Annotated in this window: 114 protein-coding genes (2 of these 114 running past the window's edge); 40 read left to right on the top strand and 74 right to left on the bottom strand. The window is 36.1% G+C overall.

The genetic code is table 11. The annotated features are described in order from the left end of the window. A protein-coding gene (locus DR017_RS13645; RefSeq protein ID WP_002678798.1) for a S1C family serine protease crosses the window boundary here: on the top strand, positions 1-1086 show its 3' portion. 330 nt of this gene lie to the left of the window's left edge; the window shows 1086 of its 1416 coding nt (coding positions 331-1416); its start codon lies beyond the left edge, outside the window; its stop codon occupies positions 1084-1086. A gap of 151 nt (positions 1087-1237) precedes the next feature. Here the strand turns inward: DR017_RS13645 and DR017_RS14170 are convergent, their stop codons facing one another. Beyond that, complete coding sequence (locus tag DR017_RS14170; protein ID WP_174888852.1) at positions 1238-1498, bottom strand: hypothetical protein; 261 nt, start codon at positions 1496-1498, stop codon at positions 1238-1240. Positions 1499-1518: 20 nt separating this feature from the next. Between DR017_RS14170 and DR017_RS13635 the strand changes: the two genes are divergently transcribed. From DR017_RS13635 to lipB, 4 genes are all read left to right on the top strand, one after another. After that, positions 1519-1983, top strand: coding sequence for a macro domain-containing protein (locus tag DR017_RS13635; protein ID WP_002678880.1), 465 nt, complete (start codon positions 1519-1521; stop codon positions 1981-1983). Between the two features lie 29 nt (positions 1984-2012). Next, positions 2013-2486, top strand: coding sequence for a 23S rRNA (pseudouridine(1915)-N(3))-methyltransferase RlmH (rlmH, locus tag DR017_RS13630; protein WP_002678660.1), 474 nt, complete (start codon positions 2013-2015; stop codon positions 2484-2486). Positions 2487-3031: 545 nt separating this feature from the next. Continuing rightward, complete coding sequence (ypfJ, locus tag DR017_RS13620) at positions 3032-3907, top strand: KPN_02809 family neutral zinc metallopeptidase (RefSeq protein ID WP_002678852.1); 876 nt, start codon at positions 3032-3034, stop codon at positions 3905-3907. Then, positions 3885-4583 carry a lipoyl(octanoyl) transferase LipB gene (gene lipB / locus DR017_RS13615; protein ID WP_002678650.1) on the top strand — a complete coding sequence of 233 codons (699 nt, stop codon included), beginning with the start codon at positions 3885-3887 and terminating at the stop codon, positions 4581-4583. The genes ypfJ and lipB overlap by 23 nt, the downstream gene beginning before the upstream one ends. Positions 4584-5029: 446 nt before the next feature. Here the strand turns inward: lipB and DR017_RS13610 are convergent, their stop codons facing one another. Both DR017_RS13610 and DR017_RS13605 read right to left on the bottom strand, forming a co-directional pair. Then, the gene (locus tag DR017_RS13610; RefSeq protein WP_002678817.1) at positions 5030-5941 is read right to left on the bottom strand and encodes a phosphatase domain-containing protein; all 912 of its coding nucleotides are present in this window, start codon (positions 5939-5941) and stop codon (positions 5030-5032) included. After that, on the bottom strand, positions 5938-7122 hold the full coding sequence (locus DR017_RS13605) for a DNA ligase-like domain-containing protein (RefSeq protein ID WP_002678851.1): 1185 nt from the start codon (positions 7120-7122) through the stop codon (positions 5938-5940). Before DR017_RS13605 ends, DR017_RS13610 begins: the two co-directional genes overlap by 4 nt. A 104-nt stretch (positions 7123-7226) precedes the next feature. Here DR017_RS13605 and DR017_RS13600 point away from each other — a divergent pair, with 104 nt between their 5' ends. From DR017_RS13600 to DR017_RS13590, 3 genes are all read left to right on the top strand, one after another. Next, positions 7227-8147, top strand: a complete 921-nt coding sequence (locus tag DR017_RS13600; RefSeq protein WP_002678717.1) for a hypothetical protein — start codon at positions 7227-7229, stop codon at positions 8145-8147. An 83-nt stretch (positions 8148-8230) separates the two neighbouring features. Beyond that, the gene (locus tag DR017_RS13595; RefSeq protein WP_002678814.1) at positions 8231-8749 is read left to right on the top strand and encodes an inorganic diphosphatase; all 519 of its coding nucleotides are present in this window, start codon (positions 8231-8233) and stop codon (positions 8747-8749) included. A 68-nt stretch (positions 8750-8817) separates the two neighbouring features. Further along, positions 8818-9612 (top strand): lysophospholipid acyltransferase family protein, encoded by a 795-nt coding sequence (locus tag DR017_RS13590; RefSeq protein WP_002678684.1) that lies wholly within the window; start codon positions 8818-8820, stop codon positions 9610-9612. Here the strand turns inward: DR017_RS13590 and DR017_RS13585 are convergent. Genes DR017_RS13585 through ffh form a run of 9 tightly spaced genes read right to left on the bottom strand, consistent with a single transcriptional unit; the run spans position 9565 to position 17459 of the window. Next, positions 9565-10710 (bottom strand): MFS transporter, encoded by a 1146-nt coding sequence (locus tag DR017_RS13585; protein ID WP_002678668.1) that lies wholly within the window; start codon positions 10708-10710, stop codon positions 9565-9567. The two genes, DR017_RS13590 and DR017_RS13585, sit on opposite strands and share 48 nt — an antisense overlap. Positions 10711-10735: 25 nt before the next feature. Then, positions 10736-12469, bottom strand: a complete 1734-nt coding sequence (locus DR017_RS13580; RefSeq protein ID WP_002678859.1) for a MutS-related protein — start codon at positions 12467-12469, stop codon at positions 10736-10738. A 19-nt stretch (positions 12470-12488) separates the two neighbouring features. After that, complete coding sequence (gene rodA, locus DR017_RS13575; protein ID WP_002678692.1) at positions 12489-13778, bottom strand: rod shape-determining protein RodA; 1290 nt, start codon at positions 13776-13778, stop codon at positions 12489-12491. A gap of 14 nt (positions 13779-13792) precedes the next feature. Continuing rightward, positions 13793-14035 carry a DUF6327 family protein gene (locus tag DR017_RS13570; protein ID WP_002678785.1) on the bottom strand — a complete coding sequence of 81 codons (243 nt, stop codon included), beginning with the start codon at positions 14033-14035 and terminating at the stop codon, positions 13793-13795. After that, complete coding sequence (locus DR017_RS13565; RefSeq protein ID WP_002678651.1) at positions 14022-14390, bottom strand: phage holin family protein; 369 nt, start codon at positions 14388-14390, stop codon at positions 14022-14024. The genes DR017_RS13570 and DR017_RS13565 overlap by 14 nt, the downstream gene beginning before the upstream one ends. 6 nt (positions 14391-14396) lie before the next feature. After that, positions 14397-14723: a YtxH domain-containing protein gene (locus DR017_RS13560; RefSeq protein ID WP_002678827.1), complete on the bottom strand. Its 327-nt coding sequence runs from the start codon at positions 14721-14723 to the stop codon at positions 14397-14399. Between the two features lie 35 nt (positions 14724-14758). Further along, entirely contained in the window at positions 14759-15637 is an 879-nt protein-coding gene (gene folD, locus DR017_RS13555) for a bifunctional methylenetetrahydrofolate dehydrogenase/methenyltetrahydrofolate cyclohydrolase FolD (protein ID WP_002678646.1), read from the bottom strand. 21 nt (positions 15638-15658) lie between these two features. Then, entirely contained in the window at positions 15659-16114 is a 456-nt protein-coding gene (locus DR017_RS13550) for a DUF2750 domain-containing protein (RefSeq protein ID WP_002678876.1), read from the bottom strand. Positions 16115-16130: 16 nt separating this feature from the next. Then, positions 16131-17459 carry a signal recognition particle protein gene (gene ffh, locus DR017_RS13545; protein ID WP_002678661.1) on the bottom strand — a complete coding sequence of 443 codons (1329 nt, stop codon included), beginning with the start codon at positions 17457-17459 and terminating at the stop codon, positions 16131-16133. A gap of 136 nt (positions 17460-17595) precedes the next feature. Here ffh and DR017_RS13540 point away from each other — a divergent pair, with 136 nt between their 5' ends. Further along, complete coding sequence (locus DR017_RS13540) at positions 17596-17892, top strand: thioredoxin family protein (protein WP_002678676.1); 297 nt, start codon at positions 17596-17598, stop codon at positions 17890-17892. A gap of 90 nt (positions 17893-17982) precedes the next feature. On the opposite strand, the gene DR017_RS13535 is transcribed toward DR017_RS13540, so the two are convergent. The 8 genes from DR017_RS13535 to DR017_RS13500 form a co-directional block, all read right to left on the bottom strand. Next, positions 17983-19035 carry a DUF3810 domain-containing protein gene (locus DR017_RS13535; protein ID WP_002678821.1) on the bottom strand — a complete coding sequence of 351 codons (1053 nt, stop codon included), beginning with the start codon at positions 19033-19035 and terminating at the stop codon, positions 17983-17985. Between the two features lie 2 nt (positions 19036-19037). After that, positions 19038-19643: a DUF2911 domain-containing protein gene (locus tag DR017_RS13530; RefSeq protein ID WP_172458412.1), complete on the bottom strand. Its 606-nt coding sequence runs from the start codon at positions 19641-19643 to the stop codon at positions 19038-19040. A 1-nt stretch (position 19644) separates the two neighbouring features. Continuing rightward, entirely contained in the window at positions 19645-20367 is a 723-nt protein-coding gene (porT, locus tag DR017_RS13525; RefSeq protein ID WP_002678824.1) for a type IX secretion/gliding motility protein PorT/SprT, read from the bottom strand. 16 nt (positions 20368-20383) lie between these two features. Further along, positions 20384-21118, bottom strand: a complete 735-nt coding sequence (ubiE, locus tag DR017_RS13520; RefSeq protein WP_002678659.1) for a bifunctional demethylmenaquinone methyltransferase/2-methoxy-6-polyprenyl-1,4-benzoquinol methylase UbiE — start codon at positions 21116-21118, stop codon at positions 20384-20386. A gap of 211 nt (positions 21119-21329) precedes the next feature. Then, positions 21330-21563 carry a hypothetical protein gene (locus DR017_RS13515; RefSeq protein WP_002678832.1) on the bottom strand — a complete coding sequence of 78 codons (234 nt, stop codon included), beginning with the start codon at positions 21561-21563 and terminating at the stop codon, positions 21330-21332. 24 nt (positions 21564-21587) lie between these two features. Beyond that, a complete protein-coding gene (locus DR017_RS13510) occupies positions 21588-22403 on the bottom strand; it encodes a 5'-nucleotidase, lipoprotein e(P4) family (RefSeq protein ID WP_002678637.1) in 816 nt (271 codons plus the stop codon). A 22-nt stretch (positions 22404-22425) separates the two neighbouring features. Beyond that, positions 22426-23388 carry a 2-hydroxyacid dehydrogenase gene (locus DR017_RS13505; RefSeq protein WP_002678833.1) on the bottom strand — a complete coding sequence of 321 codons (963 nt, stop codon included), beginning with the start codon at positions 23386-23388 and terminating at the stop codon, positions 22426-22428. A 31-nt stretch (positions 23389-23419) separates the two neighbouring features. Further along, positions 23420-24145, bottom strand: coding sequence for a YqjF family protein (locus DR017_RS13500; protein ID WP_002678789.1), 726 nt, complete (start codon positions 24143-24145; stop codon positions 23420-23422). Between the two features lie 157 nt (positions 24146-24302). Between DR017_RS13500 and DR017_RS13495 the strand changes: the two genes are divergently transcribed. Continuing rightward, positions 24303-25421 (top strand): formimidoylglutamase, encoded by a 1119-nt coding sequence (locus DR017_RS13495; protein ID WP_002678679.1) that lies wholly within the window; start codon positions 24303-24305, stop codon positions 25419-25421. Here the strand turns inward: DR017_RS13495 and DR017_RS13490 are convergent, their stop codons facing one another. Further along, positions 25422-27284, bottom strand: coding sequence for an ABC-F family ATP-binding cassette domain-containing protein (locus DR017_RS13490; protein ID WP_002678711.1), 1863 nt, complete (start codon positions 27282-27284; stop codon positions 25422-25424). Between the two features lie 115 nt (positions 27285-27399). Here DR017_RS13490 and DR017_RS13485 point away from each other — a divergent pair, with 115 nt between their 5' ends. From DR017_RS13485 to DR017_RS13475, 3 genes are read left to right on the top strand one after another with little or no spacing between them, the layout of a single operon-like run. Continuing rightward, positions 27400-28065 (top strand): MarC family protein, encoded by a 666-nt coding sequence (locus tag DR017_RS13485; protein WP_002678682.1) that lies wholly within the window; start codon positions 27400-27402, stop codon positions 28063-28065. A gap of 5 nt (positions 28066-28070) precedes the next feature. After that, positions 28071-28862, top strand: a complete 792-nt coding sequence (kdsA, locus tag DR017_RS13480; protein WP_002678840.1) for a 3-deoxy-8-phosphooctulonate synthase — start codon at positions 28071-28073, stop codon at positions 28860-28862. Further along, positions 28862-30271 (top strand): CCA tRNA nucleotidyltransferase, encoded by a 1410-nt coding sequence (locus DR017_RS13475; protein ID WP_002678784.1) that lies wholly within the window; start codon positions 28862-28864, stop codon positions 30269-30271. The genes kdsA and DR017_RS13475 overlap by 1 nt, the downstream gene beginning before the upstream one ends. A 59-nt stretch (positions 30272-30330) precedes the next feature. Here the strand turns inward: DR017_RS13475 and secDF are convergent, their stop codons facing one another. After that, positions 30331-33324, bottom strand: coding sequence for a protein translocase subunit SecDF (gene secDF / locus DR017_RS13470; protein ID WP_002678640.1), 2994 nt, complete (start codon positions 33322-33324; stop codon positions 30331-30333). Positions 33325-33570: 246 nt separating this feature from the next. Between secDF and DR017_RS13465 the strand changes: the two genes are divergently transcribed. Continuing rightward, entirely contained in the window at positions 33571-34527 is a 957-nt protein-coding gene (locus DR017_RS13465; RefSeq protein WP_002678911.1) for an acyltransferase family protein, read from the top strand. Here DR017_RS13465 and DR017_RS13460 read toward each other — a convergent pair. The 13 genes from DR017_RS13460 to purE form a co-directional block, all read right to left on the bottom strand. Next, positions 34524-35255: a DUF4369 domain-containing protein gene (locus DR017_RS13460; RefSeq protein WP_002678759.1), complete on the bottom strand. Its 732-nt coding sequence runs from the start codon at positions 35253-35255 to the stop codon at positions 34524-34526. The two genes, DR017_RS13465 and DR017_RS13460, sit on opposite strands and share 4 nt — an antisense overlap. 35 nt (positions 35256-35290) lie before the next feature. Next, positions 35291-36358: a chorismate-binding protein gene (locus tag DR017_RS13455; RefSeq protein WP_002678825.1), complete on the bottom strand. Its 1068-nt coding sequence runs from the start codon at positions 36356-36358 to the stop codon at positions 35291-35293. 20 nt (positions 36359-36378) lie between these two features. Next, the gene (locus tag DR017_RS13450) at positions 36379-38124 is read right to left on the bottom strand and encodes an ABC transporter ATP-binding protein (protein ID WP_002678664.1); all 1746 of its coding nucleotides are present in this window, start codon (positions 38122-38124) and stop codon (positions 36379-36381) included. Between the two features lie 86 nt (positions 38125-38210). Next, positions 38211-40661, bottom strand: a complete 2451-nt coding sequence (gene priA, locus DR017_RS13445) for a replication restart helicase PriA (protein WP_002678873.1) — start codon at positions 40659-40661, stop codon at positions 38211-38213. Next, complete coding sequence (locus DR017_RS13440) at positions 40661-41572, bottom strand: YihY/virulence factor BrkB family protein (protein WP_002678669.1); 912 nt, start codon at positions 41570-41572, stop codon at positions 40661-40663. Before DR017_RS13440 ends, priA begins: the two co-directional genes overlap by 1 nt. Positions 41573-41579: 7 nt before the next feature. Continuing rightward, entirely contained in the window at positions 41580-41759 is a 180-nt protein-coding gene (locus tag DR017_RS13435; RefSeq protein WP_002678812.1) for a hypothetical protein, read from the bottom strand. Between the two features lie 3 nt (positions 41760-41762). Then, positions 41763-43373: a hypothetical protein gene (locus tag DR017_RS13430; protein ID WP_002678639.1), complete on the bottom strand. Its 1611-nt coding sequence runs from the start codon at positions 43371-43373 to the stop codon at positions 41763-41765. An 11-nt stretch (positions 43374-43384) separates the two neighbouring features. Further along, positions 43385-43996: a hypothetical protein gene (locus tag DR017_RS13425; RefSeq protein ID WP_002678713.1), complete on the bottom strand. Its 612-nt coding sequence runs from the start codon at positions 43994-43996 to the stop codon at positions 43385-43387. A gap of 44 nt (positions 43997-44040) precedes the next feature. Then, on the bottom strand, positions 44041-44490 hold the full coding sequence (locus tag DR017_RS13420; RefSeq protein WP_002678653.1) for an SMI1/KNR4 family protein: 450 nt from the start codon (positions 44488-44490) through the stop codon (positions 44041-44043). A gap of 50 nt (positions 44491-44540) precedes the next feature. Then, positions 44541-45206, bottom strand: coding sequence for a uracil-DNA glycosylase (gene ung, locus DR017_RS13415; RefSeq protein ID WP_002678685.1), 666 nt, complete (start codon positions 45204-45206; stop codon positions 44541-44543). Further along, entirely contained in the window at positions 45206-47134 is a 1929-nt protein-coding gene (locus tag DR017_RS13410) for a LysM peptidoglycan-binding domain-containing protein (protein WP_002678715.1), read from the bottom strand. The genes ung and DR017_RS13410 overlap by 1 nt, the downstream gene beginning before the upstream one ends. Positions 47135-47178: 44 nt before the next feature. Then, positions 47179-48726 (bottom strand): glutamine-hydrolyzing GMP synthase, encoded by a 1548-nt coding sequence (guaA, locus tag DR017_RS13405; RefSeq protein WP_002678916.1) that lies wholly within the window; start codon positions 48724-48726, stop codon positions 47179-47181. After that, positions 48719-49204, bottom strand: a complete 486-nt coding sequence (gene purE, locus DR017_RS13400) for a 5-(carboxyamino)imidazole ribonucleotide mutase (protein WP_002678800.1) — start codon at positions 49202-49204, stop codon at positions 48719-48721. Before purE ends, guaA begins: the two co-directional genes overlap by 8 nt. Before the next feature lie 198 nt (positions 49205-49402). Between purE and DR017_RS13395 the strand changes: the two genes are divergently transcribed. From DR017_RS13395 to miaA, 4 genes are read left to right on the top strand one after another with little or no spacing between them, the layout of a single operon-like run. Then, on the top strand, positions 49403-50650 hold the full coding sequence (locus DR017_RS13395; RefSeq protein WP_002678831.1) for a dihydroorotase: 1248 nt from the start codon (positions 49403-49405) through the stop codon (positions 50648-50650). Between the two features lie 29 nt (positions 50651-50679). Then, positions 50680-51336, top strand: a complete 657-nt coding sequence (locus tag DR017_RS13390; protein WP_002678804.1) for an alpha/beta hydrolase — start codon at positions 50680-50682, stop codon at positions 51334-51336. Between the two features lie 4 nt (positions 51337-51340). Further along, entirely contained in the window at positions 51341-52186 is an 846-nt protein-coding gene (locus tag DR017_RS13385) for an ion transporter (RefSeq protein WP_002678838.1), read from the top strand. Beyond that, positions 52170-53081, top strand: coding sequence for a tRNA (adenosine(37)-N6)-dimethylallyltransferase MiaA (miaA, locus tag DR017_RS13380; protein ID WP_002678746.1), 912 nt, complete (start codon positions 52170-52172; stop codon positions 53079-53081). The genes DR017_RS13385 and miaA overlap by 17 nt, the downstream gene beginning before the upstream one ends. Positions 53082-53142: 61 nt before the next feature. Here miaA and DR017_RS13375 read toward each other — a convergent pair whose 3' ends face one another. The 6 genes from DR017_RS13375 to DR017_RS13350 all read right to left on the bottom strand — a co-directional run bounded on the left by DR017_RS13375 (position 53143) and on the right by DR017_RS13350 (position 58587). Next, the gene (locus DR017_RS13375) at positions 53143-53664 is read right to left on the bottom strand and encodes a DUF7935 family protein (RefSeq protein ID WP_040361029.1); all 522 of its coding nucleotides are present in this window, start codon (positions 53662-53664) and stop codon (positions 53143-53145) included. A gap of 4 nt (positions 53665-53668) precedes the next feature. Further along, positions 53669-55075 carry a TlpA family protein disulfide reductase gene (locus DR017_RS13370; protein WP_040361026.1) on the bottom strand — a complete coding sequence of 469 codons (1407 nt, stop codon included), beginning with the start codon at positions 55073-55075 and terminating at the stop codon, positions 53669-53671. 138 nt (positions 55076-55213) lie between these two features. Next, a complete protein-coding gene (locus DR017_RS13365; RefSeq protein WP_002678702.1) occupies positions 55214-56008 on the bottom strand; it encodes a rhomboid family intramembrane serine protease in 795 nt (264 codons plus the stop codon). Continuing rightward, positions 56005-57117, bottom strand: coding sequence for a lipid-A-disaccharide synthase (gene lpxB / locus DR017_RS13360; RefSeq protein ID WP_002678820.1), 1113 nt, complete (start codon positions 57115-57117; stop codon positions 56005-56007). Before lpxB ends, DR017_RS13365 begins: the two co-directional genes overlap by 4 nt. A 4-nt stretch (positions 57118-57121) precedes the next feature. Beyond that, complete coding sequence (locus DR017_RS13355; protein WP_040361024.1) at positions 57122-57817, bottom strand: peptidylprolyl isomerase; 696 nt, start codon at positions 57815-57817, stop codon at positions 57122-57124. Beyond that, positions 57814-58587, bottom strand: coding sequence for an alpha/beta fold hydrolase (locus tag DR017_RS13350; protein ID WP_002678875.1), 774 nt, complete (start codon positions 58585-58587; stop codon positions 57814-57816). The genes DR017_RS13355 and DR017_RS13350 overlap by 4 nt, the downstream gene beginning before the upstream one ends. A gap of 95 nt (positions 58588-58682) precedes the next feature. Between DR017_RS13350 and DR017_RS13345 the strand changes: the two genes are divergently transcribed. Further along, positions 58683-59429, top strand: a complete 747-nt coding sequence (locus DR017_RS13345) for a biotin--[acetyl-CoA-carboxylase] ligase (protein WP_002678835.1) — start codon at positions 58683-58685, stop codon at positions 59427-59429. Positions 59430-59439: 10 nt separating this feature from the next. Here the strand turns inward: DR017_RS13345 and DR017_RS13340 are convergent, their stop codons facing one another. Together DR017_RS13340 and udk are read right to left on the bottom strand one after the other, a co-directional pair. Beyond that, positions 59440-59748 carry a septum formation initiator family protein gene (locus tag DR017_RS13340; RefSeq protein WP_002678902.1) on the bottom strand — a complete coding sequence of 103 codons (309 nt, stop codon included), beginning with the start codon at positions 59746-59748 and terminating at the stop codon, positions 59440-59442. Further along, positions 59748-60362: a uridine kinase gene (udk, locus tag DR017_RS13335; protein ID WP_002678742.1), complete on the bottom strand. Its 615-nt coding sequence runs from the start codon at positions 60360-60362 to the stop codon at positions 59748-59750. The genes DR017_RS13340 and udk overlap by 1 nt, the downstream gene beginning before the upstream one ends. Positions 60363-60486: 124 nt before the next feature. On the opposite strand from udk, the gene DR017_RS13330 reads away from it, so the two are divergent. The 13 genes from DR017_RS13330 (at position 60487) to DR017_RS13265 (ending at position 70163) form a co-directional block, all read left to right on the top strand. After that, a complete protein-coding gene (locus tag DR017_RS13330; protein WP_002678863.1) occupies positions 60487-61296 on the top strand; it encodes a M48 family metallopeptidase in 810 nt (269 codons plus the stop codon). Between the two features lie 19 nt (positions 61297-61315). Next, a complete protein-coding gene (locus DR017_RS13325) occupies positions 61316-62173 on the top strand; it encodes a GH25 family lysozyme (RefSeq protein WP_002678698.1) in 858 nt (285 codons plus the stop codon). Continuing rightward, on the top strand, positions 62170-62739 hold the full coding sequence (locus DR017_RS13320; RefSeq protein WP_002678722.1) for a 5-formyltetrahydrofolate cyclo-ligase: 570 nt from the start codon (positions 62170-62172) through the stop codon (positions 62737-62739). Before DR017_RS13325 ends, DR017_RS13320 begins: the two co-directional genes overlap by 4 nt. 150 nt (positions 62740-62889) lie before the next feature. Continuing rightward, positions 62890-63597, top strand: coding sequence for a UMP kinase (pyrH, locus tag DR017_RS13315; RefSeq protein WP_040361052.1), 708 nt, complete (start codon positions 62890-62892; stop codon positions 63595-63597). A gap of 202 nt (positions 63598-63799) precedes the next feature. Next, positions 63800-64033, top strand: a complete 234-nt coding sequence (locus DR017_RS14205; RefSeq protein ID WP_002678670.1) for a hypothetical protein — start codon at positions 63800-63802, stop codon at positions 64031-64033. An 11-nt stretch (positions 64034-64044) separates the two neighbouring features. Next, positions 64045-64599 carry a ribosome recycling factor gene (frr, locus tag DR017_RS13300; protein WP_002678917.1) on the top strand — a complete coding sequence of 185 codons (555 nt, stop codon included), beginning with the start codon at positions 64045-64047 and terminating at the stop codon, positions 64597-64599. Between the two features lie 62 nt (positions 64600-64661). Continuing rightward, positions 64662-65769 (top strand): peptide chain release factor 2 gene (gene prfB, locus DR017_RS13295; RefSeq protein WP_095902361.1). Its coding sequence is split into 2 segments (ribosomal slippage): positions 64662-64721 and positions 64723-65769, totalling 1107 coding nucleotides; the frame shifts between segments, so codons are not numbered across the junction. A gap of 12 nt (positions 65770-65781) precedes the next feature. Further along, complete coding sequence (locus tag DR017_RS13290) at positions 65782-66849, top strand: leucine-rich repeat domain-containing protein (RefSeq protein ID WP_146741544.1); 1068 nt, start codon at positions 65782-65784, stop codon at positions 66847-66849. 2 nt (positions 66850-66851) lie between these two features. Further along, a complete protein-coding gene (locus DR017_RS13285) occupies positions 66852-67136 on the top strand; it encodes a hypothetical protein (RefSeq protein ID WP_002678855.1) in 285 nt (94 codons plus the stop codon). A 78-nt stretch (positions 67137-67214) separates the two neighbouring features. Beyond that, entirely contained in the window at positions 67215-67835 is a 621-nt protein-coding gene (locus tag DR017_RS13280) for a leucine-rich repeat domain-containing protein (protein WP_002678677.1), read from the top strand. A 36-nt stretch (positions 67836-67871) separates the two neighbouring features. Then, complete coding sequence (locus DR017_RS13275) at positions 67872-68249, top strand: DUF6960 family protein (protein WP_002678818.1); 378 nt, start codon at positions 67872-67874, stop codon at positions 68247-68249. Further along, entirely contained in the window at positions 68224-68448 is a 225-nt protein-coding gene (locus tag DR017_RS13270) for a hypothetical protein (protein WP_002678837.1), read from the top strand. Before DR017_RS13275 ends, DR017_RS13270 begins: the two co-directional genes overlap by 26 nt. Continuing rightward, positions 68445-70163, top strand: coding sequence for an alpha-amylase family glycosyl hydrolase (locus DR017_RS13265; protein ID WP_002678755.1), 1719 nt, complete (start codon positions 68445-68447; stop codon positions 70161-70163). Before DR017_RS13270 ends, DR017_RS13265 begins: the two co-directional genes overlap by 4 nt. A gap of 106 nt (positions 70164-70269) precedes the next feature. On the opposite strand, the gene DR017_RS13260 is transcribed toward DR017_RS13265, so the two are convergent. From DR017_RS13260 to DR017_RS13250, 3 genes are all read right to left on the bottom strand, one after another. Further along, complete coding sequence (locus DR017_RS13260; protein WP_002678904.1) at positions 70270-71625, bottom strand: peptidylprolyl isomerase; 1356 nt, start codon at positions 71623-71625, stop codon at positions 70270-70272. Positions 71626-71736: 111 nt separating this feature from the next. Then, complete coding sequence (locus DR017_RS13255; protein WP_050772793.1) at positions 71737-72825, bottom strand: hypothetical protein; 1089 nt, start codon at positions 72823-72825, stop codon at positions 71737-71739. Between the two features lie 58 nt (positions 72826-72883). Further along, complete coding sequence (locus DR017_RS13250) at positions 72884-74056, bottom strand: AIR synthase related protein (protein WP_002678910.1); 1173 nt, start codon at positions 74054-74056, stop codon at positions 72884-72886. Between the two features lie 94 nt (positions 74057-74150). On the opposite strand from DR017_RS13250, the gene DR017_RS13245 reads away from it, so the two are divergent. Next, entirely contained in the window at positions 74151-74903 is a 753-nt protein-coding gene (locus DR017_RS13245; protein WP_002678671.1) for a shikimate dehydrogenase family protein, read from the top strand. On the opposite strand, the gene rsmA is transcribed toward DR017_RS13245, so the two are convergent. The 17 genes from rsmA to pyrG all read right to left on the bottom strand — a co-directional run bounded on the left by rsmA (position 74900) and on the right by pyrG (position 95981). Continuing rightward, the gene (rsmA, locus tag DR017_RS13240) at positions 74900-75673 is read right to left on the bottom strand and encodes a 16S rRNA (adenine(1518)-N(6)/adenine(1519)-N(6))-dimethyltransferase RsmA (RefSeq protein ID WP_002678752.1); all 774 of its coding nucleotides are present in this window, start codon (positions 75671-75673) and stop codon (positions 74900-74902) included. The two genes, DR017_RS13245 and rsmA, sit on opposite strands and share 4 nt — an antisense overlap. A 4-nt stretch (positions 75674-75677) precedes the next feature. Beyond that, positions 75678-76754, bottom strand: a complete 1077-nt coding sequence (locus DR017_RS13235; protein WP_002678638.1) for an LptF/LptG family permease — start codon at positions 76752-76754, stop codon at positions 75678-75680. Positions 76755-76767: 13 nt separating this feature from the next. After that, the gene (gene tgt, locus DR017_RS13230) at positions 76768-77898 is read right to left on the bottom strand and encodes a tRNA guanosine(34) transglycosylase Tgt (RefSeq protein ID WP_002678802.1); all 1131 of its coding nucleotides are present in this window, start codon (positions 77896-77898) and stop codon (positions 76768-76770) included. An 88-nt stretch (positions 77899-77986) separates the two neighbouring features. After that, positions 77987-79021 (bottom strand): DUF445 domain-containing protein, encoded by a 1035-nt coding sequence (locus DR017_RS13225; protein WP_002678915.1) that lies wholly within the window; start codon positions 79019-79021, stop codon positions 77987-77989. A gap of 59 nt (positions 79022-79080) precedes the next feature. Beyond that, positions 79081-79428, bottom strand: coding sequence for a DUF2853 family protein (locus tag DR017_RS13220; RefSeq protein ID WP_002678808.1), 348 nt, complete (start codon positions 79426-79428; stop codon positions 79081-79083). A 39-nt stretch (positions 79429-79467) separates the two neighbouring features. Then, positions 79468-81141, bottom strand: coding sequence for a 2-succinyl-5-enolpyruvyl-6-hydroxy-3-cyclohexene-1-carboxylic-acid synthase (gene menD, locus DR017_RS13215; RefSeq protein ID WP_002678689.1), 1674 nt, complete (start codon positions 81139-81141; stop codon positions 79468-79470). Beyond that, positions 81142-83247, bottom strand: a complete 2106-nt coding sequence (gene ppk1, locus DR017_RS13210; protein WP_002678913.1) for a polyphosphate kinase 1 — start codon at positions 83245-83247, stop codon at positions 81142-81144. A gap of 1 nt (position 83248) precedes the next feature. Further along, positions 83249-84523, bottom strand: a complete 1275-nt coding sequence (locus DR017_RS13205; protein WP_002678740.1) for an ABC transporter permease — start codon at positions 84521-84523, stop codon at positions 83249-83251. A gap of 23 nt (positions 84524-84546) precedes the next feature. Next, complete coding sequence (locus DR017_RS13200) at positions 84547-85476, bottom strand: ABC transporter ATP-binding protein (RefSeq protein WP_002678887.1); 930 nt, start codon at positions 85474-85476, stop codon at positions 84547-84549. 165 nt (positions 85477-85641) lie between these two features. Continuing rightward, positions 85642-87396, bottom strand: coding sequence for a 30S ribosomal protein S1 (gene rpsA, locus DR017_RS13195; protein ID WP_002678834.1), 1755 nt, complete (start codon positions 87394-87396; stop codon positions 85642-85644). 206 nt (positions 87397-87602) lie between these two features. Continuing rightward, the gene (locus DR017_RS13190) at positions 87603-88442 is read right to left on the bottom strand and encodes a leucine-rich repeat protein (RefSeq protein ID WP_002678672.1); all 840 of its coding nucleotides are present in this window, start codon (positions 88440-88442) and stop codon (positions 87603-87605) included. Positions 88443-88520: 78 nt separating this feature from the next. Next, entirely contained in the window at positions 88521-89060 is a 540-nt protein-coding gene (locus DR017_RS13185; protein ID WP_002678727.1) for a DUF4136 domain-containing protein, read from the bottom strand. A gap of 176 nt (positions 89061-89236) precedes the next feature. Further along, a complete protein-coding gene (locus DR017_RS13180) occupies positions 89237-89587 on the bottom strand; it encodes a heavy-metal-associated domain-containing protein (RefSeq protein ID WP_002678700.1) in 351 nt (116 codons plus the stop codon). Position 89588: 1 nt separating this feature from the next. Beyond that, positions 89589-91844, bottom strand: a complete 2256-nt coding sequence (locus DR017_RS13175; RefSeq protein ID WP_002678822.1) for a TonB-dependent receptor — start codon at positions 91842-91844, stop codon at positions 89589-89591. 71 nt (positions 91845-91915) lie between these two features. Then, entirely contained in the window at positions 91916-92377 is a 462-nt protein-coding gene (locus DR017_RS13170; protein WP_002678836.1) for an HYC_CC_PP family protein, read from the bottom strand. Positions 92378-92510: 133 nt separating this feature from the next. After that, complete coding sequence (gene yidC, locus DR017_RS13165) at positions 92511-94340, bottom strand: membrane protein insertase YidC (protein ID WP_002678872.1); 1830 nt, start codon at positions 94338-94340, stop codon at positions 92511-92513. Between the two features lie 21 nt (positions 94341-94361). Beyond that, complete coding sequence (pyrG, locus tag DR017_RS13160; protein ID WP_002678673.1) at positions 94362-95981, bottom strand: CTP synthase; 1620 nt, start codon at positions 95979-95981, stop codon at positions 94362-94364. 180 nt (positions 95982-96161) lie between these two features. Between pyrG and DR017_RS13155 the strand changes: the two genes are divergently transcribed. Further along, positions 96162-96977, top strand: coding sequence for a M48 family metallopeptidase (locus DR017_RS13155; protein ID WP_040361010.1), 816 nt, complete (start codon positions 96162-96164; stop codon positions 96975-96977). A gap of 73 nt (positions 96978-97050) precedes the next feature. Then, the gene (locus DR017_RS13150) at positions 97051-97878 is read left to right on the top strand and encodes a purine-nucleoside phosphorylase (RefSeq protein ID WP_002678823.1); all 828 of its coding nucleotides are present in this window, start codon (positions 97051-97053) and stop codon (positions 97876-97878) included. 67 nt (positions 97879-97945) lie between these two features. On the opposite strand, the gene DR017_RS13145 is transcribed toward DR017_RS13150, so the two are convergent. Next, positions 97946-98362, bottom strand: coding sequence for an acyl-CoA thioesterase (locus DR017_RS13145; protein ID WP_002678879.1), 417 nt, complete (start codon positions 98360-98362; stop codon positions 97946-97948). A gap of 201 nt (positions 98363-98563) precedes the next feature. Here DR017_RS13145 and dnaA point away from each other — a divergent pair, with 201 nt between their 5' ends. Together dnaA and DR017_RS13135 are read left to right on the top strand one after the other, a co-directional pair. Beyond that, entirely contained in the window at positions 98564-99985 is a 1422-nt protein-coding gene (dnaA, locus tag DR017_RS13140) for a chromosomal replication initiator protein DnaA (protein WP_002678805.1), read from the top strand. Further along, positions 99985-101157: an alanine dehydrogenase gene (locus DR017_RS13135; protein WP_002678870.1), complete on the top strand. Its 1173-nt coding sequence runs from the start codon at positions 99985-99987 to the stop codon at positions 101155-101157. The genes dnaA and DR017_RS13135 overlap by 1 nt, the downstream gene beginning before the upstream one ends. Before the next feature lie 213 nt (positions 101158-101370). Here DR017_RS13135 and recQ read toward each other — a convergent pair whose 3' ends face one another. After that, positions 101371-103560, bottom strand: coding sequence for a DNA helicase RecQ (recQ, locus tag DR017_RS13130; protein ID WP_009413644.1), 2190 nt, complete (start codon positions 103558-103560; stop codon positions 101371-101373). 202 nt (positions 103561-103762) lie between these two features. On the opposite strand from recQ, the gene DR017_RS14465 reads away from it, so the two are divergent. Beyond that, complete coding sequence (locus DR017_RS14465; protein WP_256587590.1) at positions 103763-103897, top strand: hypothetical protein; 135 nt, start codon at positions 103763-103765, stop codon at positions 103895-103897. A gap of 183 nt (positions 103898-104080) precedes the next feature. Here DR017_RS14465 and DR017_RS13120 read toward each other — a convergent pair whose 3' ends face one another. Beyond that, on the bottom strand, positions 104081-104524 hold the full coding sequence (locus DR017_RS13120; protein ID WP_002678856.1) for a GDSL-type esterase/lipase family protein: 444 nt from the start codon (positions 104522-104524) through the stop codon (positions 104081-104083). Between the two features lie 150 nt (positions 104525-104674). Continuing rightward, on the bottom strand, positions 104675-105289 hold the full coding sequence (locus tag DR017_RS13115) for a master DNA invertase Mpi family serine-type recombinase (RefSeq protein ID WP_002678641.1): 615 nt from the start codon (positions 105287-105289) through the stop codon (positions 104675-104677). Between the two features lie 89 nt (positions 105290-105378). On the opposite strand from DR017_RS13115, the gene DR017_RS14460 reads away from it, so the two are divergent. Beyond that, positions 105379-105786: a DNA modification methylase gene (locus tag DR017_RS14460; protein ID WP_174888851.1), complete on the top strand. Its 408-nt coding sequence runs from the start codon at positions 105379-105381 to the stop codon at positions 105784-105786. On the opposite strand, the gene DR017_RS13105 is transcribed toward DR017_RS14460, so the two are convergent. The 3 genes from DR017_RS13105 to DR017_RS13090 are packed head-to-tail and all read right to left on the bottom strand — an operon-like array spanning position 105772 to position 112809. Continuing rightward, positions 105772-106086, bottom strand: coding sequence for a hypothetical protein (locus DR017_RS13105; RefSeq protein ID WP_040361003.1), 315 nt, complete (start codon positions 106084-106086; stop codon positions 105772-105774). The two genes, DR017_RS14460 and DR017_RS13105, sit on opposite strands and share 15 nt — an antisense overlap. Positions 106087-106091: 5 nt before the next feature. Next, entirely contained in the window at positions 106092-109508 is a 3417-nt protein-coding gene (locus tag DR017_RS14455) for an Eco57I restriction-modification methylase domain-containing protein (RefSeq protein WP_232501549.1), read from the bottom strand. 1 nt (position 109509) lies between these two features. Continuing rightward, the gene (locus DR017_RS13090; protein WP_040360998.1) at positions 109510-112809 is read right to left on the bottom strand and encodes a helicase-related protein; all 3300 of its coding nucleotides are present in this window, start codon (positions 112807-112809) and stop codon (positions 109510-109512) included. A 125-nt stretch (positions 112810-112934) separates the two neighbouring features. On the opposite strand from DR017_RS13090, the gene DR017_RS14140 reads away from it, so the two are divergent. Next, complete coding sequence (locus tag DR017_RS14140; protein WP_111944749.1) at positions 112935-113159, top strand: hypothetical protein; 225 nt, start codon at positions 112935-112937, stop codon at positions 113157-113159. On the opposite strand, the gene recR is transcribed toward DR017_RS14140, so the two are convergent. The 4 genes from recR to gmk form a co-directional block, all read right to left on the bottom strand. After that, complete coding sequence (gene recR / locus DR017_RS13080; RefSeq protein WP_040360843.1) at positions 113103-113723, bottom strand: recombination mediator RecR; 621 nt, start codon at positions 113721-113723, stop codon at positions 113103-113105. The two genes, DR017_RS14140 and recR, sit on opposite strands and share 57 nt — an antisense overlap. Positions 113724-113738: 15 nt before the next feature. Further along, the gene (locus tag DR017_RS13075) at positions 113739-114203 is read right to left on the bottom strand and encodes a low molecular weight protein-tyrosine-phosphatase (RefSeq protein ID WP_002678113.1); all 465 of its coding nucleotides are present in this window, start codon (positions 114201-114203) and stop codon (positions 113739-113741) included. A gap of 99 nt (positions 114204-114302) precedes the next feature. After that, positions 114303-114887 (bottom strand): nicotinate (nicotinamide) nucleotide adenylyltransferase, encoded by a 585-nt coding sequence (nadD, locus tag DR017_RS13070; protein ID WP_002678285.1) that lies wholly within the window; start codon positions 114885-114887, stop codon positions 114303-114305. Further along, positions 114884-115343: the 3' portion of a guanylate kinase gene (gene gmk, locus DR017_RS13065; protein ID WP_002678115.1), read on the bottom strand. It continues 107 nt past the right edge of the window; only the last 460 of its 567 coding nucleotides appear in the window; its start codon lies off the right edge, out of view; it ends in the stop codon at positions 114884-114886. Before gmk ends, nadD begins: the two co-directional genes overlap by 4 nt.

Here is a 115343-nt window from a genome sequence, read left to right as displayed (position 1 = left end):
GTAATTATCACTCCCGATGGCTATATAGTGACTAATAATCACGTGATTGCCAATGCCACTACTTTGGAGGTTACCCTTAATAACAATAAAACCTATGCAGCTAAACTCATAGGTACAGATGCCGCTTCCGATATTGCCTTACTAAAAATAGAAGCTGATGAAAAATTGCCTTTCCTTACTTTTGCCGACTCCGATAATACACAAGTAGGCGAATGGGTACTTGCAGTAGGGAATCCTTTCAATTTAAATTCTACTGTTACTGCGGGAATTATCAGTGCAAAAGCGCGTAACATCAGCGAGCGCGGTAGTGATAAAATAGAATCGTTTATACAAACCGATGCCGTAGTGAATATGGGAAACAGTGGGGGAGCTTTGGTAAACCTCAATGGCGACCTCATTGGTATCAATACCGCAATCTCATCTACTACAGGGGTATATATGGGCTACTCATTTGCTGTGCCTAGCAATATCGCTAAAAAAGTGGTAGAAGATTTGATAGAATACGGAAATGTACAACGCGGAGTGATGGGTGTACGCGGACAAGGATTAGACTCCGAAGTAGCCAAAAAACTCAACATCAAAGAAACTGAAGGATTCTATGTGGATTCTGTAGATGATGAATCAGGAGCAGGAGCTGTCGGACTTAAAAAAGGTGACATTATCAAGCAAATCGATAATGTGAAGATACATAAATACTCTGATCTTAGTGGTCACATCGCTTCCAAACGTCCTGGCGATATGCTAAAAGTAATTTATGTACGTGAAGGTAAAGAACGCACTGCCAATATCACCCTCAAGAAAAACACTACTTATGTGATACAATCCTTAGGGTTGGAAGTGAAAAACCTCTCAGAAGCTGACCAAAAACGTTTTAAAACTAAAAACGGAGTGAAGGTTACCGCTGCAGGTCAGTTCTATGAGTACAACAATATCAATATAGTAGGAAAAGTGTTGCTTTCAGTGAATGGAAAAACCATTAAAGATGTAGATGAATTGAAAAATATAATGTCTAATCTTTCTTCACGCAATCGCAACTCGTTAGAATTCCTAAACGAAAAAGGAGAAAAAGAAAGATTCTTCTTCTAATAAATATTCAATGAAGTTGTCCGAAAAGTCTCAAAATCGTATTTGCATCCCTATCTTTGCCAAAGTTTCTTGCCCGTCAAAGTTGATTATCGTGATAATCAATCACTTTTAGAGCCTTTTGAGTAAAAGTAAGAGTGTTTTGCAAATACCCTTACAAATAGAACTTTTCGGACATCCTCATATAATTACCCTCCTCCAGCTCGTCAGCCTTGTCCAACTTATCAGCCTCGTCTGCCTTGTCAGCCTCGTCTGCCTTGTCCGCTTCGTCTGCCTTGTCCGCTTCGTCCGACTTGTCAGCCTCGTCCGAGTTCCTCCGAGTTCCTCCGAGATTTTCCAAGCCCCTCCAAGTCTCTCCGAGTCTCTCCAAGCCCTCCAAGTCCCTCCAAGATTTTCCAACTCTCTCAAATCTCATAATAATAAAAAAAATCAACAATGATACACTATTTAAAAGCCGATGCTACGGCACCACAAACCGAAGGTAACATTATCATCACCCATATTTGTAATGATATAGGTGCTTGGGGTAAAGGTTTTGTGTTAGCACTTTCCAAACGCTGGAAAACACCTGAAAAGCAATATAAACAATGGTATAAACAAGGCGAAGGTTTCGCTTTGGGTGCAGTGCAGTTTGTAAAAGTAGAAAGTGATATATGGGTTGCTAATCTCATTGGGCAACATAAAATATATAAAGATGAGAACGGCAATCCCCCCATTCGTTATGAAGCAGTGAAAAAAGCCTTACAACAAGTAGCCAATTTTGCTCTTGAAAACAATGCCAAAGTACAAATGCCCCGCATAGGTTGCGGATTAGCAGGAGGTACTTGGGATAAAATCGAAGCTATTATCAATGAAACCCTTTTAGAAAAAAATATAGAAGTATTTGTCTGCGACTTATAATTTTTCACTATTCACTTTTCACTTAACCGATGAATATCAAACTTATAGCAGTAGGAAAAACCGATAATTCAGCCTTACAAGAGCTCATCACCACCTACGAAAAGCGACTTTCGTACTACATCAATTTTGAATTGCAACTTTTGCCTGATATTAAGAATAGCAAATCACTATCAGAAGAACAACAAAAAACAAAAGAAGGCGAACTGATTCTCAGTAATATAGCCTCTTCTCATCATTTGATACTCTTAGACGAACGTGGCAAAGAGTTTACTTCAGTAGCTTTTGCCGATGAATTGCAAAAGAAAATGAATGCCGGCATCAAGCAGCTCACTTTTGTGATTGGCGGACCTTATGGTTTTTCAAAAGAAGTATACGACCGTGCTAATGGTAAGCTCTCGCTATCCAAACTCACATTTTCACACCAAATGATACGCCTATTTTTTGTAGAACAACTCTACCGTGCTTTTACAATTCTCAAAAACGAACCCTATCATCATCAGTAATCTAAATTTCTCAAAACAACACTCCTTCTTCCATCCGACTCGTCTGACCTGTCTGACTCGTCCAACTCGTCCGACTTGTCCAACTCATCCGACTTGTCTAACTCGTCTAACTTGTCTAACTCGTCTAACTTGTCTAACTTGTCCAACTCGTCTAACTTGTCCAACTCGTCTAACTTGTCCAACTCGTCTAACTTGTCCAACTCGTCTAAATCCCCAGCGATTCTCCGAGATTCTCTAAGTCTCTCCCTCCCCCCTCATCACCACACTTTACTAAAGTTTCTTGCCCGTGCGGCTCGTCCCCCTACAATTCTTCCACGACATTTGTATTTAAGATAATAGGTTTATACTTTATTATCAAACTACAAAAAATAGTAGGAAATATTAGATATTTTTTAAGTCACTTTTGCGGATTGCCCCCCTTCCTCTCGGAAGGGGAACGGGGGTAGGCTTTTAAATACAAATGCCTCACAATTCTCCCCCGCAAATTGGCAAATTCACAAATTATTACTACATTTGCCCCCGAAAACTCAAAATAAGAAAAAACTATGAAATGGGAAGGAAGACGTCAAAGTAGCAATGTTGACGATCGCCGTGGTATGCGCGGCAAAGGCGGACTTATCGCTGGCGGTGGTATTGTCGGTATCATCGTTGTATTATTGCAACTATTTGGTGGCGAAACAGGACAACAAGTAGCCTCTGTTGTAAACCAAGTAGCAGGTGGTAACCAAACACAACAAGCAGTAGAACGTGTAGAACTCACTGCCGAACAGAAAAAAATAGGCGAATTTACTGCCACAGTACTCGCTGATACCGAAGATGTTTGGGAAAAAGTATTCTCTCAAAATGGATTAGGTACCTATAAAAAACCTACCTTAGTACTCTTCACCGAAAATGTCAGCACTGGTTGCGGTAATGCTACGGCAGCTGTAGGTCCTTTTTATTGTCCTGCCGACCAAAAGCTCTATATGGATATGGACTTTTTTGAAGAACTCAAATCTCGATTCGGAGCTAAAGGCGGCGACTTTGCCATCGCTTATGTGATGGCTCACGAGGTGGGGCATCATATTCAAACGCTCTTGGGTACCTCTCAGCAAGTACGCCAAAAACAACAAGGGCTCTCCAAGGCTGCTGCCAATAAATGGTCAGTAGCTCAAGAGTTGCAAGCCGATTTCTATGCAGGGGTTTGGGCGCACCATAATCAAAAATATTTGGATACCGATGATATCGACGAAGCACTTAGTGCCGCAAATGCTGTAGGTGATGATGCTATACAAAAACGTATGCAAGGACACGTAGTCCCCGATTCCTTTACTCACGGTACTTCTGAACAACGAAAATATTGGTTTACCAAAGGCTATAACACTGGCGACATTCGTCAGGGTAATATTCAAACTATTTATGAACAAACAAGTAATCGTTAGAGATTTAGGCAATAAAGACTATAAAGAAACTTGGGACTACCAAGAAAACCTCTTTCAAAAAATTGTCGAGCAGAAAACAAATAACCGAGCTAATAACACTCTCTTACCTACCGATAATTATTTTCTCTTTGTAGAGCATCCTCACGTCTATACCTTGGGTAAAAGCGGACATATAGAGAATTTGCTCATTGATGAAGAGGGATTAAAGAAAAAAGGAGCTACTTTCTATAAAATTAATAGGGGAGGGGATATCACCTATCACGGTCCTGGTCAAATTGTAGGCTATCCTATTTTAGATTTAGATAACTTTTTTACTGACATTCACAAGTACCTCCGCTTTTTAGAAGAAGTGATCATTCGCACTCTTGCCGATTATGGTCTCAAAGCAGAGCGCAGTGAAGGTGAAACAGGCGTTTGGCTCGATGTAGGAACTCCTTTTGCTCGCAAAATTTGTGCAATGGGCGTCCGCTGTTCCCGTTGGGTAACGATGCACGGATTTGCCCTAAATGTAAATACTGATTTAGGATATTTTGATAATATTATCCCTTGTGGAATTCGCGGTAAGGCAGTAACCTCACTAAATGTAGAATTAGCCAAAGATAAAGTGGATATAGCCGAAGTAAAATCGCATATCCTAAAGCATTTCAAAGAAATGTTTGAAGCTGAATTGATATAAAAAAGATACCTTAATAACTTAAATGTAGAAGATGTTTTCTCATCAAAAAGGTAGCTTTTGCGTATTACGAGGCTGTCCAAAAAGTCTCAAAATCGCTTTTGCGGATTGCCCCCTTCCGAAGGAAGGGGGAACGGGGGTAGGCTTTAAAACGCAAAACGGTACATCAGTCCATCTCCGCCTCGTCCACCTTGTCCAAAACCCCTGCGATTCTCTGAGTTTTTTTGCAATTCTCTAAAATACTCTGATTATCAATAATTTTTTGAAGTATGTTATGTAGGGGAGTTTTGCAAACGCCCACTTAAATAAAACTTTACCTTTTTCTTCACATTAGTCCTTCTCCGCCTTGTCCGCTTTGTCTGACCTTGTCCAAAACCCCTGCGATTCTCCGAGTTTTTCTACAATTCTCTAAAATAATCCCTGCGATTCTCCCCAAAACAATAATCAACCTAAAAATCCCCGTAATTGACTTGGAAACAAGGTAAATGCAAATCCTTGCGCCACATATCTACCACTTGATTGCGGTCATCTAAAAGAAATTCTACAAAGTATTTTCCTTGTATTTCACCCTCAAAAAGTTCCCTTTTAATGATGTTATCTTTGCGGAAATCGTTAGAGGTGCGCATCAGCAGTAAGTCGTAACCTATTTGGTGTTTATCGAGAAAACGCATTGTAGGTTCGCGGAATTTATCTTCGCGTCCCGAGAGTAAAATCACTTGATAGCCCTGTTGTTTAGCCATTTTCAATGCAGCAGCTACAGGTTCGTTCAGCAAGTCGTTATCACAAGTTGCCGCGTTGTAAGGATCACGACCATTGAGCAAGGAAAGTGTACCATCTAAATCGCAAATCACAGCCTTAGGTAAGTTCTTATCTTGAGTAGCATAGCTGGTAGTAGCCACTTGTACTTTGCGAGGAATAGGAGCAAAATCAAATTTTTCGAGAGTGTGCTTTAGGTTAGCCACATTTCTCTCTACCACACTTTTAGATATGAATTTTCCCGTTTCTTCATAGCGTTTATCACAGCGTTTTACTAATTCGTCTACAGGTAAATCAAATACTTTAAAACTGATATCAGCGTATTCAGTATAAGTGTGAATCATATCCTGAATGGTGCGCAGCGATGTGTTTGTAGCATCGATAATCACATTGGTATCACTTTTTAGCAAGGTGAGCACCGAGGCTTCTACCATTTTGCTAATGCGCTCTTCATAGAACGGAATCATTAGCGAATCACCAAACTGCATCAAGCGAAAGTCATCGCGATTCACGCGTATCCAATTGTCTTCGGTACGTAAAAAATAACGTGCAAAGGTAGATTTACCCGACCCCGGGGCACCCACCAATATAAGAAGTTTACTCATAGTCTGCTGTCTAATTGATTTTCTACCTCTTCCCCTAAAATGCGGTCGAGTACTAAGTTTTTAAATTCGTAATTCTCCTCGTGAATTTCATTATAAGGCGTTTGCAAAAGTTTGGCATTAATAGCCCAATCGTTGATAGAACATTTCAGTTTACCTTTGATATTGCGTTTAGCGATTTGTTCTTCTAATCGGTCTTGAAAATCCACCCCGTAAATGAGTGTGAGGTAATCGTTGTTGCGCACCTTGAAAGCAGGCGGTATGCCCTGTATAAAAGCCTTACGAGGTTTAATAACTACCCCCTCTTCGTCATTTGCGTTCATTTGGTCTACCCAAGCGCGTATCTCGGGGTATTTGGCTTCAAAGTCAGCGGTATCCGTAAAAGTGTAGTGCAAAAATTCATCACTGTTAATACGTGCAAAACTGAGGTTGTCATTCACAAAATGTTCAGTCCCATCATCGTAGATTTCCTTTAAAATATTAAAAGGTTTGAAGTAAACAGTTGCATCTTTGCCAAAGATGTCCAATTGTCTTTTAAACAGAGCAATATTCTTCTCATAGTGAGGCAAATCGAGTAGCTTCATATCGCGTATCGATTGGTACTGACGAATGATGTGGGTAGGGTATTTATCTTTCAGTTCCTTGCCCGAAAGTACTTTGGTGTCAGCCACAAAAGCGAGGTATTCAGGTTTTTGCTTGATAGCGTTTATTTTTTCATATAAGTCGCTCTGTTGCAAGTAGTCGCAATGTATCTGATGAGAGATGTAATAAGCCGAAAACTCATTGGTAATAAGTCCTTTACCTAAAGCCGACCACGGCATCAATTCCGATTGGATAATGCGAATAGTTGTGTTCTCCCAGCTGAACTTAGCGTGTAACTGAGCGAGCGCTGACACCCATTGTGAACGATCTAAATGATTGATTTTATAACCATTTCGGCTTACTAAATAACTATCTTCTAAGTTCTTATGTAAGTAAATATCACAATAAGAACCCATATATTTCTTCTGTATTAAAATCTCTTTGATGTCTCTGTCAAAGAACCATCGCAAGCCCTCATAAAGACTTTCAATTTCATTGCGCCCTACCGATTTAGGAGCTGGTGAAATTGTAGGCGAAAAAGCATTGATTTTGTTCTTGCAAAACCAATCAATACGTTTTTTTATAAGTGTTTTATCTTCCATCGCTTAAATTTGTGGCAAAGATAACAAAACACACACAATTACACAAATAATTTGCTTAATCAAACAGAATATACTACTTTTGTAGTCACACAATAAGAAAAACGATGAAGACATATTTCAAACGATTATTCATTTTTACAGCTATCATTTTCAGTTTTCAATTCCATTGTGAAAAACAAGACGATTTTCAAACTGAAAAAAAACAAGCACTCTTGCAACACAACTATCTCATCGTGAACACTACTGATGGCACTCCTGCTGAAGTTGAGGTGAGTTATTCGGTTTATATCGCTGGGAATAAAGAAAATACTGTGATAACAGAACGCAAAACTACTCCTTTCGTGATAGGAGGAGAGAAAGTAATGGCAAAATACGACAGTATATACGAATCTAATGGTAGAGATAGGTGGCATCTCTACAATGAACCTTATTATGATTATCAGCCTAAAGGAAGTGATTATCTGGTGATAAAAAACACTTCTACTACTACCTTAGAATATGCCGTGGTAGGAGCTCAAAAAGTACGCTATTATGCTCTGCCTGAACTTAATAGAAAACCTCTCATCAGCCGTAAAGAACCTGTGAATATAAACAAAATGCTCAAAGATTACCCTTTGCCTATTTACAAGGGAACGCCTGTGCTGTATCTGTTTAAACCAGAACTCGCTCCACAAACTGATGTCTTTACTTTTTGGGAAAGCCTTTCGTCAGACGACAATACGCGAATAAACAAAATTACCCTTAAAACACCTACTTTTGGAAGTGTAACCCTCAATACACCAATGTCTATAACCGATGTCTTAGCTCTTTATAAAGAAGAATTTGAAAACGGAAACACTTTGTTTGATAGCTATTCTACTTATTACTCTCACCTCTTAGGTGAACCAAATAGAAGTTTAAAAACGCTTAATTGGTATATGTCTGATGGTCTTTGGTATGGAAAACTATCTGCAGGACAGGAGCTTATAAATGAAAAAGGCAAAATAAACTTTACAAATCTCAATAGTAAACCAAATAGACTATAAAACAAAAAAAAATAGGGTTTATAGGGTATATATCACTTTTTTTACTACTTTTGCCCCCTAAACACTAATTGAATAAAAAAGAAATGTCAGAAAACAAATCACTATCTTTTGATGTACTCATCGAAATTCCCAAAGGGAGTCGCAATAAATACGAGTATGATTTTGAGTTGCGCAAAGTGCGTTACGATCGTATGATTTTCTCATCAATGATGTATCCTGCCGATTATGGCTTTGTGCCCGAAACCTTAGCTTTAGATTCCGACCCGTTAGACGTGCTCGTATTAGTAACCGAACCTACTTTCCCTGGCTGTGTAATGGAAGTTAAACCTATAGGAGTATTCCACATGGCTGATGAAAAAGGTCCTGATGAAAAGGTGATTTGCGTACCCGTTTCCGACCCAATATGGAATAAAATGAACGACCTCAATGATTTGAACCCTCACCTTATCAAAGAAATCGAACACTTCTTTAGCGTATATAAAGATTTAGAAAAGAAGAAAGTAGCGATCAACGGTTGGGGTGATCTAAATGAAGCAGTGAAAATTTATCACGAATGTAAAGAACGCTATGTCAATAGTGGCAAAAATTTTTCAATAAACTAAACTAATGAGGCAATGAGTTGATGTACAAATCAACTCATTGCCTCATTACCTAATCAATAAATTGACCAATGCCTTTATTCAAACAAGACCCTTTCGGACATACACTTTTCGTAAAGAAATGGCTCATTCGCGTTTTTGGACTCATTACCCATAGCAGGTATGATGGTTTCAATCAACTGAAGATTGAAGGCTCGGATATCATTCGTGAATTGCCTCCACAAAATGTGATGTTCATTTCTAATCACCAAACGTATTTCGCCGATGTAACAGCTATGTATCACGTATTCAACGCCAGTTTGAAAGGACGTAAAGATACCTTAGATAATATAGGCTATTTGTGGAATCCCAAACTTAATATTTATTATGTGGCAGCCTCCGAAACGATGAAATCAGGGATATTGCCCAAAATATTAGGGTATGCGGGGGCTATTCCTGTCAATAGAACGTGGCGTGAAAAAGGGAAAGAAGTACATCGTGAAGTACGCCAAGTAGATGTAGAGAATATAGGAATTGCTCTTGCCGATGGCTGGGTGATTACCTTTCCGCAAGGTACTACATCGCCTTGGAAGCCTATCCGCAAAGGTACGGCACACCTTATCAAGCAATACAAACCCGTGGTAGTGCCCATTGTAATTGATGGTTTCCGCCGTTCGTTTGATAAAAAAGGGATCAATATCAAAAAGAAAGGGATTCAACAATCAATGATTATCAAACCCCCTTTGCAGATAGATTATGAAAATGATACGGTTGAAGAAATTGTAACCCAAATCGAAATGGCTATCGAACAACACGAATCATTCCTCAAAGTAAAAAAATTAGAATCTGAGAATACGCCAAAGGTAGAAAGTCAAGAGCAACCCTAAACTTGCCAAACCTGCCCCCATAAGCGATGGGTAATTGGTGCTGAGCCCATAGAGCAGTGGCAATCCTCCTACATAAGCTCCAATAGAGTTAGCAGTGTTGAATCCCGCTTGCATAAAAGCGGCTCCCATCATTTCGGATTGAGGTGCGCAGCGGAAAATGAGCATATTCAACGGAGAACCTAATGACATCGACATTGCACCACATACAAATGTAAGCACCCACGCTATAGGCTGAATATGTGAGAAAAAGAAGACCAATAGCAATACACTGATGAGCATCAACGAGATGTAAATAGTCGCTTTGATAGGCGATAGTCGGTCAGTAATCCAGCCTCCTAAGAGATTGCCTACTACCATTCCCACACCCGCAACTATCATCACCACCGATTTCATATCAGGGTTGATATGTGCCGTCTCTATCATCAAGGGTTGTATATAGCTGAACCACGCAAAAAGTCCGCCACAACCTAAAGCAGTAATACCTAAAACTAATAACGACCTTGGATTGAAAAATAAACGTACTTCGCGTTTGATACCAAGGTCTCTTTTGTTTTCTATATTGGGTAAGAAAAAGAATATCGATAGCATTGTAAGTAATCCTAACGACGATACACAGCCCATCGCTGTTCTCCAGCCTATCCACGCTCCTATGTAAGTAAGTAAAGGTACCATTATCAAATTGGCGACAGTAAGCCCTGCAAACATAATCGAAATGGCAAAAGCCTCTTTACCTTTAGGGGCTAACTGCTTGGCTACAATGGCACCTACCCCAAAGAATGCACCGTGGGGTAACCCCGAAAAGAAACGCGCTAAAAGCAAAGTAGTATAATTAGGTGAAAAAGCTGAAAGCCCGTTGAAGAGCGTGAAGAGAAACATAAAAAACAATAGTATCTTCTTAGGATTGTATGAGGCAGCCAAAGCGATGAGTGTTGGAGCACCTACAACTACACCTATAGCGTAAGCCGAAATAAGCCGCCCTGTGATAGCATCTTCTAAATGCATATCTTCGCCTATTACACGTAATAATCCCATTATTAGGAACTCGGTAGCTCCTAAAGCTAAACCTCCTATAGCAAGAGGCCACAGTTTTTTAATCATAAGTTTTCTTTTTTTAGTAATTTCTTTATATAATGCCTAATTTCTTCATCAAGAAGGTAGCGTTTTTGTTTTTGCACACCCCATCTCTCAGTTTGTAATCAAAAGTGAGTTCCCCATTTTCAATGATTGATTCAAAACACTTATTCTGCAATTGCTGCGGATATTGTTCGCTGAGGTTACACACTTCTATATCGTGAGTGGCAAGTACCCCTAAAGCCTGTAAAGAGAGCAAGCGTTCTACAATTTTGATAGTGCCTTGCTGTTTATCTTCAGAATTGGTGCCGCGCAATACTTCGTCTAAGAGTACAAAGCAACGTTCGCTTTCTAAAGTTTTTACAATTTGCTGTATACGGTTGATTTCGGCAAAGAAATATGATTTGCCATCGCTGAGAGAATCGGCGAGACGCATAGAAACGAGCAATCGCAAAGGGTGTACATTGGCTTTACGCGCACAAACGGGCAAACCTACCAAAGTGAGCAACATATTCACTCCCAAAGTACGCAGAAAAGTACTCTTCCCCGACATATTAGAGCCTGTGAGCAGTATAAAAGCCTGCTCATTGAGGATAATATCGTTAGTAATGCACTGTTCTGAAGGAATAAGAGGGTGTCCTATCGCCTCAAAAGCTATTTTGTACTTATTATTAAGAGTAGGATATACAAAATTAGGGTGATTATAGCTAAAATTAGCAAAACTACATAACACTTCAATCTCCCCTACCGATTGCAACCACTCTTCTATATGGGCTGCATAACGAGCTTTCCATTGCAAAAGCTGTTGGTAACGATGTATGTGATAGAAAGAAAATGCGTTGAGAGGTATAGATACTAATATATTGCCTACGCTGTCTAAATCGTCTAACAAACGTGAAAGTTGGGCTATTTTAGTGCTTGCTTGCTGGTTTCTTTCAGGAAAACGTGCTTCTACTTGGGCAATACACTCTCTAAAAGCATAAAGCATTGTATAAGTCCGCTCAAATCCTAATTTTTCCTTAGCTATTTTGCCTATAAAACTAAAGAAAGTTACTAAATTGACAGTGAGCAATAGTTTTCCTATAGTTTTTAGCAGTTCGTTATCCCAACCATAACTTATTAACAGACATACAACAAGCAGTATAGGTAAGGCTATAAGTGTATAACGCATTGTATTACTCAATAGTTTAATAGGGGCTTTTGCCCACGCACTCAGTTTGGTATAGAACTCCTCACTATCGTCTATTTGTTGGGCATAAGCAGTAAAGGTTTGTCGCCAAGTGAGGTCGGGGGTAAGGGCTTGTATTTGTTTTTGAGTATCGAGAATACGCTCTGGAGTAGGGGAGAGGAGGCGTTCAGCTAATAGTTTTCTCCCTAAAAAAGTATGTGTGCGATTGAGGTAGTGATAGAGCGAGCGTTCACCTAAAATATCTAAATCATAAGCGTAAGGGTGATTTTCTTGCTGAAAAACGCTACCATTATCAGTGAAGAAAATGTATTCTTCTAAAAAAGCAATTTCCTGTTCATTGATGCGTATTTTGGTTTTAGCAATGGTGCGACGGGCGCTTATCTTTTTATGTTTTACAATCAATAAAAAGAAAACAATAATAGCTAATGCACAAAAGAGCCCCATCAGTATAGAGGGGGCTTTGATAACTTGGTAACCCAGAGCAATAATTAGTAGCATATCAGCTAATCGTAGCAACCCCATTTGGTTGTATTGCTTGTTGAGTTTTTGGTATTGTGTTGTGGCTTCTGTAAGTTTTTCTTTATATGAGTTTGTCATTTTTTGTCATTCGTAATTATTATCGAATCCAATCATTCAAGCGATTAGCATCTAATCGTAAGAAGATAAAAAGTAGGATAGTAAATGCCCAAAGTCCAGACCCCCCATAACTAAAGAAAGGCAACGGAATACCAATGGTAGGTATCAAACTAATTACCATACCTATATTGATACAGAAGTGTACAAACAGAATTGAGATTACACAATAACCATAAACCCTATTGAATTTTGTTTTCTGTCGTTCGGCGAGTACAATGAGTCGCAAGAGTAAGAAGGTAAATAGTATTACTACAGTAGCTGTACCAACAAATCCCCATTCTTCACCTATGGTGGTGAAAATATAATCGGTGTGTTGTTCAGGGATAAAACTTCCTTTAGTACGTGTGCCTTCCAAGAATCCTTTTCCTAAGGCACCTCCAGAGGTAATCGCCGATTCCGCCATATTGGTATTATAAGCAAAATCACGCTTCATAGCTGCAATTTTTTGAGGGTCGGTTTCGAGGCGTAACCACAGGTTTAGACGATTGCGGTGGTGCTGTTTCAGTACATTATCATACACGGGGTGAGTAGCGAAGGCTGTTAGCAAGCACAATACCGAAAGTATAAAAATATTCTGAAAGGGAATTCGGTTAGTTTTCTTTTTATGCCAAAATCCATAAGCCCCAATACTGATAATAGAGGCTAAAACAGTGAAAGTAGTGCCAAATTTCAGTGAAGAGATAAACACTACCCCTGATAAAAAGAGGTAGAAAAGTAGGGCAGAAGGCATTCCTTCACGGAAGAGTGCAAATGCTAATGAGAAGAATACTAATAAACTCCCTACATCGGGTTGTAACAAGATGAGAAATGCAGGTACACAAATGATGGCAATAGCGCGTAAGAGGTCGGGAGTACGCCGAATATCAGTGTGGATATCACTTACATAGCGAGAAAAAGCAAGTGCCGTAGCTACTTTAGCAAATTCACTGGGTTGCACCGTAATAGAGCCTATAGCATACCACGCTTTGGCGCCATTGGTCTCTTTACCAAAAATAAATAACCCCGCTAATAAAACAATAGCAATGAGATAGAAGAGTACTGAAAAGTTAGAGTATATTTTGGGGTCTAAAGCCAAAATAAAAGTAATCAGTAAGAAGCTGAGCCCTATAAAAAGCATCTGTTTTCCATAAAACTGATTGATGTCGAAAATGGAAGTAACATTTAGGTCACTATAAGTAGTGGAGAAAATAGCAATCCACCCGCACATTACTAATAATAAATACAATATTACCGAAATCCAATCGAGATTCTTTATAAGGCTATGTTTCATTGATAGTTATAAGATTATTTGAGTTTTTTACGAAAAAGGAAAAACAAGGCGTATTCAATAGCTAAGTTAAGCCATCTTTTTTCGTTGGTCAAGAAAGAGAACCAAGTATTAGCAAGTAGATTTCCAAGAGTGAGGCTCTTAGTAGCTGCTGATACTTGTTGGGTGAGTGACAAACGGTCTATTTCCTTTTCTAAACGTAGTATTTTTAGGTCGTTATCGATTTCTTCAAAAGAGCGATAGATTTTATTCTTCGTCATCGGGTTCTACTTTAAAATAGATTTCGGAGAGTTTTTCTAATAGAGGTCTTTCAATAAGTTTTTTGCGGAAAGCCAATATTATTATAGCAATCAATATATAGAAAGCTCCTACAATAACAAATCCTAAAGCGTTGCTACCCAATGCTTCGCCTACTGCATAGGCTATAGCAAAGGACAAGAAAAACAATACCAACAAACTAACAAAAGCTACTATAAAAAAAGTGATGAGAGCATAGGATGATTTACCTATGAATCTGAAAATAAATAATTTATAGTAAGCGATTTGCGAATCGAGGGCGGAATTTGCTTTTGTAGGAACTTCCTCAAAAGATTCTTTGATAGAATGGATAGACATAAGTGTTTATTTCTGTAGTTTAGCGTTAGCTTCTTTTAAAGCAGCTAATTTTTTTTCTAAGAAAGTAATCACATCTTCAGCTTTGTAGCTTGATTTAGAAAGTAAAGATTCTACTTTATCTTCTAAAGAACCTTTAAACTCAGCTGATTTTTCTTTTACACTATCGGTTAAACGTTCAAGTTGTTCTTTTAGTTTATCAGCTTTATCACTCACAGAGTCTTTAATTTTTTCGCGAGTGTTTTTTCCTTTGTCGGGAGCGAAAAGAATGCCTAATCCTACTCCAATGGCAGTACCTGCTGCCAAACCTAATAATACATTTGCTGTTTTTGCCATAATATTCTAAATTTAAATGTTTATTCTTTAAAGTATCAATTTCTATACCATTTGTAAGCTAATAGTGTGTTTTTCAGTAGCATTGCTATAGTCATAGGTCCTACACCACCAGGAACAGGAGTAATGTAGCTCGCTTTTTCTTTTACTTCATTGAAAGCTACATCGCCTACTATACGGTATCCTTTAGGGATGCTATCGTCTTTTAGGCGTGTAATTCCTACATCTATTACAGTTACGCCTTCTTTTACCATATCGCCTTTTAGAAATTCTGGAATACCCAATGCCATCACCACAATATCGGCTTGACGGGTGAGGTCAGCGAGGTTAGAGGTATGACTGTGGGTGAGGGTAACTGTTGCATTGCCTTGGGCTCCTTTTTGGCTAAGTAATATACTAATAGGACGACCTACAATGTGTGAACGCCCTACTACTACTACGTGTTTGCCTTGGGTAGGCACTTTGTAGCGTTTTAGCAATTCCATAATACCAAAGGGAGTAGCAGGAATGAAAGCCTCCATATCCAATGCCATTCTGCCGAAGTTAGCAGGATGAAAACCATCTACATCTTTTGTAGGGTCGATGGCTAAAAGTATTTTCTGCTCATTGATGTGTTTAGGCAGAGGTAATTGCACAATATAACCATCGATTTCAGGATTGGCATTTAGCTTTGCAATTTCTTGTAGTAATTTTTCTTCACTAATATCAGCGGGAAGTTTTACCAAAGTAGAAGCAAAACCCACTTGCTCACAAGCCTTTACTTTACTACCTACATAAGTGAGGCTTGCACCATCGTCGCCTACTAATACAGCTGCTAAATGAGGTACTTTTTTACCTTGGTTTTTAAGTTGTTTTACCTCTTCAGCGATTTCTTGTTTAAGAGCTTCAGAAGTTTTTTTTCCATCTAAAATAGTCATTAAGAGTTCTGTTTTTATAGGTTAGAGAGCTTCTTCATCAGTGATATCGAGCTCTATTTGATTTAAGAGTTGTTTTACTTGGGCTAATGATTCGAATGAGTCGCTAAAAGTAACGGCTGTTTTGGTTCTTTCGATTTCGTATACCAATGCTTTTACTAAATCAACAGGTACAAGTTCCTCTCCTCCTGATAAATCGGCATTAAAACCAATACCAATAGCCATTGTTTCTACTTGCATTCCAAAGCAAATTTCGATAAACTCTTCTAAAGTAGCAGATTTTACGATTCCTTTAGCCCATTCGTCGGCTTTACAAGCGGCAGCTTGTTTTTCATCTTCCCAAAAGAGAGCTACAGGAATAGCCTCTTTGCTTTCTTCAATATAGAAAGCTTGTGAGCCACACATTGCAAAGGATTCGTCTACCTCTAAGTAGAACACTTTTTTATTCTTTACTACGGTTTCAATGAATTTCTTTAACATATTTGTATTAATTTATTTATCTCATACCTTGCATCATCTGCATCATTTTTCTACCGCCGCCGCCTTGCATCATTTTCATCATTTTACTCATTTGCTCAAATTGTTTCATCAGTTGGTTTACTTCTTGAATATCACGACCACTACCTTTAGCAATGCGTTTTTTGCGGCTTAAATCTATAATAGCAGGAGTACTACGCTCTTTTGGAGTCATTGAGTGTATAATAGCTTCGATGTGTTTGAAGGCATCGTCTTTGATATCGAGGTCTTTTACAGCTTTACCAACGCCAGGGAGCATACCGAGGAGGTCTTTCATACTACCCATACGTTTGATTTGTTGAATTTGTTCGAGGAAGTCGTCGAAGCCAAATTGGTTTTTAGCAATTTTCTTTTGCAATTTGCGTGCTTGTTCCTCATCAAACTGTTCTTGAGCACGTTCTACTAATGATACAACGTCCCCCATTCCGAGGATACGGTCAGCCATACGTTCAGGATAGAACACATCAATAGCGTCCATTTTTTCACCTGTACCTACAAATTTGATAGGTTTATTTACTACTGATTTGATAGTAATCGCTGCCCCACCGCGGGTGTCACCATCGAGTTTGGTGAGGATAACCCCATCGAAGTTGAGTACATCGTTGAATGCTTTGGCGGTATTCACGGCGTCTTGTCCCGTCATTGCATCAACTACAAAAAGGGTTTCTTGTGGGTTGAGAGCTTTGTGAATATTAGATATTTCGGTCATCATTTGCTCATCAACGGCTAATCGACCAGCGGTATCTACTATCACTACATTTAAGTGGTTTTCTTTAGCGTACTGCACCCCTTTTTGAGCAATATCTACGGGGTTGCTGTTGCCTTTATCGGAGAATACGGGTACCCCTACTTGTTCACCAACGATATGTAATTGGTCAATCGCAGCAGGACGATAGACATCGCAAGCAACGAGCAAAGGTTTTTTATTTTTCTTGTTTTTGAGGTAGTTAGCTAATTTTCCTGAGAAAGTAGTTTTACCAGAACCTTGTAATCCTGACATTAGGATAATAGTAGGGTTCCCTGATAGGTTTATACCTGCAGCATCGCCTCCCATTAGCTGGGTGAGTTCGTCTTTTACGATTTTCACCATTAGCTGACCAGGTTGTAAGGAGGTGAGTACCTGCTGACCTAAGGCTTTTTCTTTTACATTGTTAGTGAAATCTTTGGCTATCTTATAATTTACATCCGCATCTAATAAAGCACGACGTACTTCTTTTAGCGTTTCAGCTACATTTATTTCAGTAATTTTTCCATGTCCCTTTAGATTATGTAGGGCTTTCTCTAATTTATCACTTAAATTATCAAACATTTTTTTCTGGTTTAAAAACTTGGGCAAAGGTAGAAAAAAAAGTGGAAACTAAAAAGTATAGAGATAAAAAATAAATAAAATGTGTTTGTAATTCAAAAAAACTTTGTACTTTTGTCGCATTATTAAACACAGAATTATGAAGAAATTTGGTGATGTCATCAATGTAAATACCCCAGTACTCCTTTGTTTCTACTCAGAAGGTATAGAGGTTTCACTACATATGAACGCAGTGTTACGCGAAGTGGCTTCGGTACTTAGAGAGCGTGTAAAGGTAGTGAAAATAGATGTAAACAAGAATGCTGAATTGAGCAAGGCATTGAAGATAAGTGCTTTGCCAACAGTTATTATTTTCAATAAACTAAGCCTTATTTGGCGCGCTGAGGGCTTCCAAGATAGTGAAATATTACTAATGGAGCTCAATAAATTTCTTTAATAATATTGAATATAAAAAAACGACTTTGCTAAAGTTCTAGACTTTAGCAAAGTTTCTATTGTCTTGCTAATACCTAAACTCTAATTCTTCTTAATGGTTATAATGTGGTATTAGTAATCCTATTACTAAATCATAACTATTGATACCTTGTTTTTGTTTGTTTGCTTTTAAGAATGCATCATAGCTGGCTTTGAAAACAGGTTCAGCTTTGTTTTCATATTGTTTCCAAAACAAACGTACTTCTTTATAATTTTCAAAAATTCCTTTGTGTACTTGTGAGTGAAGAGCTTCATACTCGGCGGGGGCTACTACAGCTACTTCGTTTAGGAAATAACGGAGAGCAAATAGTTCAGCACTATAATCAAAATAAGGATTTTTTGTTTTTTTTGCAGCTAAATAACCTAAGTAATTAGCTTCTTCTTCAGCAGCATATCCCATTTGGTGAGCTATTTCGTGACAAGCAGTAATAGGAGTACTATAGCCTATCATCTTTCCATTCACTTGTGCTTCATTAGTAAATGGATTTAAATATCCACTATATCCCGTATAGGTGAGCAAAGTACTATAAATAGAAGGTTTTACACTTTTTATGGCTTTAAAATCACTAATACCTTGTATTGTTAGTGGGTAGCCTTCAGTAGCAATGCGGTATATTTCCTTTTGAGAAAGCCAAAAATCTACTTTGGTACTATCATTAGGAGCTAATCGTGAATGGAGAGCATTGGCTCTGTTTATACATATTTGGGTAGCTTTAAGTAGTTGTTCCTCGCTATATTGTTTAGAAATTTTTAATGAGTCCTCCAAAGGTATTCTAAAATAGTTGAAGCCCCATAAAAAGAAAAAAGCAAAGACTATACGCACACTTTTAGAGAATATTTTATCTAAGGTATTTAGAGGTTCTGTCCATAGTTTCTTGAAGTGTTTTACCACTGTTATAACTAAACCAATAATAACCAAAGTGTACAAAATATCACCGATAGAGAAAGGTATCCACCCCAATAGAAAGTGAAGCACTTTAGCTATATACGGGTAGATACCTTTACTGTAGATATGTTCAGTAACAGAGGGGAAGCTGCGAAAAATGAGCCAGATTGCTATGTAAATAGCTAATATACCATATTTTCGCACTTGTTTTCTTTCCATTACTAATTATCTTTACCTTCTAAATCTCTCTCAAATTGTTTTACTTCTTTGAGTTGTTCAATAATTTTATCAATAATTTCTTTCTTATCTATCTCAATAGGGATTTCTACTTTGGTGTATTCCCAACGGATGATGAGGTTCAGTTTTTCATTAGAAAGACTCTCAAAAGAAAATTCTAAGGACTCTTGTAAATCTTTAGTTTGTATTACAGGAACTGTAAACTCTATAGCGTTTTCATTAGGGTCATAACTATAAGCACCCCAAGCATCAGCATCGTAGTTCAGTACTATTTTCCATTGGTGTTGTTCGGGAGTTATGAAAATGGCATAATCTCCTTTTTTTACTGGTTTACCACCTACTTTAACAGGTTGTAAAAAGCTGATACTCGTAGCTTGATTAGCTCCTGCACGCCATACTTTTCCGTAAGGAACCAATTCACCGAAAATCTTTCTACCTCGCACACTAGGGCGACCATAGTCTACCGTTACTTGACTTACTGAAAATTGTTGAGTAATTACTTGTCGCGGACTCGCCATTGGGTAGCTAAAGTTCTGGGCATAAGAGATGCAACTTGCTAAAATACCTATAAGAAATACGATTTTTTTCATACTATTCAAAATTGAGATTTAACAAGAAACCACGTGTTTTGAGTCCGTTGATATTACCTGTCCATCTACTATTAGCGTCTTTATCGGGGATTAATTCGTTGTTTACAGAGAACAAAGCTCTGAGGGAAGGGGATACCCTAAAGTAATGAGTATAGATATCTAAACCTATCCCCATTTCATAGAAAAATACGTTTTTAGTAGCACGGAAAGTTTTTTCGGAGTTATCGATAGTAAGTTTGTCATTACTACTTAGGTTGAAAACTACAGAAGCTCCTGCTGTTACATAAGGTTTGAAGTTATACCAACGTTTTGCGCTGAATTTCAATAATAAAGGAATATAGATATAGGTAGATTGAGCATCACGTAGTGCATCTTTGCTATCAGCAAAACCAGGGAAGATAAGTACACGTTTGTTGTATACTAATCCTGGTTCTATACGCAAATCGAGGTACTTCATCAAGCGAGCAGAGCCAGTAAGCCCTACATTGAATCCCACTTTACGGTCGGTTTGGATTTCTCGCAAACTTGCATTTCTGTAGTTGAGATCTTTGTAATCGATTTTGAAATCGAAGGTATTAGCACCAAAGTAATAACCCCATTGGTAGCGTTTTTCATCAAAGTGTTCCAAGTTTACCATAGGTTCTTTGAATTGTGCATACAAATTGGCGAAACCTACACAAAGGAACAAAAATAAAAGGATTTTCTTAAAATTTATTTTACTCATTATTTATTAAAAAATTCTATTTATTAGCAATATAGATGGTGGCAACCCCTCCTAAGGTTTTAGGGTAATATTTAGTTTGTTGATAACCTACTTTATCTAATATTTGTTGGAATTTTTTTCCATAAGGGAAATGAATTGCCGAGTTAGATAGGTATCGGTAGGCTGAACGGTCTTTAGAAAAGAGTTTACCAATAAGAGGCATTATGTAATTGGTATAACAATAGTATCCTTGTTTGAAAGGGAATTTCTCGGGTATAGAAGTTTCTAAAACTACTAATCTTCCATTAGGTTTTAGCACTCTAAATATTTCAGAAAGCCCTTTTTCTAAATCCTCGAAATTGCGTACTCCAAAGCCAACAGTTACGGCATCAAAAGTTGCATCAGCAAAAGGTAATTCTTCGCTGTCACCTTGTACCAAGTTTATGCGGTTTGAAAGTTGTTTTTTAGCAATCTTTTCACGTCCTACCGCAAGCATTCCTTCAGAGATGTCTAACCCCGTAATTTTTACCTCAGGTATAGTTGTAAGCGCAATAGCTAAATCACCTGTACCTGTAGCGACATCTAATACTGTAGAAGGATTGATTTCAGCTACTTTTTGGACGACGAATTTACGCCATTTTACGTCTGACCCCCAAGAAATTACACGATTCAAACCATCATAAGTTTCCGAGATAGTATTGAACATTTGGGTTACTTGTTGTTTTTTTCCATCTGTTGATCCTTGGTAGGGCGTAACGGTATTTTCAGACATATATGCTTAATTTTTGGCAAAAATAGTAATTAATTATTAATTAGCAAGTAACAATGAGCAATTAAACTGATTTTTCTATTTTCTTCTCAGCTCCTAACTTGTAAATCTTACGTAGAAGAACAAGTATCTCGTTGGCTATTTCTTTTTCGATTGTATCTTTATTAGGCAAAAGTCCGAAAAATTTTGCCCGCCACTCATCATCTTTAGGTTGTTAACCTGCACCCAACATCTGAATACCGATATAAGAAGTAAAATCTTCTCTTAGTACTATCCTGAACATCAGTGATGTACCCATACCTTCGGAGTCAAAAAGCTGAGCTTGGTAGGTGGTCGTAGGAGCTTCTGTTAAAAGCTCAAAATACGAGTGTCCTTCCAACAATTTATTCACTTCATTTATATCAATAGAAGTTACTTCTCTTTTAGGAATGATAAACTCTTTTTCCACTATGTGTTACTTGTTAGGAGATCTTTATTTAAAAGCCTTTGTATTATTTTTGATAATTGCTTCTTTTTCAGCAGCAGGCATATTATATTTATGATTGTATGCAGCGCCTTCCCAATCGCCATAAGAGTAGTTAGGTAGTACTATGAAACGCTTTCCAAACTCTGTTTTATTGTTGTGGACTGCTTTAGAACGTTGTTGAGGAGTACCTCCATCAAAATCTTTAGAAAAATCGGAAAGGTTATCACCCATCAAGAGTACGATGTCGTAATCCTTGGCGATTTGCAATCGGCGATTTTCTTTACTTTTTTCGGCAGAACGCAAGATGAGGTGGCTATCAGAAGGTAAAGGGAAGTTGTATCTTTTTAGGTTTTTAGCAGTGCCTTCACGTTCTTTTTCAAGACGGTTAGTCACATAAAAAATAGCTACTCCTTTGCTATCAGCATATTTGAAAAATTCTAAAGCACCTGTTAGAGGTTTAGCTTCGCCCAATACAGTCCATTCTTCCCACGCTTTTTGTGAATAGCTAATCCCTTGTTTGGCACAATAGGCTTCAAAAGGAGAGTTGTCTAAAAAGGTTTCGTCTATATCGGTAACAATAGCCAAAGGTTTATCTCCTTTTTTAGCAAGAGCCTCATCTAATCGCAGTTGAGCAACATTGAAGGCTTGCAAGCATAAGGCTTCGTATTCGGCGGCATTTTGTTGGAAATAAGATGACCACAATTTGCCATTAGCAATTAGGGGACTTTCGCCAGAAGTAGTTTGTGTTGTAGTGGTGTTTTTGGTAGCGTTGCAACTAAGTAATAAAGCGGCTACCCCAATGAGTAAATAATTTTTTTTCATTTCTATTTAATTTGTCGATTTGTTAATTTTCAAATAAGCCAATTCGCCAAGCAAATTGGTCGATTATTTTGTCTACTATTATTTGTGCGAGTTTTTCTTTGCTTTCAAGTGTCCAGCCTGCGATGTGAGGGGTGAGAATCACATTATCAGCCTCTAATAGGTATTTAAAAGATTCAGGCATTTGACCATCGCTAAAGAAATCTTCAAAAGAAGCTTTTTCGTATTCTAATACATCTAAAGCAGCTCCCAACACTTTGCCATTTTGAAGAGCGTGCACCAAATCATCGGTAACAACACTCTTGCCACGAGCAGTATTTAGGAACCAGAAACTTTTGGCAAAACTATTGATAAACGCTGCATTAATCATTTTTTCAGTTTGAGGAGTTTGAGGGGTGTGCAAGCTCACTATATCGGCTTGACGGAAAAAATCTACCAAAGTTACTTGCTTAGCATTCTCATCGCCTTTATCGGGAAGAATGTCGTAACAAATTACATTGCAGTCGAAACCTCGTAATTTTTTAGCAAAACTCTTACCCATATTGCCATAGCCTATGATACCAACAGTCTTCCCATCGAGTTCCCAACCACGGTTTTCCTCACGCAACCATTTACCATTTTTAATTTCGTTGTTAGCTTTTTTAAACTTGTTCAAAAGAGCTAAAAGCATACCAAGAGCGTGTTCTCCTACAGCATTGCGGTTGCCTTCAGGAGCTGCAATGAGAGTAATTCCTTTGCTTTCAGCATAATTACAATCTATATTTTCAAGACCAGCACCTACTCTGCCTATGAATTTTAATCGAGTAGCCTTGTCTAAAAAAGTTTTATCTATAGGAAAACGACTGCGGATGATAATCCCATCGTAATCAGCGATTTTGGCTTCTATAGTTTCTTTAGAGCTGGTGTAATCTTCATAGTTTTCAAAACCTTGTGCTGAGAGTTGGGAAAGCATCAAGGGGTGATTTTTATCTATATGTAATATTTTCATTTTTTTTTATTGAATATTAGCTAATGCAATGTTATAAAATTTTTTCTCGTTTCCAAGATACAACAGGGAGTTCTCTTGAATAATGGACAGCTACTAAATCATTAGATGAAAGTTCTATAGCTCCTAACTGATAGACCATATCCACATTGTAAAGTTTTACAGAGTTCAGTTGCCATTCTCTATGATGAATTTGATAGCGGTAGAGGTTATTATTATGCTTTAAGTATAAACAATAACGCTCAGTAAGCCACAAGTCAAAAGGAGTTTTGTCTTCTATACGTGAGGAGATATTAAAACCTACATCTAAATGGAAATTCTTTTGAGAATTAGCATTTGTATAGCCTCTATTAGTGCGTTTGATTATTGATTTCTCGTAAGGAAGCCCCGATAAAGTACGTGCTACCCAAGCTGAAAAAGCTTTTTCAGCTTCTATATTCAAGAAATATACGCCTGTTTTATCTCCTTTCTTCACGTATGTACGTACATTTATCTCATAAAAATTTGAGAGAAAACCTACTGCAGGCAAATGTATAGGATGTATCTGTTCCATACGAAAACAAACTACTGATACATAGGTTTTTCCTTGAAAGGTATCAAGTTCTATCTCTGCAGGAACTAATTCTCGTAAGTTTTTTTCATCTACTCTAAAATGCAGGAATAGAGCATCATTCCACTCTTGATAATAAGCGAGGTTACCTTTAGGAATCTCCCAAGGACGGTGTGATACATCGTTGAGTATAGTTGTGATATCATTCATAACTAAATGTCTAAAACCTAATAATCGTCTTATTTGTTCGGCAAAAGTACAAAATAATTATAAACTACAAGTGAGAAAATACAAATAATTTACTAATTCACAAATTTGCTAATTTGCTAATTATCTCCTACCTTTGCCGTCTAATAATAAAAAAATTATGTCATTATCCTATTTACAACCTATAGATGAGTCTTTTACCTTAGATGACTACAAACCACAACAAGTAGGTTTTCAACTTCAAAAACACCTTCCATCTTTAGGATTGCCAGATCTTACAGATATAAAAATAGCATTCTTTTGTATAGAAACGATGGGGCAGTCGTTTTACCGTTTTCGCCAGCATTTGTATTCACTTTTTATGGGCAATTGGAATTTTGGTATTGCAGATTTAGGAAACTTGCCCTTAGGAGCTACAGAAGAAGATACACATTTTGCTATCAAAGAGATTGTAGCTGATTTGATTAAAGAAGGGGTCATTCCTATAGTGTTAGGAGGTTCACAAGATTTTACCTATTCACTCTATCGCGCTTTTGATAGCCTTGAACAAATGGTAAATCTTGTGTGTGTGGATTCTAAATTTGATTTTGGCAATACAGAAGAGTTGTTTGTAGAGAGTTCGTATATGAGTAAACTCATTTCAGAACCGCCTGTAAATCTATTAGATTTTACAAATTTAGGTTATCAATCGTATTATGTAGCCCAAGAGGAGTTAGATTTGCTTGAGAAAATGTGTTTTGAGGTACATCGTTTAGGTAATATAGTGAATGATTTGAAGATTATAGAGCCAGCTATGCGCGATGCTGATATAGTGAGTGTGGATATGACTTCAGTACAAGCAAAGGATATGATGGCTGTGGGTAATGTAAACGGATTTAATAGCAGAGAAATATGTGCTATTGCGCGTTATGCAGGTATTAGTAGTAATGTGCAAGTAGCAGGTATTTTTGATATTCCCAATACCGATTTGGCAGCCCAATTACTCGCAGAAATAGTTTGGTATTTTTATGAAGGTTTTACTTTCCGCATTAAGGAATTGCCAGTAATCAACGATGAGAATTACACTAAATATATTGTACCCATAGACGATATACAAATAGAGTTTTTCAAAAGTACCCAAACTGAACGTTGGTGGATGAAACCAGGAGGCGATAAATATTCTTCTCCTCAAAATCACGTGCCTTCAGGGCTTGTGCCTTGTTTACCACAAGATTATGAAGAAGCTATTCGCGGTATTGTTCCTGATCGTTGGTGGCGTACTTATCGCAAATCGGTTTAATTATTGTTCTAATTTTTCAGTTAATTCAAACCAACGTTCTGTTTTTTCCTCTATAGCAGTAAGCGTTTGCTGTAGGGCAATTGATTGGTTTTGTATTTCATCATTGCTAAGTGTTCCTTCACTAAAAGCTGCTTCAATACTTGCTTTTTGCTCTTCTAATTGGGCAATTTCTTTTTCTAAACGGTTGTATTCTTTCTGTTCATTAAATGATAAACCTTTCATTCCGTCCTTACGCCAAGTATTTTTAGTAGTTTCTTTTTTAGGAGATTCATCTACCGGTGGAGTACTCTCTTCATATACACGATAATCAGTGTAATTACCAGGAAAATCTTCTACTTCGCCATTGCCTCTGAAAACAAAAAGGTGATCTACAATTTTATCCATAAAATAGCGGTCGTGAGAGACTACTACCAAGCAACCAGGGTAGTCTAACAAAAAGTCTTCTAAGACATTTAGGGTAACAATGTCGAGGTCGTTTGTAGGCTCGTCGAGGATTAGAAAATTAGGATTTTGTATAAGCACAGTGCAGAGATATAAGCGTTTGAGCTCACCTCCGCTGAGTTTTTCGACATAATCATACTGTTTTTTACGGTCGAAGAGAAAGCGCTCTAAGAGTTGTCCTGCCGAGAGGGTACGCCCTTTGAGCAAAGGGATATAGTCGCCGTATTTTTGTATTACCTCTATTACTTTTTGCCCTTGTAATACCTCTATACCCTCCTGAGTATAGTAGCCAAATTTGATAGTATCACCTACTACTATTTTACCACTATCGGGGGTGATCGTTCCTGTAAGAAGGTTTAAGAATGTAGACTTTCCAGTGCCGTTTTTGCCTATAATGCCTACTCGTTCTCCTCGTAAGAAATTGTAGCTGAACTTATCAAGTATGCAAAGCTCATCGAAAGCCTTGCACACGTTATGAAATTCTACAGTCTTGCTTCCCAAGCGTTCCATATTGATTTCCAATTGCACGGAATGCTCTTTGCGTCTTTTGTGAGCAGCTTCTTTAATTTTATAGAAGTCGTCTATGCGCGATTTAGATTTGGTAGTACGCGCTTTGGGCTGACGGCGCATCCAGTCGAGTTCTTTTACATATAGGTTTTTAGCTTTCTCTACAGAGGCTTGTTCTTGTGCAAGTCGTTGTTCTTTCTTCTCTAAGAAATAGGAATAGTTTCCTTTATAACTGAAGAGTTCGCCGTTATCTAATTCTAATATTTCGTTGCAGACATGTTCTAAGAAATAACGGTCGTGAGTAACGATGAAAAGGGTAAGGTTCTCTTTAGCGAAATACTGTTCGAGCCATTCTATCATCTCTAAATCAAGATGGTTAGTAGGTTCATCTAATATCAATAAATCGGGTTTACTGATGAGTACATTGGCTAAGGCAAGGCGCTTTTTTTGTCCGCCAGAGAGGCTTTTTACTTTCAGCTGAAGATTATCTAATTTAAGACGCGAGAGGATTTGTTTGTATTGTGTTTCAAAATCCCACGCGTTATGGCGTTCCATTTGTTCAAATGCTTTTTGGTAAGCATCTTCATTTTCGGGGTACTGCAAGGCGTGTTCATATTCTTGGATAAGGCGCAAAATAGGATTATCAGTAGCAAAAATAGCTTCTTCTACTGTTAATTCTTCATCAAAATAAGGGTTTTGTGATAGAAAACCAATGTGTATCCCTTTGCGGAATACTACTTGACCACTATCGGGGAGATCTTTCCCAGCGATAATGTTGAGAAGAGTAGTTTTTCCAGTGCCATTTTTGGCTATAAAGGCTATTTTTTGGTCTTTATTGATGCCAAAAGAGATGTTTTCAAGAATTATGCGTTCGCCAAAGGCTTTAGATATGTTTTCTACAGATAGTAAGTTCATTTTAGAAATTAAGAGGTGAGAGTGGGGGCAAAAGTAACAATAATTTATTAAATAGCCAATTGTCAATTTGTTAATTTGCTAATTAATTTGTACTTTTGCGCAAATTTTTTAAGTTATGAATTTTGATATAAAGGAGATTATCTCCGCTACTATGGTACTCTTTGCGGTGGTAGATATCATTGGGAGTGTGCCAATTATTATCAATCTACGCAAAAAAGCGGGACGTATACAATCTGAGAAAACAGCTATTGTTGCGGGAGGCTTGTTGGTAGTGTTTCTATTTCTTGGTAAGCAATTACTAAACTTATTCGGAGTAACCGTTGAAGCTTTTGCTGTAGCTGGAGCGTTTATTCTTTTTTTTCTTGCCTTAGAGATGATATTAGGCATTACCCTTTACAAAGGAACAACCCCCGAAAGTGCCTCTATTGTGCCATTAGCATTTCCTATGGTAGCAGGAGCGGGTGCACTGACAACAGTGCTTTCACTCAGAGCAAAATTCTATGTAGAGAATATTATTGTAGCGATAATTATCAATATGATTATCGTTTATATAGTACTTAAATCGTCGGAACGAATAGAAAAATTCTTAGGCAAGCAAGGTATTACTGTACTTCACAACCTTTTTGGGGTTATTCTTTTAGCTATTGCTGTAAACCTCTTTACAGCTAATATCAAAGAGATGTTCTTTTCAAAACATACAGCTCCAGTTGAGGAAAAACTCAACTTGCCTAAAATTCCCACTAATGATGACAAAACATTTTTCTTAACCCCTAACACCTAAATAAAATGTTAAATAAAGCAGATAATTTTTTTCTCTTAGCAGGACCTTGTGCCATAGAAGGAGAAGATATGGCGATGAAAATCGCTGAACGTATAGTGAATATCACTCAAAAACTAAATATTCCTTATACTTTTAAGGGGAGTTTTAAGAAAGCCAATCGCAGTCGTGTAGATTCGTTCACAGGTATAGGCGATGAAAAAGCACTGAAAATACTCCAAAAAGTAGGGCAAACTTTTGGTGTGCCTACAGTTACTGATATTCATCAGGTAAGTGATGCAGTAATGGCAGCTGAGTATGTAGATGTACTGCAAATACCAGCTTTTTTGGTACGTCAAACCGATTTAGTGGTGGCAGCAGCTGAAACTGGTAAAGTAGTAAATCTAAAAAAAGGTCAGTTTATGAGCCCTGAAAGTATGCAATTTGCTGTCCAAAAGGTATTTGATAGTGGTAATAAAAAAGCTTTGATTACCGATCGTGGAACGATGTTTGGCTATCAGGATTTGATAGTAGATTTTAGAGGTATTCCTACAATGCGCCAATTTGCTCCTGTTGTGATGGATGTAACACATTCGTTACAACAACCTAACCAAACTACTGGGGTAACAGGAGGTCGCCCCGATATGATTGAAACCATTGCTCGTGCAGCCATAGTGAACAATGCTGATGGGCTATTTATTGAAACTCATTTTGACCCTGCTAATGCTAAAAGCGATGGGGCTAATATGCTACATCTTGACCTCCTTGAAGGACTTTTAACGCGTTTGGTTGCCATTCGCAAAACAATTAACGAATTTTAATGAACTATACTGAAGCACTCTCTAATCCTATATTTGAACTTATCAGTAATATTTCAGCTGAAATACCGCTTGAAAGTTACGTGATTGGAGGGTTTGTACGCGATTATTTACTAAAGAAAAAACTCCCTAAAGACATTGATATAGTGTCTATTGGTAGTGGTATTTCATTAGCTGAAAAAGTAGCTGAACAATTGCCTAATAATCCTAAGGTATCTATATTCAAAAACTTTGGTACAGCGATGATTAAAGCCGATGGATTAGATATAGAGTTTGTAGGAGCACGCCGTGAGAGTTATGAATCAAACTCTCGCAAACCTTATGTAGAGAGTGGCACACTGCAAGATGACCAAAACCGCCGTGATTTTACTATCAATGCAATGGCTTTTTCACTGAACAAAGATACTTTTGGTGACCTTATTGACCCTTTTGACGGCTTAGGAGACTTAGAACGGAAACTCATTCGTACGCCTTTAAATCCAGATATTACCTATTCAGATGATCCATTGCGTATGATGCGTGCAATAAGGTTTGCTACTCAGCTGAATTTTGAGATAGAAGAACAATCTCTAAAAGCTATTACTGATAATAAGGAACGATTGAAGATCATTTCTAATGAGCGTATTGTAGAAGAACTGAATAAAATATTAGCCTCACCTAAACCTTCTATAGGACTGAAATTGCTATATGAAACAGGTTTATTGCATTATATCCTTCCTGAACTTATTGCACTACAAGGAGTACAAGAACAAGACGGACAACGCCATAAAGATAATTTTTGGCATACTTTAGAAGTGGTAGATAATATTTCAGAACATACTGATAACTTATGGCTGCGATGGGCGGCATTATTGCACGACATAGGTAAAGCTCCTACTAAACGTTTTGACAAGAAGATTGGCTGGACATTTCACGGACACGAATTTGTGGGAAGCAAGATGGTGTATCACCTTTTTAAACGCTTGCGAATGCCACTGAATGATAAGATGAAATATGTACAAAAAATTGTGAAAATGAGTTCGCGCCCTATCATCATTGCAGAAGATATTGTAACCGATTCGGCAGTACGGCGTTTAGTGTTTGATGCTGGAGAGGAATTTGAAGATTTGATGACCCTCTGTGAAGCTGATATCACTACTAAAAATCCTAAAAAGTTTAAAAAATATCACGACAATTTTCAAATAGTACGTCAGAAAGTAGTGGAGGTAGAGGAAAAAGACCACATTAGAAATTTTCAACCACCAGTGAGTGGTGAAGAAATAATGAAAACCTTCAATTTACCTCCATCACGACCTGTAGGGGTACTAAAAGAAGCGATAAAAGAAGCGATTTTAGAAGGTAAAATCCCCAATGAGTACGAAGCTGCTAAAACTTTTATGATGGAGAAAGCAAAGAAGATGAAATTGATATAAAATTAAAAAGGCTGTCCGAAATAATTTGGACAGCCTTTTTTATATTTAGTAATTAGGTATTACTTTTTATGTTCTTCTTCTTTAGTGTGGTCAGCTTCATCTTTTACAGTATCGTAAATGAGAGGAGCTGCTACAAATATAGAAGAGTAAGTACCGATGAAAACCCCGATAATCATTGCGAACATAAAGCCACGTAAGGTTTCACCACCAAAGATGAAAATAGTAACGAGTACTGCTAAAGTAGTGAATGAGGTGTTCAAAGTACGGCTGAGGGTAGTATTGAGAGCGTGATTAATTTTTTCTCTTGACCAATGAGGCTCACGCATTACTTCCCTAATACGGTCGTAGATAATCACAGTATCGTTCAGTGAATAACCTACTACAGTAAGGATAGCTGCAATAAAGGCTTGGTCGATTTCCATATTGAATGGCATAATGCTATAAGTAAGCGAGTAGATACCGAGTACCATTAGCACGTCGTGTGCTGAAGATACAATCGCACCCATAGAGAACTGCCATTTGCGGAAACGGAATAAGATGTATAGACCAATTACGATAAGAGATCCAATAACAGACCAGAATGCACTGCTCTTGATATCTTCAGCAATAGTAGGTCCTACTTTCATAGATTGCATAATACCAATCTTATCAGTAGAGGTGGCTTTGGCAAAGCTATCAAATGATGTACCTTCAGGTAAGAATTTTTGTAATCCTTTGAACAAGAGTTGTTGTACTTCATTATCTACCTCAGTACTTTCTTCTTGTACTTTGTATTTGGTAGAGATTTTCACTTGGTTAGGAGCACCGAAAGTTTTTACTTCTACATTTCCTAAAGTAAGTTTGAGTGCATCAGCTATTTGAGTAGGGTTTACTTCGTGTTCAAAACGAATTTGGTAAGTTCTACCCCCCACAAAGTCAATGCCTTGGTCGAGACCACGAGTAAAGAGAGAGATGATACCTATTACTGATAAGATAATAGAAAAAGCATATCCTATTTTACGTTTACCAATAAAGTTAAGATTGATATTACTAAACCAATTTTTGGTAATAGGAGTGCTGAAAGTAAGGGAATGTTTTTTCTCAACGCTATAGTCGATAAACAAGCGAGTGATGAAGATAGCGGAGAACAAAGTAGTTGCAATACCAATAAGCAAAGTAGTAGCAAAACCTTGGATAGGACCACTACCAAAGAACAACAAGATAAGAGCAGTAAGTGCTGTAGTAATGTTAGAGTCTAAGATAGATGATAAGGCGTGTTTGAAACCATCGACTACTGCTTGGTTGATGTTTTTACCTTTGCGTAATTCCTCTTTAGACCGCTCGAATATCAGCACGTTCGAGTCGACTGCCATACCAATGGTAAGTACGATACCTGCAATACCAGGCAAGGTGAGTACTGCACCAATACTTGCCAATACTCCAAATATGAGGAGAATATTAAATACGAGAGCAAGATCGGCATAAACACCTGCACGACCATAATAGAATATCATCCAAGCAAAGATGAAGATAGTAGCGATAAGGAAAGAGTTCATACCACTATCAATGGCTTCTTGACCTAAAGAAGGTCCTACAATTTCAGATTGCACAATATCAGCACTTGCAGGTAATTTACCAGCACGAAGTACGTTAGCAAGGTCGACAGCTTCATTCAAAGTAAAATGTCCAGTAATTTCAGAACGACCTCCTGAAATAGCACCTGTAGTTACTCCTGGTGCTGAATAGACGATGTTATCGAGCACGATAGCGATATTGGTGTTTTGAGAGAAGGCTTTGCCTGTAAGAACTTCCCAAATACGTGCTCCTTTGCCATCCATTTGCATAGATACAGCAGGTTGGTTGCGCACGTCATAAGTTTGTTCAGCCTGAGTTACCACATTTCCTGTAAGAGGAGGAGTGTTATCGCGGTTACCTCTAAGGGCATAAAGTTCGATAAGAGAGGTTTTTTTATCAGGTTTACCCCAAGCAAAACGTACGTATTGTAATGAAGCAGGAATCAATCGTTTTGCTTCAGATGAGTTGAGATAGCTGTTTACTTGGGCAGTATCTTTCAAACTTACTGCAAAAAGAACAGGAGATTCATAGTTAGGAGCAGATTTGAACAAATCAAACAATGGATTTGCGCCATCTGTTTTTTGAGTTGGAACAGAATCCTTTTTTACATCAGTAAGTAGAGAATCGATAGCACTGCTACCAGATTGAGTAGCTGCAGCGAGAGTATCTTTTACTTTATCTGTATTTTTAGCAGTAGATTTAAGTTGCTCATTGAGGGCTTGTAAGTAAGGGAATACATCAGTGTTTTTATAAGTTTCCCAGAACTCAAGTTGAGCAGTACTTTGTAAAAGAGCTTGTACACGAGTGATATCTTTAGCACCTGGGAGTTCTACAAGGATACGACCAGAGTTTCCAAGGCGTTGGATGTTAGGTTGAGAAACGCCAAATTTATCAATACGTTTGCGCAATACTTCAAAAGCAGATACGATAGACTCATCTACACGTTTTCTGATGATAGGACGTACTTCACTATCACTCATTTGGAAGTTGATTTGGTCGCTGAGAGTTTTATTAGCGAACACATCAGGGGAGGCTAACTTACCACCATTTTTAGCGTAAGCCTCGAAGAACAAATCCAAGTAGGTTTTGTCAGTTTTACGGAGCTGTTCATCGGCTTCGGCTAATGATTTGTTGAAAATAGGGTCTTTAGAGTTGTCAGCAAGACCTTTTAAGATGTCTTTTACGGAGATTTGCAGAATTACATTGATACCGCCTTTAAGGTCGAGACCACGGTTTAATTCTTTTTCCTTCACTTCGGAGAGAGTGAATTTTGCAATTCCGAGGTTGTAGACCTCTTGTCCCATTTTATCGTCCAAATACTTAGCTTCTATAGCCTCGCGTTTAGCAATATAGTCAGCTTGAGTATTAGGCACTTTAGCCTCAGCAAAAGCTTTGGCTTCATCTTCTACTCTACCTGCCACATAGGTGAATGAAAGTTGATAAATACATATCAATCCAAACAATATGGCAAATAGTTTTACAAGTCCTTTGTTTTGCATTTTTTAATTGATAATTTACTTGTTTTACTTCTTCAAACGGCAAAAATACATATTTTGTGGGGATTACAAAAATATTCTTAAAAAAAAGATAACATTTTTTGTTTGTATAAAAAGAGGAAAAGAGTTTTAATTATTAAAAATCAATAGTTTAAAGTGTTTTTATTAAGAAAGAAGAAAGCTTTAAACAGAAAGTATTTTTGCTAATTAAAAAAAAGAAAGTATTTTTGCTCCTATAAAGAAATAGGTATGAAAGAACGCAATCCTCTTATTGATGTGCTCAAAGGTTTTACTATCATATTGGTAGTGATGGGACACGCTTCGCAATGGTTTTCAGGTGATGACCGTACAAATCCTTTTTATGTAACTATTTACGCTTTTCATATGCCTTTATTTATGTTTCTTTCAGGCTATGTGAACTTTAATGCACGAGGTGAGTTGAATCTCAGCAAACGCTTTCAAGTATTAGTGATTCCTTTTTTTGTATGGTTTTTAATTTCGGCTATCTATCACGAATATATTTTTGATGAAATAGAATTATGGAAAAATCTTTGTAGGCTTATTTATGAACCTACACGAGGAATGTGGTTCTTGTGGTTGCTTTTCTGGGAGTGCGTTCTGCTTTATCTTGCTTTGAAAATCAACAAATACCGCGAAATATGGGTAATGATAGGTTTATGGAGTATTCTTGTATTTTTGCATCGTGCCACAGGGGCACAACCTATCTTCTATGGTTTACCTCAATTGTGCTGGTATTTTATCTATTTTTCATTAGGTTATGCTACCCATAAATATAAATCTCAAGCCTTAAAAATTTTGCGCCCTATAGGCTGGGCAGGATTTGTGATCTTTCCACTTTTATTGTTTTTTTCAGTTGATAAATCTCATTATATACTCGATTCTCTTCGTTTGTATGCTCTGGCACTTACGGGCATTGCAGCTTCTTATGTTCTATGGGAAGGGATCTGTCGTTCAGAAAATAAAGTGACACAATGTTTGAAGTATTTAGGAAGTATTTCATTAGAAATATATGTCACTCATTACTATATGCGTTTTTTGGTAGCCTATATCAAAGAATATATAGGCGATAACTTCTATTTGAACGTAGTGATTTTTACGGTTTTAGCTGTTATCGCCTGTGATATTATACAACGTCTCATACAGCGAGTGAAATGGTTGAGGAGAATACTTTATGGTAGATTTTAATTTTTAATACTCTCATTTTCAGCTTTTCGAGCTATTTCTATATAAGTTTTGAACTCTTTACCGTATTTAGAATTAGCGACATCTTTGTTCAGTTTCCCGTAGATAGAATCTAAATATTTTACACGGGTATTAGGAGCATCGGCTAATACTACATAAGGAGTTACATAAGAATTGGGGTGAGAGAGGGCGTAATTTAACACAAAAAGGTGGCGACGGAAGTTATTCTTCTCGGAAGCAGCGTTTAGTGAATCGACTAAGGAAGTTTTGCCAGCTTTGAAAGCATTTACTTGTTGTTCAAGTAGTTGAGCATTACGCATCCCAAATTGTCGCATAGTGTGTAGGTATTCATTGTATTCCTTTTGTGATTGAGAGCCACTGATATTGGCTCTTACCTCAAACATATCATAAGCGCTATTGATGTTGATAGTGGTAGGTTCACCAAAAAACATCAAGCGGTCACCGAGGTCAGTGCCAGCTTGTTTCTTCAAATCGAGGTAGATGTAAAAAATTTCAGGACTTTCTAAATGTCGTTTGAAAGTAAATTTACCATCACCATTGGCTACTACTGAGTCGATATTGGTAAGTTTATCATTTACATATTGTTGTAAATAGATAGTTCCCATTTTTAACCCTTCGATATTGCCTTCTACAATCATCGTGTTTTTGTCGTCCTTCTCACAAGCTACTATCATCAATAGTGCCGACATTGCCATTACTAATCTCTTCATTATAATTTAGTTTTTAGTTATTAAAAAGTGTGATGTTACAGAATTGTTATCATTGTTTGAGCTTTGTTCTGTGTTTCCTCGTATTCTTTTTCGGGTATGGAATCTTTGGTAATGCCACCTCCTACATATAAAGAGGTTTCGTTAGCAGTGATTTGCATACAGCGTAGATTTACATAGAGCGCTTGGTTATTATTAGATACCCATCCACAATAACCTGTGTAATATTGTCTATTATAAAGTTCATTTTCTATAATAAATTTATGAGCTTTATCAGTAGGGTAGCCACAGACAGCAGGGGTAGGGTGGAGGCGTTGGATTATTTCAAAAGCTTTATTTTCTTTTATTTTTCCTTTGATTATAGTGCATAAGTGCATTACTTTTCCAGCTTGTACGGTTTTGGGGGCTGAAACTTCAAATTTTTCAGCATATCCTTGTAACTGTTGTACAATGGTATCGGTAACTATTTGCTGTTCTTCTTTTTCTTTAGAAAGCCAATGAACCTCACCTTCTTTGAAGGGTTGTGTTCCTGCTAATGCCATTGTTTGAAAATTGTTACCATTACTTTGAAAAAGTGTTTCGGGAGTAGCAGCGAGCCAAGTTCCCACTTTAGGGTGATAAAACAAATAGCAAAATGCTGAAGGGTATCGTATTACCATATTAGTAAAGCTCTTAAAAGGATTTACCACTTTTTTGATAGTTATCTTGCGCGAAAGAACTACTTTCTCAAAAGTTCCTTGATGTATTTCATTAATAGCTTTGGTTACTAAATCTATATGCTTTTGTTTTTCGGTTTTGGTATCTTCTAAAATATCAATATTAGTATTTTCTACAATTGATAGTATAGGTAAATAACTTATGGTTAATTTGTTAGGAGTGATGATAACAGCAGGTTCGTTAGCATCGAAAGGAGCGAAAACAAATCCCTCTTGTTCTTCTTTACCAACGGTAAAAAAATGAAGTGTATCATTTTCTTGCTCCAACAATATTACTGAAGTGTGATGTGGAGGTTTGTAGCACACAAAAGGTAAATTTTCAGCATATTTGTGCTGTACTTGTTTTAGAAGTTCTTCAAACGAAATATAATCTTCAGTTTCTATTCTCATAAGTTAAATTGCATAACAGCTTATATGGTTTGGGTATCGTAAAATGCTTTGAAGACGCCATTTTGAGCTAAAAGTTCATCTTTGGTACCTTGTTCTACTAATTTTCCTTTGTCGAGCATTAATATTTTATCGGCGTATTTAGTGATAGACACACGATGACTCACTATAATTACGGTTTTGCCTTTTAAGGTATCGCGCAAATTAGTTAAAATCTTCTCTTCGGTATCGGTATCTACGGCTGATAAACAATCGTCTAACAAATAGATTTCAGCTTCTTTGAGTAAAGCTCTTGCGATGGCTACACGCTGGCGTTGCCCACCACTGAGTGATACCCCGCGTTCTCCAAGTACTGAGTCGTATTGGTTTGTAAACTCTATAATATTATTATGCACTACCGCTTTTTGGCAGGCGTCAATTATCTGTTCTTCAGTAGCGTTACTATTTCCAAAACGCAAGTTGTTGCGAATAGTGTCCGAAAACAAAAAGTTCTCTTGAGGTACTACCGAAATAGCCTTGCGCAAGCTATGTAGATTTAATTCTCTTATAGGTTTACCTCCTATCAGTATTTCACCCTGATTTGCATCATACATACGTGCAATGAGATCTAATAGTGTAGTCTTACCACTACCAGTTTTGCCTATAACTGCTACAGTTTGTCCTGCTTCTATATGGAAAGATACATCATTGAGAGCTTCTATTCCCGTATCTTCATAACGGAAAGATACTTTATCAAATGTAATATCTCCTTTAATAGGTGTAAGCTCTCCTACCTGATTGCGTATCTGAGGTACTTCGGAAAGGAACTCATTGATGCGCTTTTGAGAGGCTTCAGCTTGTTGTACAATGGAACTTACCCAACCTACGGTAGCCACAGGCCAAGTGAGCATCATCACGTAAATACTGAACTCTACAATTACTCCAATAGATTGTATTTCACCGGTGTAATAGAGCTTTCCTCCAATAAAGATTACAAAGATAAGACTCAATCCTATCATCAGTATCATTGTAGGGATAAAGAAAGCCTGTATCTTAGCGAGTTTAATATTTTTCTGACGACCATCTTCGGCAAGTACTGCTAATTGCGCATCGGTAGCCGCCTCATTATTATACGATTTTATCACCCCAATACCCGAGAAAGTTTCTTGTGAGAAAGTAGAAAGGTCGGATAGGTAGGCTTGTACCTTCATCGTTTCGATATTAATCTTTTTGCTCATTTTGTAGATAAGCAAAGAGAGAATAGGCAATGGGATAAGGGTGTAGATAGTAAGTTTGGGAGAGATGATAAACATTAGCGGAATTACGCAAGCAAAAAGTGTAATAGTTTGCACACTATACATAATAGCAGGACCTGCGTACATACGCACTTTCGATACGTCCTCGCTGATACGGTTCATCAGGTCACCTACTCGGTTGCGTTTGTAGAAGCTAAGTGATAACTGTTCGTATTTTTTAAATATCTCGTTTTTCATATCGTATTCGATGTAACGAGATACATTGATGATAAGCTGACGCATAAAGAACATTAGCACCGCTGATATGATAGTTGTACCAATGATAATGAGCGCGTATTCTATAAGTAAGGAAGTCATTTGAGAGGCATCTTTGTTAGTAGATTTAGCAAAGTCCTCAATGGCTGCGATAGAGTTTTTTACATATCGCGGCATAAAGAGAGAAAACACGCGTGATACTATAGTAATGAGTATCCCAAGTAGTAAGTGGTATTTATATTTAAAAAAATATTTACGTATATGTTTCAGATGTGCCATTGGCTTAAATTCTCAATCAGAGTGCAAAAGTAAGAATAATTTGTCAATTAGCCAATTTGTTGATTAGCAAATTAGCAAACTAAAAATTAATCAATCAAATAACTAACTCTTATAGCACGAAAATTACTAATAGACTGAAAACTGGTTTCTATACGTTTGATTTGTTCTTTAGTATGATGTATAGAAAGTTCAGAAGGTTTTACCTTCACTAAAACATCTTTCATATATTCGTTCCTGATGCGTGAAATTAAGGGAAACTCAGGACCTAAAATTTCTATTCCTTTTTTGGAAGCAAAAGCTTCTTTAAGAGCATTAGCAAACCATTCAGCACCTTCGTTTGTACGATTGAAGTTTGTGTGTTTCAGTGTTATTTTAATCATTTGTACAAATGGAGGATACGAGAAAGATTGGCGTTCCTCTATTTGACTTTGATACATCCCCTTGAAATCATTTTGTAATACTTGCTGAATTACAGGGTGTTGAGGATTGTAGGTTTGTATCATTACCTTTCCCTGTAGGGCACTTCTCCCTGCACGTCCTGAGACTTGTAATAATAACTGAAAACTACGTTCATAAGCTCGATAGTCGGGGGAATGAATGAGAGCATCAGCATTCATCACCCCTACTAAACCAATATTTTCAAAATCTAATCCTTTAGAAATCATTTGAGTACCTACCAATATTTGGGTTTCTTGCTGTTCAAATTTGGCTAATATTTTTTCATATCCATATTTGCCATTGGTAGTATCTTGATCCATTCGGTCAATGGCTACTTGAGGGAAAAGTATTTCTAATTCTTTACTAATCTGTTCAGTGCCAAAACCTTTTGTTTTTAAATCTACACTTCCACAAGCAATGCAAGTTTTGGGCATAGGTATTGCATAGCCACAATAATGACATCTCAACTGATTGCTACTATGGTGGAAAGTGAGGCTCACATCACAATGTGGGCATTGAGGGACTGTGCCGCAATGCATACACTGTACAATAGGCGCATAACCTCTTCGGTTTTGGAACAAAAGCACTTGTTTTCCTTGTGATAAAGTATTGGTCATTTCTTCAATAAGAATATCGGAAAAATGCCCGTTCATACGTTTGCGATGTTGCTTGTCCTTGATGTCGATAAGTTCGATGATAGGGGGGAGAAAATTAGCATAACGTTTTGATAGATAGACAAAACCATATTTACCTACCTTTACGTTGTACATACTTTCTATTGAGGGAGTAGCTGTACCTAATAAAGTTTTAGCTTTGAAGAGGTTAGCTAGCATAATAGCACTATCACGTGCTTGCAAGCGAGGAGCAGGGTCGAACTGGCGATAAGAACTATCGTGTTCCTCATCAATTACTACTAAACCTAAGTTTTTGAAAGGTAGATATACTGAAGAACGTACCCCAACCACTAATTGTGCTTTAGGGTGATTGTTCAACACGTTGTTCCAAACCTCTACACGCTCGTTCGTATTATATTTAGAATGATATACTGATAGATTTTCACCAAAGTGTTTTTTCAATCGATTGATGATATGGATTGTCAAGGCGATTTCGGGGAGCAAGTAAAGTACTTGTTTACCTGCCTTTAGGTATTGATCAATGAGTTCAATATAAATTTCGGTTTTACCAGAAGCAGTAACCCCTTGTAAAAGTACTGTGTTTTTAGTTTGAAACTGTTGCTGTACTTGGTAAAGAGCTTCGTTTTGTATATTGTTAAGTATTTTTTTTGCTAAAACATCGCTATCAGCAAAACTTACACGATCTTTTTGCAGGTAATATATTTCTAAAATACCTTTTTCTACCACCGATTTGAGTACCGCATTTGAAACCTTAGCTTCTTCTAATAGATTTTCAACTTTTAAAGGTAAAACCTCTCTATTGATATAATTGAAGTAAGCCATTATCAGTTTTTTTTGCTTTTCACCTTTCAGCAATTCTAAAGCTTTTTGTAGTCCCTCTTGAGATTGGTAGTCTTCCGCTAAACGTATGTATTTTACGAGCTTTGGTACATATTTTTCAAAAATTCTTTCTGAAATACGAGCAGCACCTTTTTCTACCAAACTCTTTATGACCTTTAAGGTCTTCTTTTTAGGAATGATTTTACTCACTTCACTTCCTTTTAAGGCTGTTTTGTAGTGTAGTACTTCGTACACCTGAAATTCATCATCGCTAAATAGATTGGGATTGAGGTCTTTTTCAGCAATTTCGATAATAGTTTCACTTTCTAACAAAAAAGCTGATGGTAAAGCCGATTTTATCACTTCACCTAAAGTACACATATAATAATTGGCAATCCACTGCCAATGAGTAATTTGTTCAGGAGTAACGATGGGAGTTTCGTCTAAAATATATTCAATATCTTTAGTTTCATAAGTAGGTTCATTGGTATGCACTTTATGAACTAAAGCTGTATATACTTTTGATTTACCAAACGAAACAGCTACACGCATTCCCATTTGCAAGAAATGCGCTTCATCCTCGTTGATACGATAAGTGTACAATTTAGGAAGTGGAAGTGGTAATATGACTTCTACAAAGTACATTAGTCGTGTTTTTTAAGTTTTAAAAGAGAAGCATTTAGTTCAAATCCTAACAAGAGAATATTGGCATTAATCCAAATATACAACAAGAAAATAAGCAGAGCTCCAATAGACCCATACAACTGGTTATATTGCGAGAAGTTTTCGATATAAATACCAAATAAAAACGTAGTTAAACCGAAAAGTAACACTGTAAGGAGAGAGCCTGCTGAAAAGAATTTACTTTCTTTGCCTTCTACTGTACCAAAATAGAATAACACACCTGTACCAAAGTAGGTGATCAAGGCGACAAATACAATTTTTGATATTTTCAGAAGTGTTTCGTAATCGGTAATAAAATTGATTTTATCAAGGTAAGGGAATAAATATATTTCGTAGTAAATGAAGGTAACTACTGCAAACAACACTAATAATGACAAGATGATAGCAACCATTAGAGCATAAAGATATTGTTTGACATAGGTGCGTGTGATTTGTCGGTGGTACGAAAATTCAAATCCACCAAAGATAGCCATAATACCATTGGTCATCAAGAAAATGGATAGGAAAAATACAGATGATAACAATCCCCCTCGTTTTTTTTCGGCAATATCAAAAAAGATATCAGAAAAGAAATCATGAGTACCAGGGGGTAGCATATCATCAATAAAGCCCCAAAAATCTACTTGAAAATCATCAATGGGAATATATGGAATGAGGTTTAAGATAAACAATAAAAAAGGAAATATAGCTAAAAAGAAGCTGTATGAAATGGCACTCGCGCGATATGTGAGAGTACCTTTCATAATCCCTACAATATATAACTCAAGCAAATCATATAAAGAAAAAGCATTCTTAGCTAAACGTATTTTTTTTAGAAATCCGACGAATTGCTTGATGATAGGGAGGTTTTGTATTCTTTCTTTCAATGTCATCAGTAGTTTAGTTTTGAGAGGAGGAATCTATATTTTTAGTAGATTTTCGTTCTTTGAATCGCTCTTTTATTACTCCTATCAACCAATAAGGGAGTACCGAACACAAAAAGCACAATAGCCAAAAACCTATTAGGAAAATGACTACAAAAAGTAGAAAACCTATATATTGATTAAAGTTGAAACTCATATTTTATTTTCGTCGTCTGCTGAAAAAAGCACCTATATTCTCTGCTAAGCGTTTGAATATAGATTTAGGTTTTCTTATCTCATCCATTTCACGTGCAGATGCTTCTCTTTCAGTGAGGAATTCATCGGTGAGGAGTACTCTTTCAGCTCGTTTGAATATAGCAGTTGCTAATTTGTAGAATTTGCTATGTTGAGCATCTACTTTATAAGTGCTAAATTCATAACCATTGCCATCTTGTGTAAATAGGTTGATAGCAGTACCTTCTTTGTTTGGCTCATAATGATAAAAAACAAACTGGTAATCGCATAACTTATCATCCCAATATTCTTTAGTAATCGTCATTCGTGAAGGAGTATTACCTTCAGCTTTTCGGAACTGAAAACCATATCGCCCTATATAAAGCACAGCATCAACATCAGTATAATCACTGTAATATTTTTGTACTTCAGAGAGTGAAAGCAGCTGGTTATAACGTTCTACTGTTACATTATTCCTAAAAAGTCTTACATAATGCACTACTTCACTATACCTACGCTGAAAGTATTGCCAGCACTCTTGTACGAAATAATATTCACGAGGGTTTTTATGAGCTTCTAAGTATACAAAAGGTGATGCCTCATTAGGTTGCCAAGAGATATGCAACTTTTCACCATCAGTAAATAAATAGAAAACTCGTTCGTTGCAATAGAAATATACGCCTCCTATAGCAGGATTTATTTTAGAAAGTGTAATGCGATAGAAGATTTCTCCTTCCCAATATTCATAATATCTTCCCGTTTCATCATCATTGTTTTCAAGTAGGGCAAAATCTTCGGGGTTAATGAAACGTTGTAAGTTTTCTAAATTGATATCGGTACTCTTAAATAAGAAAGTAAAACCATCATTGTTTAAAATCTTTTCCTCAATTTGCTCTTCTTCATAAAGAATTGGACTTCCTTTTTCTAAGGCTTCAAAAAGTTTATTGCGTTTTAACCAAGCTGACCAATTCCATAGTTCTATTTTCTCTTCCTCAACCTCTTTTTTAGTGTAGAGGAAGGTTTTAGGGAGTAATGATTTTAATAAATGATTTTTCTTAAATCTATCAGGATCATCTTTTTTGAGCCAATAACTTACTGTTACCTCATCGGCAGTTTCAAAACGTTCAAGGGGATAAACATATTCAGTTTCTATAAATACTCGAATATCTAATGCTTTTTTTACGGTGAGTTTCCCGATAGCTGTGTCCCCCCAAAAGAAGCCTTCTACAAAAAGATTGCCTTGTACATATAGTTCCTGTCCGCTAACTGCTATATTTTCAGCTGATAGGTTGCCCAAAACAATAAGTCCACAAGCTCCTTCATTACGCTGATTGAAGAGATTACTCACTACAACATTGCCTTGTACGAGGATAAAAGCAGGGACATCTAATTCTTGATAATGATAATCAGGGAAGTGTGTGCTGATATTGTCTAAATTTACAGTACTTTTAGGATGCCAATCACCTTGCACTACTACTACATACCTATTTTCATAAAAAGTATGAGCATAAGAGTAGAACTGGCAATAACCAGCATATTCGCTATCGTTTGGAATGAGATGTTTGATTTCCTTGACGGTTTTTATTTGGTACTGCATAGTAATTATATCTATTTGAATAATCCTTTGAAGAATGAAACTATTCGTTCAAAAAAGTTTTTATTATTATATACTTGCAAAAAATTGTTAGAGGAAGAAGTAGAATTTTTTGATTTTTCTTCTGTTAATCTATAGAATTTCTTATCTATAATTTTAAATGTTTTATTTCCATTTTCGTCAATATCCTCTATTTCACTTTCTATTAATACATACGTAAACTTAGGATTGTCTAAGCCATTTTCAGCAAGCATTGCTGCACCTATAAGGAAATTTTCAACAGAAACAATATAATCGAATTCTATTTTTTGATCATAAATTTCAATCTTTGCTATAGTCATTAACTTTTCGAAATCTTCTTCAATAACAACTAAATTGTTCTTTTTTAATTCTTCTTGTTCATTAATGATCTTTACTTGAATAGTTGTTAAAAATGACTTTGCTTTATTATCTAATTGATCAAAATTTTCAAATACAGAAGTACATAACTCAAAGACTTTATTAAAATCCCAGTTTTCGTGTACAAGTTCTACTTCTATTATAAAACCTTTATTTGAAAATGTAGCGTAATGTATATTTTCATTTTCAGGATCTACTGTAAAATCACTTAGTTGTAATGGCTTCATATTTGATACAATTAGATTTAGTTACTTTTTTTATTCATATTTTTTTAATCATTCCCCAGTATTATACTAAAAAAATGTTCTAAAAATTCTTGAAAGTTATTAGCATATAGATGATCTTCATTCATCATATAATCTCGAATGTAAACAGGATATTCATTAGCTTGACCAGCTTCTTCTATTTTAAAGAAATAGGCTTCTTCGTCCATTTCTAAGAATGCCAATTCATCTTTTTGAAATAGATTATTTTGCAAATTTACTAGATAAGTATAATAAATATCAATATCAGCATCCTCTTGATATTCAGGTGGCGCAATAGTTTTAAAATCAACTCCACAAATAGTGATAAATTCATAGTTTAATAACATCTCTTTATAACTATCAGGCAAGGGGAAACCTAATTTCTTTTCCGTTTGCTCAATCCAAGTTATATTTATGAAGTCTTTGGTTCCTACAGCTATTCTGTCTTTATATTTTTCGATGATGGATTGTATCATTTTCTACAATATTATTGCCTTATTATATCTTATCTTTTAACACTATCTAATTACCAGTTTATGGTTTCTTTACCTACAGATGTAAGATAGACATTAGCCTTGCTGAAATGTTTGTTACCAAACCAATGCCCTCTATTAGCACTCAAAGGTGAAGGATGACCAGAGGTGAGTATGCAGTGTTTGGAACTATCAATAAGGCTAGCTTTCTTTTTAGCATAGCTTCCCCATAACATAAATACTACATTATTACAATGTGTTGAAACAGCTTTAATAACAGCATCAGTGAATGTTTCCCAACCTTGATTTTGGTGACTACCTGCTTCGTTGGCTCTTACCGTGAGGGTTGCGTTGAGTAGTAAGACTCCTTGCGATGCCCAACGTTCTAAATTACCACTGATGGGATAGGGGACTCCTAAGTCTTGTGTTATTTCTCTAAAAATATTTACAAGAGAAGGAGGGTGCGCTATGCCATCGTGTACTGAAAAGCACAAACCATTTGCTTGTCCCTCACCATGATAAGGATCTTGCCCTATAATTACTACTTTTACCTTATTTAGCGGACAGTGGTTGAAAGCCGAAAATATTTGCTTTCCTTTGGGATAACAGATATTTTCGGCATATTGTTGTTTTACATATTCGGTGAGTTTATTGAAATACGGTTTGCTAAATTCATCTTCTAATACCGCTTTCCAACTTGAATCTATTTGTACATTCATTATTTTACTTCTTTGATTTCCATATTGTCGTACTGAACAATGTAAACACCTTGATTTTCGTAACCTCCTCCTTTATAAGAGTTTTTGAGGTAGGCAAACTTGTTCTCTAAGAATGAGGTTTCACCTATACGGGTATTGGTACTATTTAAGTTACCAGATACTCCTAAACGCAATACAGCGTCCATAGTGAGATCAAAGCCACGAATAGCATATTTATTAGGCAAAATACCATAAGTTTTTTGATAGCGAACTGAAAAACTATCACTACCATTAGAGTATTTGTTTACAGTGGGGTAGGTGAAGTGTAAATCAGAAAGTTGATTGTTAGACAAACTACTTGAATCAAACACATTACCTCTTTCTACTGTTGCTAATATAATTTTAGGGAAGGTATTGTTTTTCTTCACTTTCAAAGCATTGTGTAATAAGCGTACCGCTAATGATACATAACCTATATCGTTAGATTGTAACAATACTACATTTTCTTTGCTGTAGTTCAATGCATTAGCAAATCCATTTGCTGACATTTCTGTTACTACTTTGGCGTTAGGAAATGCACGTTCTAATTTGTCTCGTAAACCTGTGTTTTTACTATCAGCTAAGATAATCATATTCTCATCAGAATAATTCTTGTTGAGGTAGCTAATCATCTGAGCTTGTTGAACTTCGTCAGAAGGTAAGGTTTGATATACATTAGGATTTAACACAATGTTCTTGTTTGCTAATGGAGCTAATACCGCAGTTTTGTTGTTTGTAATTAGCTCGGCTACAGCATTAAAGGATTTGGTAGTAAAGGGACCTATTACCACTTGTGAGTTTTGTACGCCAGCATTAGAAGTAATCTTTTTGATGTCACCTTCACTATCATAAACATTTACTTTGAACTTGTATCCCATTTTTTGGAGAGAATCCAAAGCGATAAGCGCGCCAGAATAAAAATCAGTAGCGACAGGTGTGATTTTATTATCAGTAAGGCGTGCTTTTAGGACAGCAGCTTTGTTTGTAGCTCCTATATCAGCTACTTTGAAAGGCAAGATATAGCTAATTTCCTTTACGTTGTTAGGAGATGAAGCTGAGCGCAAAGTGTTGTTAGAGTTTTCAAAATCGTAATTAGGGGTACTAGTAAAAGCTGTGTTTTTATAGCGATCATAATTCTCTTTAGGAATCCATATTTGGGCATCATTTTTTAGACCATCTTTCATTGTAGGGTTGAGTTTTACAATATCAGATTGTGATAAACCAAATTTGCGTTCTAAACTGTAAAATCCTTCCCCTTTTTCTATGAGATAAAGTACTAATTCTTTATTGGTAGTAGGACGAGTAGGAACTTCAGGCTCAGAACTATCTACAGCTGAAGCAGGTACCCATATTTCTTGTCCTTCTTTTAGATTATTGGGGTTAAAACCTTTTTCTTTTTTGTTAATACGTTCCAATTCTTCAATACTTACATTGTGGTTTTTAGCAATTTTCCACAAAGTTTCCTGAGGTTTTACCACATAGCGTTTTTGTCCTTGTACCCCTTTTTGTACCATATCGTTTGTTTTGTTGAAAAGTGGAATAGTAATGCGCTCGTTCTCTTGGAGTTCACGAGTGTAAAGGTCTAAGTTATAGCGCTTCAAATCGTCTATAGAAATGTTGTACTTCTGAGAAAGTCCAAAGAAAGTTTCTCCTGATTTTACCAGATGAGAGGTAAAACCTACTGGACGCTGGGTACTGTAGTGTTTTATCTTGCTGGTAGGAATATTGATAGTTACACCTTTCTGGATTCCATCTTTTACTCCAGGGTTGAGTTTGAGAATATCGGCAGGCGAAAAGCGATAAATTTTAGCAATGCTTTCAATACTTTCATAATTACTAGCAGTATGCTTTTGTTGAGCAAAACTTAAGGTAATACATAGTAAGGCGGTTAGTGTTAAAAATCGTTTCATAATGGCTTATGATTTAATTATTAAATTGTTTAACTATTAATTATTTATTCCCATTCTATAGTGGCGGGTGGTTTGCTGCTGATATCGTACACAACGCGGTTTACACCTTTTACTTTATTGATGATATCATTAGATACTTTTTGGAGGAATTTATAAGGTAAATCTACCCAATCGGCAGTCATACCATCTACACTTTCTACAGCACGTAGAGCAACTACTTTTTCATATGTACGCTCATCTCCCATTACTCCCACACTATTGATAGGAAGTAATATAGCACCAGCTTGCCATACTTTGTCGTATAGATTGTGTTCTTTTAGTGCATTGATAAATATAGCATCTACTTCTTGTAAAATGGCTACTTTTTCGGCAGTGATATCACCTAAAATACGGATGGCTAAACCAGGGCCAGGGAAAGGATGTCTCCCTAATAATTCATCACTAATGCCCAAACTACGACCTACTCGACGGACTTCATCTTTGAAGAGCATACGCAAAGGCTCTACTACCTTTAGTTTCATATAATCGGGCAATCCACCTACATTATGATGAGATTTTATAGTTGCTGAAGGACCTTTTACTGATAATGATTCAATCACATCAGGATAAATAGTGCCTTGTGCTAACCATTGGGCATCAGTTATTTTATGAGCTTCATCATCAAATACTTCAATAAACACGCGTCCGATGGTTTTACGTTTTTCCTCAGGTTCGGTTTTACCTGCTAAAGCAGAGAGAAAACGAGTTGAAGCATCTACTCCTTTTACATTTAATCCCATTCCTTCGTATTGTTTTAGAACACTTTCAAATTCATTCTTACGTAAAAGTCCGTTATTTACGAATATACAATGTAATTGTTTGCCTATGGCTTTATTAAGTAACACAGCAGCTACTGTTGAGTCGACCCCTCCTGATAAACCTAAAATAACTTTTTCATTACCTATTTGAGTTTTCAGTTGGGCAACTGTCATTTCTACAAAATTACTAGAAGTCCAATTAGGAGTGAGTTTAGCTATTTTGAAAAGAAAGTTAGCTAATAGCTTCATACCATCAATAGAGTGAGTTACTTCAGGGTGAAACTGTATAGCGTAAGTTTCTTCACCTTCTATGCGATAAGCAGCGTTTGTTACATCAGGAGTACTTGCTAAACAGACCGCACCAGTGGGTAATTGTTTGATAGTATCACTATGACTCATCCATACTACACTTCCTTCAGCAATTCCTTCAAAAAGAGGTTCTTCAGGTTTGATATAAGTGAGGTGAGCACGACCGTATTCTCGTATGTTAGAAGGTGCTACTTCACCACCACCAAAGTGAGCTAAATACTGAGCTCCATAACATACTGCTAAAAGTGGCATTTTACCTTTCAATGCTGATAAGTCAGGGTGTAAAGCTTCTGCACTTCGCACTGAATAGGGAGAACCAGAGAGTATTACAGCTGAGAAATCATTTAAATTCTCGGGTAAATGGTTATAAGGGTGCATTTCGCAATACACATTTAATTCACGTACTCGACGAGCGATAAGCTGAGTGTATTGTGACCCAAAATCTAATAATAAAAGGCGTGAGCCTTGAAAAGTGTTGTTATTCATCGTTAAGGGTTGCGGCAGCAGTGAGCACTGCTTGTTTCAAACTTTCTTTGTAATCAATCATTTTTTGTAAAAGTACAGTATTGGCACTAGCTAATATTTGTACAGCTAATAAGCCAGCATTTTTAGCAGCATTCAAAGCTACAGTAGCGACGGGTACTCCATTTGGCATTTGCAAAATAGAAAGGATAGAATCCCAACCATCAATAGAATTACTACTCTTTACAGGTACCCCTATTACAGGTAGTGGCGACATAGCGGCAACCATACCAGGCAAGTGAGCTGCACCTCCTGCTCCTGCAATAATTACCTGAATGCCATTTTTATGAGCATTTGTGCTGAAATTCATCAGTTTTTCGGGGGTGCGATGTGCTGATACAATATCTACAACTGTTGTAATGCCAAAGTTTTTGAGAACATCAATAGCGTCTTGCATTACGGGTAAATCACTTTTGCTTCCCATTACCACAGCTACTTTCATATATTTATATTTTTTTCGGGCAAAGATACGAATAATTTGTCAATTAGCAAATTTGTCAATTAGCAAGTTACATATTAAACTATGATGAGTTAGATAGTTTATCTAAATTTAATTGTTAAAATTGTTAATTGTTGATTGTTAATTGTTAATTAATTTGTACCTTTGCCCATAAAATTTATGAAAGCCTAAAAAGCGACTATGGATATTCTATTAAAATCAGCACGGATTATTGATTCAGAAAGTGCCTATCACAATAAAGTTAGAGATATTCTTATCTCGGGAGGTGTTATTCAGCAAGTTAGTGAATCTATTCCTCTTACTAATGAAATACAAGTATTAGAGAATATTTATGTTTCACAAGGATGGACAGATAGTAGTGTTTGTTTTGGAGAACCAGGGTTTGAAGAAAGAGAAACTTTAGCTAATGGGATGCGTACAGCAGAGAAAAGTGGTTTTACTCATTTGTTAATCAATCCACTCACACATCCTGTAGTAGATAGTCAGTCGGGGGTAGTATATATAAAGAATAAGACAGCCCATTGTGCTGCAACAGCTCATCCTATTGGTGCACTTACCATAGAAAGCAAAGGTGAGTATCTTGCTGAGCTTTTTGATATGAAAAATGGAGGAGCAGTGGCTTTTGGAGATTATAAAAAAACTATTAACAACAGTAATTTGTTAAAAATAGCCTTACAATACACTCAACCTTTTGGAGGTATTGTAATTTCTTTTCCTAATGATACTAAAATTATGGGTAAAGGAGTGGTGAATGAACATATTGAAGCCACTCGTTTGGGACTGAAAGGAATTCCTGCTTTAGCTGAAGAACTTATCGTTGCACGTGATTTGGCTGTATTAGAATATGCAGGGGGAAAATTGCATATCCCAACAATTTCTACAGCAAAATCGGTTGCCTTAATTAGAGAAGCTAAAGCTAAAGGATTAGATGTAAGTTGTAGTGTAGCAATACATAACTTACATTTTACAGATGAAGTGTTGGAGAATTTTAATACTAACTACAAAGTATTACCTCCTTTACGTGATACTGCTAATGTACAAGCACTTAGAGAGGCATTGAACGAGGGAGTTATAGACTTCGTTACTTCCGACCATAATCCATTAGATATAGAATTGAAATTTAAAGAGTTTGATTGGGCAGCTTTTGGTACAATAGGTCTAGAAAATGCCTTTGGTATTCTTACCCAATACACTTCTATAGAACGAGTTATACAATTACTTACTTCAGCTCGCAAACGTTTTGGCATTCCTTCTACACCTATTACTGAAGGAACTTCTGCTGATATGACTTTATTTACTCCCGAAAATTCTTTAGTTTTTACAATAAATGATATTTTGTCGGCTTCTAAAAATAGTGCCTTTATAGGAGAGACAATGAAAGGAAAAGTTATAGGAGTAATAGCTCGTAATCAGTTGGTGTTGAATTAGAAACTACAAAAAGAAAACTTATAATTAAAATGAGTAACAACAAAAAAATCCCATTAGAATATATTGTTAGAGAACCTCAAGTGAGAACTAAACGTCCGCCTGTAATCTTTATGTTACACGGATATGGTAGTAATGAAGAAGATCTTTTTTCTTTTGCTGATGCTCTACCTGCTGAATATATGATTATCTCTTTTAGAGCACCTTATCATTTGGTGACTTTTGGCTATGCTTGGTATATGATTAATTTTGATGCTGAGCAAGAGAATTTTAGTGATAATGAACAAGCAATAGCTTCACGCGACCTTATTATGCAGTGTATAGAGGAGCTTTGCAAGTTATACGATTTAGATAACAAAAATATTACACTATTAGGTTTTAGTCAAGGAAGCATCCTCAGTATAGCGATAGCTCTTTCTTATCCTAAGAAAATACACAATGTAATTGCACTTAGTGGATATGTGAATAAAGATATTTTAAAAGAAGGTTATGCTCTTGAAAATCATTCAGCTACTCGTTTTTATGTATCACATGGGGCAAGTGATCAAGTGATTCCTGTGGAATGGGCACGCCGAACTTCAGAATTTCTAAAGAATTTGGGTATTAAATACAAATATGAGGAGTTTCCTGTAGGGCACGGTGTTTCACCACAAAACTTCTATTCTTTCCGTGATTGGCTTATCGAGTAATGCTATGGATAAAAAGGTATTCAACACTAAATACGAACTTTTTAAAAGGAAAGCCTATATCATTATTTATGGCACTAATACACCTTTAGGCAAGTTGTTTGACTTGGTGCTATTAGCACTGATTGTTATCAGTGTAATAATGGTAATGCTTGAAACAGTGCAAGGAGTAAATGAACATTTGCACGGAGTACTCGTGTTTATGGAATGGGTGATTACTATTTTCTTCTCAATGGAATATGCCTTGAGAATTATTACTAATAAAAAACCTTATCGCTATATTTTCAGTCTTTATGGTATTATCGATTTGATTTCTATATTGCCTATGTACTTGTCGTTTATTGCTCCAGGAGCTAAGGCTATATCGGTAACACGTGCTTTGCGATTGCTTAGAATTTTTCGGATTTTAGATTTGGTGAGCTTTATGAATCAAGGTGAGGAGCTAAAAATGGCATTACGTACCAGCAGAAATAAGATTATTATTTTTATCTACTTTGTATCGGTGATATGTGTGCTCTTTGGTTCGTTGATGTATGTAATAGAAGGACACCAAAACGGTTTTACTAGTATTCCACGTAGTATTTATTGGTGTATAGTTACGATGACTACTGTAGGGTATGGTGATATAGCTCCTGCAACTACTTTAGGACAAATGTTAGCTTCGCTTATAATGATTCTGGGGTATGGTATTGTTGCTGTGCCTACAGGTATTGTTACTGCTGAATATACTAAAATGAAAACTCAACGCCGACGCTGTAAACATTGTAACTTTCAAAATCCTCCTGAAGCAAAATATTGTAACCAATGTGGCTCACCACTGAATGAACCTATAACAGATGTCGATAAAAAATAAGAAAACACTCCTCACTATAGTAGGTCCTACAGCTATAGGCAAAACGAGTTTGGCGATAGACTTAGCGTTGCACTTTGGTACAGAAATTATTTCTTGTGATTCTCGTCAGTTCTTCAAAGAGATGAGTATAGGTACTGCTGTTCCTTCTGCTAAAGAATTAGCACAAGCAAAACATCATTTTATACAACATAAATCGATATACGAACCTTACTCAGTGGGTGATTTTGAACGCGATGCTATTACTTTGCTCACTGAACTTTTTCAGCGAAATGATGTAGTGATAATGGTGGGAGGAAGTGGACTCTATGCCGATGCAGTGCTTTATGGATTAGATGATTTTCCTGAAGTTTCCCCTGAGATTAGGAATGGATTGAATAAACTTTATCAAAAACAAGGTATTACTTATCTGCAAACAAGACTCAAAGATTTAGACCCCATACAATATACCCAAATGGATGTCCAAAATCCTCAGCGAATGATGCGTGCTTTAGAAGTGTGTATAGCTTCAGGTAAGCCTTATTCATCTTTCTTAAACAAAAAGGAAACTCTTAGAGATTTTACAAATATCACCATTGGACTTACTGCCGAACGTGAAGTTGTGTATAATCGCATTAACGAGCGGGTAGAGCTAATGCTTGAAAATGGATTACTGATAGAGGCTCAAACACTTTTTCCTCATAAGAAACTCAATGCTTTACAAACAGTGGGCTATAGAGAATTATTTAACTTTTTTGAAGGAAAAACTTCTTTAGATTTTGCAATTGAAGAAATAAAGAAAAATACTCGTCGTTTTGCTAAACGTCAATACACTTGGTTTCATAAAAATAAAGATATTAATTGGTTTGAAATAAATCAATTAGATAAATTATCTATATGTCAGTTGCTTGATATGTGAAAATAAATTAGCCAAAGTTCAAAACTTTGGCTAATTTATATAATATTTAGTAATGTTACAATTATCTTAAAAATTGTTTTACTTCTTCTTTTAAGTGACTTAGGGCATTAGCTGAAGGAGTAGCTTTTTCGGCAAATTCTTTGAATACGGATTCTACCATTGCTTGTGAATCTTTTAGTTCATCGTTGTGAGCAGCTTTTCTAATCATGTGTATAGTGGCTATTTTTGCCGTTCTGATGATTTGCCATAATTGATTGCTTAAATATATTTGTTGAGCCAAATTATGTTCAAATTCTTCATCTATAGAATTGATGAGAAGTATTTCATACTCTTGTTTAGAAAAATTGTGAGGAGGAACGCGCAAAAAGAGTTGTTGTGGAGTAATACGTTCTAAGAAAAGTGTCATACGCTCATAAGCTTGCAAGCGAATAGGTAAGGCGTACTTTTGATTTTCCTTTTGTAGTAAAAAGAAACGTTTTTTGTCCTCGTTTTGAATGTGCATTCTAAAGAAATAGAAAGAGATTGCTCCTACAATAAGCGCAGGAATACAATACATAATGAAATTGACAATTTGGTCAGACATAAGTTTAAGATGCTTTATATAATAAAATTTTTTCTAAGTTAGGGCTGAATATATCTTCAAAAGCTGATATAATACGCCCATTTTTATCTATAATTACTGATTTGTTGATATTGTTGATAAGGAATTTCTGTGACAAATCCATAAAGTTGGTAGAATGGTATTGGTCTGTCCATTGATTTTCAGAAATTCTTTTGCGCCATTGGGTTTTATCTTGCCCTATATCAATACCCACAAACTTTACATTAGGGAATAGACTTTTAAGTTGGGCAATCCTATCAAAAATCAAGTTAGAGAGTTCCCTTTGGTTTACTGACCAAAAGTAGTATATAGTTACTTCAGGTTTTTGTATTTCAGAAAACTTAGTGAGAGTGCCTTTGGTGTCTATTAAATCGAAATCGGGAGGGATTTGTCCAGCCTGCAAAGCAATTACATTTTTGAATACTTTGTCTAATTCGGCTTTGTGTTCATTATCTTTATTATACTTTGCAAATTTATCAAAATAATCTTGATATTGTGCATGTTCTTGGATATTAAAGATATAAGCATAAGCTGCATTTCGGTATAGATTATCTCTCAGACTTCCTTTATCAAATAAGCTATCAATGATTTTAATTTTTTCTAAGTGAAAACCTAACTCTCGGTTTACATCTACTAAAGTACTATTGTTGTGAGTGTACTTTGTAAAGGCTAAGTTGTTCACATACATTACCATATAGCTGTAATAAGGTCGGTAATACTCTAAAAAAGAGTTGTTATAGTCAATTTGTTTTCTATAGTTGTAGAATTCAGAGGGTAAAAGGTGGTTTATAAGATTTTTATTCTTATCTTGATATATAAATGGATATATTTCAATCTCTTTGTAGAGAGGAAACATACTGCTCACTAAGGCTATATTTTTAGCTTTATCAGAGAGATAAGGATGGTTTTTTATAAAATTATCACATTCCCTTTTCTTTATCATCAAAATAGAATCAATTTTTTCTTTATATGCTATAGGAGGGAGGGAATGATATTTTTTTAACTCGTCACTTTGGATATCAATGTTGTTTAGCTGTGAGAGCAAAAAGTTATTGATAGCAGCCCCCTTTCCTGAAAAGGAAATACTTTCCTCGAAACGCAAAATATTGGCATATACTACTAAACTATCCAAAGGTTCTAAATAAATATATTGATATTTACCTCCTATTTCAAAATTATACAGTTTACTTTCTTTAATATTTAAAGAGAAAGTAAAATTCTTATCTTTGTTAAGGAAAGTGGTATCAATAGCAATATCATTAGCGTATAAAATCACTAATGAGTCCTTAGAGTTTGGAAAAAAAACTGTAAAAAAAGTACTATTTGTATGTTGTTTTTTACAGCCTGACAAGGCAATAATTAAGGTTAATAATAAAACTCTTCTCATCTTCATAAATCAAAAAAAACATTCAACTATTGGATGCAAAAGTACAAAAACTATCTAATCTAAAAAGTTAAATACATGTTAAATAAATAGTCAATGTGAAATATTAATATTAATTAACTTTTTTACATCTTTTTTAACATACGATTACTCATTTTCTTTAGTAGCTTGAAAGAGGTATTTTTTTTCTTCATCAGTAAGACTATCGTAGCCGCTAGTACTTATCTTATTAAATAATTTTTGTATCTGATGTTGTTTTATTTTCTGATTTTCAGATAAATGAGGTGTTTGCGGTTCTGTAATAGTGGGAGGCGAAACAATATGGGGCTTTTTTTTGTATAAAAAGAAATATTTATAAATGAAACCTATTAGTAGTCCGCTTAAAATTCCTCCAAAATGAGCTATTTTTCCTCCGATATTTGTAGAAATATCTATACAATCAAATAATATAAGAGCAAGAAGAAAATATAGTAATTGTATTCTAAAAGTGAAAACGTATATTTTATAGGATGGAAAAATAGTAACCACGAAGAATAAAAGACCTATAACAGCTGCTGAAGCACCTAGTAAGGCATTGTAGTTAGTTTCTGGACTGATGTGACCCCATAATAAAAAGGCAATACCTCCACCCATCAGACTGAAAAAATAAGTGTTTAAGAAGATTTTTGTTTTAAAAAGCCTGAAGAAAATATGCCCTGAGAAAAAGAGGAAAAGCATATTCCAAAACAGATGTTCTATACTTATGTGATAAAAAGCATAAGTAAATAATGTCCAAGGCCGTTCTAAGAACAAGGGTAGTTGTTGAGGAACACATAGCCATTGGTTTAGTTGTGATTTAGAGAATATTCCTCCATATACTAAACCTTGGGTGACACCAAATACTATCAGTGTGAATATAATCACATTATTAGCGGCATTGAATTTTTGTGATAAGGAATTCATTGTTGTTGTTTTAGTATGAGTGATGCTGTCTTTTCACTAGCACCTTCACCTCCTAATTTCTCTCTGAGTTGTACATAATCTTTAAATACTTCATACCGATGGCGATAGGTAGAAAGTTTATCTAATTCTATTTTGAGGTTCTTTTTAGTAAGATCTCCTTGAATGAGTTCGGTTACAACTGGTTTATCCATAATGAGATTCACTAATGAGATATATTTTAGTTTGATAATACGTTTAGCGATGTGATAAGAAATCCAATTTCCTTTGTAACATACTACTTCGGGGATATTTAATAAGGCTGTTTCGAGGGTAGCTGTACCACTGGTTACCAAAGCAGCATACGAAATTGACAATAAATCGTAGGTTTTTCCGCTTACAAAGTGTACATTTTCCTCTTTGATGAAACGCTGGTAAAAATCGTAGTCGATAGAAGGAGCTCCTGCAATTACAAATTGGTATTGGTGATAATCATCTACTATGGAGAGCATTATCTTTAACATTTTAGCAATTTCTTGTTTTCTACTGCCAGGGAGTAAGGCTATAATAGGACGATGGTCTAAACCGTTTTCAGCTTTAAAAATAGCCTCATCTACTTCTTGTCGTTGAGCAATAGCATCGAGGAGGGGATGTCCTACAAAGTGTACACGATATTGATGTTTCTTTTCGTAGAAGTCTTTTTCAAAAGGCAAGATTACGTACATAGCATCTACATCTCGTTTTATGGCTTTGATGCGATTTTCTTTCCACGCCCATATTTGAGGAGATATATAATAATGAGTAGGGATACCTTGCTGCTTAGCCCATTTGGCGATACGCATATTGAACCCAGGATAATCTACGAAAATGAGTATATCGGGTTTAAATTCAGAGATGTCTTTCTTACAAAAACTAATATTTCTGAGGATAGTACGCAAGTTGAGTAATACCTCTAAAAAACCCATAAAGGCTAGATCTTTGTAGTGTTTTACGAGGGTGCCTCCCACTGCTTGCATACGATCGCCTCCCCAAAATCGAAAGTTTGCCTGAGGATCTTTAGCTAAAAGGGCTTTCATTAGGTTAGCAGCGTGCAAGTCACCCGATGCTTCTCCAGCGATAATATAGTATTTCATTTGTTTATTTATTAAGGATTATTACTTTCATTTTGATGTCTTTAGTAGGCCAATTATCTCTGCCTTCAGTGGGGACTTGGTTGATTTTATCTACCACGTCCATACCTGCTATTACTTTGCCAAAAGCTGTATAGTTACCGTCTAAATGATATGCACCAGGTTTTTGTACTACAATAAAAAACTCATAGGGTGAAGCGAATTGGTGTGGATTGTCGATATCGCTACTAGGCATAGAAACAATACCGCGATGGTGTTTGAATCCTTTTTTAGTATCTGGAGGTAATAAATAAGACCCTATGGCAGCTCTCCGACGGCTTATTTCCCAAGTTTCGGAATTGCCTCCTTGTATGACAAAATTTTTTACCACTCGGTGAAAAACAGTGCCGTCAAAATATTTTTGTTTGGTGAGAAAGATAAAGTTAGCGCGGTGGTAGGGAGTTTCATTAAACAATTCAATATCGATATTCCCATAATCGGTAATGATTCGTACAAAGCGCTCTTTGTTTTCTTTCTCATATTGATTGAGAAAGGGGATTACATTATCAGTAGTGAGTGTTTCTATAGGAGCTACCTTTTCTTCTGCAACAGTTGTTGTAGTGTCTTTTGAAGTTGTTGTACTACTTTGTGTAGTAGTTGTTTTAGGTGAAGGCTCGTTACAAGCTACAGTTAATAAGCCTATCAATAATAAGCATTTTCTCATATTTGTTTCATAAAATTACGCAACACCTCTATAGTGGCTGCTTCATTTTCAATATATACCAGATGTCCACCCTCTAATACAGTGCTTTGCATTCCTATAGATTCGCCTAAAGCTGTCATTTTTTGGTAAGGAATTAAAGCATCTTCTTTTCCTAAGATAAAGAGTTTTTTAGATGAAAGATGTTGGAGTACAAAAGTGCGATCGGGACGCTCTTTCATTCCTAAAGAAGCGGCTACAATCCCCTCATTAGGTGTTGTGACACCAATATTGATGAGTTGTTGTAGAGCAACTGTCATTGTAGTGCGGTTTTTTTCACTAAACAAATTAGTAACAGCTGTACGTACAAATAGTTCTTTTTCTTTTTCAATAATTTTCAATACACGGTCGCGATTGGCTTTTTTTTCTTCAGAGTCGGGTAGAGGAGTAGAGTTGAGCAATACCAAACCTTCAACATTTTTTGGAAAACGCTCTGCAAAAGCAAGTGCTACGTAACCTCCCATAGAGTGTCCTACTAAAGTGCATTGAGTAATGTTCTCATAGTCTAAAACAGCTTTTACTTCATCAGCCATCATTTCCATAGTGTGTATGGGGGCAATAGTAGGGGTTTTTCCGTGTCCTAAAAGGTCTATACATAATATTTTATAAGTATCAGAAAGCGATTTAGAAAGTGCATTCCATACAATGCTATCTTCTAAGAAACCATGAAGAAATACAAGTGTTTTGTTAGAGAGATTACCTTGTAAAGTATAGTAAGAAATAGGTGTTTTCATTTTAACAAATTATAGAAAGGACAAAAGTAGTAATATTTTTTTAATTTGTTAATAAACAAATTGATAAATTGACAAATTATTTATACTTTTGCACTATGAATATTATTGAATTAAAAACTGTAGATTCTACAAATCGCTATCTAAAAGAGCTTGTACATTCTGAAACTTCATTACCTAACTTTCTCACTATATGGACGCCTCAACAAACGGCAGGTGTAGGACAGTATGGGGCAAAATGGCAAACAGAACCTTATCAAAATCTTACTTTTAGTATGCTTTTTATCCCTAAAAACCTGTTGCTACAGCAGGCTTTTTTGCTAAACATGTCGGTTGCTATAGCTGTGGTGAGGGCAGTAGAAGATGTTTTAAGAGAACACTCACTCACTGAAGAGCTCTACATCAAATGGCCTAATGATATTTTAATTAATAATAAAAAAGTAGGAGGGATACTGATAGAAAATGTATTACAAGGACAACAAATGGCTAAAAGTGTCATAGGTATAGGATTGAATGTGAATCAAATAGAGTTTGAAGGGTTGCCTAAAGCTTCTTCATTAAAGAATATTATCAAGAAGAATTTAGATATAGAACAGCTAATGAAGCGCATTATTAGTAATCTAGAAAAAGAATTAACTGTAATAGAGAAATTTTCCTTTGAGGAGATATATAATGAGTACAGAAATTATTTGTTTCGTTTAGAAAAAGTATCTACTTTTAGGTCGCCAGAAGGAATACATTTTATGGGAATTATAAAAGGAGTTACATCTATAGGAGAATTGATAGTAGCAACTGAAGAGACAATTAAAAAATTTTCTCTCAAACAGATAGAACTATTGTACTAATTTCTAACACCTAATTAATGGTATCATATTCAATGATAAAAACTTCTTCATCATCATGTTTTAAATAATACACTTCACGTCCTAATTTTTCTTTACCTTCGTCAGTATAGAGAGCCTCTAATTCTTTTTTGTCTTTTTCAATTTCTTTTTGCAAGAATTGTTTTTGTCGAGTGAGTTTATCTAATTCACTGTTCATATTTCTATGTACCAAAAATGAAGCATTGTCAAAAAAGAGCATATAGATAGTAAATACCCCTCCTACGACAAGGTATTTTTTATATCCTTTGAAAATAGACGAAAAATTAGCTGTTTTTTTCATTATTGTTGAAAAATACGATTGTGAACAAGAGTTTTAAGGATTTCTATAGCTACAGTATTGCGGCGATTGTTAGGGATAATGATATCGGCAAATTCTTTAGCAGGTTCTATAAATTCGAGGTGCATAGGTTTAAGGGTCGTTTGGTAGCGGTTAAGTACTTCGCTCACATCTCTACCACGTTCAGTAATGTCGCGTTTGATACGGCGGATAAGTCGCTCATCGGAGTCGGCATGAACAAAAATTTTAATATCAAATAATTGGCGAATATCAGGATGGGAGAAGATTAGAATGCCCTCTACAATCACCACTTTTGTAGGTTTTACCAAAATAGTTTCGGGAGTGCGGTTGTGTTCTACAAATGAATAGGTAGGACTTTCTATTGATTTGCCTTCTTTAAGAGCTAAAAGGTGTTCTTTTAGTAATTCAAAATCTATAGAATTGGGGTGATCGAAATTTATTTTAGTGCGATCGGCAAACGATAAATGACTCAAATCTTTATAATAAGAATCTTGTGAGATAACAGTTACTTCTTCGCCAGAAAGTTCTTTAATTATTTGATTGACAACGGTAGTCTTACCACAACCAGTACCGCCTGTAATTCCTATGATAAGCATTTTTAAAAATTTTGGGGCAAAATTAGTAAAAAAGAGGGGATTAAAAAAATAAAAAAATAAGAAACATTTTGTAGTGTATAAAAAAAGTATTACATTTGTCGCATTAATTAAAAAGAATTTTTTGATGAAAAAAATTATCTTAACTGCGTTATGCGTAGGAGTATTTGGTTTTTGCCAAGCTCAGAAAATCAATTTAGGAAAGGCTGCAAGTGCTGTTTCTAAAGGAGCTCAAGCACTTGCTTTTAGTAATGAAGATGCTAAAAAACTTTCAAAAGAATCGGTAGAATGGATGGATAAACACAATCCAGTAACCGATAGTAAAAGTCCTTATACCAAACGTTTGAATCGCCTTTTTGGCAAGCACAAAAGTGAAGATGGTTTAGAGCTTAATTACAAAGTGTATCACGTGATTGATATCAACGCTTTTGCTTGTGCTGATGGCAGTGTGCGTGTGTTCTCTTCATTGATGGATTTGATGACTGATGATGAACTTTTAGCAATTATTGGTCATGAAATAGGTCACGTAAAAAATGAAGATACTAAAGATGCTATTAAATCAGCTTATATGCGTGCAGCAGCTCAAGATGCTGCAGGAGCAGCTTCAGGAGCAGTAAGAGCCTTAAGCGACACTGAACTTGGAGAGATGGCTAATGCTATGCTTGAAGCTAAACATAGTAAAAAACAAGAGTCACAAGCTGATGAATACGCTTATAACTTTATGAAAAAACACGGTTACAACGTAGTAGCTGTTTACACTGCTTTCAAAAAGATGGCATTACTTTCAGGTGGTGATACTCAAAGCAAATTCCAAAAAATGATGAGTTCTCACCCCGATAGCGAAAAACGTGCTGAAGCTGCTAAAAAACGTGCTATTAAAGATGGTCTTTGGAAAGACCCAGGAGAGGTAACCCTACCCCAAACTCCTATAAAATAATAACCTCTCTATAATATAAATGAGAAAAAAACAAAGAAAAGCACCTCATACCCTCAGAAGAAACAAGTCTAACGCTTTCAAATACATAAGTGTATTTTTAGCGTGTCTTTTGTTGTTGGGGATAGGAGGTGCTTTTTATATTAGAAACTATTATCCAGCCCTTTATCAAAAAATTCTTAATAAACTCACTTCTCGCAAAATGAATTCTACTTATGAGAGTGCGCGTATTGAACGCATAGTGAGTTTGTATTATGATAAAGTATTCGGTATTGACCTTTCTCACTATCAGGAACGCGATGAAATACAATGGGATAGTCTTTACATCAAAAACAAAACAGTTCGTTACCCCTTACAATTTACTATTTTTAGGGCGACAATGGGCAACGAAGCTACCGATAAAAACTTCATTCACTTTTGGAAGGAAGCTAAAAAACATCAACTGATACGAGGGGCTTATCACTACTATCGTCCCGATGAAGATCCTATATTACAAGCTCAATCTTACCTCAAAAACACTACGCTTGAAAAGGGTGATTTCCTGCCTATATTAGATGTAGAACAATTGCCTAAGAAAAAAACAAAAGAACAGTTCCTTAAAGATATACAAACGTGGTTAGACCTCGTTGAAAAGCGCTATAAACGCAAACCTATACTTTATACCTATATTAGTTTTTACGAAGATTATTTGTACCCTACTTTTAAGAGTTATCCTCTTTGGGTAGCTAACTACAACAATGTATCGGTACCTACCTCAGTATTTACTTGGAAGATGTGGCAATTTACTGAAAATGGTATTACCGCAGGGGCTAAAGTGAAGATAGACTTCAATGTTTTCAATGGAGATATTACCGAAATACAATCCCTTTTAATCAAATGACCAAGAAAGAATTACGGCAACTCTACAAACAAAAACGCACAGCCTTATCGGTAGCTGAGCTAGAAATGATGAGCCTACAAATTGCTCAGCAACTTTCAATATGCGATATATGGGGATATAATTGTTATCACCTATTCCTATCTATTAAAAAACTCAATGAGGTTGATACAACCCCTATTCTACAACTTCTTTATGAAAAAAACAAACAAGTAGTGGTACCAAAAATGAACTCTGAAAAGAGAACTCTTACTTCTATACCATTTGCCAAAGATACTCTTTTACAAACAAATAGTTGGGGAGTGCCAGAACCTAAAGATGGAATGGCTATTTCTGCACATAAAATAGAAGTAGTGTTTGTTCCTCTTCTTGCTTACGACCTCTATGGTAATCGTATAGGTTATGGAGGAGGCTACTATGACCGATTTTTAGCAGAATGTCGTCCAGAAACCCTTAAAATAGGGCTTTCATTTTTTTTACCTGAAGAGAATTTTTCGTCTATTTCTCTCTCTACTGATGTTCGTCTTACGCATATAGCAACCCCAGAAAAAATTATAACAATTGAATGATTATCAGTTGTTTTTGACTTATAGAAGCTTTATTAAAGTTCTAAGTCTTTGACAAAGTGTTCTATAAATCCTCTAAATAATTTGTGTAATACTCTTATTTTCTTTATTTTTGCCCTCAAAATTAGTGAATTAAGTCAATTATCAATTGAAATGAAATATAAAAGAATTTTACTTAAACTCAGCGGGGAAGCCCTTATGGGGAGTCGCCAGTACGGTATTGACCCTGCTCGATTAAAAGAATACGCTACCGAAATAAAAGAGGTAGTAAAACAAGGAGTAGAAGTAGCTATCGTGATTGGTGGCGGGAATATTTTTCGTGGGGTAGCAGGTGCCAGCAATGGTATGGACAGAGTGCAAGGCGACTATATGGGAATGCTTGCGACTGTTATCAACTCGCTCGCTCTACAAAGTGCATTGGAAGATGAAGGTATCTTCACCCGTTTGCAAACAGCTATTAAGATGGAAGCTATCGCTGAGCCTTTTATCAAGCGTCGTGCTGTACGCCACTTAGAGAAAGGACGTGTAGTTATTTTCGGGGCAGGAACTGGTAATCCTTACTTTACAACTGACTCGGCAGCTGTACTTCGTGCTATTGAAATCAATGCGGATGTAATCCTCAAAGGGACTCGCGTAGATGGTATCTATACTGCAGACCCTGAGAAAAACCCTGATGCAGTGAAGTTTAGCCACGTCTCTTTCAATGAATGTATTGATAAAAACCTTAAAGTAATGGATATGACGGCTTTTACTCTTAGCCAAGAGAACCATTTGCCTATTATTGTATTTGATATGAACAAAAAAGGCAACCTCGCTAAAGTAGTAGCAGGGGAAAATGTAGGAACCGTAGTTAATGATTAATGGAAGTATTGTTCAATTGGTGTTGTGAAGTAATGCAATCATTGGCAAATTTTACAGGGTTTACCTATAAAGAAGTGAATGTTATTGTCTTTATTTTTCTAATGCCTATGGTAGATATTGCTCTTTTGCTACTTTTTGTAGTTAAATATGTACAATACAGAGAGAAAAAGCGCTTTATTAAACAATTAGAAGCACAATGCTAATGGAACAAAATCTATTACATAGATGTTTTGACCTTGCAGTGGAAGGCTTGTATTTATTAGCAGATTCTTTTGGAACTACTTATGAAGCAGTGAACATCTATTTGTTTGTGATTATACAACCATTATTGACAATTTTATTGATTGTAGGTATTTTCTTCTTTTATAAGAAGAACAATAATCTACAAATGAAAATTAAAAAGTTATTATCTAATAAAACTAATACTAATAAATAAAACAATATACAATGAACGAAGAAATTAATATTATCTTAGACACTACAAACGAGGCGATGCAAGAGGCGTTGCAACACTTGGACAAGGCTTTGGGCAATATTCGCGCAGGTAAGGCAAGTCCGCAAATGGTAAGTAGCGTAATGGTAGATTATTACGGAGCGCAAACCCCTCTTAGTCAGGTAGCTAACGTATCAGCTCCTGACTCGCGTACCATTTCTATTCAGCCTTGGGAAAAGAAAATGATTCAACCTATTGAGAAAGCTATCCAGATAGCTAACTTAGGCTTTAACCCAATGAACAATGGCGAAATGGTGATTATCACTGTTCCACCGCTTACTGAAGAGCGTCGTCGTGAACTTGTAAAACAAGCTAAAGGTGAAGGCGAAGACGCTAAAATCAGTGTGCGCAATGCTCGACAAGATGCTAACAAAGAAATCAAAAAAGTAGAAACTTCAGACGACATCAAGAAAGATGCTGAAGAGCGCGTACAAAAACTCACCGATAAATACATCAAAAAGGTAGAGGAAGTATTAGCTGCAAAAGAAGCTGAGATACTAAAAGTTTAGGTTTAGGTAAGAGATAAGAGGTAAGAGAGGATAGGGTATAGTAATATAATAAGTAATCAGAAATGACAAATAACGAACAAGTTAAGGATTTAGTGAATCGCCTGGGTGCGTTAAGGAGGTATCTTTGACATAGATGCCAAACGTATTGAAATAAGTAACGAAGAAGAGAAGACTTTTGCACCTGACTTTTGGGATAATGCCAAAGAGGCTGAAAAGGTGATGCGTGAACTTCGCACTCAAAAGAAATGGGTAGAAGATTATGAGGAAGCTGAAAGTCTTACCTCGGATGTGGAGGTGTTGCTCGACTTCTTTAAAGAAGGTGAAGCTACTGCCGACGAGGTAGACCAGCAATACGCACAAGCCCTACACGCTATTGAGGCATTGGAATTTCGCAATATGCTCTCTGATGAAGGCGATGCGATGAGTGCTGTACTGCAAATTACTGCAGGAGCAGGCGGTACTGAAAGTTGCGACTGGGCTTCAATGCTCTTGCGAATGTACACAATGTGGTGCAACAACCAAAAGTATAAGGTAAAGACGCTCAACTTCCAAGAAGGTGATGTAGCAGGTATTAAAACAGTTACTATTGAAATTGAAGGTGAATATGCTTTTGGTTATCTCAAAGGAGAGAATGGTGTACATCGCTTGGTGCGCATTTCACCTTTTGATAGCAATGCTAAACGCCATACCTCATTTGCCTCGGTATATGTATACCCGCTGGCAGATGATACTATTGAAATAGAAATCAACCCTGCGGATATTACCTTTGAGACAATGCGCTCAAGTGGAGCAGGCGGGCAGAATGTAAACAAAGTAGAGACCGCAGTGCGCTTACGTCACCACCCTACGGGAATTATTATTGAGAACTCCGAGACCCGCAGTCAGCTTGATAATAAAAACAAGGCGTTGCAATTGCTCAAATCGCAGTTGTATGAGATAGAACTCAAAAAGCGTCAGGCTAAACGCGATGAGATAGAGGCAGGCAAGATGAAGATAGAGTGGGGTTCGCAAATACGCAACTATGTGATGCACCCCTATAAACTCGTGAAGGATGTACGCACTAATTACGAATCTACTGATGTAGATAGCGTAATGAACGGCGAACTCGACGAATTTCTTAAAGCCTACTTAATGCTTATGGGCACAAGTCGCACGGGCGATACTGATTAATAGAATATAACTTTGCCAAAGGTTGTAGCACAACAGGCTATAAAACCTTTGGCAAAGTATTTTTTAATAATACATCTATTTATGTACAGCTATTTTACCGACAAATACAATTTAAAAATCATTTATTCCCATCAAGGGTATGGCAATTTCATACGATTATACAGAGGAATACCTGTGGAATTATTTTTTATGGATAAGGATATAAAATCATTTGATGATTTTTTGCCTTTTGCTGATACTATAAAAAGTATAAATTTTTTGAGGTGCGCTTTAGATGATTTGAGTGCACTTACTGAATTTAAAAAGCTCAAGGAATTATATATTTCTGATAGCATTATCCATTCAAAGCGATTTTGTCAATTTCTTCAGTTACCTTCTTTAAAAGAATTGACTATTTCTAATCAAAACTATCCAGAAGAAAATCCTTATATACATTCGTTAGCAGAGGCTCATTTGCCTTCTCTGAGGAGTTTAGCCATAGGAAGTTTTGAAACAGATAGTTTAAAAGATGTATATTTACCTTCTTTACGGGAGTTGGTATTGCCTTATTCAGTTAATAGTTTGAAAGGAGCTTATATTCCTTTGCTTGAGAAATTGGATGCTGAACATCTTAAAGAAATAGATGTTGCATTGCCTAAGCTCAAAAAATTACATATAAAATTGAAAGGTTTTGATTTCTATTCACTCAAAAATACCCCTAATTTGAGAGAATTGTATGCTATTCATACTTATTATGATGATCAACAAACTTTTGATGGCTTGGAGGTATGCAAAAAATTAAAATATATTGAGATGTTATCTTGTCCTTTTAAAAACTTTCTTCCGTTTAGCAAGTTGAAGTCTCTTGAGCATTTGGATGTGAGTTATGGCTCCGAAATAGAAAGTTTAGAAGGCTTAGAGCAATTGCCAAATTTAAAAAAGCTCTGTTTGTATGACAATGAATTTATCAAAGAAATAGATGATATATCGTTTATTAAGAATTTGAAAGTATTAGAGATAGAAAAACATAAGGTTCTAAAAATAATAGATGAAATAGAGAAACGAGATATTGCACTTTGGATAATACCAGATGAGAGTTGATAATGAACAAAGAAATTCAATTTTATTCAGATTATGATGGAAATAATCTCGCTTTATTAGAGATAAATAATGCGAGTGACGAAACTATTTTACAACTAAAAGAAATAGAGAATCATATTATTAGGCTTCGTTTTGAGGAATCTCCTAAATCTGAGAAGTTACAAGTGCTATCAGAGGTGCTGGCACAGCCTCATAAATCGGTGTTTATATTGCAATTGCTAAGAGAAAACAATCAAGAGGCTTGGATAAATATAGAGGATTTTAAAAGTGTATGGAATGTAGAGTAACTGTTTATTAGCAATAGAGATTGGGGATTTGATTCGCTCAAAGGTATTGAGTATTTTCAAAACCTAAAAGAATTAGTTTTGGTACTTCGGTATGATAAAAATCTAAGTCTTACACCTTTGGAAGCTTGCTATAAATTAGAAAAGATTAACTTAGAACTTCCTCTAACAAAAAAACAACATCAAGAGCTATCGATGTTGCAATCATTAAAGAAAATGAATGTGAGAGGCTTACAAACAGATTTACTTCAAGCAATGCCCGCTATGGAGTTTTTGGAAGTGCAAGGGCTACAAAGTACAGACCTCGACAAGAAGATGCCTAATTTAAAAGAATTGTTGCTATTCAATAGCAATAAGTTAGAAGACATCAGTTTTATTTCGGGGTTAATACATTTAGAAAGTTTATCATTTTTGGGAGCTAATAAAATTGCTATACTCCCTTCACTTTCTGAACTAAAACAACTTACCTATCTTTCGCTGATGAATATGAAAGAACTCACTGATATTTTCAGTATTAAAGAGGTGAAGCAACTGCGCCATTTACGTATTGCTACCAATTCGTTTAGATTAGAAGATTTGTCTTGGCTTGTTCCTGAAGTATTTCCTTTTTTGGAAAGTATTACAATAAAACTCAAAACGATGAAAGAAACGAGGAACTTTTTGGAGAGATTTCCCGAGATAGGTAAGATACAATACGATTAGATTAAAAGAAATACAACGATTAAAACTATTTTAGTGATGCTATATGGAATTTGTTTTTGGTTGTTGAACAAGAATAAAGACAATATTTTATTAGACAACAGTGGAATAGAAATGTTTGAAGCTTTGAATCCACAAGGAAAGTTATTTACTATCCTTGAAGATTTAAGTACATATTATAAAATATCTTATGGTGATAAAGCATTCATTATACGAAAAGAAGCTATGAAAGTTATAGAAGGTAGTTTTTTAGAAATAGGTACTTTGGTATCGGTAGTAGCCAGTGGAAAACAAGCTATTATAAAAGATCGATATTGGCATTTTAAAGATAGTAAGCCTTTTTACATTTTATTAGGTAGCAGTAGAAGATTTTTTGAAGAAGAGTTGCTATATGAAGAAAGAAATATTAATATGTAACGATTGTAATTATGACAATTTAGTAGCTGAGATTTATATAGATGATAAATATATAGCATTAGTTAGTTATGATAATAATGGTAATTTCTTTGTAGAAACACCTACTATCAAACTAATTAATGAGGATATGGTAACTCATAAAGTTGATTACAATGTATTTATTAAGTTATTAGAAGAAGCTAAAAATAGTTTAAAATGAATAACAAAATAGTAGTTTACCAAGTGCTAACGAGACTTTTTGGGAATACTAATACTACCAATAAAGCGTGGGGCACTAAAGATGAAAATGGAGTGGGTAAGTTCTCGGATTTTACTGAGAAGGCTCTATTAGAAATAAAAAAGTTAGGAGCTACATATATATGGTTTACAGGAGTATTACATCACGCACTCACTACTGATTATACAGCTTATGGCATCAGTAATGACTTTCCGGCGGTAGTAAAAGGACGCGCGGGCTCTCCTTATGCCATAAAGGATTATTACACTGTAAACCCAGATCTTGCTGACAATCCCGCACAACGTTTGGAGGAGTGGGAAGCCCTTATTGCACGTACGCACCAGTGCGGACTGAAAGTGATTATGGATATAGTGCCTAATCACGTGGCACGCCGTTATGAGAGTATTGCTAAACCTGAGGGAATAAGAGGTTTTGGAGAAGATGATGATATTTCGGTAACTTATGCAGTAAATAACAATTTCTATTACAACCCCAATGAGGCTTTTAAACTACCTGAAGGTATTTATGGCGAATATCACGAGTTTCCTGCTAAATGGACAGGTAATGGGGCGCGTGCTTCTCAGCCCGATCGCAATGATTGGTATGAAACCGTAAAGCTCAACTATGGGGTACGCCCTGATGGTATTAAGGATTTTCCAGAACTACCTATAGGTTTTGAGAGTGAAGATACAGAAGTGCATTACCATTTTTGGCAAGACAAAACTGTGCCTAATACTTGGCAAAAGTTCAAAGATATTGCTTTGTATTGGCTTGAGAAAGGTGTAGATGGATTCCGTTATGATATGGCTGAAATGGTACCTGTAGAGTTTTGGAGTTATTTCAATTCGGCTATTAAACATCATAACTCAGAGGCTTTTCTGCTGGCTGAGGTATATAACCCCAATGAATATCGCTCTTACCTGCACTTAGGGAAGATGGATTACTTGTATGACAAAGTGCAATTGTATGACACTTTGCGCAATATTGTAGCACACGAACATAGTACTGATGCCATTGCTCCTATACAACGTGAACTTTCTGATATTTCAGACCGTATGTTACATTTCTTAGAAAACCACGATGAGCAACGTATAGCCTCACCAGAATTTGCGGGCTATGCCGAAAAGGCTAAACCTGCAATGGTAGTTTCTACCCTTATTAGCGAGTCGCCGGTTATGGTGTACTTTGGTCAGGAGGTGGGAGAGAGAGCGGCAGAATGGGCAGGTTTTGGCAGTTCGTCGCGTACTTCTATCTTTGATTATATAGGAGTTCCTGCTCATCAACGATGGGTGAACCACAAGCAGTATGACGGAGGACAACTTAGTAATTCGGAACGAGCATTACACGATTTCTATCAGCGATTACTCAATTTAAAGATTAATGGTGCTTATATTGATTTGCATCAATACAATCGAGAACACACTGTTTATTACAACGACAAAGTGTATAGTTTTGCGAGAGGGAATGAAGAAGAACAATGGGTGATGGTATGCAATTTTAGTGAACACGAAAGTTATGGTTTTGACTTGCAATTGCCAGCCTATTTGTTAGGCAGTTGGTTCTTGAATGACGGTACATATACCCTTAACGATGCTCTTTACTACGAAAAGCAAACTACCCTATATATAGAAAATGGCAAAGGAAGATTGCGAGTGGATATAGCCCCTTTGGAGTCTTTAGTGTTTAGAATTTCTTGATAAAGTATTTATATTGGTAATAAAAAAGTGAGAAATAAAACTTATGATAGTTTTGTTTCTCACTTTTTATTTTTTTTAGATATTTTCCCATTGAAGTAAGGGGAAATTATTTCTTCAGCCAGTTATTTTCAAACTTACAATTTTTATATTCTCCATTTACTGAAATGTAAGTCTTTTCAATGTGTTCTTTCATCCACTTGTTGATAGCTTTTAGCTGTTTTTCTTTGAGGGCTAAATCTTGTATTTTTACGTAATCCTTTACAAAATCGGCTTGGTGTTCATCAATACGATTTGTAATTTGGTAAATCTTATAAGTCTTTTTACCAGTTCTGTCTTCATCTAGAAAAGGAACTGACACCTCATTATCTTTTAGGTCTGAAATACGTGCGTAAAGAGTAGGCTCTATACGGGTAAGTTCAAAACGAGTAGAAAGATCTTCAGGGTTGATAAGCTGACCACCATCATTACGAGTTTCTTTTTCATCAGAGAAATTACGTGCAGCCTCATCAAAAGTGAGTTCTTTGTTAATGATGCGTTCGCGTATTTTGGATATTTTTTCTTTAGCTTCGTTGAGAGCTTCCTCAGGGATATCAGGCATTAATAAAATGTGGCGTACACTCACTTCTTTACCACGAATCTTGTCCATTTGAATAATATGCCAACCGAAACTTGACTCAAAAGGTTTAGATATTTCGCCTTCTTGCAAAGTAAAAGCTACATCTTTAAAAGCTTTATCGAAAGCAGAATTACGATTGAAAGTAAGGACTTGTCCGCCAGTAGCACGGTCTTGAGAGTAGAGAATGGCTTTGGTAGAAAAACTCATACCATTTTCTTCTACATCCTTTTTAATATCATTGAGTTGATCTATTACTTTTTGTACTGAACTCTTAGGGGCAACTGGGTTTACCACAATTTGAGCTATTTCTAATTCAGTACCAAAATGCGGACGCTCATCGGCTGGTATAGCATTGAAGAAGGTGCGTATTTCTTCAGGAGTTACTTCTACATCTTTAATAATTTGTTGTTTCATACGCTGAGCGAGCATACTCACCTTCAAAAGGTTGAAAAGTTCGTCACGCATAGATTGTTCGTCATCTTTTTTGTAGAACTGTAATAGTTTTTTGATATCACCACCTAATTGAGCAGTTAAAAACTCAATACGTTGGTTCACTTGGTCGCGTACTTCGCTATCGGTGAGCTTCACACTATCTTGCACAGCTTGGTGAGCATAGAGTTTATCCTCCATCAGTTTGCCTAACATCTGGCAACGGTTGATTTCACGGGTATCTACTTCTTGTTGTTGCAAATCAATATACGCCTTGTCTATATCTGATTCCAAAATTAGATAATCACCTACTACAGCTGCCACGCCATCTACCTTTTTACGCTCGTTGTTTTGGGCAAAAAATGGAGTGGTAAACAACAACATTACAAGAATCGACCAAATTTTTGTTTTATTCATAAACTTTGTTATTAACTTTAAACGTTCTATTATCATATCAAAAGATGTGCCTAATTGCACTAACTAATTTGCAAAAGTAGTATTTATATTGGAAAAACGAAACATTCTACGTTATTTTATTTTAAAACTACCGATGAGCCACCCTATTGCAGGGAAATAAAAAGGAGCAGTGAATAACCATAAATACTCATAAAAATTGCTAAAAATAGGGTAGTTTCCAATAACTGAAAATCCCTTATAGACGATTAATCCTTCGGTGGTGATAAAACAAAAGAGAAATAGATAAATAAGCCAACGATTTACTTTATATACTTCTTCTAAAAACAGCAAGAGACCTATGGTTACAATTCCTAGAAAATTGAAGTGCAAATAACTAATTAGTAGGTCGATATTTTTAAATAAATAGGGGGTAAGCACGGGGAAAGCACCAGTGAACATCATTGCTACTTTGGCAATAAAAAAACAGATAAAAACTGTTGCTAAAAAGCTCTTTGGTTGAGTTTTTAGGTATAGGCGCAATATCATTATTACAGAGGTAAGCCAAATAAGCACAGAAACTCCCCCAACGATATAGTAGATAGGATAACTAAAATAGCCTACCCACGAGATAAAAAGCGACCCTATAATTCCCGCTTGAAATAGAATAAATATGCGCTTGATAAGTTGAGGGTATTGTATATCCCAACCATATTTTTTTACAAAAAGTCCCATTAGGCTACTGAGCATCCATCCATTGTATTGAAAGTGCAAAAAGAAAGCAATGGAACACATATACATTTCAGAAAATTTACCAAACTTTACAATAGTTACAGGCATAAACCATATTCCTAAACTTGATAGAATAAGATAAAAGATGCCCATCTTTACAAAAGGGGAAGTAGCATATTTTATAAAGAATTTCGCAAAGAAGTAAGTACAAATGATAAATACTGATGAAAAACTGATAGAAATGGCTCCATATCCTTGAAAAGGGAAGCTACAGAGCATACCTAATACTGAGAATTGGGTAATGTAGAACAGCCATCGGTAGCGTTTGTGTAGTTGAGTGTTGAAAGGAATGAAAGTTCGCGCCAAAATAGCTGAAAGCATTACATATACAAATCCTAAAAGCGCTAAATGAGAATGGGTATGCACAATATTCCGATAATTGAATACAAAAGGATAGTCGGCTACTTGTACTGAGCGCATAAAGATACCCAAGCACACAACTATGGCAAAATAAGCAAATGCCCATCGTATATCGGTTTGTATGTTTAATTTAGTATTCAAAAGTACCGTATTCGCTTTTTATAGTTAGACATTTTTTATCAGAAGCTTCTACATATCCTATTACTTGAGCAGGTACGCCAAAAGATTCTGATATAGCTATCAAATCCTCGGCAATAGCTTCAGGTACATAGAGTTCCATACGATGACCACAGTTAAATACTTGGTACATTTCCTTCCAATCGGTTTTAGATTCTTCTTGAATAAGTTGAAAGAGAGGAGGAACGGGGAAGAGATTGTTTTTAACAATATGCAAGTTATCTATAAAATGCAATATTTTAGTTTGTGCTCCTCCACTACAATGTACCATTCCACATATTTGGGTATTGTCGTATTTTTCTAATATCTTTTTGATAATAGGTGCGTAGGTGCGGGTAGGGGAGAGGACGAGTTTCCCCGCGTCTATAGGAGAACCTACAACACTATCAGTGAGGTGTTTAGTTCCTGCATATACGAGCTCTTCAGGAACTGAGGGATCAAAACTTTCAGGGAATTGATTTGCTAATGATTTGTTGAAAACATCGTGTCGAGCTGAGGTAAGTCCGTTGCTACCCATACCACCATTATAAGAAGTTTCATAAGTAGCTTGCCCATAAGAAGCCAATCCTACAATTACATTGCCTGCTTTGATGTTTGCATTATCAATCACTTTACTACGTTTCATACGTGCTGTTACAGTGGAATCGACAATAATAGTGCGGACTAAATCACCTACATCGGCAGTTTCACCTCCTGTAGAGTGAATATGTACCCCAAAATTAGCTAATTCATTGATAAGTTCTTCAGTACCATTGATGATTGCTGAAATAACTTCTGCAGGAATGAGGTTTTTGTTGCGCCCTATGGTAGAAGAAAGCATAATGTTATCTACTGCTCCTACACACAATAAATCATCTATATTCATTATGAGGGCATCTTGAGCAATGCCTTTCCAAACACTTAAATCGCCCGTAGTTTTCCAATACATATAAGCCAAAGCCGACTTAGTACCTGCACCATCAGCGTGCATTACAAGGCAATATTGGTCATCACCAGTAAGATAATCGGGGACTATTTTGCAGAAAGCTCTAGGGAACAATCCTTTATTGATATTTTTGATAGCTTTATGCACTTCGTCTTTCGCAGCCGAAACTCCACGTTGTGCATAGCGTTTACTTACTTCCATTATAGTTTAATTTTGAGAGGCAAAGGTAAGAATAATTTGTCAATTAGCAAATTGGCAAATTAATTAATTATCCTTATCTTTGCCAAAAAAAGAAATGAATGACATATATGCATTAGTAGGTAAGAATATAGATTATTCTTTTTCAAGAAATTATTTTACCGAAAAATTTAAACGCGAAGATGTGAAAAACAGTCAGTATGTGAATTTTGATATCCAAAATATTGATGAACTGACAGATTTATTGCGTGCTACACCTAATTTAAAAGGAATGAATGTAACCATTCCTTATAAGCGTGATATTATCAAGTTCCTAATAGCGGTAGATCCTACTGCTTATGATATAGGAGCTGTAAATACCATACAAGTAACGCCTAAAGGACTTATAGGCTACAATACTGATTGTTATGGCTTTCGAGAATCATTACGTCCGCTCTTGCAACCCCATCACACTTTTGCTCTTATATTGGGTACAGGAGGGGCTTCAAGTGCTGTAGCGTACGCTCTTAAGCAATTAAGAATTAGAGCTCAATTTGTATCCCGTACTCCTAAAGAAGGTCAGTTAGCTTATGATAAACTCACCCCTGAACTTTTTCAAAAGTATACTTTGATTGTAAATTGTACTCCCTTAGGAACTTTTCCAAATATTACAGATTGTCCTCCAATTCCTTATGAATATATCACTCCACAACACTTGCTCTATGATCTCATCTATAATCCTGCAGAAACTACTTTTTTACAAAAAGGGAAACAGCGAGGGGCTACCATTTGTAATGGTTTGCAGATGTTAGTGTTACAAGCTGAAAAATCGTGGGAGATTTGGCAAAAAAATAGTGACCTAACAAATTAATGTTGCTCACTTATTACTTTAGTAATACGCACAAAATCTTGCCAAGGCAATTGCTCAGGGCGTTTATCGAATATAGAGTCTTGTTTTAAATTCTCATCTATAAGAAATTGTTTTAGACTATTGCGGAGAGTTTTGCGCCTTTGATTAAATGCTGTTTTAACAACTGTAAAGAACAAACTTTCATCGCAATCTAAATGGAAGTTAGTTTTGCGTACCAATCGTATCACTCCACTTTTTACTTTTGGAGGAGGATTAAAAACTCCTTCTGAAACAGTGAATAAGTAGCTAGCATCGTAGAAGGCTTGTACTAAAACTGATAATATACCATACGTTTTGCTACCTTCGTGTTCACATATACGCTCGGCTACTTCTTTTTGAAACATTCCGCTGAACTCGGGAACATATTCTCGCAGTTCAAGCAATTTGAAAACAATTTGAGTAGAAATATTGTATGGAAAATTACCAATAATAGCAAAGGGTTCCCCTATATAATCAGCTATATTGTATTTCAAGAAATCATCAGCAATAATTTTTCCTTTGAGTTCGGGGTAATGAGTTTCTAAATAGGCTACAGATTCCTTATCAATTTCAACTATGTGTACATCAACATCTTTTTTGAGTAAAAACTGAGTGAGTACCCCCATTCCTGCCCCTATTTCTATCACTTTATTATAACCTTTTAATGATAGTGTATCAGCTATTTTTTGAGCGATGTTTAAATCCTTTAAGAAATGTTGCCCTAAATGTTTTTTTGCTTTTACTAATTCCATAAATCTAACTTCTTACTTTTCGGAGTAACAAAATAGCTAAGGTAAGGAAAATAAGGTTAGGCAAGACGACAGCCATTAGAGGAGAAAGTCCTCCTGAGGTTTGGGCAAGGGTTCCAAATACACGGTCGAAGAATACAAAACTAAATCCTACAACTACTCCTACCATTAGGTTGATTCCCATTCCTCCGCGTTTTTTTACCGATGAAACAGCTACACCGATAAGTGTAAGAATAAAGGCTGTACTTATAGCACCCCAACGACGGTATTTTACCAATAGATACATATTTAAATTGGGCGAACCTTTCATCTTTTCGCGTTCAATAAACTTGTTTAGCTCAAACAAGTTCTTGTTTTCTGCCGTATATTCCATCGGCATTAGGTCATCAGGTTTGAAATTGAATATAGTATCTAACTGGTCGCGTTTCACTAATATATCATCACCTTCACCTATTTTTCTTTTGGAATAATTGGTAAGCCTGTAAGTTTTTGTACTATCTATCCACTGAATTGTCTCAGCATTTATTTTTTCCTTCATCTTAATACCATCAAAGTGCTCTACTGAAAAGTTGTACCCTTTTTGTTCTTGGTAATTAAATGAGCTTACATATAAATAATCATTATCAGAAAACTGATTGTAGAGGTCTGAAACACTTTCTACCTTTGAAGAACGTATGTACTTATTCCAAAAGTCGTTATATACAGTACTAGCAGCTGGTACAATAAACATTCCCATAAAGAACACTATCACAGAAATGATGCTCGCACCCACGATATATGGACGCAAAAAGCGCATATACGATACACCTGAGCTCTGGATAGCAATAATTTCTGTATTATTAGCTAACTTTGATGTAAACCAAATAATAGAGAGAAATAACAAGATAGGGAATAAAATATTGGCAAAATAAACAATAAAACTAAGGTAATACCACAGTATTTCATTCATTGGTGCTTTTCTTTCTATCATTTTATCTACTTTTTCAGATAAATCTACAATAATTCCAATAGGAATGAAGAGAACTATCATTATAAAGAAGGTAAGAAGATAGCGTTTTAAGATGTACCAGTCGAGTATTTTCATTTTTTTATTTTTTTTATAGACGATTTGACATATTGGCAACCATTTTGGTTTTCCACTGAAGGAAAGTACCCGCTATAATTTGTCGGCGAGCTTCTCTCACAAGCCACAAATAGAAACCGAGATTATGAATAGAAGCAATTTGCTTGCCAAGAAATTCATTGGCAGCAAATAAATGACGCAAATAGGCTTTTGTGTAATAGGTGTCTACATAAGTATGCCCATCAGGGTCTATGGGTGAAAAATCATCTTCCCATTTTTTGTTTTTAATATTGATAATTCCTTTTGCAGTAAAGAGCATTCCGTTACGAGCATTGCGCGTAGGCATTACACAATCCATCATATCCACTCCCAAAGCAATATTTTCCAATATATTAATGGGGGTTCCCACTCCCATAAGGTATCGAGGTTTGTCTTTGGGGAGAATATCACATACAAGTTCAGTCATTTCATACATTTGTTCAACAGGTTCTCCTACTGATAGCCCCCCGATAGCGTTTCCGTCGGCATTTTTGCTTGCAATATATTCGGCAGACTGTGTACGAAGGTCTTTATAGACTGACCCTTGTACTATCGGGAATAAACTTTGATGATAACCGTATTTAGGAGGTACTTTTTCGAGGTGAGCAATGCATCTATCAAGCCACCTATGCGTGAGATGCATTGAACGTTTTGCATAACCATATTCACAAGGGTAAGGCGTACATTCATCAAAAGCCATCATAATATCAGCACCTATACTGCGCTCTATTTCCATTACATTTTCAGGTGAAAAAAAGTGAAAAGAGCCATCAATATGACTTTTAAATTTCACGCCTTCTTCTTTTATCTTTCGGTTGGCAGCCAATGAATATACTTGATAACCACCACTATCGGTAAGTATGTTTCTATCCCAATTAATAAACTTATGTAAGCCTCCTGCTTTTTCTAAAATGGGGGTTTGAGGTCGTAAATAGAGGTGATAAGTGTTCCCCAATATGATATCAGCGTTGATATCATCTTTTAATTCGCGTTGGTGCACTCCTTTCACACTTCCTACCGTTCCCACAGGCATAAAAATAGGAGTTTCAATCACGCCGTGGCTGGTAGTAATCTTTCCAGCACGTGCTTTAGTATGTTCATCTGTTTTTAGTAATTCAAATTCCATAGTTGAAATATTTTCGGGCGCAAAGGTAGGGAAGAATTTGCAAATTAGCAAATTAGCAGAATTAGCGAATTAGTTAGTATATTATCTTTTAGAATAATTGAGTGATGGCGTAAATAGCCAAACCGACTAAACCACCTACCAAAGTACCATTGATACGGATAAATTGGAGGTCTTTACCTACTTCTAATTCAAGTTTTTCGCTCAATTCACGTCCTTCCCAATTCTCTACCGTATGACTGATGAGTTTTCCGACTTCCTCTTTGTTTTTTAGCACAAATTGATAGGCAGTTTTCTGTGCCCAAATGTCTATTTGGTATTGTAAAACAGTGTTGTGTTGCAGTTCATCAGTAAGTTGTTCAACTCCTTTTTGCAAGAGTTTTGTAAGTTGTAATTCTCCTTCAGGGGCATTGAGTTTTTCAGCAAATTCATATAATTGTGCTGTAATTTCAGCCCTGATAGGGTGAGTTTTATCTTGTGAAGTTTTTAAAGCTAATAAGTAAAGTCCATTGGCAACTTTTTTAGCAACTTTGTTTTTTACAAATGAAGGAGTAAGAGAAGAAAACTGTTCTTTGATTTCTTGATGTATGAGTTCTTCATTTTCAAAGAGATATGTGGCTATTTTTTCAAAAAATTGTTGGAGAAATTCTTGGTGTTTATTCTCATCTAAAAACGAAATCAGAGCTTCACTTACTTTTTTATTGAGAGGAATGTCCTTTACAAAAGATTTAATCTTAGTTAGTGTACTTTCTTTTGAAAGTTGCTCTATTATAAAGGTAGAGACTTTAATATTGGTAATGTAAGGACGTATTTGTTTAGGTTTCAAAAAGTTCTCTACTACAAAATCACCTAAGTTTTCACCTATATCATTTTTTCGTTCCTCAATGAGGTTAGTATGAGGAATGTTTAATCCTAAAGGCTTGTGAAAGAGAGCTGTAACTGCAAACCAATCGGCAAGTGCTCCTACCATAGCAGCTTCAGAAAAAGCCTTTATATAACCTATAAAAGTGAGTTCAAGAGCTTTTTTATGAGCTATTACCATTACTATATAAATGACGAGCATCAAAACAAAGAGTCCTGTAGCTATATTTTTGTGGTGTTGTAGTTTTCTTTTTTTATTCTCCATTTATTACTTGTTATCTGATAAAAAAGGCTGTTCATCCATTGAGCAGCCTTTTTTGATTTTTATTTGTTGTAAACGCTTTCTTTTTTGAAGTGTTTAGCCAACAGATAATACACAACTGCACGGTACTTGCTTTTGTTAGATTTGCCGTATTTTTCGAGTACAGCATCAATAGCCTTATCTAACTCAGGACCATCTTTTAAGCCTAATTTTTTGATTAGGAAGTTTTGTTTTACACGGTCTAACTCAGTTTGGTCAGAGCCAGATACTTTAGAAGCATCATTGTTGTAAATACAAGGTCCTAAACCTACCGTTACTTTTGTTAAGAACTCTACATCTGGGTTCTTTTCACCACATTTTTCTTTTAAATCTTGGGTGTACACAGCGATTAAATCATCACGTTTACTCATAATTTTTTATATTTAAAATTATTAATGCGGTAAAAGTAGTTATTTTTTTATAAACTCAAAATATTTTAACAAAACTTTATCATTTATTTTTCGTGGTGTATGTACTTCTAATAGCTTTGGTACGTCGGATTTTTCGTAAAATTCACCTATTTTCCTCTGTAAATCAGTAAGATTAGTAGCTGACTGATAATTTATGTTGTACATTTTACAAAAATGCTCAGCTGTGAGTTTGTGAGGTGTCTCAAAAAAATATTCAAAGTTAGAATCGGTTTTATCACCTGGTAGTATTCTAAAGATACCTCCTCCTTGATTGTTAAGGAGAATCACTCTGAAGTTTTGTGGAATATATTTGTTCCAAAGAGCATTACTATCGTAGAAAAAACTTAAATCACCCGTGATAAAAACAGTAGGCGATGCACTCCCAACAGCAGCTCCAATAGCAGTGCTCATACTACCATCAATACCGCTGGTACCTCGATTGCAAAATACTTTCCAAGAAGGATGTGCTTTCATCAGTTGGGCATATCTGATTGCTGAACTATTACTTATCTGCACGATATGATCATTAGGAATATTGTTGAACACCTCATTGTAGACTTTGAAATCGGAGAAAGGAATTTGGTTAATATACTCCAAATGAATTTGCTGTATTTCATTTTTTATCTCTAACCACTGTTGTTGATAAGTAGAAGATACATTAATTAAATTAGGTGTTACCTCTCTCAAAAAAGTATTGATGTCCGCTTTAAAATGAGCTGTTAAACAGAAATATGAATTATAATCTTTGTGTAAATCTACATTATAGTGATAGGTAGGTTGATAAGAACGCAAGAACTGTTTTATCTTTTTGGAAACTACCAGACCACCAAAAGTAAGTAACAGATCAGGGTGTAAGGATTCTTTTAGAGTAGGGTCTTTTTCAGTATAAGTGAGCAATTTATCGATATAAGGAATAAAATGCGAATGGTGCAAGTTTGATGTAGTTTCAGTGAGTACTACTACGGAGGGGTCTTTGGCAAGCCATTCAACATATTGAGATTCTACACTATTGGGTGTTAATACTCCTACTAATACCATTTTTTTAGCCGAAGAGTTCCAATGTTTCACAAAATTAGTGGCTTTATCCTTATTAATAATAGGATTTTTGATTTCTGCAACGATGTTCTCAAAAGGATACTGTTCTTCGGTAGTGAGGTATAAGGGTTCTTCAAAAGGCACATTGATATGTACTGGTAATTGCTCCTCTATAGCTGTATTCAACGCTCTGTTTAGTTCATAAAAATTGCTTTTATCACTATGTGTTTCATCTGATAGATTGGCATTGTAGGCACTGTGGTTTGCTAGTACATTCACCTGACGTATGGTTTGTCCGTCACCTATATCTATTTTGCTTGATGGGCGGTCGGCAGAGATAACTACCAAAGGGATATTACTGTAAAAAGCCTCTGAAAAAGCAGGGTAGTAATTGAGTAAAGCAGATCCTGAAGTACATACTACTGCCACAGGCTCACGCCGTTGTTGGGCAATGCCTAAGGCAAAGAAAGCGGCGCAACGCTCATCAACAATACTATAACAGCTAAAATAAGGATTATTGGCAAAACCAATGGTTAAAGGGGCATTACGCGACCCTGGAGAGATGACAATGTGTTTTATTTGTTTGGCTTTACAGGCTTCTATTACGTGTTGAGCTAGTTTAATTTGTGGTCTTTTCATCTATTCAGTGAGCTTGTTTTTATGCTGATAATACTCATATAGGGCTACTTGAGAGCGCAAGGCAGGAGTGGTGTGAGGACGATAAGTATTGTCTTGCGCTTTGTTGATGATACGCGCCTTTACATTATCAGCCCAACTTATTTCAAAGGTATCTATCAACTCTTGCTGTATGGTTTTATCGTAAATAGGACAACCTACTTCTACTCTGAAAGAAATATTGCGCGTCATCCAATCGGCTGAGGAGATATATACTTTAGGTGTACCTCCATTGCCAAAGATAAACAAACGTGGGTGTTCTAAGAACTTATCGACGATACTGATTACCTCAATATTCTCACTCATTCCTTCAATACCAGGTACTAAGCAACAAATGCCGCGTACAATCATTTGTATTTTTACTCCTGCACGGCTGGCTTCATATAGTTTATCAATCATCTTGTAGCTGGTGATATTGTTCATCTTTAGCTTGATATACGCCTCTTTACCCGCTTTAGCATTCTTGATTTCCTCGTCTATCAGATGTTTAAGTTGCTTTTTTGTATAGTGAGGAGAGACTATTAGATGCTTGAATTTTTGCACATTATAGTTGGTATCAAAGAAGTTGAACACTTTGTTTACCTCTTTGAGAATCTCTTGATTTGCAGTAAACAGTGTGTAATCAGTATAGATTTTAGCTGTACTTTCGTTGAAGTTACCCGTACTGATAAAACCATAACGTTTTAGTTCTTTACCTTCTTTGCGTTCAATTACGCATATTTTACTATGCACTTTGAGTCCGCGTACGCCAAAAATGAGTTTTACACCTTCTGCTTTTAGTTGTTCAGCATATCGTATATTTGATTCCTCATCAAAGCGTGCTTGTAACTCTATCTGTACAGTTACTTGTTTGCCGTTTTTCACCGCATTGATGAGTGAATTGACAACTTGTGAGTTTTTTGCCAAACGATAAATGGTTATTTTTACCGACTTCACTTTGGGGTCAAGAGCAGCTTCTCTCAAAAACCATATAATGTTAGAAAAAGTATGGTAAGGAGTATATTGCAAATAGTCCTTTTCAGCAATTTTTTTTAATAAACTCTCATCGGAAGTAAGTCCTTGTACAGGTAGAGATTGTATGGGAGGATAGGTTAAATCCTTACGACCTAAGCTGGGAAAGCTCATAAAATCACGGCGGTTGTGGTAACGCCCTCCAGGTATTACACTATCTGTTTTTACAATTCCCATTTTCTCGAATAAGAATTGCAAGGTATCCTTATCAATCATTTTGTCATATACAAAACGCACAGGTTCCCCTTTGCGTCGATCTTCCACACTAGTAGATATTTTTTCGATAAAACTTTTGCTCAAATCATCATCAATGTCCAATTCGGCATCACGGGTGATTTTTATCATATTAGCTGTAAGCGATTCGTAATTGAAGATGTTGAATATTTTATGTAAACAGAAACGAATTACATCGTCCAGCATAATGATATAGTGTTTGTCACCTATCTGAGGTAGCTCTATAAAACGGTCGAGGGTAGTAGGTAACTCAATCAGTGCATATTGTATTTTTTCTTTATAAACACGTGATGAAAAGAACTTTTCTATACCTGATGCTTTTTCGTCCTCTTCCTTTAGTGTCATTTTAACTGCTAAATACGCTACATCATCTTTCAGTTGAGGAAACATTTCCAAATCGTTGAGGATAATAGTAAAGAGAGCAGGGCGTACTTTATTGTAGAAATATGTATTTACAAAAGATTCGTGCTCGGGTAACAAGGTCTTTTCATCTACTATAAAAATCTGTTCTTTCTCCAATTCTTTGGTGATAGAGGCAATGATTTTCAAACTTTGATCTTGCAGAAGTATTACCTCTTTAGTAATTTCTTCTAAAAGTTCTTTAGCGTGTACTCCCAATTCTTTGTCGGAGGTTTCATTCATTGCAACACGTTTCACTGTAGCGTAACGCACTTTGAAGAACTCATCTAAGTTGTTAGAAAAAATACCCGCGAAGCGCAAGCGTTCCAATAGAGGCACGCGTTCATCGGCTGCCTCCTGAAGTACGCGTGCATTGAATTTGAGCCAACTCAATTCGCGGTTGATATATTGATTTTCTGTTTTCATTTTATTTCATTTTAAGCCATTTCCACAGTTCTTTATAAGTAGGTTTTTTACCATACATCAAGATACCAATGCGGTATATTTTGGCTGCCAATTTGATGATTCCGAAGAAAGAAAGATACAGAATAACAAGAGAGATTGCTACTTCCCACCACGCTACCCCAAACGGTATGCGCATTAACATTACTATGGGTGAAGTGAAGGGAATGTACGAAAATACTACTGAAATGGTGCCGTGGGGCTCTTCGATTACAGAGAACATTCCTACATAGAAGCCTAATATTAAAGGGATTAATATAGGCATCATAAACTGCTGAGTATCGGTTTCGTTATCAACCATTGCGCCAATCATTGCATAAAGTGAACTATATAGCAAGTAGCCTCCTATGAAGAACAAGAGGAAGACTATAAAGGTTTCGGCAAAAGGGAAATGGTATAAAGAATTTACTATATTGTTGATATCCGATAAGTTACCTGCTCCTTGTACTGCTTGTGTAGAAGTATTTACATCAAAAAAAGAAGGAGCTAATGCTAACAATATTCCTCCTATAGCAACCCATATTACAAATTGAGTGATGCCCGCTAACGAAGTACCTAAAATCTTTCCTAACATCAATTCAAAAGGTTTGACAGATGAAATGATAATTTCTATAATTCGATTGGTTTTTTCCTCTATTACGCTGCGCATAATCATATTGCCATAGATGATGATAAACATAAAAATTAGATAACCAGCAATTCCTCCAATGCTTATTTTCATCAGGCTATCGAACTCAGAGCTCTTTTCCCCCGTGAAATTCTGTAACTCGATATCAATATGAGCTTTAGCTGAGTCTATTTCCTTTTTATCAATTCCTTTTTGAGTGAGATTATGTTGGAAAAGAGTGCGTTCTATTGCAGCTGTCATCTCATTAGTAAGTGATAAGGAGGGGGATTCTTCACTATAGAAAGCTATATTTTTGTCACCTTTAGCAGGAATGTATAACAATCCATATTGACCTTTTTCTAATACATTAGCTTTGGCATCTTTGAGTGAAATATTATTGAGATATTGAAACTGAGTTGTCTCGGTATTCTCAAAAGTATTAGCATAGAGTCCGCTTTCATCTACAATCACAATATCCTTAGCCTTGCTCTTTCGGTTCATATCACTTAAAAAGCCAATGATAAAAGCAAACAAAACGAATATAAGTGGACTTACGAACGTCATTATCACAAATGACCTATTACGTATTTTATTTAAGTATTCTCTTTGAATAATAATTCCTAAATGTTTCATAATATGAGCCTCACGGGCAGTTTTTAGTTTGACAATTTATTAATGGTTGAGATAAAAATCTCATCAACGGTAGGGATAGCCTCTACAAAATGAGTTACCTCGGCACGAGTTGTAAGGTATTGCAACAAATCGTTAGCGGTTTGTCCTTCTTTTTGCTTGATATGCAGTTTTAATTCGTCGTACAATGTTTTGAAATGCGCTTCACTTAGTTCAAAATGCATTTTCAGTTCGTTTAAGAGAGCAGGTTTCTGGTCTTCAGGCAATTTTAAACCTACTTCGTAAGAATTGTTTTTATAAGCACGTTTGATATCAATAAGTTTACCATCTAATATTTTACGTGATTTATTGATGAGTGCAATATGATCACACAATTCCTCTACCGATTCCATTCGGTGAGTAGAGAAGATAATGGTAGCACCTTGGTCACGCAAGTAGAGAATTTCGTCCTTGATAATATTGGCATTGATAGGGTCGAACCCGCTAAAAGGCTCATCAAATATCAATAGTTTGGGGTTGTGGAGTACAGTTACTAAAAACTGTATTTTTTGAGCCATCCCTTTGGAGAGTTCTTGTACTTTTTTGTTCCACCAGTCGCCAATATCGAGGCGGTTGAACCAAAATTTAAGTCGTTCCTTAGCTTCAGCTTTGCTCAATCCTTTGAGTTGTGCTAAATACAAGGCTTGTTCGCCCACTTTCATCGATTTATACAAACCGCGTTCTTCGGGCAAATAGCCTATTTGAGCTGTATGCTTGGGTTGCAAAGGTTCACCGTCAAAAAAAACTTGTCCTGCATCGGGCAGTACAATTTGGTTGATGATACGTATAAGAGAAGTTTTTCCTGCCCCATTTGGCCCGAGCAATCCAAAGATGCTGCCTTTAGAGATGTGTAGCGATACATCGTTGAGTGCGGTGTAGTTGCTGTATTGTTTACTGATATTTTCTATTCTAAGCATTTTGATAAACGGTTCGTGATAAAATGATTAATGATTAGTTTTCAGAGGGCAAAGATAAAATAATTCAAAAAGAAAAGCAAGTATATAGAATAAAAAAAGTCGTTACTTCCCAGCAACGACTTTTCCTCATTAAAACAAAAAATTATGAAAAAAACTAAATTACTTCTATTTTTCCATCTTGTCTTTCAACTCTTGTAATACTTCAAGGTCTCCAAGGGTTGATTTTTCAACAGTAGATGAATTGGTGCTTACAGCAGCTTCTTTAGCTATTTTTTCTTCTTCTTCTTTGAAGATAGCGGTGTGAGAAGCTACTACACGTTTAAATTCTTTGTTGAACTCAATTACTTTGAACTCAGCAGTATCTCCCTTGCCTAATTTTTTTCCGTCTTCTTTTTCTAAGTGACGTGAAGGAACAAAGGCTAAAATATCGTCGTTGAAAGGAACGGTAGCACCTTTATCTACCATTTTAGAAATGGTACCAGTGTGTACAGTACCTACGGCAAATTCAGCTTCGTATTTGTCCCAAGGGTTAGGAGTGGTTTGTTTGTGACCTAATGACAACTTGTGTCCTTCAGCATCCAATTCGAGTACTACTACTTCAATTTTATCACCAGAGTTTACAAATTCTGATGGGTGTTTGATTTTCTTAGTCCAAGAAAGGTCGGTGATGTGGATAAGACCATCAATACCTTCTTCGAGTTCTACGAATACACCAAAGTTAGTGAAGTTACGAACAGTACCTGTGTGTTTAGAACCTACTGGATATTTTTCAGTGATGTTGATCCAAGGGTCTGGGGTAAGTTGTTTGATACCCAAAGACATTTTGCGCTCGTTGCGGTCGAGAGTTAAGATAACAGCCTCTACTTCGTCACCGAGTTTTACGAAATCTTGAGCAGAACGCAAGTGAGTACTCCAAGACATTTCAGAAACGTGGATAAGACCTTCAACGCCATCAGCGATTTCTACAAAAGCACCATAATCGGCAATAACAACAACTTTACCTTTTACTTTATCACCCACTTTAAGATCGTCGGCTAAAGCATCCCAAGGATGTTTGCTAAGCTGTTTCAAGCCTAATTGGATACGAGATTTGTTGTCGTCGAAATCGAGGATAACTACGTTCAATTTTTGATCTACAGAAACCACTTCGCTTGGGTGGTTGATACGAGCCCAAGAAAGGTCGGTGATGTGAATCAATCCATCTACGCCACCAAGGTCTACAAATACGCCATAAGAAGTGATGTTTTTCACAACACCTTCGAGTACTTGACCTTTTTCGAGTTGGCTGATGATTTCTTTCTTTTGTTCTTCGATATCTGCTTCGATGAGCGCTTTGTGAGAAACCACTACGTTTTTGAACTCGTGATTTACTTTCACAATCTTGAATTCCATTGTTTTGTTTACGAATTGCTCGTAATCGCGAATAGGTTTCACATCGATTTGTGAACCAGGGAGGAATGCTTCGATGCCAAATACATCTACAATCATACCGCCTTTGGTACGGCTTTTTACAAAACCATTTACGATTTCGCCGTTTTCGTGTGCTAAATTGATTCTATCCCAAGCCTTAAGCGTACGTGCTTTGCGGTGAGAAAGTACTAACTGACCGTTTTTATCTTCGCGGATATCAATAAGTACTTCTACTTTGTCACCTACTTTGAGGTTAGGGTTGTAGCGGAACTCGTTGAGAGAGATAACGCCTTCAGATTTAGCGTTGATGTCGATAATTGCTTCTCTGTCGGTAATACGAGTTACAACACCTTCTACTACTTCATTGTCTTGAGTGTCAACGAAATTGTTTTTAACCAATTCTTCGAAGTTTTTTAATTGGTCTTCTTGTACGCTGTCAATACCTTCTTGGTATTTTTCCCAGTTGAAGTTTTGTAAAAATTCTTCTGGATTTTGAGTGTTTTCAGCCATTTGCTGATGATAAAATTTGTATTTCCTGATAGTAATTAGAGTATTATAGGGGATTACTATAGGAAAGAGTTAAACTTAATTGATAAAATAAATACTCTATCTCCCCTAAAATCGTGGCAAATGTAGTGATAATCTTCTAAATAGCCAAAAGTTTTTGTAAAAATATTTCTGTGTATTTTTTCACATCGCTGATAATCAGTGTGTTTTTATTTTATAAGGTATGCGTATTTTTTCCAATTTTCATTGTTGCGATACAAACTTATATCACTTGTGGCAACATAAATAGCTTGTAATTTTTCATCATTGTAGGAAAAATCGCCTTCTAATCGTGGGGGTATTTCACTTTCAATACTTATAGACTCAATACAATTTTTACCAAAGAGGAATTCACCTATAAAACTCACACGACTTGGGAAGCTAACGTGGCGCAATTGTTCACAATCTTCAAAGGCGGCTTTTTGTATGGTAGTGAGTTGTCCATTGAAGTTTATTTTGCTGAGTTTGTTGCAATTGTAGAAAGCATCTCTGCCTATGGTTGTAACATTTCTCAAAATGGGGTCGGCTTGCATATCTATAGCAGTAACTTGAGTATCAAACCATTTTAATAAAGTTTTACCATCCTCACTGAGGAGATATTGTTGGGTAATTTTCTTCTCGGTATGAATAGATGGAGTTGCTTGTATAGGAGAAAATATAATGGGTGGAGGGGTAGTTGTAGAAGGATTGTTGAAAAATGTGTTATTTACACGTTTTTTAGGATCTTCACCATACACATTTTCCCCTACATTCCCTTCTTTAAATAATAAAAGAAAAGGGTTATATAAAGGGATCAAAGATAGCCACCCACTTTCACCTATATCGTGGCTACGCTTTGCTGATTGTGCAAAATAGAAGATGAAAATAGGAATAAAAAAGATTATTGAAAATGAACGATTAAAATTGAACACTTCATCTAAAAAATTGAAAATTATATAGAAAATAATAAAGGATAGTCCAAATTCAGTACGTCTGATACGTCCATCAAAAGAAAAAGGTTTTTTAAACATAGGTTATAAATTACGAATTACTATATGAAAAATAAAAACTTTGTCGGGGTCATTAGACTCTGACAAAGTTAGTGATTGTTATTTTTTATCTGCTGAAGGTGGATATTTTTCTAATATCTTGTTTACAAAATTTTTGATAGCTTCTTCCTTCTTATCCATTGATTGTGGCAAATACCCCGTGCCTTTTCCTTGCCATACCAATTCACGCTTCTTCGCATCTATAATCTCAATGTAAAGAGTACCTTCTGTATTTCGACTTACATTATAAGTGGCTCCTCCCCAAAATGGACCCCAACTCATTCCCCAGCCCCAGTAATACGGACTATTGTCATACACATCTACATTCTCCCGATCTCGAGTGAATATGTTTACTAAAAAATCAGGGTTCTCAGAAAGTGTTAGCCCTTTAGTAGTAAGATTTTGCTCTATAGCACGTAAAATACGTTTCTTATCCAAGTCGGATATTTGTACTTTATCAATACCTTCTTTAAAAAAAGCAAAAGATTTCATCGCTGAAAAATCGGCTTGACGATCATAATCAGTAGCTACATAAATACTTGCACAAGAACTAAGCCCCAAAGCTACTGCTAACATTAGTAGAATAGTTATCTTTTTCATTTTGTTGTGATTTAGTGTTTCTTTCTTAACAGCAAAATCTATACCGAAATGAGGCTATCTAAAAAAGTGATGTTGTAGGAGTGATTTATAAATCCCCTCTACAACATCACTAAAAATGTCTGATTATCAGTATACCGCAATCATACTTTCAAAGTTTTTTTTAGACTCCCTATATTTTAAGGTAATCTTTCGTATAAACAGCAGTGGTGTAAGTTTTTGTACACTTCATCGTCAGCGCGTTCTTTGCCAGCGTCGTGTCCTACTTTGGCAATAGCTTTCTGCACATCGCTTTCACTGCATTTGCGCTCGTCGAAAATAAGGGTCATATTGCCACTCTTGATATTCCAATTAGCGCTCTTTACGCCCTTTACGCTATAAGCCGCTTTTTCTATACGCGCCTTACACTGTTCACAGTTGCCTCCTACAGCAAACTCTACTTTCTTACTTTTGTTAGGTGCTTGTTGTGCACTTGCGATAGTGAGCCCAAAAAAACTCAAAGCTATCCATAATAAAATACGTGTTTTCATTTTATAATAATTTAAATCTTAATCCTGCATAATACATCTGTCCAAAGGCAGGAGCGTACTGCATTGTACTATCAAAATATGCGCCAAAAGGATTGTTGGCTGCCAAAATACCATTCTCTTGTTTATAATTGGTGATGTTTTCACCTCCTATATATACCTCAAATGTCTTAGAAAATACTTTGGTGATTTGAGCATTGAGTGTAGCAAATGATGGCGCATAATCGTCTAACCTATAGGCTATAGGGTTCGTAGCGGTTGTAGGCAAACGTTGTTCTCCCAACCAGTTGAAGGTTACATCAAACTTCCATTGAGAATGTTTGTTCTCGTTGCGCTCAGGAGTCTCGTAAGCTACATTGGCAAACCAGCGATGCTTTGGGGTAAGGGTCTTCTCCATCTGTCCTTTAGTAAACTGCGTTTGCACATCATAATACTTATAGGCAGCCTTGAAGTCCAACCCTTTGGCAGGAGTAATACTAAATTCTGCTTGTAGAGAGTTCGCAAAACTATTCCCATTGAGGTTGTAAAACAAGGCTTGTTGGGGTGAGTTATCCAAATCTACTACTACTTGATTATCAAAATCTGTACGGTAGAAATCTACTGAAAGCTCTGCACTTTTACCTAATATTTTAAATGCTTGCAAAAAGCTCACTCCGTAGTTCCAAGCAATTTCGGGATTCAATCCATAGAGCTTCCCTCCATCACCTCCTATAATAGCAAGCTTGCGTGCGGATGCCAAGAGTTGTTGGTTCTCTGCTATCACATTAGCAGCGCGTTTGCCTCGCCCTGCCGATACTCTGAAAGTCGCTTGTTTCCAAGGATTATAACGCACATGCAAACGTGGCGTAATGAAGTTTCCTAAATGATTATGACTATCAGCGCGTACTCCTGCCACAAAACTGAAGTTACTCAAATTGTCATAAGTATATTCAAAGAAGGCACCTATGGAGCGATCTACACGTGAGAAATCTCCCGCAAGAGCCGAAGTAGTGAGCACCTCATTATAATCGTCATAAGTTCCATTGAGTCCTGTGGCAAATTTGTGTTTGGTATCGGTGATGATAGAATTGTATATCAAATTACCATACCAACTCTTTTGCTGTATATCATAGCGGTTCAACCCAAAATAAGAATCTTGACGATGCGACTGAAAAGAGTTCTGCAACCCTATACTCTTATAAGGTGTGTCAGGAAATACATACCCTATTTTATTAGATGCACTAAAGCGCTCGGAGTTTACTTCACTGCCCCATGCATTGGTAGTTCCTTTGTCCGTTAGCCGATTAAAACGCAACTCTCCTGCTTGGCGCTCATCTTTCATATAGTGGAGATTCAAAAAACCTACCCACCCTTTTTCTGCATTCGCATACTGCCAACGATTCAACAAGTTGATTTGATTACCTATGGGGTTATCTATAAAACCATCGTGATTGTGGTCGGCTTTCTGCTGGCGTACATTGCCGTGTGCAAAAAGAGTAGTCGCCCACTTATCAGATAATTTTTGATTGGTATGAGCATTGAGTTCATAACGATTATCTTCTGAAGCATACAAGTTTAAGAAGAAAGGACGACTACTGATAGGCTTTTCTATCTCATAGTTGATTTGCCCCGAAATACTCTCATACCCATTAATCACACTCCCTGCTCCTTTGGTTATCTGGATGCTCTCAATCCACGTACCTGGTACAAATGAGAGTCCGTAGGCTTGCGAAGCGCCCCGCATTGTAGGGATATTCTCTTCTGCCATTAGTATGTACGGACTGGTTAACCCCAGCATCTTTATCTGTTTGTTACCCGTAACAGCATCCGAGAAGTTCACATCAATTGATGGGTTAGTAGAAAAACTCTCCGATAGGTTGCAACAAGCTGCTTTCAGTAATTCCCCACTACTCATTGTGTGCACATCAGCTACTTGCCATTGCGATTTCATCGTGTTAGCACGCTTCTGGCTTACTACCACCTCTTCCAAAGTCGCTTCTGGTTCCAATTGAATATGTAAAGACGCATTACCGCTTACTTTTACAGTTTTCTTTTTATAACCAATATAGCTTACTGCCAAAGTATTAGAAGCATCTGTGCGTTTCAGCGTGAAAGCTCCTTCATTATCAGTAGATACACCTATTTCAGTACCCTCCCAATACACATCTGCCCCTATAAGAGGTGCGTTGTTTTCGTCTACCACTTTCCCTTTGCTAAAATGTTGAGCAAAGACAGACAAGGGCAACAACAGCCCTATTAAAAAGATATATTTTTTGTACATTATTGTCTTGTTTTATTCAGTTTAGAAATTAGAATTTAAGGATTGGAAAACAGAGGTATATTTCTTACCTCTTATCTCTTACCTGAATAAAACACCCTCTGGCAGTATAATTCATAAAGAGGTGGCGCATTCAACTGCGTAAAGAAATCTCTCGTGATGGCTTTCTTTACAGTCTGAGGAATACTTACCACTTCCAAAGTAGGAAAAACCAAAGAACTTACTACAAAAGATTGTAGTTGCAGTTCCAACGCTTTTACTACTGAAGTACTATCAGAAATAGAAGATGATATAGCTGTATTGTCACAGCATTTTTTATGTGAAGATTCTGTTTTACTCTCATCACTATCGTCGTCCTCAGAAGCACAACAAGAGTCCATATCAGCACAATCACTTACTTCATCTACAGAAGAAGTGATATATTCTAAAGAAACTGACGATAAGTGGTCTTGACAATAATGAAAAGAAATAGCCCATCCTGAATTAGAGAACAAGATGAGTGTAGATAATAATATGTTGATAAATTTTCTTTTCATAGTTTGAAAACATTAGCAGCAAAAACTATACCATTATATAGTTTTATATAAAAACTTTGCCAAAGATCGTAGTGCAATAGCAATAGAGAACTTTGGCAAAGTGTATTCGTTTTTTAGTTGTTAAATCTATAGGCTAACGTTTATTTTGTTGAGCTTTGCGTTGCGCTTCAGCTTGTTCCATCATCTCACGCATTTTAGCTTGGAATTTACTTTCTTTTTTAGGTTTTTTCTTGTTTTCTTGTATTTGAGCGTGAATCTTCTTCTCATCTATAATCCAATACTTGATAGCTAACATAATACCTATAGTCAATAAGTTAGATATAAAATAGTACAAACTGAGTCCGCTGGCGTAGTTGTTGAAGAAGAACAACATCATTATAGGAGATAGATAGATGAGGAACTTCATATTAGGCACACCAGGTTGTTGAGGCTGTACAGTTTGAGCCATAGTCATCAATGAATAAATTAATATAGCGATAGAAGCTAACAAAGGGAATAAACTCACATGACTACCATAGAAAGGTATAGAGAAAGGGAGTTCGAAAATAGCGTCGTAAGATGACAAATCATGAGCCCATAAGAAACTTTTTTGCCTCAATCCAAATTCGGTAGGGAAGAAGTTGAAGAGCGCTAAGAACACAGGCAATTGTAAGAGGGCTGGGATACAACCACTGAGTGGATTTACTCCTGCTTTGCTATACAGAGCCATAGTTTCTTGTTGGCGTTTCATAGGCTCATCATATTTTTTGTTGATTTCGTCAATTTCAGGACGTAATACCTTCATTTTAGCTTGAGAAACATACGATTTATAAACGATAGGCGATAGCAATATACGTACGATAAAGGTCATCAATATAATTACTAATCCTACAGAAAAATAATCAGCAAGGAAATTGTAAAGAGGAATAAATAGCCATTTGTTCAACCAACCAAAGATACCCCAACCTAATGGTATGAGTTCAGTAAGTTCGTATTTATCGTTATATTGTTTGAGAACGTTGTAATCACTCGGTCCGAAATAGAAGTGTAATGATTCACTCAATTCTCCACTTTTAGCTTTTATAGGTAAAGAAGTAAGAAAGTTTTTAGTGTATTTTACTTCTTTTCCTTCATTTATAGCAATATTGTGAGAAATGAAATTTCCTTTCTCAAACGGATTGTCGGAGATAAGAACTGAAGTAAACAAGTGTTGTTTATAAGCTACCCAACTTACTTTTTCCTCTTTTTGTTCGTCGTTACCAGCTTGGCTCATACGATTGATACGGTCACCTTCATATTGTATAGCAGCTTGAGTGTAACGGTTTTCATAGGTTACACTTTTCTCCATACGGCGAGCTTGCAATTTCCAATCGATGTTCATAGGTTTAGAAGTGTTTACAGCTCCAGCTAAACCTTGAGAACGCACTACTAAGTCGAGCATATATCCCTCTTTAGGCAAGGTGTATACATATTCTAAATAAGTATTTTCGGAAGTTTTAAGCTTCATAGAAAGCACTTGGCTACCATTGTTTTCACTTAGGGTAGGCTCAAAATACAAATCTTTGGTGTTTAATTTTTTGTCTTGAGCAGTAGTAAAGTTAAGACTAAAAGTAGCATTCCAATCTTTTACTAAATAAACGGGCAAAGCATCATAAGTTTTGAATTCTTTGAGCAACACTTCTTTAGGCTGTCCACCGCGGTTACTGATAGTAAGTTTAAGGTCTTTATTTTCTAATACAGTTACCTCATTTTTAGCTGATGGTAAGGTAGTTGAATAGGCAAAGTTTCCTAAATCAGTAGGTTGAACAGTAGAAGTATTATTTTGAGTATTAGCAGCAGTTTTATTAGCTTGTTGTTCTTGTTGAGCTTTGTGCTTGGCTAATTCTTCTTGAGAAGGTTTATTATTGTTCATAAACCACATTAAGAGTATAAAAATTAAGGCAAAACCTATAATACTCTTTACATCGAATTTTCTTTCGTCCATATAATTGTTTTTATCTGTTGTTTAGTTCTTTTTAAGTTTATTGTTCAAAGCGGCTTTTACAAAAGCTACAAATAGTGGGTGAGGATTGGCAACAGTACTCTTGTATTCAGGGTGGTATTGTACCCCTACAAACCAAGGATGATTAGGTAATTCTACAACCTCTACTAAACCTGTATCGGGATTGATACCAGAGCATTGTAAGCCAGCTTTCTCAAGTTGTTCTTTGTAGTCGTTATTAAATTCATAGCGGTGACGGTGGCGTTCAGAAATATCTTTTTTACCATAGGCTTCATATATTTTGCTACCTTTAGTGAGTTCACAATCCCAAGCGCCCAAGCGCATAGTACCACCTTTGTGAGTAATTTCTTTTTGACTTTCCATTAAACTAATCACAGGGTAAGGTGTTTGTTCATTCATTTCGGTAGAGTTAGCATCTTTAAATCCTGCTACGTGACGTGCAAATTCAATAACTGCCATTTGCATTCCAAGACAAATACCCAAGAAAGGAATGTTATGCTTGCGCACATACTCAATAGCTTTTATTTTACCTTCAATACCACGACCGCCAAAACCGGGAGCGACGAGTACAGCATCTAAATGACCTAATTTAGCTTCAATATTCTCTTCGTTGAGATGTTCGGAATGAATACTCTCTACATCTACACGCACTTCGTTAGTAGCTCCAGCGTGTATAAAAGCTTCTAAAATAGATTTATAAGCATCTTGCAATTCTACATATTTACCTACTAAACCTATTTTTACGCGGTGTTTAGGGTTCTTGTAACGCTGTAAGAAAGTATTCCACTGGGTGAGATCAGGTTCGTTTTTACAAGGGAGGTCTAACTTCTTGAGTGCCACTTTATCCAATCCTTCTAAGAGCATTACATTAGGTACATCGTAGATTGTAGGTACATCAATAGATTGGATTACAGCCTCACGTTTTACATTACAGAAGAGCGCTAACTTATAACGAAGGTCATCGGAGAGTTCGTGCTCAGTACGACAAACTAATATATCGGCTTGGATACCACTTTCCATCAAGGTTTTTACACTGTGTTGTGTAGGTTTAGTTTTGAGTTCACCTGCAGCAGCGAGGTAAGGTACTAAAGTGAGATGTATCACGATACCATTATGCTCTCCTAAATCCCATAAAAGTTGACGTACAGACTCTATATAAGGCAAAGATTCTATATCACCCACTGTGCCTCCAATTTCTGTAACCACAATATCATATTCACCCGTTTTGCCAAGTATCTGAATACGTTCTTTAATTTCGTTGGTAATGTGAGGAATTACTTGTACTGTTTTGCCTAAGAACTCACCACGGCGTTCTTTTTCAATTACACTTTGGTAAACGCGTCCAGTAGTTACATTGTTTGCTTGAGAGGTGTGTACGTTTAGGAACCGTTCGTAATGACCTAAGTCGAGGTCAGTTTCAGCTCCGTCTTCAGTTACAAAACACTCGCCGTGTTCATAAGGGTTAAGAGTACCAGGGTCAACATTAATATAAGGGTCGAACTTTTGTATGGTTACCCTATAGCCACGAGCTTGCAAGAGTTTGGCAAGTGAAGCTGCAATGATGCCTTTTCCCAAAGAAGAGGTTACCCCTCCTGTTACAAATATATATTTGGTATTTGCCATTTCTATTTAATTTGCGCGCAAAGGTACGAATTAATTAACAATTAACAAGTAACAATGGACAAAAATTAGGGATTAGGAGATAGGGATAGAGAATTGAATAATTTACAATTTGTTAAATAATGTTAATTGATGATTGTCAGTTATTAATTATTTATTATCTTTGCCCTCAAATAAATTTTTATGAAGAAATTAATTTTAATCACATTACTTTTAATGATCTCTTCTTGTAAAACGAATCCTTTTACAGGGAAGAGTACCCTTAACTTTATGCCTAATAGCAAAGTTTTTCCAATGGCATTTAGTCAATATTCCACCTTTTTAAATTCAAATAAGGTGTTGAAAGGTACTAATGATGCTGCTATGGTAAAGCGAGTGGGCGAACGTATAGCCAAAGCAGCCAAATTATGGCTCGATACCAATGGTTATCAAGGTTATTTAGATGATTATCGCTGGGAGTACAACTTAGTAGATAGTCCTGAAGTAAACGCTTGGTGTATGCCAGGGGGCAAGATTGTAGTTTATACAGGGATTTTACCTGTAACAAAAACCGAAGCAGGTTTAGCTGTGGTTATGGGACACGAGGTCGCACACGCTTTAGCTGATCACGGTGCACAACGTATGAGTGCCTCTACCTTGCAGCAGATAGGAGCTATAGCAGGTTCTATAGCTTTACAAAACAGTAAATATGCCGCTTATACTGACCAGTTTATGCTGGCTTATGGCTTAGGTTCTAATTTAGGAGTGATGTTGCCTTTCAGCCGTTCTAATGAAACAGAGGCTGATGCTATAGGTATTCAAATTATGGCAATTGCGGGCTATGATCCTTCTGAAGCTCCTGAGTTATGGAAACGTATGGCAGCATTAAAAGGAGGTAAATCAACTAGTTCGTTACTTAGTACACACCCTTCTGATGATTCACGGATTAAAAATCTTACAGCCCTAGTACCTAAAGCAAGAGCAGAAGCGGCTAAATTTGGTGTTACTAATTTTCAATAATTAGTAAATTTATTAATTATTTCCATTTTTCCAAAGGTGGGCAATTTACAAAGTTGACAAATAAATAAAAAATATGCAACAAATTTACGACAAAATTAACGAGACGGCTCGCATCATACAGTCGTACATTACAGAACACACTCCAGAGTTTGCTATTATTTTAGGGTCTGGACTTCACAAATTAGAAGATGAAGTGGAAGTTATTTCGGAAATTAAATACAACAATATTCCCAACTTTCCTAAATCGACTGTAGCTGGACACAAAGGCAAACTTATCTATGGTAAAATAGAAAACCGTTATGTACTGATGATGGCAGGGCGTGTGCACTACTATGAAGGTTATACAATGCAAGAGGTAACTTTTCCGATACGTGTGTTTGCACAATTAGGAATTAAACGTCTCATCGTTTCTAATGCTTCGGGAGGAGTGAATCCTAATTTTTCTATAGGAGATGTAATGGTGATTCGCGATCATATCAATATGTTTCCAGAACACCCTTTGCGAGGTAAGAACTTAGACCAGTTTGGGGTGCGTTTTCCCGATATGAGCAAACCTTATAATCACGCTATGATAGCTGAATTAGAAAAAATAGCTAAAGAGCACAATATCAAACTTCAAAAAGGTGTGTATGTAGGGTTGCAAGGACCTTCGTTTGAAACGCCAGCCGAATATGGTATGGTGCGTATTTTAGGAGGTGATGCAGTAGGGATGAGTACTGTACCTGAAGTGATTGTAGCACGTCATCAAAATATGGAGGTGTGTGCCCTTTCAGTCATCACTGATTTAGGAGGTCCAGAAATTTCACCAGATGTATCACACGAAGAAGTACTCAATGCAGCTAATATAGCAATGCCTAATGTAATTCTTTTAGTGAAAAATCTCATTAAAAACTACAGATAGTCTTTAGCTTTTTAGTCGTTAGTCGTTAGTAATGAGATACTAACGACTAACGATTCATTATTAGTGACTAATTACTCATCTTCTCTTCAATCAGTTTTAATACCTTTTCAGGACAGCGCACTGGTCTAAAAGTTTTTGCATCTACAAATACTAATATGGTGTTAGCTGTGGAAAGTAACTCTCCTCTTTCATTAAAAATCTCATAATCAAACTCAATTTTTGTAGAGGGTAATTCTTTTAGTTTGGTGCGAATTGTAATCAACTCATCATATAGGGCTGGTTTTTTATATTGAATTTGCAAAGAAACTACAGGCATCATAACACCTTCTCCTTCTATTGCTTTATAGGTAAAACCAATAGAGCGCAACCACTCTACTCTTCCCAATTCGAGGTATTGAGGATAATTACCATAGTACACCACCCCCATTTGGTCGGTTTCTGCATAGCGAGTACGTAGTACATAATCAAAATATAATTCTTTCATAATTAGATAGATATAAACATTAACAAAAGATTAACATCGTTCCCTTATAAAATAAATTCAGAAAAACAAATGTTAAATATTTTTTTTATTCAAAAATTATTCACAATTTTGCTGACTGAAAAAAGAACAGTATTATCACCGGCAAAATTAGTAAAAAAATCTAATAATCAAATTTTTAGCTAAAAAGTAGCACCCTAAAAAATGAAAGAAGCAGCTGAAAAAGTTTGGAGTAAGTGTCTTGAATTTATAAAAGACAACATCACTGAGCAACAATTTAATACTTGGTTTGTTCCTATTGTCCCTGTTGAATTAGAGGGGAATGCTTTGAAAATCAAAGTTCCAAGTAGATTCTTTTATGAATGGTTAGAAGAAAATTTTATTTCTCTTCTCAAATCAGCAATGACATTTACTTTGGGAGTAAACTCCCGCCTTGTGTATATTGTTGATAATCCACTTACTAAAGAACAACTTCCAAGTACGAATCGTCCAGAATTAGCAAAACAGACTTTGACTTTAGCTACTGAGACCAAAGACCCTGGACTTAAAAATCCTTTTGTAATACCTGGAATTCGTGAGATAACTGTTGATCCTCAACTCAATTTACATCAAAACTTTGATAATTTTGTAGAAGGTGCTTCTAATCGTTTGGCACGTTCTGCAGGTATGGCAGTAGCCAATAAACCTGGTGGAACGGCTTTTAATCCACTATTTATTTTTGGAGGGGTAGGCTTAGGAAAAACTCACTTAGCTCACGCTATAGGGGTGGATATTAAAGAAAAATACCCCAAGAAAAAAGTGCTTTATGTTTCTGCTGAAAAGTTTACTCAACAGTTTATCAGTGCTTCTACAGCTAAAGACAAGGATAAAAATACTCTTAACGACTTTATTCACTTCTATCAGCTCATCGATGTACTTATCGTAGATGATATTCAATTCCTTTCGGGGAAGGTAAAAACTCAAGATGCTTTCTTTCATATCTTCAATCACCTACACCAAAACGGCAAGCAGGTAATCCTCACTTCGGATAAAGCTCCTGTAGATTTATTTGATATAGAACAACGTCTCCTTTCTCGTTTTAAATGGGGGCTTTCGGCTGAATTACAAACTCCTGACTACGAAACACGTTACAAGATTTTAGAAAATAAATTCTATAATGATGGAGCCGAAATAGGAGAAGATATAATTGCTTATTTGGCTGAAAATATACGTACGAATGTACGTGAATTAGAAGGGGTGAGCAACTCATTGATTGCACAAGCAGCGTTTAATCGCAAAGAATATTCTATAGAACTCGCACAAAGCATTATTGATAAATCGGTGAAAAATAATAAAAACGATTTAACTATTGACCACATTCAGCAAATTATAGCCGATTACTTCAATTTAGATATCGAATCACTACATTCCAAGACCCGTAAACGCAATGTAGTACAAGCCCGACAATTGGCGATGTTTTTCTCGAAGAAATACACTAAAAACTCACTTTCTACCATTGGAAGCCAGATAGGGCAACGTGATCACGCCACGGTGCTACACGCTTGCAAAACAGTGGAAAACTTAATAGAAACCGATCGCGCTTTCAAGAAATATGTGAGTGATTTAGAAACTAAATTCTCAGACTGATGCAAACCATATCTCAACTATTACCACAAGAAGAACGCTTAGCGGTGAGCAATGAGCAACAATCTTTGAAAATAGGACTTCCTAAAGAACGCACTTTTCAAGAGAAACGAATTTGCTTAACACCAGATGAAGTAGCGGTATTAGTAACTAATGGTCACCAAATTCTCGTAGAGGCTGGGGCAGGTGAAGAAGCTCACTTTCCTGATGCTGATTACAGCGAGGCAGGTGCTGAAATTGTGTATGATACCGAAGCAGTTTTTGCTTGTCCAATGGTACTGAAAGTTGAGCCTCCTACTACTGAAGAACTTGCTTACTTCAACCCTCAAACTGTATTGCTTTCAGCTTTACAACTCAATACACAAGATATAGCCTACTTTGAGATGCTTACACAAAAGCAAATTACTGCTTTAGCTTTTGAATATATCAAAGATGAGGCTGAAAATTATCCTATACAACAATCGGTAGATGAGCTCACGGGGATAGCTGCTGTGCTTACCGCTTCAGAACTCATCACAGAAGAAAATCGACTTTTATTTGGGAATATTACAGGAGTACCTCCTATAGAGGTGGTACTTTTGGGAGCTAATAATATCACAGAAGCCGCTGCTAAAGCTGCCTTAGGATTAGGTGCTAATGTAAAGATATTTGCTTCCTCCCTTACCGATTTAAGGGAACTACGCACACATTTACCTTCCTCAGTATATACTGCAACCTTACAACCTCAATTACTTCGTGAATCTTTGAAGTGTTGTAATGTGCTTATAGGTGCTATGACAGGAACTCATCGCTCACCTATAATTGTTGCAGAAGATATGGTACAACAGATGCCACGAGGTGCTGTGATTGTAGATACAAGTATAGGCAATGGAGGTTGTGTGGAAACAAGCGGACTTACGACTTTAGAACAACTCACCTTTACTAAATACGAAGTTGTACATTGTGGGGTGCCTAACCTTTCTTCACGTTATGCCCGTACAGCTTCAACGTCGTTGAGTAATATTTTATTGCCCTATCTGCTGAAAATAGGGGAGGAGGGAGGAGTAGAAAACTTCTTACAAATAGATAAAGGCTTTAGAAACGGACTTTATTCTTACCACGGAATCCTTACCCATAGTACTGTTTCAGAATGGTTTGGATTACCTTGTAAACCACTACATTTATTGTTTTTATAAGATATAAAAAAGAGGTTGTCCAAAAAGTTCTATTTATGTGGGCGTTTGCAAAACGCCCATAACATACTACAAAAATTATTGATAATCAAATTAATGGGTTTTGCCAAAGGTGTGATTCGCACAGGGAATTTTAAACTTTGGCAAAGTGTAACGATAAAAAAGAGAATTAAGCATTTTGCCTAATTCTCTTTTTTTATTTTATGTGTACTTCAGTTAATTTGCTACTTCACTGATAAACTTCAATCGGTAGATTCTTAGTTCATCATCTTCGTATTCACCAGCAAATTCTTTAGAAGCTAAAGATATTTTGTCACTTTCAGCTTCCATAAAGTATTCGTGAAGCTCTTCTTGTTGTTCTTCATCAAAGATTTCGTTTACCCAATAATCAATATTTAGCTTGGTACCGCTGTATACGATTTGTTCCATTTCTTTGAGAAACTCGTCCATTTCCAACCCTTTTGCTTGAGCAATATCAGGCAATGGCAATTTGCGGTCTATATTCTGAATGATAAATAATTTTAAAGCTGAGTTAGATCCTGTAGTTTTTACTATTAAATCCTCAGCGCGTACAATATCATTTTCCTCTACATAACGCTCAATGAGTTTTACAAACTCACTACCGTATTTCTTAGCTTTGCCTTCTCCTATTCCGTGTACATTGGTAAGTTCCTGAATGGTAATAGGATATTTGAGTGCCATATCTTCGAGTGAAGGGTCTTGGAATACCACAAATGGAGGCACCCCTTTCTGTTTGGCTACCTTTTTGCGCAAATCTTTTAGCATATCCAACAATACAGGGTCGGCGGCTACTGCATTAGCACTATTGATATCTTCAGGTTCTTCTTCATAACTATGGTCTTCAGTCATCATAAATGAAGGCACTTCTTTTAAGAATTCCTTTCCTTTATCGGTGATAAACATTACTCCGTAAGTTTCTATATCCTTGCGTATGAGTCCGTTTACCATTACCTGACGAAGGAGAGCCATCCAATAAGCATCATCTTTATCTTTACCAATACCAAAGAAGTCTTGTTCATCAATACGATGTGCTTTGATAAGGGCACTCACTTTACCGATAAGTGTATTTACAATTTCTTTAGCTTTGAACTTTTGTTTGGTAGCAATAATCACGTTGAGCAATTTTACTACATCATCTTTGGCTTCCTTCTTCTCTTTAGGAAAACGCACATTGTCGTCCATATTAGCACCTTCGCCATTTACCTCGTCAAACTCTTCGCCAAAGTAATGCAAGATAAATTTACGGCGAGAACTAGAGGTTTCGGCGTAAGCTACAATATCCTGCAAGAGTGCTTGTCCTATTTCCTGCTCGGCTATAGGTTTGCCTATCATAAACTTTTCCAGTTTCTCTACATCTTTATAAGAGTAGAAAGCCAAGCAATGCCCTTCACCACCATCACGACCAGCACGTCCTGTTTCTTGATAGTAACTTTCAATACTTTTTGGGATATCATGGTGGATTACAAAGCGTACATCGGGTTTATCGATACCCATACCAAAGGCGATGGTTGCTACCACCACATCTACCTCTTCCATCAAGAACATATCTTGGTGTTTGGCGCGTGTTTTGGCATCTAATCCCGCGTGGTAAGGTACCGCCGAAATACCATTTACTTGTAAGGTTTGTGCAAGGTCTTCTACCTTTTTACGGCTGAGACAGTATATAATTCCTGATTTTTTGCTGTTCTGTTTTACAAAACGGATTATATCGGCATCTACATTTTTGGTTTTAGGGCGTACTTCATAATAGAGATTAGGGCGGTTGAATGATGATTTAAATACATTGGCTTCGAGCATTCCCAAGTTTTTGAGGATATCCTCTTGCACTTTTGGGGTAGCTGTAGCTGTAAGCGCGACGATAGGGATATTGCTGCCCAGACGCTCAATAATGGTTTTGATATTGCGGTACTCAGGGCGGAAATCGTGTCCCCATTCAGAGATGCAATGCGCCTCGTCTACAGCGACAAAGGAGATAGGAACGGTTTTGAGAAAGTTAGCATATTCCTCTTTGATGAGGGACTCAGGGGCGACATATAGCAATTTGGTTTTGCCAGCGCTGATATCCTCCATTACCTCGCGGATTTCGTTTTTGGTAAGAGAAGAGTTGAGTACGTGGGCAATACTATCGGTAGATGAAATACCACGCATCGCGTCTACTTGGTTTTTCATCAAGGCGATAAGGGGGGAAATCACAATAGCAGTTCCCTCCAGAACTAAGGCAGGCAATTGGTAGCACAATGATTTACCACCACCTGTGGGCATAATTACAAAGGTATTTTCTTTGTTGATCACGCTGGTAATAATTTCTTCTTGATGCCCTTTGAACGCTTCAAACCCAAAGTAGTGTTTCAGGGCATTGTGTAAATCATTTTTTGTCATTTTCATATTAAATATTCTCCTGTTTTAGTGTTGAGTTTTTCTGTTATCAGAATATATTTTACAAATATACGACATTTTTCTAAACCACAAAAAATTTTAATAAAAAAAGTGTTGCCTGCCAATTTCATTGAAAGGAGACAATCTGTAAAGGAGATAACTTGTGATTTAATACAAGTTGCACAGGCAGGTGCGAGCCGCACGGGCAGAGATGGGAGTGATGGGAGTGATGGGAGTGATGGGAGTGATGGGAGGTGTGGGAGTGATGGGGGGTGTGGGAATGATGGGGGGTGTGGGAATGATGGGGGGTGTGGGAATGATGGGAGGTGTGGGAGTGATGGGATAGCCCCCGATCCCTCGAAGGGGGGACAATCTGGAAAAGAGATTAATGGGAGGTGTGGGAATAATGGGAGAGGTGGGAGCGGTGGGAGAAGTATAGTTTTTATCTTCCACAAAGCCAGCGAGGGCTCACAGCTGGGTATGTGAACACGAATTTGCACGAAATAAGGACTGCAAAAAACTTTTTGCTTTACATTATCTCACGAATTTTTACCTGACGGTGAATTATTTTGTAAATCTTCGTTTTGGGAGATTCGTTTTGTATTTTCTCAACAATTTGCTTCATATTCTGCACAATAGTTTCCACCTCTATCCCACGAGAAATATCATTAATCCCGATGAGGATAAATATTTTAGCAGGCTTACCTTTTACGATAGCATCTAATCGGTCATACACCCCTCCGGAAGTATCACCGCTAATACCTCTGTTTTTCACTCGTTTTCGTGGAAAAAGTTCATTCCATTCAGCGCCATTGGTAATACTATTGCCGATGAAAACAATGTCCTTAAAAGTGATAGCCAACTCTCTAAACAAGTTAGCCCGCTGTACATAAAAAGTCGAATACTTTTGAGTTTGAGCCTCGCTAAGTTGAGCAAATAATATTGCTAAAAGAGTGATTAAAAAGTGTTTCATATCTTTGTAAAGAGTTTAGATAAGAGTTGCAGATGTATTATAAAAAGTTAAATATCCTAATAAAGCAGGCGCCACACCTACAACCGTTCTTTTACAAAAGTACTTACTGTAAGATGGTGTACTTCTGCTGTACTATACTTTTTGACAAAGCTAATTTTTCTTATAAATATGTAGTTTTTCCCTTTTGATAAAACGATTTACTGTACCCTTAGAAACTTTTAGTTTTAAGCTAATTTCACGCTGAGACATACCTTGCTTTATATACTTCCGTATTTTATCCTCGTTTCCCGTTAGCTTAACTTTTTTTGAAAGACTTCCTTTGGGGCGACCAATAAATACCCCTTCTGCCTTTTTACGAGCCAACGCCTCTTTGGTACGCTGACTGATAAGGTTTCTCTCAATTTCTGCGGATAAACCAAAAGCAAAGGCTAATACTTTACTACTAATGTCACTACCTAAACGGTAATTATCTTTGATTGTCCATACTTGAATGTCGTTTTTCATACATTCATTTAGGATTGCCATTATCATAAGTAAATTACGCCCTAAACGGGAGAGCTCTGAACAAATAAGAATATCTCCTTTTTGCATTTTAGCAAGTAAATCCCCCAATTTTCGCTTATCTACATCTTTAGTGCCACTAATAGTTTCTTCTATCCAAGTATCTACTTTTAGAGCTTCTTTCTTACAAAAGTTTTTAATCTCAAAACGTTGGTTTTCTACTGTTTGTCGGTCTGTGCTGACCCTAATATATCCGTACACCATAAAAATTAGTTTTTCTTTTAATATAATAAAATTGTACCAATTATAGTGTCGGCTTTTTAAAATCCAACTCAGGTAAAAAAGGGGAAGGTATGCCTGTAGTCAGAAATCCTCAGTTTTACTTTAAGGAGGGATTTTGTTGGACAGATGTAAATAGCACTTATCTAAAATCAAGGCTCAAAAAGAATGGTGTTTTTGATGTATTAAGTATGAGTTTATTTACTTTAGTTTCTTCATTACCTGATTGGTATTATGTTTGTTTAATAAACTCAAGGTTAATTAGTTTATATGTGGATAATTTCATCAATAACACCTCTCACTTTCAGATCAACGATGCTCGGCAATTACCCATTATTATACCTAATAAAACTACCTTAGATAAATTTGAAAAACTTTTTAAACAAGCTGTCCAAATTAAAAAAAGGTATTCAAATGAGGTAGAACTAGATAACATTCAACAAGAAATAGATATTTTGGTAAATGAGTTATATGCTATATAGCTCATTTACTAATTTATTTAATTGAAATTCTTTTCTTTTTATTCTATTTTCAAAGGTAATATCATCAATTATACTATTAAATTCTTGTTTTTTGATTACAATTATTTCATCAAATAATTTCTTATAAATTTGTAATTGTTCTTGTGTGGGAATTATAATAGGCAATTGTCTAATATCATTAATTTGTATATTTACAGTAATATTTAAAAAATCTCTGTAATAATCAAATAGTATATCTGAGTTAAGAAGAATCACAAAATAAAAATCTGGAATTTTGTCAATAATAGAACTTAAAGACATTGAACCTACATCACATTTACAGATTTTACTTTTAATTTTGTTTTCAGTAATCTTGCTTGTGGATTTAGAACATTAGTCCAACAAAATCCCTCTCTAAAATAGAACTGATACCCTTGATACCTTGCTTTTGGGTCAGTTTTAAGATATCCGACATTTTCTTTGCTCCAAGCAATGGCAAAAGGTGTTTCTAAATACCAGCGATTTCCGTCTTTATCACCCTTATCATAAGGTACATAGAATTTCTTAGTAGGCTCTATACCATTGTCTTTTTCATCTTGAGTAAGAGTTTCTACATCAGCCATTTCGTCATCTTCTATAAGCCTGTAAATATAGCCTTGCCCAAAAATATCTCTACCAAACTTCTCTTTTAGTTCATCAAAAAGTGTTGCTATCTGTTCTTCCGAAAGAGCGGCTAAATAGTCTTTTGCTTCTTCCTCATTAGCAACCTTAACAGCTGTTTTATACCGTTTTACTACCTCTAAAAGTTTTTTAGGACGCGATTCTAATATATTTTTAGCCCATTTGGTAGATTTTCTTACTGCTATATATTTACCGTTATTAGCAGTAGCCAATCCTTGTCCTCCTTCAGTCAAACAACCTAACAAAGCAATATCACCAGATTGCAAACTTTGTCTATAAGCCTCTAATTCTTTGCTGTACTTATTAATGTTCTTGCTGGTTGATATTTTATCCCACCACTGTTCATAAAGTTCTTTTACTTTTTTGCCATACAAACTATGAATTTTCATATTGTACTCAGTAGGTTTAAATATCACTGAATTTTGGGTATCAATAAATACATTTTGGGCTACGTCATAATGTAAAGGATTTTCTAAATCTTTACTACCATCTAAAAACAAGAGAATATTATTTTCAGGTTTTACTTTAGAAAAAGAGGTAATACAAGTATCTACCATAGCCGACTTAAACGGATTACCAGTATCAAAAATATATTCTAATCGCTGAGAAAGCAATAAATCCCGTAAGTTCCTTTTAGTTTGTGTAGTCCAAAAGGTTTTAGAAGTAATAAAAGAAAGTACCCCTTTATCCCTTAATATTTGATATCCTTTAAAAAAGAAATGGTTATACAAGTCATCAGAAAAACCAAATTCATATTCTAATAGAGGTTTATCTTCCTCAGGGACTCCTTTTGTTGAAACATACGGTGGGTTTCCAATCACAATATCGAAGCCTCCTTTGTCAAAAACTTTCTTAAAGTATAAATGCCAAAGAAAATAAGGACGTTCTATTTTGGTTTGGAAACTGATAAGTTCGTTTTCTATGTAATCAAGTTCTAAGAGCCGTTTTTTATTAGCTATATAGGCTTTGTACTCTTTCCCTTTTGAAGTAAGAATACCTTTTTGAAGTTTTTTAGTTAGCTCTTCTTCAGAGGAGATACCAAATTTCTTCTCAAAATCATTTACTTTTTTCTCTATTAGGTGTTTTTCAAAGATAATTTTATAGTGTATTTTTCCTTCTATAAGATCATTAATCTCTTTGCGCTTTAGGTTTTTGTCTTCTGTTGTAGTGAAGTAGTCTTTGATAAGTTCTTGTATCTTTTCTCTATGAGCTTCACTAAAAAATGTTAGTTGTTGGAAGCTTTTATATTCGTCTCCATAGTCAATGAGGTCATCTACTATAATTTCTTCCTCACTTCCTATATGACTCAGATCTACTCCCTGATAGCTTTCTAACAAACTATTACCTTGCATAATCTTAAAGTCTAAGTTTGGAAGTGGTTGTGGAAGTTGTTCATCTACTACTAAACTTAACCAAAATCGCAAGCGGGCTATGTCTACTGCACCTGCATCAATATCAACTCCATAGATATTTTGCTCAATGATATGTTTTTTAATCTGAGCATCAGTTTGTTCTAGAGTTATTCCTAATTGTTGCAAGGTAATTTTGATATAGTATATTTCTTGCAAAAGTCCCATAGGGAAAGCCCCAGACCCAATAGCAGGATCACATATTTTTACATTTTCTAAAGAGGTAGTAATAACATCCCCTTTTTCTTTTATATATTTTCTTTCCTCTTCATTAAGGGGTTGATGCTCTATTATTTTTGTAATAACATCTTTTGCTTTTTCTGATTGACCATTAGGGATTATTTTTGAAAGTAAAAAGTTTTTTAGGCTTTCTTTGCACATATAATGTACAATTTCTTTAGGGGTGTAGAAAGCTCCTTTATCCTTATTGTCTTCCAAAAGGTTTTCAAAGATATGTCCCAACATTTCAGGGTCTACCGCTATGGTATGCTCATTAGGAGCATCTTCATAGACGGTGAAGTTGTAGGAGTTAAAGGTATCAAAAAGTTCAGTAAAAATAGAGTAAGGCAAATTTACCTTATCAAAGTGTTGGTCTTGTGTTTTATCAAATAACCCACCATTAAGATAAGGGAAACGCAAGTCATTTGTTTCACTCTCTGACTTTTTATCTGTAAAACATTCAAAAAATAATGGAGCTAAACGTTTTTCATAAAAATAGGGTTGGTCTTCTCTAGGTGTTTCTTTATACAATTGGTATAAATAATCATAATTACCTTCTCCCCAATTTTTACCCTTAGGTACTGCTAACCAGCCTTTCTTTTGTATAAAGTACAAAAAGACAATCCGTCCCATCATTCGTTTTACAAAATCACGAACAGCTTTTTTATTTCCATTAAAAAGATTAGGATATTCCTTATTTTTAAAAGGTTGTGTTTCACTATCAGGATGTGGCATAGGATAATCTTTATAGTTCTTATAACCATCAAAATTAGGGTGTGGTTCGTGTTTCTTTATCTCAATATATTTTTTTGTTTTTTTATCCATTTCATAACGAACCCCTATAATATGTTGTACAAAATCTTCATAGATATCCTTATATCTATCAAAGAAATCATTGTTAAGTGCCTCTACTGCGAAGGCATTTTTAAAATCTTCTAACGAAAGTTCTTTTCCTACTAAAAGTTGAAGTCTATCTGTGGCTGTTTTTGTCTTTTCTCCTTCTCCTAACAAGTAGGTAAAGCGTTTTTCATTCGTAATTTCCTTAATAATCTTACCTTTCTCATCTACTTCTTTTATGATTTCAGAAATATATGACAACCGCCATTTCTTTTCTTGTACAAAAACTACCAACACACCATCTACATTATATTTGTAGATATTCTTCATCAATTGGCGAAGTCCTACTTTGTTGCGATAAAGCAACATATCTTCACTAATATTTACTTGGTAAATACCAATAAGCCTCCCTTCGGTAGTTTCATAATTACCTAATTCATAAGCTTCTTTCACTTTTTCACTTTTAGAAAGCTCTATTCTTTGAGGTTTTTGCAATATAACTCCTGTACCTGAATTATGAGCAAAAAGTTCTTTCAAGAAGCTAATCCAATCTTCCTGATGATAAGGAGATGAGAGTATTTGTCTTAAATTTTTCATACTATTTAATAAATGTTTCAGTGATTACTATTTCGGGTAATATATCCAATGCTTTTTCCTTATTATTTTTTATACTATCAAAAGATGATACTACGTATTTATTAGCTAAATTCAGAATAAGTTGTTGAGCATTTCCAAATGTTATTTTTTGTTTATCTAACTGCTGTCGTATCTTCTTTACATCAGTAGGTATATTTGTAAAAGTACCTTTGTCAATAAGTTTGATAAGCTGATCACAAGCTATTTTTAGTTCTTCGTTATTTAAAGTTCCTTTTATATCACGTAAGAATTTTTTAGCTTGCATTGTATTTCCATCTGCTTTATCAGTCGGAGTTACAGTTTCAATATTAGCTTGTATGGTATCGTTTTCGAACTTACTTTGTGCCAAATTTACATCTTTATAATGAGATGCAGGCACCTCAAAACCTTTCTCCGAAACAGTAGCTTCGAAGCGTTCGGCTGCTTCCAAAAAATCAATACTTTCTATTTCTTCTTTCCCATTTACTCTATAAAACTCACTTTTATAGGGTGATTTCATAAAAATGATAGAACCATTTTTCACATCATCAAATGGAGTGTTTTCGTTTTTACGAGCTGTACGGGCTTTGAAAGGAATGTTAGAAATACGTTTAAATTCCTTAGGGTTATTATCTTTAAATTCACGAATAAAACGCAGATAGTGCAAACGTTTGTCTTCTTCTCCTTCACCTCCTTCTTTAAAAAGCTCAAATTGTTCTACTAATTCTTCTTTAGAGAATACTTGTGCATCTTCTCCAAAAGCAGAATGGAAACCTTGCAGTTTGATATAGGCTTTTTTGTATAATTTGATTTCTTCATCACCTTGTGCTGAAGGGTAAAAAATAAAGTTATACACAATCCCTGCTTCACTTCCTATTCGGTTGATACGTCCAAGTCGTTGCATTAGCTTAGTAGCATTCCAAGGGGTATCATAATTTAACAATACATTGGCACGATGCAAGTTGATACCCTCAGCAAGCACATCGGTAGTAATGAGTATTTGCAAATCATTTTTTCGTTCTTTTGTATAGTTGGCATCAAAGTTAGCTTGAATATCATCAAATATTTTACTTCTATTTTCTGAAGAAACTTTCAATATTTTGTTAGGTGCTATTTTAGTTGAAAGTTTTTCTGTTAAATAATCAGCTGTATCATTACTTTCAGTAAAAATAATTAACTGTTGTGAAGGATTCTTTTCTTTATCAAGTAAAGTACTATTTAGAATACTAAATAACTTATCTATTTTAGGGTCATTCTTTATTTTTTCCCATTTTTCAAAAAGTGTTTTCAGTGAACTTGCATCTTTTTTTAATCCTTCTAAGAGAGCAGGATCAAAATCATCTGCCGAAAAGATATTATTTCTTGCATTTTTTGCATTTTTCTGAAGGATTATCTCTTCTATTTCCTCTTCCGAAAAACCTTTTTCATATAGAGTGTTGATATTTAAGTCAGGCGCAATATAAACTCTGTCATTTTCAAACATTTCAATCATCCGTTGGGTTGATTTTAATAAGTTCTCTAATGTTTTCTTAAATGCTACGAAACTACTTTCCAAACGCTTCACCATTAAAGTTTTCATAATACCCGCTAACGATTGAGATACTAATTCAGCTTTTTCATAGTATTTTTCTTGTATCTCTTTGTTCAAAAAGCGAATAGCCTGATAACGATAATAACCTATTTTATCATCATCTGTTAAGTTAAATATTGTATCATAAAACAATCTACCAAGAGGAATATCAAATTGGTATTCGACAGTTTGTAAAGGTGCAATTTCAGGGAAAATAATACCTTGGTCTTTTAAATCATCTAAATATTTAGGATATTTCTTAAGGTCTTTTCGTGTCCTGCGCACTGTAATCTCAGCTATTACTTTTTCACGAATTTGCTTATAGATATTCCTTACTTTTCCCATATCAGGAGTGGTAGTATTCATAATATCTTTGTATTCACGAATCAATGGAGCAAAAAAGTTTTGCAAATTATTTACTTTTTCTAAAGTACTTGTACGAATATCTTGGAATAGTTGTACTTGATAATAAAGATCTTCCGGACGGTTATTAAGAGGGGTCGCTGAAATAAGTATTACTTTTTTCTTATCTCCTTCTATAAGTCCTTCCGCTTTTCGTGGGGTTTTACAAATTCGTTGTAAGTAATCAAAACCTTGCGATCTATGATTGCGATATTTATGTGCTTCATCTACTAAAATTAAATCATATTCATCTATTTCCCAATAGTTATCCAAATCCTTTTCATCTACTATTTTATTGAGACTACCATTAGTGATAAACTTAGTATTTTTATCTAACCTAAAAAGTTTAAAAGTTTGCTTCCAGTTCTTTTCTACTGCTGGAGGAGTAACTACTAATATTTTAGTTTGTGCAAAACCATTAGCTATACAAAAACGTTTTGCTATCATCGAAGCTATAACTGTTTTTCCTAATCCAACCACATCGGCTAAGAAAAAACCATTGTGCTTTTGTAGCATTTCAAACCCTTGGTTTACAGCGTCTATTTGATAACTTAATTTTTTGTAAGTTGAGGGTAAGTCGCCCACTGTATTAGGGTCGTAATCAATATTTTTTCCAAAATACTCTATAAGTAGTTTTATAAATATTTCAAAAGGAGTAAACGCTTGCCCAATATAAGTTTTCTTAATTAGTCCGTCTACATCAGCAGGAAGTAATACATCAGAGTCTTCCCATAGTTTATCAAACTCTTTTTTTGCAAATTCTACATCATCAAAGTCCTTTAAAGCTATATTCAATTCATAGTTAGGAGCTTTTTTACTACCAATACCTGCATCAGTAAGATTAGAAGAGCCCATTACTACCCAACCATCAGTATATTCACTATGTTCTTTTGGTAAAATAATATAGAATTTAGCGTGAATAGATTGACTATTGTGTACCCTTACTTCAATGCGCTTATCTACAATATCTTGAATAAACTGCAAGATACTTTCTTCTACTTCTTTAGAGTATTGAGCTTCTTTTACATCCTCAATAAACCACTTTTCAAACTCTTCTTTAGTTTTATCCGAATTTTTAAAGTAGAGAATTCCTCTTTTTTGAGCATCAGCTATAAGAGTATCTACATTGATACCTACTAAGATTTTAACTTCTTCTACTTCTTTTAGCATCTCACGCATTTTAAAGTAGCCTGAAGAACGAAAATAAGCTGAAACAGCTTTAAAAGCTGCTGGTTTCATTGCTTTAATAATCCCTTCAAATTTCTTGAACAAGGTATTTCCTTCTGTATTAGTAAAAAACTTGGAACTCATAATCAGGTTATTATATCTTTATTTTATACAGTGCGGCAAATGTAATGTAAAAAAGTTGAATAACCTAATGAAATAGGATTTTTTTAGGGAATTTTTAAAGAGGGGAGTGAGCAGCACGGGCAGGGATGGGAGTGGTGGGAGTGGTGGGAGCGGTGGGAGCGGTGGGAATGGTGGGAGTAATGGGAGGGGTGGGAGTAATGGGAGGGGTGGGAGTAATGGGAGGGGTGGGAGTAATGGGAGGGGTGGGAGTAATGGGAGGGGTGGGAGGGGTGGGAGTAATGGGAGGGGTGGGGTTATACTGCTTTGATCGCTTTTTCAAAGGGGATGCGATGGGCGATGCTGCGACCTAAGGTTACTTCATCAGTGTATTCGAGTTCGCTGCCTACAGCTATGCCGCGTGCAATGGTGGAGATAGTGATATGATAGGGCTCTACTTGTTTGTAGATATAAAAGTTGGTTGTATCACCTTCCATAGTGTTGCTCAGGGCGAGAATGAGTTCTGTTACTTTGCCTGCCTTTACTTTTTCTATCAGTGAGGCAATGTGTAGATTGGAGGGGGCAATCCCATCAATGGGAGATATTTTACCTCCTAAAACGTGGTATTGTCCTTTGAACTGACCAGTGTTCTCTATTGCCATTACATCGCGGAAATCCTCTACAACACAAATGATGCCTATGTCACGAGTGGGATTGGCGCATATTTCACAAATATCTACATCGGAGATGTTGTGGCAATTTTTGCAGTACTGTATATGGGTTCGTAATGCTACAATGGCTTGTGCTAACTGCAAGGATTGCTCTTCGGGTTGCTTGAGCAAATGCAGTGCTAAACGCAAGGCGGTGCGCTTGCCTATAGAGGGTAATTGTGCTATTTCGTATACGGCGTTTTCTAAGAGTTTAGATGAGAAGTCCATTTTAGGAGATAGTAGTTAGGGGTTAGATAGTTTGTGAGCAACTTTTGTGCAGGCTTCATCAATGAGTTGATAAACATTCTCAAAATCGGCTTCTGTACCGTAATAAGGGTCGGGGATTTCGCGTTGAGCCATTCCTCCTAAAGCATCGGCTAAAAAATGTACTTTAGCACGTTCTTTTTCGTTTTTAGCAAGACGGATTACGTTTTGGTAGTTACTTCTGTCCATTACGAAGATATAATCGAAGTGTGAGAAATCTTTGGCAGAAAATTGTCGTCCTCTAAGCATAGAGATGTCTATTCCGTGTTGTTTACCAGAAGCAATAGAACGATCATCAGGGGCATCACCAACGTGATAATTGGCAGTACCAGCTGAATCTACTTCAAAGTTATCGGAAGGGAGTTTGCTTCTCATCACACCTTCGGCTAAAGGTGAACGGCAAATATTGCCTAAGCAAACCATTAGTATTTTTGTTTTTGGCATTTTGTTTTAATTTTATTGATGATCAAATTACTGAAAAATGAAGTTTTGGGAGTATCTCGGAGAGACTTGGAGTATCTTGGAGAGACATTGATAAATTTTTTATCTATAGAGTCCCAGTTTATCGATATATTGCCATACTTTTTCGGGGAGTAATGGACGTATATTGCGCCCTACTTTGAGTTCTTCACGTATAAAAGTAGCAGAGAGTTCAATAATAGGGGCATTTATACGGGTGATTTGTGGGTGATTGATTAAGGATTCTGGGATATCTCCCTCTGAAATACGAGGATATACATAAATAGGGTAATTAGCTAAAATATACTCGTAGTTTTTCCATTTGTGAAAGCTCTTTAGGTTGTCTTCCCCCATAATTAAGGCAAAGTTAGCTTGAGGGTGTTTTTCTTCCAAATAGGCTAAAGTGTTTACTGTATAATTGGGTTGAGGCAACTGAAATTCGATGTTTGAAGCTCTTAACTTGGGATATTCATCTATTGCTAAATTTGTCATTTCTAACCGCAAGTGGTTGTCTAACAGCGATTGTTTTTCTTTAAATGGGTTTTGAGGAGTTACGACTAACCACAATTCGTCCATCGCACTGTGTTCTACCAGATGATTGGCAATGATGAGATGCCCTATATGAATAGGGTTAAACGAGCCAAAGAATAAGCCTATTTGTTTTTTCATCGGTTGATAAAATCGGTTACTATACGTTCAGCCTCTTGTAGAGCTTGTTGCAAATCATCGTTTTTGATAATTACATCAAATTGATGAGCTGTAGCCATTTCTTGTTCGGCTTTGTTGAGGCGCATTTGTATTTTTTCTTCTGTTTCGGTTTTACGATTGCGCAAACGTTCTTCTAAGGCAACGAGGCTTGGTGGTTCTACAAAAATTGCTAAGGTTTGGTCAGGGTATTTTTTTTTCAAGCGGAGACCTCCAGCAACATCAAGGTCAAATACTACATTTTTACCATTTGCCCAAAGACGTTCTACTTCAGATTTTAGGGTGCCATAGTAACAGCTAGCATATACTTCTTCCCATTCCATAAAATCATCGTGCTGTATGCGATTTTTGAACTCATCGGCTGAAAGGAAATAGTATTCTTTGCCGTGTTGTTCCACACCGCGAGGTGCGCGAGAGGTA

Origin of the sequence: Capnocytophaga sputigena (assembly GCF_900446695.1) — a bacterium.
Taxonomy (GTDB): domain Bacteria; phylum Bacteroidota; class Bacteroidia; order Flavobacteriales; family Flavobacteriaceae; genus Capnocytophaga; species Capnocytophaga sputigena.
Note: the sequence above shows the minus strand (reverse complement) of the source record. Positions and strands in the feature narration are given on the sequence as shown.

What these genes read in the sequence shown, in the direction of transcription:
- DR017_RS13430 (WP_002678639.1), bottom strand. Translation starts at nt 43,373, where the DNA reads ATGCAGTACCAAATAAAAACCGTCAAGGAAATCAAACATCTCATTCCA.
- DR017_RS13580 (WP_002678859.1), bottom strand. Translation starts at nt 12,469, where the DNA reads ATGACAAACTCATATAAAGAAAAACTTACAGAAGCCACAACACAATAC.
- DR017_RS13270 (WP_002678837.1), top strand. Translation starts at nt 68,224, where the DNA reads ATGAAGAAAGAAATATTAATATGTAACGATTGTAATTATGACAATTTA.
- DR017_RS13185 (WP_002678727.1), bottom strand. Translation starts at nt 89,060, where the DNA reads ATGAAAAAGATAACTATTCTACTAATGTTAGCAGTAGCTTTGGGGCTT.
- DR017_RS13220 (WP_002678808.1), bottom strand. Translation starts at nt 79,428, where the DNA reads ATGAGTAAACGTGATGATTTAATCGCTGTGTACACCCAAGATTTAAAA.
- ung (WP_002678685.1), bottom strand. Translation starts at nt 45,206, where the DNA reads ATGAATGTACAAATAGATTCAAGTTGGAAAGCGGTATTAGAAGATGAA.
- frr (WP_002678917.1), top strand. Translation starts at nt 64,045, where the DNA reads ATGAACGAAGAAATTAATATTATCTTAGACACTACAAACGAGGCGATG.
- DR017_RS13370 (WP_040361026.1), bottom strand. Translation starts at nt 55,075, where the DNA reads ATGAAGATGAGAAGAGTTTTATTATTAACCTTAATTATTGCCTTGTCA.
- DR017_RS13500 (WP_002678789.1), bottom strand. Translation starts at nt 24,145, where the DNA reads ATGAATGATATCACAACTATACTCAACGATGTATCACACCGTCCTTGG.
- DR017_RS13205 (WP_002678740.1), bottom strand. Translation starts at nt 84,523, where the DNA reads ATGAAACATTTAGGAATTATTATTCAAAGAGAATACTTAAATAAAATA.
- DR017_RS13635 (WP_002678880.1), top strand. Translation starts at nt 1,519, where the DNA reads ATGATACACTATTTAAAAGCCGATGCTACGGCACCACAAACCGAAGGT.
- ffh (WP_002678661.1), bottom strand. Translation starts at nt 17,459, where the DNA reads ATGTTTGATAATTTAAGTGATAAATTAGAGAAAGCCCTACATAATCTA.
- DR017_RS13190 (WP_002678672.1), bottom strand. Translation starts at nt 88,442, where the DNA reads ATGTTTAAAAAACCTTTTTCTTTTGATGGACGTATCAGACGTACTGAA.
- DR017_RS13275 (WP_002678818.1), top strand. Translation starts at nt 67,872, where the DNA reads ATGCTATATGGAATTTGTTTTTGGTTGTTGAACAAGAATAAAGACAAT.
- DR017_RS13505 (WP_002678833.1), bottom strand. Translation starts at nt 23,388, where the DNA reads ATGAAAATATTACATATAGATAAAAATCACCCCTTGATGCTTTCCCAA.
- lpxB (WP_002678820.1), bottom strand. Translation starts at nt 57,117, where the DNA reads ATGAAATACTATATTATCGCTGGAGAAGCATCGGGTGACTTGCACGCT.
- DR017_RS13350 (WP_002678875.1), bottom strand. Translation starts at nt 58,587, where the DNA reads ATGAAAACACCTATTTCTTACTATACTTTACAAGGTAATCTCTCTAAC.
- recQ (WP_009413644.1), bottom strand. Translation starts at nt 103,560, where the DNA reads ATGAAAATGACAAAAAATGATTTACACAATGCCCTGAAACACTACTTT.
- DR017_RS13495 (WP_002678679.1), top strand. Translation starts at nt 24,303, where the DNA reads ATGTCATTATCCTATTTACAACCTATAGATGAGTCTTTTACCTTAGAT.
- dnaA (WP_002678805.1), top strand. Translation starts at nt 98,564, where the DNA reads ATGAAAGAAGCAGCTGAAAAAGTTTGGAGTAAGTGTCTTGAATTTATA.
- DR017_RS14465 (WP_256587590.1), top strand. Translation starts at nt 103,763, where the DNA reads ATGGGAGTGATGGGAGTGATGGGAGTGATGGGAGTGATGGGAGGTGTG.
- lipB (WP_002678650.1), top strand. Translation starts at nt 3,885, where the DNA reads ATGAACAAACAAGTAATCGTTAGAGATTTAGGCAATAAAGACTATAAA.
- DR017_RS13540 (WP_002678676.1), top strand. Translation starts at nt 17,596, where the DNA reads ATGAAGAAATTTGGTGATGTCATCAATGTAAATACCCCAGTACTCCTT.
- DR017_RS13605 (WP_002678851.1), bottom strand. Translation starts at nt 7,122, where the DNA reads ATGGAAGATAAAACACTTATAAAAAAACGTATTGATTGGTTTTGCAAG.
- DR017_RS13135 (WP_002678870.1), top strand. Translation starts at nt 99,985, where the DNA reads ATGCAAACCATATCTCAACTATTACCACAAGAAGAACGCTTAGCGGTG.
- DR017_RS14205 (WP_002678670.1), top strand. Translation starts at nt 63,800, where the DNA reads ATGGAACAAAATCTATTACATAGATGTTTTGACCTTGCAGTGGAAGGC.
- DR017_RS13175 (WP_002678822.1), bottom strand. Translation starts at nt 91,844, where the DNA reads ATGTACAAAAAATATATCTTTTTAATAGGGCTGTTGTTGCCCTTGTCT.
- DR017_RS13595 (WP_002678814.1), top strand. Translation starts at nt 8,231, where the DNA reads ATGTCAGAAAACAAATCACTATCTTTTGATGTACTCATCGAAATTCCC.
- DR017_RS13345 (WP_002678835.1), top strand. Translation starts at nt 58,683, where the DNA reads ATGAATATTATTGAATTAAAAACTGTAGATTCTACAAATCGCTATCTA.
- DR017_RS13260 (WP_002678904.1), bottom strand. Translation starts at nt 71,625, where the DNA reads ATGAATAAAACAAAAATTTGGTCGATTCTTGTAATGTTGTTGTTTACC.
- DR017_RS13550 (WP_002678876.1), bottom strand. Translation starts at nt 16,114, where the DNA reads ATGTTAAAGAAATTCATTGAAACCGTAGTAAAGAATAAAAAAGTGTTC.
- DR017_RS13390 (WP_002678804.1), top strand. Translation starts at nt 50,680, where the DNA reads ATGAGTAACAACAAAAAAATCCCATTAGAATATATTGTTAGAGAACCT.
- ubiE (WP_002678659.1), bottom strand. Translation starts at nt 21,118, where the DNA reads ATGTCTGAAAATACCGTTACGCCCTACCAAGGATCAACAGATGGAAAA.
- DR017_RS13510 (WP_002678637.1), bottom strand. Translation starts at nt 22,403, where the DNA reads ATGAAAAAAAATTATTTACTCATTGGGGTAGCCGCTTTATTACTTAGT.
- DR017_RS13265 (WP_002678755.1), top strand. Translation starts at nt 68,445, where the DNA reads ATGAATAACAAAATAGTAGTTTACCAAGTGCTAACGAGACTTTTTGGG.
- rsmA (WP_002678752.1), bottom strand. Translation starts at nt 75,673, where the DNA reads ATGGAATTAGTAAAAGCAAAAAAACATTTAGGGCAACATTTCTTAAAG.
- DR017_RS13245 (WP_002678671.1), top strand. Translation starts at nt 74,151, where the DNA reads ATGAATGACATATATGCATTAGTAGGTAAGAATATAGATTATTCTTTT.
- DR017_RS13490 (WP_002678711.1), bottom strand. Translation starts at nt 27,284, where the DNA reads ATGAACTTACTATCTGTAGAAAACATATCTAAAGCCTTTGGCGAACGC.
- udk (WP_002678742.1), bottom strand. Translation starts at nt 60,362, where the DNA reads ATGCTTATCATAGGAATTACAGGCGGTACTGGTTGTGGTAAGACTACC.
- DR017_RS13440 (WP_002678669.1), bottom strand. Translation starts at nt 41,572, where the DNA reads ATGACATTGAAAGAAAGAATACAAAACCTCCCTATCATCAAGCAATTC.
- DR017_RS13235 (WP_002678638.1), bottom strand. Translation starts at nt 76,754, where the DNA reads ATGAAAATACTCGACTGGTACATCTTAAAACGCTATCTTCTTACCTTC.
- DR017_RS13460 (WP_002678759.1), bottom strand. Translation starts at nt 35,255, where the DNA reads ATGAAGAGATTAGTAATGGCAATGTCGGCACTATTGATGATAGTAGCT.
- DR017_RS13570 (WP_002678785.1), bottom strand. Translation starts at nt 14,035, where the DNA reads ATGACGAAGAATAAAATCTATCGCTCTTTTGAAGAAATCGATAACGAC.
- DR017_RS13180 (WP_002678700.1), bottom strand. Translation starts at nt 89,587, where the DNA reads ATGAAAACACGTATTTTATTATGGATAGCTTTGAGTTTTTTTGGGCTC.
- DR017_RS13150 (WP_002678823.1), top strand. Translation starts at nt 97,051, where the DNA reads ATGCAACAAATTTACGACAAAATTAACGAGACGGCTCGCATCATACAG.
- DR017_RS13385 (WP_002678838.1), top strand. Translation starts at nt 51,341, where the DNA reads ATGGATAAAAAGGTATTCAACACTAAATACGAACTTTTTAAAAGGAAA.
- DR017_RS14170 (WP_174888852.1), bottom strand. Translation starts at nt 1,498, where the DNA reads ATGAGATTTGAGAGAGTTGGAAAATCTTGGAGGGACTTGGAGGGCTTG.
- DR017_RS13535 (WP_002678821.1), bottom strand. Translation starts at nt 19,035, where the DNA reads ATGGAAAGAAAACAAGTGCGAAAATATGGTATATTAGCTATTTACATA.
- DR017_RS13450 (WP_002678664.1), bottom strand. Translation starts at nt 38,124, where the DNA reads ATGGCACATCTGAAACATATACGTAAATATTTTTTTAAATATAAATAC.
- DR017_RS13465 (WP_002678911.1), top strand. Translation starts at nt 33,571, where the DNA reads ATGAAAGAACGCAATCCTCTTATTGATGTGCTCAAAGGTTTTACTATC.
- porT (WP_002678824.1), bottom strand. Translation starts at nt 20,367, where the DNA reads ATGAGTAAAATAAATTTTAAGAAAATCCTTTTATTTTTGTTCCTTTGT.
- DR017_RS13115 (WP_002678641.1), bottom strand. Translation starts at nt 105,289, where the DNA reads ATGGTGTACGGATATATTAGGGTCAGCACAGACCGACAAACAGTAGAA.
- DR017_RS13320 (WP_002678722.1), top strand. Translation starts at nt 62,170, where the DNA reads ATGACCAAGAAAGAATTACGGCAACTCTACAAACAAAAACGCACAGCC.
- DR017_RS13250 (WP_002678910.1), bottom strand. Translation starts at nt 74,056, where the DNA reads ATGGAAGTAAGTAAACGCTATGCACAACGTGGAGTTTCGGCTGCGAAA.
- DR017_RS13075 (WP_002678113.1), bottom strand. Translation starts at nt 114,203, where the DNA reads ATGCCAAAAACAAAAATACTAATGGTTTGCTTAGGCAATATTTGCCGT.
- DR017_RS13375 (WP_040361029.1), bottom strand. Translation starts at nt 53,664, where the DNA reads ATGTCTGACCAAATTGTCAATTTCATTATGTATTGTATTCCTGCGCTT.
- kdsA (WP_002678840.1), top strand. Translation starts at nt 28,071, where the DNA reads ATGTTAAATAAAGCAGATAATTTTTTTCTCTTAGCAGGACCTTGTGCC.
- DR017_RS13330 (WP_002678863.1), top strand. Translation starts at nt 60,487, where the DNA reads ATGAAAAAAATTATCTTAACTGCGTTATGCGTAGGAGTATTTGGTTTT.
- DR017_RS13155 (WP_040361010.1), top strand. Translation starts at nt 96,162, where the DNA reads ATGAAGAAATTAATTTTAATCACATTACTTTTAATGATCTCTTCTTGT.
- pyrH (WP_040361052.1), top strand. Translation starts at nt 62,890, where the DNA reads ATGAAATATAAAAGAATTTTACTTAAACTCAGCGGGGAAGCCCTTATG.
- rodA (WP_002678692.1), bottom strand. Translation starts at nt 13,778, where the DNA reads ATGAAACATAGCCTTATAAAGAATCTCGATTGGATTTCGGTAATATTG.
- DR017_RS13420 (WP_002678653.1), bottom strand. Translation starts at nt 44,490, where the DNA reads ATGATACAATCCATCATCGAAAAATATAAAGACAGAATAGCTGTAGGA.
- DR017_RS13325 (WP_002678698.1), top strand. Translation starts at nt 61,316, where the DNA reads ATGAGAAAAAAACAAAGAAAAGCACCTCATACCCTCAGAAGAAACAAG.
- DR017_RS13600 (WP_002678717.1), top strand. Translation starts at nt 7,227, where the DNA reads ATGAAGACATATTTCAAACGATTATTCATTTTTACAGCTATCATTTTC.
- DR017_RS13585 (WP_002678668.1), bottom strand. Translation starts at nt 10,710, where the DNA reads ATGATTAAAAAACTGTGGCCTCTTGCTATAGGAGGTTTAGCTTTAGGA.
- DR017_RS13340 (WP_002678902.1), bottom strand. Translation starts at nt 59,748, where the DNA reads ATGAAAAAAACAGCTAATTTTTCGTCTATTTTCAAAGGATATAAAAAA.
- recR (WP_040360843.1), bottom strand. Translation starts at nt 113,723, where the DNA reads ATGGACTTCTCATCTAAACTCTTAGAAAACGCCGTATACGAAATAGCA.
- secDF (WP_002678640.1), bottom strand. Translation starts at nt 33,324, where the DNA reads ATGCAAAACAAAGGACTTGTAAAACTATTTGCCATATTGTTTGGATTG.
- DR017_RS13145 (WP_002678879.1), bottom strand. Translation starts at nt 98,362, where the DNA reads ATGAAAGAATTATATTTTGATTATGTACTACGTACTCGCTATGCAGAA.
- DR017_RS13120 (WP_002678856.1), bottom strand. Translation starts at nt 104,524, where the DNA reads ATGAAACACTTTTTAATCACTCTTTTAGCAATATTATTTGCTCAACTT.
- DR017_RS13610 (WP_002678817.1), bottom strand. Translation starts at nt 5,941, where the DNA reads ATGAGTAAACTTCTTATATTGGTGGGTGCCCCGGGGTCGGGTAAATCT.
- nadD (WP_002678285.1), bottom strand. Translation starts at nt 114,887, where the DNA reads ATGAAAAAACAAATAGGCTTATTCTTTGGCTCGTTTAACCCTATTCAT.
- ppk1 (WP_002678913.1), bottom strand. Translation starts at nt 83,247, where the DNA reads ATGAAAACAGAAAATCAATATATCAACCGCGAATTGAGTTGGCTCAAA.
- pyrG (WP_002678673.1), bottom strand. Translation starts at nt 95,981, where the DNA reads ATGGCAAATACCAAATATATATTTGTAACAGGAGGGGTAACCTCTTCT.
- DR017_RS13200 (WP_002678887.1), bottom strand. Translation starts at nt 85,476, where the DNA reads ATGCTTAGAATAGAAAATATCAGTAAACAATACAGCAACTACACCGCA.
- DR017_RS13425 (WP_002678713.1), bottom strand. Translation starts at nt 43,996, where the DNA reads ATGAAGCCATTACAACTAAGTGATTTTACAGTAGATCCTGAAAATGAA.
- DR017_RS13530 (WP_172458412.1), bottom strand. Translation starts at nt 19,643, where the DNA reads ATGAAAAAAATCGTATTTCTTATAGGTATTTTAGCAAGTTGCATCTCT.
- yidC (WP_002678872.1), bottom strand. Translation starts at nt 94,340, where the DNA reads ATGGACGAAAGAAAATTCGATGTAAAGAGTATTATAGGTTTTGCCTTA.
- ypfJ (WP_002678852.1), top strand. Translation starts at nt 3,032, where the DNA reads ATGAAATGGGAAGGAAGACGTCAAAGTAGCAATGTTGACGATCGCCGT.
- DR017_RS13560 (WP_002678827.1), bottom strand. Translation starts at nt 14,723, where the DNA reads ATGGCAAAAACAGCAAATGTATTATTAGGTTTGGCAGCAGGTACTGCC.
- DR017_RS13355 (WP_040361024.1), bottom strand. Translation starts at nt 57,817, where the DNA reads ATGAGAAAATGCTTATTATTGATAGGCTTATTAACTGTAGCTTGTAAC.
- DR017_RS13475 (WP_002678784.1), top strand. Translation starts at nt 28,862, where the DNA reads ATGAACTATACTGAAGCACTCTCTAATCCTATATTTGAACTTATCAGT.
- DR017_RS13285 (WP_002678855.1), top strand. Translation starts at nt 66,852, where the DNA reads ATGAACAAAGAAATTCAATTTTATTCAGATTATGATGGAAATAATCTC.
- miaA (WP_002678746.1), top strand. Translation starts at nt 52,170, where the DNA reads ATGTCGATAAAAAATAAGAAAACACTCCTCACTATAGTAGGTCCTACA.
- tgt (WP_002678802.1), bottom strand. Translation starts at nt 77,898, where the DNA reads ATGGAATTTGAATTACTAAAAACAGATGAACATACTAAAGCACGTGCT.
- DR017_RS13565 (WP_002678651.1), bottom strand. Translation starts at nt 14,390, where the DNA reads ATGTCTATCCATTCTATCAAAGAATCTTTTGAGGAAGTTCCTACAAAA.
- DR017_RS13090 (WP_040360998.1), bottom strand. Translation starts at nt 112,809, where the DNA reads ATGAGTTCCAAGTTTTTTACTAATACAGAAGGAAATACCTTGTTCAAG.
- DR017_RS13105 (WP_040361003.1), bottom strand. Translation starts at nt 106,086, where the DNA reads ATGTCTTTAAGTTCTATTATTGACAAAATTCCAGATTTTTATTTTGTG.
- DR017_RS13485 (WP_002678682.1), top strand. Translation starts at nt 27,400, where the DNA reads ATGAATTTTGATATAAAGGAGATTATCTCCGCTACTATGGTACTCTTT.
- DR017_RS13170 (WP_002678836.1), bottom strand. Translation starts at nt 92,377, where the DNA reads ATGAAAAGAAAATTTATCAACATATTATTATCTACACTCATCTTGTTC.
- DR017_RS14460 (WP_174888851.1), top strand. Translation starts at nt 105,379, where the DNA reads ATGCCTGTAGTCAGAAATCCTCAGTTTTACTTTAAGGAGGGATTTTGT.
- guaA (WP_002678916.1), bottom strand. Translation starts at nt 48,726, where the DNA reads ATGAATAACAACACTTTTCAAGGCTCACGCCTTTTATTATTAGATTTT.
- DR017_RS13365 (WP_002678702.1), bottom strand. Translation starts at nt 56,008, where the DNA reads ATGAATTCCTTATCACAAAAATTCAATGCCGCTAATAATGTGATTATA.
- DR017_RS13435 (WP_002678812.1), bottom strand. Translation starts at nt 41,759, where the DNA reads ATGAGTTTCAACTTTAATCAATATATAGGTTTTCTACTTTTTGTAGTC.
- DR017_RS13410 (WP_002678715.1), bottom strand. Translation starts at nt 47,134, where the DNA reads ATGAAACGATTTTTAACACTAACCGCCTTACTATGTATTACCTTAAGT.
- DR017_RS14455 (WP_232501549.1), bottom strand. Translation starts at nt 109,508, where the DNA reads ATGAAAAATTTAAGACAAATACTCTCATCTCCTTATCATCAGGAAGAT.
- DR017_RS14140 (WP_111944749.1), top strand. Translation starts at nt 112,935, where the DNA reads ATGGGAGTGGTGGGAGTGGTGGGAGCGGTGGGAGCGGTGGGAATGGTG.
- rlmH (WP_002678660.1), top strand. Translation starts at nt 2,013, where the DNA reads ATGAATATCAAACTTATAGCAGTAGGAAAAACCGATAATTCAGCCTTA.
- DR017_RS13455 (WP_002678825.1), bottom strand. Translation starts at nt 36,358, where the DNA reads ATGAGAATAGAAACTGAAGATTATATTTCGTTTGAAGAACTTCTAAAA.
- DR017_RS13590 (WP_002678684.1), top strand. Translation starts at nt 8,818, where the DNA reads ATGCCTTTATTCAAACAAGACCCTTTCGGACATACACTTTTCGTAAAG.
- menD (WP_002678689.1), bottom strand. Translation starts at nt 81,141, where the DNA reads ATGAAAAGACCACAAATTAAACTAGCTCAACACGTAATAGAAGCCTGT.
- DR017_RS13395 (WP_002678831.1), top strand. Translation starts at nt 49,403, where the DNA reads ATGGATATTCTATTAAAATCAGCACGGATTATTGATTCAGAAAGTGCC.
- priA (WP_002678873.1), bottom strand. Translation starts at nt 40,661, where the DNA reads ATGTACTTTGTAGAAGTCATATTACCACTTCCACTTCCTAAATTGTAC.
- purE (WP_002678800.1), bottom strand. Translation starts at nt 49,204, where the DNA reads ATGAAAGTAGCTGTGGTAATGGGAAGCAAAAGTGATTTACCCGTAATG.
- rpsA (WP_002678834.1), bottom strand. Translation starts at nt 87,396, where the DNA reads ATGGCTGAAAACACTCAAAATCCAGAAGAATTTTTACAAAACTTCAAC.
- folD (WP_002678646.1), bottom strand. Translation starts at nt 15,637, where the DNA reads ATGACTATTTTAGATGGAAAAAAAACTTCTGAAGCTCTTAAACAAGAA.
- DR017_RS13225 (WP_002678915.1), bottom strand. Translation starts at nt 79,021, where the DNA reads ATGGAGAATAAAAAAAGAAAACTACAACACCACAAAAATATAGCTACA.